The 109,753-nt window shown below is 68.7% G+C and carries 111 protein-coding genes (1 of these 111 running past the window's edge); 58 read left to right on the top strand and 53 right to left on the bottom strand.

What is annotated here, in order from left to right; all coding sequences use genetic code 11:
• Both ACVBD7_RS17165 and ACVBD7_RS17160 read right to left on the bottom strand, forming a co-directional pair.
• On the bottom strand, positions 1-305 hold the 5' end (the start) of the coding sequence (locus ACVBD7_RS17165) for an aldehyde dehydrogenase family protein (protein ID WP_458094451.1). The gene continues 1,120 nt to the left of window position 1, outside the view; 305 of the gene's 1,425 nt are visible here — the first part of the coding sequence; its start codon is at positions 303-305; its stop codon lies beyond the left edge, outside the window.
• 12 nt (positions 306-317) lie between these two features.
• Entirely contained in the window at positions 318-1,079 is a 762-nt protein-coding gene (locus tag ACVBD7_RS17160; RefSeq protein WP_458094450.1) for an SDR family NAD(P)-dependent oxidoreductase, read from the bottom strand.
• Positions 1,080-1,296: 217 nt separating this feature from the next.
• Between ACVBD7_RS17160 and ACVBD7_RS17155 the strand changes: the two genes are divergently transcribed.
• Both ACVBD7_RS17155 and ACVBD7_RS17150 read left to right on the top strand, forming a co-directional pair.
• The gene (locus ACVBD7_RS17155; RefSeq protein WP_458094449.1) at positions 1,297-2,271 is read left to right on the top strand and encodes a Bug family tripartite tricarboxylate transporter substrate binding protein; all 975 of its coding nucleotides are present in this window, start codon (positions 1,297-1,299) and stop codon (positions 2,269-2,271) included.
• Positions 2,272-2,403: 132 nt separating this feature from the next.
• Positions 2,404-3,192, top strand: a complete 789-nt coding sequence (locus tag ACVBD7_RS17150) for an IclR family transcriptional regulator domain-containing protein (protein ID WP_458094448.1) — start codon at positions 2,404-2,406, stop codon at positions 3,190-3,192.
• An 18-nt stretch (positions 3,193-3,210) separates the two neighbouring features.
• Here the strand turns inward: ACVBD7_RS17150 and ACVBD7_RS17145 are convergent, their stop codons facing one another.
• From ACVBD7_RS17145 to ACVBD7_RS17130, 4 genes are all read right to left on the bottom strand, one after another.
• Entirely contained in the window at positions 3,211-3,966 is a 756-nt protein-coding gene (locus ACVBD7_RS17145) for an HpcH/HpaI aldolase family protein (protein WP_458094447.1), read from the bottom strand.
• 11 nt (positions 3,967-3,977) lie between these two features.
• Complete coding sequence (locus ACVBD7_RS17140; protein WP_458094446.1) at positions 3,978-4,904, bottom strand: DUF6282 family protein; 927 nt, start codon at positions 4,902-4,904, stop codon at positions 3,978-3,980.
• Between the two features lie 14 nt (positions 4,905-4,918).
• Positions 4,919-5,830: a hypothetical protein gene (locus ACVBD7_RS17135; RefSeq protein WP_458094445.1), complete on the bottom strand. Its 912-nt coding sequence runs from the start codon at positions 5,828-5,830 to the stop codon at positions 4,919-4,921.
• Positions 5,831-6,096: 266 nt separating this feature from the next.
• The gene (locus ACVBD7_RS17130) at positions 6,097-6,996 is read right to left on the bottom strand and encodes a LysR family transcriptional regulator (RefSeq protein ID WP_458094444.1); all 900 of its coding nucleotides are present in this window, start codon (positions 6,994-6,996) and stop codon (positions 6,097-6,099) included.
• Positions 6,997-7,115: 119 nt separating this feature from the next.
• Between ACVBD7_RS17130 and ACVBD7_RS17125 the strand changes: the two genes are divergently transcribed.
• From ACVBD7_RS17125 to ACVBD7_RS17090, 8 genes are all read left to right on the top strand, one after another.
• Entirely contained in the window at positions 7,116-8,099 is a 984-nt protein-coding gene (locus tag ACVBD7_RS17125) for an MBL fold metallo-hydrolase (RefSeq protein ID WP_458094443.1), read from the top strand.
• Positions 8,100-8,263: 164 nt separating this feature from the next.
• The gene (locus tag ACVBD7_RS17120) at positions 8,264-9,151 is read left to right on the top strand and encodes a helix-turn-helix domain-containing protein (RefSeq protein ID WP_458094442.1); all 888 of its coding nucleotides are present in this window, start codon (positions 8,264-8,266) and stop codon (positions 9,149-9,151) included.
• A 197-nt stretch (positions 9,152-9,348) separates the two neighbouring features.
• On the top strand, positions 9,349-9,879 hold the full coding sequence (locus ACVBD7_RS17115) for a (2Fe-2S)-binding protein (protein WP_458097718.1): 531 nt from the start codon (positions 9,349-9,351) through the stop codon (positions 9,877-9,879).
• 4 nt (positions 9,880-9,883) lie between these two features.
• A complete protein-coding gene (locus ACVBD7_RS17110) occupies positions 9,884-10,879 on the top strand; it encodes an FAD binding domain-containing protein (RefSeq protein WP_458094441.1) in 996 nt (331 codons plus the stop codon).
• Positions 10,880-10,882: 3 nt separating this feature from the next.
• Positions 10,883-13,072, top strand: coding sequence for a xanthine dehydrogenase family protein molybdopterin-binding subunit (locus tag ACVBD7_RS17105; RefSeq protein WP_458094440.1), 2,190 nt, complete (start codon positions 10,883-10,885; stop codon positions 13,070-13,072).
• A gap of 158 nt (positions 13,073-13,230) precedes the next feature.
• The gene (locus tag ACVBD7_RS17100) at positions 13,231-14,253 is read left to right on the top strand and encodes a phytanoyl-CoA dioxygenase family protein (protein WP_458094439.1); all 1,023 of its coding nucleotides are present in this window, start codon (positions 13,231-13,233) and stop codon (positions 14,251-14,253) included.
• 43 nt (positions 14,254-14,296) lie between these two features.
• Positions 14,297-15,106: an NAD-dependent protein deacetylase gene (locus tag ACVBD7_RS17095; protein WP_458094438.1), complete on the top strand. Its 810-nt coding sequence runs from the start codon at positions 14,297-14,299 to the stop codon at positions 15,104-15,106.
• A gap of 12 nt (positions 15,107-15,118) precedes the next feature.
• Complete coding sequence (locus tag ACVBD7_RS17090; RefSeq protein ID WP_458094437.1) at positions 15,119-16,210, top strand: DNA glycosylase AlkZ-like family protein; 1,092 nt, start codon at positions 15,119-15,121, stop codon at positions 16,208-16,210.
• 87 nt (positions 16,211-16,297) lie between these two features.
• On the opposite strand, the gene ACVBD7_RS17085 is transcribed toward ACVBD7_RS17090, so the two are convergent.
• Positions 16,298-16,429: a hypothetical protein gene (locus ACVBD7_RS17085; RefSeq protein WP_458094436.1), complete on the bottom strand. Its 132-nt coding sequence runs from the start codon at positions 16,427-16,429 to the stop codon at positions 16,298-16,300.
• A 515-nt stretch (positions 16,430-16,944) separates the two neighbouring features.
• On the opposite strand from ACVBD7_RS17085, the gene ACVBD7_RS17080 reads away from it, so the two are divergent.
• Entirely contained in the window at positions 16,945-17,073 is a 129-nt protein-coding gene (locus ACVBD7_RS17080; protein ID WP_458094435.1) for a hypothetical protein, read from the top strand.
• 148 nt (positions 17,074-17,221) lie between these two features.
• Here the strand turns inward: ACVBD7_RS17080 and ACVBD7_RS17075 are convergent, their stop codons facing one another.
• Positions 17,222-18,103, bottom strand: a complete 882-nt coding sequence (locus tag ACVBD7_RS17075; RefSeq protein ID WP_458094434.1) for an aldo/keto reductase family oxidoreductase — start codon at positions 18,101-18,103, stop codon at positions 17,222-17,224.
• A 92-nt stretch (positions 18,104-18,195) separates the two neighbouring features.
• Between ACVBD7_RS17075 and ACVBD7_RS17070 the strand changes: the two genes are divergently transcribed.
• The 11 genes from ACVBD7_RS17070 (at position 18,196) to ACVBD7_RS17020 (ending at position 28,767) form a co-directional block, all read left to right on the top strand.
• A complete protein-coding gene (locus ACVBD7_RS17070; RefSeq protein ID WP_458094433.1) occupies positions 18,196-19,116 on the top strand; it encodes a LysR family transcriptional regulator in 921 nt (306 codons plus the stop codon).
• Positions 19,117-19,248: 132 nt separating this feature from the next.
• The gene (locus ACVBD7_RS17065) at positions 19,249-19,764 is read left to right on the top strand and encodes a DUF6525 family protein (RefSeq protein WP_458094432.1); all 516 of its coding nucleotides are present in this window, start codon (positions 19,249-19,251) and stop codon (positions 19,762-19,764) included.
• Between the two features lie 90 nt (positions 19,765-19,854).
• Positions 19,855-20,784 (top strand): LysR substrate-binding domain-containing protein, encoded by a 930-nt coding sequence (locus ACVBD7_RS17060; RefSeq protein WP_458094431.1) that lies wholly within the window; start codon positions 19,855-19,857, stop codon positions 20,782-20,784.
• A 104-nt stretch (positions 20,785-20,888) separates the two neighbouring features.
• Positions 20,889-22,217: an NAD(P)/FAD-dependent oxidoreductase gene (locus ACVBD7_RS17055; protein ID WP_458094430.1), complete on the top strand. Its 1,329-nt coding sequence runs from the start codon at positions 20,889-20,891 to the stop codon at positions 22,215-22,217.
• The gene (locus ACVBD7_RS17050; protein ID WP_458094429.1) at positions 22,217-23,353 is read left to right on the top strand and encodes a M24 family metallopeptidase; all 1,137 of its coding nucleotides are present in this window, start codon (positions 22,217-22,219) and stop codon (positions 23,351-23,353) included. The genes ACVBD7_RS17055 and ACVBD7_RS17050 overlap by 1 nt, the downstream gene beginning before the upstream one ends.
• A 14-nt stretch (positions 23,354-23,367) precedes the next feature.
• The gene (locus tag ACVBD7_RS17045; RefSeq protein WP_458094428.1) at positions 23,368-23,745 is read left to right on the top strand and encodes a RidA family protein; all 378 of its coding nucleotides are present in this window, start codon (positions 23,368-23,370) and stop codon (positions 23,743-23,745) included.
• Positions 23,745-24,986 carry an NAD(P)/FAD-dependent oxidoreductase gene (locus tag ACVBD7_RS17040; protein ID WP_458094427.1) on the top strand — a complete coding sequence of 414 codons (1,242 nt, stop codon included), beginning with the start codon at positions 23,745-23,747 and terminating at the stop codon, positions 24,984-24,986. Before ACVBD7_RS17045 ends, ACVBD7_RS17040 begins: the two co-directional genes overlap by 1 nt.
• A 23-nt stretch (positions 24,987-25,009) precedes the next feature.
• On the top strand, positions 25,010-26,062 hold the full coding sequence (locus ACVBD7_RS17035) for an ABC transporter substrate-binding protein (RefSeq protein ID WP_458094426.1): 1,053 nt from the start codon (positions 25,010-25,012) through the stop codon (positions 26,060-26,062).
• Complete coding sequence (locus tag ACVBD7_RS17030; RefSeq protein ID WP_458094425.1) at positions 26,005-27,120, top strand: ABC transporter ATP-binding protein; 1,116 nt, start codon at positions 26,005-26,007, stop codon at positions 27,118-27,120. Before ACVBD7_RS17035 ends, ACVBD7_RS17030 begins: the two co-directional genes overlap by 58 nt.
• Positions 27,121-27,124: 4 nt before the next feature.
• A complete protein-coding gene (locus tag ACVBD7_RS17025; protein WP_458094424.1) occupies positions 27,125-27,961 on the top strand; it encodes an ABC transporter permease in 837 nt (278 codons plus the stop codon).
• Positions 27,958-28,767: an ABC transporter permease gene (locus ACVBD7_RS17020; protein ID WP_458094423.1), complete on the top strand. Its 810-nt coding sequence runs from the start codon at positions 27,958-27,960 to the stop codon at positions 28,765-28,767. The genes ACVBD7_RS17025 and ACVBD7_RS17020 overlap by 4 nt, the downstream gene beginning before the upstream one ends.
• Positions 28,768-28,883: 116 nt before the next feature.
• Here the strand turns inward: ACVBD7_RS17020 and ACVBD7_RS17015 are convergent, their stop codons facing one another.
• From ACVBD7_RS17015 to ACVBD7_RS16965, 11 genes are all read right to left on the bottom strand, one after another.
• Positions 28,884-29,039, bottom strand: coding sequence for a hypothetical protein (locus ACVBD7_RS17015; RefSeq protein WP_458094422.1), 156 nt, complete (start codon positions 29,037-29,039; stop codon positions 28,884-28,886).
• A 425-nt stretch (positions 29,040-29,464) separates the two neighbouring features.
• Complete coding sequence (locus tag ACVBD7_RS17010; protein ID WP_458094421.1) at positions 29,465-30,796, bottom strand: metallophosphoesterase; 1,332 nt, start codon at positions 30,794-30,796, stop codon at positions 29,465-29,467.
• Positions 30,793-32,112 (bottom strand): serine/threonine protein kinase, encoded by a 1,320-nt coding sequence (locus tag ACVBD7_RS17005; protein WP_458094420.1) that lies wholly within the window; start codon positions 32,110-32,112, stop codon positions 30,793-30,795. The genes ACVBD7_RS17010 and ACVBD7_RS17005 overlap by 4 nt, the downstream gene beginning before the upstream one ends.
• Before the next feature lie 26 nt (positions 32,113-32,138).
• Positions 32,139-33,077: a hypothetical protein gene (locus tag ACVBD7_RS17000; RefSeq protein WP_458094419.1), complete on the bottom strand. Its 939-nt coding sequence runs from the start codon at positions 33,075-33,077 to the stop codon at positions 32,139-32,141.
• A gap of 258 nt (positions 33,078-33,335) precedes the next feature.
• On the bottom strand, positions 33,336-33,995 hold the full coding sequence (locus ACVBD7_RS16995; protein WP_458094418.1) for a DUF72 domain-containing protein: 660 nt from the start codon (positions 33,993-33,995) through the stop codon (positions 33,336-33,338).
• A gap of 307 nt (positions 33,996-34,302) precedes the next feature.
• A complete protein-coding gene (locus tag ACVBD7_RS16990; protein WP_458094417.1) occupies positions 34,303-35,067 on the bottom strand; it encodes an ABC transporter ATP-binding protein in 765 nt (254 codons plus the stop codon).
• Positions 35,064-36,125 (bottom strand): dihydrodipicolinate synthase family protein, encoded by a 1,062-nt coding sequence (locus ACVBD7_RS16985; RefSeq protein ID WP_458094416.1) that lies wholly within the window; start codon positions 36,123-36,125, stop codon positions 35,064-35,066. The genes ACVBD7_RS16990 and ACVBD7_RS16985 overlap by 4 nt, the downstream gene beginning before the upstream one ends.
• Before the next feature lie 10 nt (positions 36,126-36,135).
• Positions 36,136-36,966: a GNAT family N-acetyltransferase gene (locus tag ACVBD7_RS16980; protein WP_458094415.1), complete on the bottom strand. Its 831-nt coding sequence runs from the start codon at positions 36,964-36,966 to the stop codon at positions 36,136-36,138.
• Positions 36,953-38,038 (bottom strand): NAD-dependent epimerase/dehydratase family protein, encoded by a 1,086-nt coding sequence (locus ACVBD7_RS16975; protein ID WP_458094414.1) that lies wholly within the window; start codon positions 38,036-38,038, stop codon positions 36,953-36,955. Before ACVBD7_RS16975 ends, ACVBD7_RS16980 begins: the two co-directional genes overlap by 14 nt.
• Positions 38,039-38,041: 3 nt before the next feature.
• Positions 38,042-38,869 carry an ABC transporter permease gene (locus tag ACVBD7_RS16970; protein WP_458094413.1) on the bottom strand — a complete coding sequence of 276 codons (828 nt, stop codon included), beginning with the start codon at positions 38,867-38,869 and terminating at the stop codon, positions 38,042-38,044.
• Positions 38,870-38,946: 77 nt separating this feature from the next.
• Positions 38,947-39,609, bottom strand: coding sequence for a TetR/AcrR family transcriptional regulator (locus ACVBD7_RS16965; RefSeq protein WP_458094412.1), 663 nt, complete (start codon positions 39,607-39,609; stop codon positions 38,947-38,949).
• 111 nt (positions 39,610-39,720) lie between these two features.
• Here ACVBD7_RS16965 and ACVBD7_RS16960 point away from each other — a divergent pair, with 111 nt between their 5' ends.
• Complete coding sequence (locus ACVBD7_RS16960) at positions 39,721-40,743, top strand: ABC transporter substrate-binding protein (RefSeq protein ID WP_458094411.1); 1,023 nt, start codon at positions 39,721-39,723, stop codon at positions 40,741-40,743.
• 30 nt (positions 40,744-40,773) lie between these two features.
• On the opposite strand, the gene ACVBD7_RS16955 is transcribed toward ACVBD7_RS16960, so the two are convergent.
• Positions 40,774-41,628, bottom strand: coding sequence for an alpha/beta hydrolase (locus ACVBD7_RS16955; protein WP_458094410.1), 855 nt, complete (start codon positions 41,626-41,628; stop codon positions 40,774-40,776).
• A gap of 50 nt (positions 41,629-41,678) precedes the next feature.
• The gene (locus ACVBD7_RS16950; protein ID WP_458094409.1) at positions 41,679-42,278 is read right to left on the bottom strand and encodes a TetR/AcrR family transcriptional regulator; all 600 of its coding nucleotides are present in this window, start codon (positions 42,276-42,278) and stop codon (positions 41,679-41,681) included.
• A gap of 158 nt (positions 42,279-42,436) precedes the next feature.
• Between ACVBD7_RS16950 and ACVBD7_RS16945 the strand changes: the two genes are divergently transcribed.
• Positions 42,437-43,570, top strand: coding sequence for an aldo/keto reductase (locus ACVBD7_RS16945; RefSeq protein ID WP_458094408.1), 1,134 nt, complete (start codon positions 42,437-42,439; stop codon positions 43,568-43,570).
• Positions 43,571-43,795: 225 nt separating this feature from the next.
• Positions 43,796-44,878 carry a ribosome small subunit-dependent GTPase A gene (gene rsgA, locus ACVBD7_RS16940; protein ID WP_458094407.1) on the top strand — a complete coding sequence of 361 codons (1,083 nt, stop codon included), beginning with the start codon at positions 43,796-43,798 and terminating at the stop codon, positions 44,876-44,878.
• Positions 44,879-44,922: 44 nt separating this feature from the next.
• Here rsgA and ACVBD7_RS16935 read toward each other — a convergent pair whose 3' ends face one another.
• On the bottom strand, positions 44,923-46,056 hold the full coding sequence (locus tag ACVBD7_RS16935; protein ID WP_458094406.1) for a methyltransferase: 1,134 nt from the start codon (positions 46,054-46,056) through the stop codon (positions 44,923-44,925).
• 270 nt (positions 46,057-46,326) lie between these two features.
• A complete protein-coding gene (locus tag ACVBD7_RS16930) occupies positions 46,327-47,340 on the bottom strand; it encodes a threonine ammonia-lyase (RefSeq protein WP_458094405.1) in 1,014 nt (337 codons plus the stop codon).
• 68 nt (positions 47,341-47,408) lie between these two features.
• On the opposite strand from ACVBD7_RS16930, the gene ACVBD7_RS16925 reads away from it, so the two are divergent.
• Positions 47,409-48,737 carry an aminotransferase-like domain-containing protein gene (locus ACVBD7_RS16925; protein WP_458094404.1) on the top strand — a complete coding sequence of 443 codons (1,329 nt, stop codon included), beginning with the start codon at positions 47,409-47,411 and terminating at the stop codon, positions 48,735-48,737.
• A 95-nt stretch (positions 48,738-48,832) separates the two neighbouring features.
• On the opposite strand, the gene ACVBD7_RS16920 is transcribed toward ACVBD7_RS16925, so the two are convergent.
• A complete protein-coding gene (locus ACVBD7_RS16920; protein WP_458094403.1) occupies positions 48,833-49,279 on the bottom strand; it encodes a hypothetical protein in 447 nt (148 codons plus the stop codon).
• Between the two features lie 179 nt (positions 49,280-49,458).
• On the opposite strand from ACVBD7_RS16920, the gene ACVBD7_RS16915 reads away from it, so the two are divergent.
• Positions 49,459-49,926 (top strand): septal ring lytic transglycosylase RlpA family protein, encoded by a 468-nt coding sequence (locus ACVBD7_RS16915; RefSeq protein ID WP_458094402.1) that lies wholly within the window; start codon positions 49,459-49,461, stop codon positions 49,924-49,926.
• 40 nt (positions 49,927-49,966) lie between these two features.
• On the opposite strand, the gene ACVBD7_RS16910 is transcribed toward ACVBD7_RS16915, so the two are convergent.
• Entirely contained in the window at positions 49,967-51,247 is a 1,281-nt protein-coding gene (locus ACVBD7_RS16910; protein WP_458097717.1) for a DEAD/DEAH box helicase, read from the bottom strand.
• 173 nt (positions 51,248-51,420) lie between these two features.
• On the opposite strand from ACVBD7_RS16910, the gene ACVBD7_RS16905 reads away from it, so the two are divergent.
• A complete protein-coding gene (locus ACVBD7_RS16905) occupies positions 51,421-52,086 on the top strand; it encodes an MBL fold metallo-hydrolase (RefSeq protein WP_458094401.1) in 666 nt (221 codons plus the stop codon).
• Positions 52,087-52,150: 64 nt separating this feature from the next.
• Here the strand turns inward: ACVBD7_RS16905 and ACVBD7_RS16900 are convergent, their stop codons facing one another.
• A complete protein-coding gene (locus tag ACVBD7_RS16900; RefSeq protein WP_458094400.1) occupies positions 52,151-52,867 on the bottom strand; it encodes a DUF6683 family protein in 717 nt (238 codons plus the stop codon).
• Between the two features lie 320 nt (positions 52,868-53,187).
• On the opposite strand from ACVBD7_RS16900, the gene ACVBD7_RS16895 reads away from it, so the two are divergent.
• The 3 genes from ACVBD7_RS16895 to ACVBD7_RS16885 all read left to right on the top strand — a co-directional run bounded on the left by ACVBD7_RS16895 (position 53,188) and on the right by ACVBD7_RS16885 (position 55,394).
• Positions 53,188-53,898, top strand: a complete 711-nt coding sequence (locus tag ACVBD7_RS16895) for a MipA/OmpV family protein (RefSeq protein ID WP_458094399.1) — start codon at positions 53,188-53,190, stop codon at positions 53,896-53,898.
• A gap of 239 nt (positions 53,899-54,137) precedes the next feature.
• The gene (locus tag ACVBD7_RS16890; protein WP_458094398.1) at positions 54,138-54,572 is read left to right on the top strand and encodes an ABA4-like family protein; all 435 of its coding nucleotides are present in this window, start codon (positions 54,138-54,140) and stop codon (positions 54,570-54,572) included.
• Positions 54,573-54,587: 15 nt separating this feature from the next.
• Entirely contained in the window at positions 54,588-55,394 is an 807-nt protein-coding gene (locus ACVBD7_RS16885; RefSeq protein WP_458094397.1) for a hypothetical protein, read from the top strand.
• A 178-nt stretch (positions 55,395-55,572) separates the two neighbouring features.
• Here the strand turns inward: ACVBD7_RS16885 and ACVBD7_RS16880 are convergent, their stop codons facing one another.
• The 6 genes from ACVBD7_RS16880 to ACVBD7_RS16855 form a co-directional block, all read right to left on the bottom strand.
• Positions 55,573-56,616 (bottom strand): alpha/beta fold hydrolase, encoded by a 1,044-nt coding sequence (locus ACVBD7_RS16880; RefSeq protein ID WP_458094396.1) that lies wholly within the window; start codon positions 56,614-56,616, stop codon positions 55,573-55,575.
• 439 nt (positions 56,617-57,055) lie between these two features.
• Entirely contained in the window at positions 57,056-57,190 is a 135-nt protein-coding gene (locus tag ACVBD7_RS16875) for a hypothetical protein (RefSeq protein WP_458094395.1), read from the bottom strand.
• An 11-nt stretch (positions 57,191-57,201) separates the two neighbouring features.
• Positions 57,202-58,938: an FAD-dependent oxidoreductase gene (locus ACVBD7_RS16870; protein WP_458094394.1), complete on the bottom strand. Its 1,737-nt coding sequence runs from the start codon at positions 58,936-58,938 to the stop codon at positions 57,202-57,204.
• Positions 58,935-60,122 (bottom strand): NADH:flavin oxidoreductase/NADH oxidase, encoded by a 1,188-nt coding sequence (locus tag ACVBD7_RS16865; RefSeq protein ID WP_458094393.1) that lies wholly within the window; start codon positions 60,120-60,122, stop codon positions 58,935-58,937. Before ACVBD7_RS16865 ends, ACVBD7_RS16870 begins: the two co-directional genes overlap by 4 nt.
• Entirely contained in the window at positions 60,119-60,814 is a 696-nt protein-coding gene (locus ACVBD7_RS16860; protein ID WP_458094392.1) for an EthD domain-containing protein, read from the bottom strand. The genes ACVBD7_RS16865 and ACVBD7_RS16860 overlap by 4 nt, the downstream gene beginning before the upstream one ends.
• The gene (locus tag ACVBD7_RS16855) at positions 60,804-61,553 is read right to left on the bottom strand and encodes an SDR family NAD(P)-dependent oxidoreductase (protein ID WP_458094391.1); all 750 of its coding nucleotides are present in this window, start codon (positions 61,551-61,553) and stop codon (positions 60,804-60,806) included. Before ACVBD7_RS16855 ends, ACVBD7_RS16860 begins: the two co-directional genes overlap by 11 nt.
• A gap of 315 nt (positions 61,554-61,868) precedes the next feature.
• Between ACVBD7_RS16855 and ACVBD7_RS16850 the strand changes: the two genes are divergently transcribed.
• The 4 genes from ACVBD7_RS16850 to ACVBD7_RS16835 all read left to right on the top strand — a co-directional run bounded on the left by ACVBD7_RS16850 (position 61,869) and on the right by ACVBD7_RS16835 (position 66,618).
• Positions 61,869-63,089: an ABC transporter substrate-binding protein gene (locus ACVBD7_RS16850; protein WP_458094390.1), complete on the top strand. Its 1,221-nt coding sequence runs from the start codon at positions 61,869-61,871 to the stop codon at positions 63,087-63,089.
• 63 nt (positions 63,090-63,152) lie between these two features.
• Complete coding sequence (locus ACVBD7_RS16845; protein ID WP_458094389.1) at positions 63,153-64,079, top strand: branched-chain amino acid ABC transporter permease; 927 nt, start codon at positions 63,153-63,155, stop codon at positions 64,077-64,079.
• 5 nt (positions 64,080-64,084) lie between these two features.
• Entirely contained in the window at positions 64,085-65,899 is a 1,815-nt protein-coding gene (locus tag ACVBD7_RS16840) for a branched-chain amino acid ABC transporter ATP-binding protein/permease (RefSeq protein WP_458094388.1), read from the top strand.
• Positions 65,896-66,618, top strand: a complete 723-nt coding sequence (locus tag ACVBD7_RS16835; RefSeq protein WP_458094387.1) for an ABC transporter ATP-binding protein — start codon at positions 65,896-65,898, stop codon at positions 66,616-66,618. Before ACVBD7_RS16840 ends, ACVBD7_RS16835 begins: the two co-directional genes overlap by 4 nt.
• Here the strand turns inward: ACVBD7_RS16835 and ACVBD7_RS16830 are convergent.
• Positions 66,542-67,429, bottom strand: a complete 888-nt coding sequence (locus ACVBD7_RS16830) for an IclR family transcriptional regulator (RefSeq protein WP_458094386.1) — start codon at positions 67,427-67,429, stop codon at positions 66,542-66,544. The genes ACVBD7_RS16835 and ACVBD7_RS16830 overlap by 77 nt on opposite strands.
• A 338-nt stretch (positions 67,430-67,767) precedes the next feature.
• Between ACVBD7_RS16830 and ACVBD7_RS16825 the strand changes: the two genes are divergently transcribed.
• The 7 genes from ACVBD7_RS16825 to ACVBD7_RS16795 all read left to right on the top strand — a co-directional run bounded on the left by ACVBD7_RS16825 (position 67,768) and on the right by ACVBD7_RS16795 (position 74,108).
• Positions 67,768-67,926 (top strand): hypothetical protein, encoded by a 159-nt coding sequence (locus ACVBD7_RS16825; RefSeq protein WP_458094385.1) that lies wholly within the window; start codon positions 67,768-67,770, stop codon positions 67,924-67,926.
• Positions 67,927-68,387: 461 nt separating this feature from the next.
• The gene (locus ACVBD7_RS16820; RefSeq protein ID WP_458094384.1) at positions 68,388-69,497 is read left to right on the top strand and encodes an acyl-CoA dehydrogenase family protein; all 1,110 of its coding nucleotides are present in this window, start codon (positions 68,388-68,390) and stop codon (positions 69,495-69,497) included.
• Positions 69,494-70,237, top strand: coding sequence for a PIG-L deacetylase family protein (locus ACVBD7_RS16815; RefSeq protein ID WP_458094383.1), 744 nt, complete (start codon positions 69,494-69,496; stop codon positions 70,235-70,237). The genes ACVBD7_RS16820 and ACVBD7_RS16815 overlap by 4 nt, the downstream gene beginning before the upstream one ends.
• Positions 70,234-70,836, top strand: a complete 603-nt coding sequence (locus ACVBD7_RS16810; protein WP_458094382.1) for a class I SAM-dependent DNA methyltransferase — start codon at positions 70,234-70,236, stop codon at positions 70,834-70,836. The genes ACVBD7_RS16815 and ACVBD7_RS16810 overlap by 4 nt, the downstream gene beginning before the upstream one ends.
• A 103-nt stretch (positions 70,837-70,939) precedes the next feature.
• Positions 70,940-72,025: a glycosyltransferase gene (locus ACVBD7_RS16805; protein WP_458094381.1), complete on the top strand. Its 1,086-nt coding sequence runs from the start codon at positions 70,940-70,942 to the stop codon at positions 72,023-72,025.
• Between the two features lie 50 nt (positions 72,026-72,075).
• Entirely contained in the window at positions 72,076-73,077 is a 1,002-nt protein-coding gene (locus ACVBD7_RS16800; protein ID WP_458094380.1) for a glycosyltransferase, read from the top strand.
• A complete protein-coding gene (locus ACVBD7_RS16795; protein WP_458094379.1) occupies positions 73,074-74,108 on the top strand; it encodes a glycosyltransferase in 1,035 nt (344 codons plus the stop codon). Before ACVBD7_RS16800 ends, ACVBD7_RS16795 begins: the two co-directional genes overlap by 4 nt.
• Here ACVBD7_RS16795 and ACVBD7_RS16790 read toward each other — a convergent pair.
• Positions 74,102-74,965: a glycosyltransferase family 2 protein gene (locus ACVBD7_RS16790; protein ID WP_458094378.1), complete on the bottom strand. Its 864-nt coding sequence runs from the start codon at positions 74,963-74,965 to the stop codon at positions 74,102-74,104. The genes ACVBD7_RS16795 and ACVBD7_RS16790 overlap by 7 nt on opposite strands.
• Before the next feature lie 108 nt (positions 74,966-75,073).
• Here ACVBD7_RS16790 and ACVBD7_RS16785 point away from each other — a divergent pair, with 108 nt between their 5' ends.
• The gene (locus ACVBD7_RS16785) at positions 75,074-75,628 is read left to right on the top strand and encodes a cytochrome b (protein ID WP_458094377.1); all 555 of its coding nucleotides are present in this window, start codon (positions 75,074-75,076) and stop codon (positions 75,626-75,628) included.
• A gap of 177 nt (positions 75,629-75,805) precedes the next feature.
• Here the strand turns inward: ACVBD7_RS16785 and ACVBD7_RS16780 are convergent, their stop codons facing one another.
• Together ACVBD7_RS16780 and ACVBD7_RS16775 are read right to left on the bottom strand one after the other, a co-directional pair.
• Complete coding sequence (locus tag ACVBD7_RS16780) at positions 75,806-76,279, bottom strand: AtaL-like protein (RefSeq protein ID WP_458094376.1); 474 nt, start codon at positions 76,277-76,279, stop codon at positions 75,806-75,808.
• A gap of 32 nt (positions 76,280-76,311) precedes the next feature.
• Entirely contained in the window at positions 76,312-77,181 is an 870-nt protein-coding gene (locus ACVBD7_RS16775; protein ID WP_458094375.1) for an SDR family oxidoreductase, read from the bottom strand.
• 104 nt (positions 77,182-77,285) lie between these two features.
• Between ACVBD7_RS16775 and ACVBD7_RS16770 the strand changes: the two genes are divergently transcribed.
• Positions 77,286-78,179, top strand: a complete 894-nt coding sequence (locus tag ACVBD7_RS16770; protein ID WP_458094374.1) for a LysR family transcriptional regulator — start codon at positions 77,286-77,288, stop codon at positions 78,177-78,179.
• A 253-nt stretch (positions 78,180-78,432) separates the two neighbouring features.
• Here the strand turns inward: ACVBD7_RS16770 and ACVBD7_RS16765 are convergent, their stop codons facing one another.
• From ACVBD7_RS16765 to ACVBD7_RS16750, 4 genes are all read right to left on the bottom strand, one after another.
• Positions 78,433-78,828, bottom strand: a complete 396-nt coding sequence (locus tag ACVBD7_RS16765) for a response regulator (RefSeq protein ID WP_458094373.1) — start codon at positions 78,826-78,828, stop codon at positions 78,433-78,435.
• 209 nt (positions 78,829-79,037) lie between these two features.
• Positions 79,038-79,298, bottom strand: a complete 261-nt coding sequence (locus tag ACVBD7_RS16760; RefSeq protein ID WP_458094372.1) for a DUF3126 family protein — start codon at positions 79,296-79,298, stop codon at positions 79,038-79,040.
• 382 nt (positions 79,299-79,680) lie between these two features.
• Entirely contained in the window at positions 79,681-80,388 is a 708-nt protein-coding gene (locus ACVBD7_RS16755; protein WP_458094371.1) for a YidB family protein, read from the bottom strand.
• A 138-nt stretch (positions 80,389-80,526) separates the two neighbouring features.
• Positions 80,527-81,111 carry an alpha-ketoglutarate-dependent dioxygenase AlkB gene (locus ACVBD7_RS16750; RefSeq protein WP_458094370.1) on the bottom strand — a complete coding sequence of 195 codons (585 nt, stop codon included), beginning with the start codon at positions 81,109-81,111 and terminating at the stop codon, positions 80,527-80,529.
• Positions 81,112-81,352: 241 nt separating this feature from the next.
• Between ACVBD7_RS16750 and ACVBD7_RS16745 the strand changes: the two genes are divergently transcribed.
• Both ACVBD7_RS16745 and ACVBD7_RS16740 read left to right on the top strand, forming a co-directional pair.
• A complete protein-coding gene (locus ACVBD7_RS16745; protein ID WP_458094369.1) occupies positions 81,353-83,200 on the top strand; it encodes a CocE/NonD family hydrolase in 1,848 nt (615 codons plus the stop codon).
• The gene (locus tag ACVBD7_RS16740) at positions 83,197-84,180 is read left to right on the top strand and encodes a Bug family tripartite tricarboxylate transporter substrate binding protein (protein WP_458094368.1); all 984 of its coding nucleotides are present in this window, start codon (positions 83,197-83,199) and stop codon (positions 84,178-84,180) included. Before ACVBD7_RS16745 ends, ACVBD7_RS16740 begins: the two co-directional genes overlap by 4 nt.
• A 263-nt stretch (positions 84,181-84,443) precedes the next feature.
• Here the strand turns inward: ACVBD7_RS16740 and ACVBD7_RS16735 are convergent, their stop codons facing one another.
• The 4 genes from ACVBD7_RS16735 to ACVBD7_RS16720 form a co-directional block, all read right to left on the bottom strand.
• On the bottom strand, positions 84,444-85,286 hold the full coding sequence (locus ACVBD7_RS16735; RefSeq protein WP_458094367.1) for a DUF1206 domain-containing protein: 843 nt from the start codon (positions 85,284-85,286) through the stop codon (positions 84,444-84,446).
• Between the two features lie 134 nt (positions 85,287-85,420).
• Positions 85,421-85,909 carry a RidA family protein gene (locus ACVBD7_RS16730; protein WP_458094366.1) on the bottom strand — a complete coding sequence of 163 codons (489 nt, stop codon included), beginning with the start codon at positions 85,907-85,909 and terminating at the stop codon, positions 85,421-85,423.
• 41 nt (positions 85,910-85,950) lie between these two features.
• Entirely contained in the window at positions 85,951-86,424 is a 474-nt protein-coding gene (locus ACVBD7_RS16725) for a c-type cytochrome (protein ID WP_458097716.1), read from the bottom strand.
• Positions 86,424-88,031 carry a flavin monoamine oxidase family protein gene (locus ACVBD7_RS16720; RefSeq protein WP_458094365.1) on the bottom strand — a complete coding sequence of 536 codons (1,608 nt, stop codon included), beginning with the start codon at positions 88,029-88,031 and terminating at the stop codon, positions 86,424-86,426. The genes ACVBD7_RS16725 and ACVBD7_RS16720 overlap by 1 nt, the downstream gene beginning before the upstream one ends.
• A 769-nt stretch (positions 88,032-88,800) precedes the next feature.
• On the opposite strand from ACVBD7_RS16720, the gene ACVBD7_RS16715 reads away from it, so the two are divergent.
• The 8 genes from ACVBD7_RS16715 to mnhG all read left to right on the top strand — a co-directional run bounded on the left by ACVBD7_RS16715 (position 88,801) and on the right by mnhG (position 96,225).
• The gene (locus ACVBD7_RS16715; RefSeq protein ID WP_458094364.1) at positions 88,801-89,439 is read left to right on the top strand and encodes a DedA family protein; all 639 of its coding nucleotides are present in this window, start codon (positions 88,801-88,803) and stop codon (positions 89,437-89,439) included.
• Between the two features lie 281 nt (positions 89,440-89,720).
• The gene (locus ACVBD7_RS16710) at positions 89,721-90,194 is read left to right on the top strand and encodes a PTS sugar transporter subunit IIA (RefSeq protein WP_458094363.1); all 474 of its coding nucleotides are present in this window, start codon (positions 89,721-89,723) and stop codon (positions 90,192-90,194) included.
• Between the two features lie 66 nt (positions 90,195-90,260).
• Positions 90,261-93,155 carry a monovalent cation/H+ antiporter subunit A gene (locus ACVBD7_RS16705; protein ID WP_458094362.1) on the top strand — a complete coding sequence of 965 codons (2,895 nt, stop codon included), beginning with the start codon at positions 90,261-90,263 and terminating at the stop codon, positions 93,153-93,155.
• Entirely contained in the window at positions 93,155-93,499 is a 345-nt protein-coding gene (locus ACVBD7_RS16700) for a Na+/H+ antiporter subunit C (RefSeq protein ID WP_458094361.1), read from the top strand. Before ACVBD7_RS16705 ends, ACVBD7_RS16700 begins: the two co-directional genes overlap by 1 nt.
• 8 nt (positions 93,500-93,507) lie before the next feature.
• Positions 93,508-95,103, top strand: coding sequence for a monovalent cation/H+ antiporter subunit D (locus ACVBD7_RS16695; RefSeq protein WP_458094360.1), 1,596 nt, complete (start codon positions 93,508-93,510; stop codon positions 95,101-95,103).
• On the top strand, positions 95,100-95,585 hold the full coding sequence (locus ACVBD7_RS16690) for a Na+/H+ antiporter subunit E (RefSeq protein WP_458094359.1): 486 nt from the start codon (positions 95,100-95,102) through the stop codon (positions 95,583-95,585). Before ACVBD7_RS16695 ends, ACVBD7_RS16690 begins: the two co-directional genes overlap by 4 nt.
• Positions 95,582-95,863, top strand: coding sequence for a K+/H+ antiporter subunit F (locus ACVBD7_RS16685; protein ID WP_458094358.1), 282 nt, complete (start codon positions 95,582-95,584; stop codon positions 95,861-95,863). Before ACVBD7_RS16690 ends, ACVBD7_RS16685 begins: the two co-directional genes overlap by 4 nt.
• A complete protein-coding gene (gene mnhG / locus ACVBD7_RS16680) occupies positions 95,860-96,225 on the top strand; it encodes a monovalent cation/H(+) antiporter subunit G (protein WP_458094357.1) in 366 nt (121 codons plus the stop codon). The genes ACVBD7_RS16685 and mnhG overlap by 4 nt, the downstream gene beginning before the upstream one ends.
• A 149-nt stretch (positions 96,226-96,374) precedes the next feature.
• On the opposite strand, the gene ACVBD7_RS16675 is transcribed toward mnhG, so the two are convergent.
• The 3 genes from ACVBD7_RS16675 to ACVBD7_RS16665 all read right to left on the bottom strand — a co-directional run bounded on the left by ACVBD7_RS16675 (position 96,375) and on the right by ACVBD7_RS16665 (position 99,341).
• On the bottom strand, positions 96,375-96,695 hold the full coding sequence (locus tag ACVBD7_RS16675) for an HU family DNA-binding protein (protein ID WP_458094356.1): 321 nt from the start codon (positions 96,693-96,695) through the stop codon (positions 96,375-96,377).
• 1,070 nt (positions 96,696-97,765) lie between these two features.
• Positions 97,766-98,452 carry a hypothetical protein gene (locus tag ACVBD7_RS16670; protein ID WP_458094355.1) on the bottom strand — a complete coding sequence of 229 codons (687 nt, stop codon included), beginning with the start codon at positions 98,450-98,452 and terminating at the stop codon, positions 97,766-97,768.
• A 547-nt stretch (positions 98,453-98,999) separates the two neighbouring features.
• Positions 99,000-99,341, bottom strand: a complete 342-nt coding sequence (locus tag ACVBD7_RS16665) for an SWIB/MDM2 domain-containing protein (protein WP_458094354.1) — start codon at positions 99,339-99,341, stop codon at positions 99,000-99,002.
• Between the two features lie 288 nt (positions 99,342-99,629).
• Between ACVBD7_RS16665 and ACVBD7_RS16660 the strand changes: the two genes are divergently transcribed.
• A complete protein-coding gene (locus ACVBD7_RS16660; RefSeq protein ID WP_458094353.1) occupies positions 99,630-101,966 on the top strand; it encodes a type IA DNA topoisomerase in 2,337 nt (778 codons plus the stop codon).
• A 58-nt stretch (positions 101,967-102,024) separates the two neighbouring features.
• Here the strand turns inward: ACVBD7_RS16660 and ACVBD7_RS16655 are convergent, their stop codons facing one another.
• Positions 102,025-102,699, bottom strand: a complete 675-nt coding sequence (locus tag ACVBD7_RS16655; RefSeq protein WP_458094352.1) for an aspartate/glutamate racemase family protein — start codon at positions 102,697-102,699, stop codon at positions 102,025-102,027.
• Between the two features lie 92 nt (positions 102,700-102,791).
• On the opposite strand from ACVBD7_RS16655, the gene ACVBD7_RS16650 reads away from it, so the two are divergent.
• Positions 102,792-103,823, top strand: coding sequence for a tagatose 1,6-diphosphate aldolase (locus ACVBD7_RS16650; protein WP_458094351.1), 1,032 nt, complete (start codon positions 102,792-102,794; stop codon positions 103,821-103,823).
• Here ACVBD7_RS16650 and ACVBD7_RS16645 read toward each other — a convergent pair.
• Genes ACVBD7_RS16645 through ACVBD7_RS16625 form a run of 5 tightly spaced genes read right to left on the bottom strand, consistent with a single transcriptional unit; the run spans position 103,811 to position 107,578 of the window.
• Positions 103,811-104,713: a PfkB family carbohydrate kinase gene (locus tag ACVBD7_RS16645; RefSeq protein ID WP_458094350.1), complete on the bottom strand. Its 903-nt coding sequence runs from the start codon at positions 104,711-104,713 to the stop codon at positions 103,811-103,813. The two genes, ACVBD7_RS16650 and ACVBD7_RS16645, sit on opposite strands and share 13 nt — an antisense overlap.
• 5 nt (positions 104,714-104,718) lie before the next feature.
• The gene (locus ACVBD7_RS16640; RefSeq protein WP_458094349.1) at positions 104,719-105,513 is read right to left on the bottom strand and encodes a transporter substrate-binding domain-containing protein; all 795 of its coding nucleotides are present in this window, start codon (positions 105,511-105,513) and stop codon (positions 104,719-104,721) included.
• A 22-nt stretch (positions 105,514-105,535) separates the two neighbouring features.
• A complete protein-coding gene (locus ACVBD7_RS16635) occupies positions 105,536-106,273 on the bottom strand; it encodes an amino acid ABC transporter ATP-binding protein (protein WP_458094348.1) in 738 nt (245 codons plus the stop codon).
• The gene (locus ACVBD7_RS16630; protein WP_458094347.1) at positions 106,242-106,934 is read right to left on the bottom strand and encodes an amino acid ABC transporter permease; all 693 of its coding nucleotides are present in this window, start codon (positions 106,932-106,934) and stop codon (positions 106,242-106,244) included. Before ACVBD7_RS16630 ends, ACVBD7_RS16635 begins: the two co-directional genes overlap by 32 nt.
• Entirely contained in the window at positions 106,907-107,578 is a 672-nt protein-coding gene (locus ACVBD7_RS16625; RefSeq protein ID WP_458094346.1) for an amino acid ABC transporter permease, read from the bottom strand. The genes ACVBD7_RS16630 and ACVBD7_RS16625 overlap by 28 nt, the downstream gene beginning before the upstream one ends.
• Positions 107,579-107,685: 107 nt before the next feature.
• On the opposite strand from ACVBD7_RS16625, the gene ACVBD7_RS16620 reads away from it, so the two are divergent.
• Both ACVBD7_RS16620 and ACVBD7_RS16615 read left to right on the top strand, forming a co-directional pair.
• On the top strand, positions 107,686-108,519 hold the full coding sequence (locus ACVBD7_RS16620) for a MurR/RpiR family transcriptional regulator (RefSeq protein WP_458094345.1): 834 nt from the start codon (positions 107,686-107,688) through the stop codon (positions 108,517-108,519).
• A 671-nt stretch (positions 108,520-109,190) separates the two neighbouring features.
• Positions 109,191-109,637 carry a CsbD family protein gene (locus ACVBD7_RS16615; RefSeq protein WP_458094344.1) on the top strand — a complete coding sequence of 149 codons (447 nt, stop codon included), beginning with the start codon at positions 109,191-109,193 and terminating at the stop codon, positions 109,635-109,637.
• The last annotated feature ends 116 nt before the right edge of the window (positions 109,638-109,753 follow it).

The following is a 109,753-nucleotide window of genomic DNA, read 5'->3' as shown; positions in this document are numbered from 1 at the left end:
TGCCGTTCGGTGGAGAAGGTAATGGGCGCGCCCATCTCCAGCGTCATGGCGCGGGCCAGTTCCGGCAGTCGCGCGCGAAAGCCTGCGATGATGCGGCCGAGATAACCCAGGCGGGCTTCGACGCTCGCCCCGGAATAGCTGCCGAAAGCCCGGCGTGCCGCTGCCACGGCCCGGTCCACGTCCTGCGCGGCACCCAGGCTGATCCGCGCAAAGACCTCCTCCGTCGCCGGGTTGACGACCCCCAGCGTCGCCGGCGTGACCGGATCCACCCAGGCACCGTCGATGTAGAAGCCTAACCGATCCATGACGCCCTGCCCCTAGAGATGCCGGCCCTCGTCCACGGGCACCACAATGCCCGTCGAGCTGGTCAGGTGGATGATGCAGGCGACCACCGCCCGCGCCACGTCATCGGGTGTGGTGACATGGGCGAGCGGGAGCCGCTCGGCGGTCTGCTGCAACTGCTCGCGCGTCCGGCCCGGCACGAAGCCCGTGTCGACACCGGCCGGCGAGACGGAGAACACGCGGATTTCCGGCGCGAGCACCTTGGCGAGCGCAATGGTGAGCGCATCGAGCCCGCCCTTGGCGGCGAGATAGGCCAGGCTGCTGCCGAGCCCCGTGCGGGCGGCGATGGAGGAGATGTTCACGATCGCCGCGCCCCTGCCGCGTTCCAGCAGCGGGCGAAAGCCACGGATTACGGCAAAGGGTCCACGCAGGTTGAGGGTGACGGTCCGGTCAAAGATCTCGTCCGTCAGCCCGCCGAGATCGCCGGCGGGAATGGGCGTCGTCGCGCCCCCGCTGTTGACCAGCGCATCGAGCCGCCCGTACCGCCGCTCCACCGCCGCCACCGCATCCCGGACGGAATCCGGATCGTCGATCGCGATGCGCAGGGCGAGATGACCGGAGCCTTGCAGCCCGCTGGCGACCTCTTCCGCCTCCGCGCGGCGGCTGTTGTAGCCGACCACGACGGTGGCGCCCAAGGCGGCCAGCCGCGCCGCCGTCGCCCGGCCGATCCCACCGCTGGCACCCGTGACCAGCGCGACCTTCGGGACGGAAAGCGCGGGAATCCCGACGCCCGTCATTGTCGTGCACCGAGAGCGTCGCGCAGCCCTGTCCCCGTCATCTTGGCGTCTCTCCCCGTGCTTCGCCGCGAAGCTAGCGAAAGCGAAAAGCGCGTCGACCGGCGCCTGCCGGAATTCCGCATCTCGGAATTTCTGCACAAAGCCGCTGCCGTACGGGCCGGGGCGGCTAGGTTGCCCGCAAGGGGCAGCACAGCCTCGGCCCAGAGTGGAGGACATCATGAGACCGCGCGTCACTCGAAGGGCCGCGCTCGGCATCGCCATGGCCGCGCCCTGGGCGTCGCCGGCCCGTGCCCAGGCCTGGCCGGCGCGCCCGGTCACCATGATCCTGCCCTTCTCCGCCGGTGGGGGAACCGACCTTCTGGCGCGCGCCCTCGCGCAGCATCTCGGCGAGACGCTGGGGCAGCAGGTGATCGTGGACAACCGCAGCGGCGCGGGCGGCAATATCGGCGCCGGCTTCGTCGCCCGGGCCGCGCCCGACGGCTACACGATCCTGTTCGGCACGCCCGGGCCGCTGGCCAACAACAAGCTAATCTACCGCAATCTGGCCTTTGACCCCGAGCAGGCCTTCGCGCCGGTCGTGTTGATCGCAAAGTCGCCGCTGGTGGTCGCGGCGAGGACGGCACTTCCGGTTAGGAACCTCCAGGAGCTGACGGCCCATGCCAAGGCGAACCCCGGAAAGCTCACGGTCGGGGTGCCCGGGAACGGAACGCTGGGCCACATCACCGCTCTGCTGCTGGAGCGAGAGCTCGGCATCAGCCTGACGAGCGTGCCCTATCGCGGCACGGCCGATGTGGTGAAGGACCTGCTCGGCGGGCAGATCGATCTCGCGATGGATTTCCTGCCCTCTTATGTGCCGCTCGCGCGGGAGGGGAGAGTTCGCGCGCTCGCCGTCACCACGGCCCGGCGCTCGGTCGAGCTGGCGGAGGTCGGGACGGTGCAGGAAGCCGGGTTCCAGGGGTTCGAGGCGTCGGCCTGGTACGCGCTGGCGGCGCCCGCGGGCACGCCGAGCGAGATCGTCGAGCGGCTCAACACCGCCACCAACGCTTTCCTCGAGAGCCCGAGAGGCCAGGACGCGCTCGCGAAGCTGAGCATGCAGGCCGTCGGCGGCTCCCCGGCGGAGCTGCGGGCCTTCATCTCGTCCGAGCTGCGGAAATGGGGCCCCGTGGTGCGGGAGGCGGATATCGCGATGTGACGCGATTGAGCCCAAGGAGACTGGGCCCAAGGAGAAGGCCGGCGCTCCGCAATCCGCGCTCGACGTGAGCCCTCAAACCGGCAAGCTGGTGCTAGACTCCATCTCCCCCGCCGCGACCGTGCCGGAGTCAGCTTGAGCAACCCGCCCGTCCAGTCCGTCCTCCGTGCCGTCGCGATCCTGAAGGAGCTGAACCGGCAGCGCAGCACCACCGTGGAGGAGCTCTACCGCGCGATCGGACTGCCGAAGCCGACGATCATGCGCCTTCTCGGCACGCTAATCGTCGCGGGGCTGGTGACGAAGGCGAGCCGCGGCCTCGGCTACCAGGTCACCTCCACCGTCCTGTCGCTCAGCGCCGGCTACCATGGCGGCCCGCTGGTCGCGGAGGCCGGCCGCCCCTGGGCCGCAGACCTGACGCGTCGGCTGCGCTGGCCCGCCGCCATCGCCGTGCTGGACGGAGCGCGCATGGCGATCAGCGTCAGCACCATCGCGGACAGCGCGGTCTCCCCCTTCCACAGCTCGGTGGGGTCGCATCTCAGCCTCGTCACCCGGGCGCTCGGCCGCGCCTATCTCGCCTGGTGCCCGGATGCGGAGCGTCGCATCCTCCTCCGGATGCTGACGGTCTCGCCCGACCCGGAGGACACGCCGCCGAACCTCGAGCGCGCGATCCGGGGCATCGTGTCCAGCGTGCGGCAGCAGGGCTACGCGCAGCGTGACCCGAAGGTGGAGCCGCGCTCCTCCGATACGGTGGCGGTGCCGATCTCGCTCGGCGGAACGGTCGCCGGCACGATCGGACTCAGCTACTTCCGCTCCGCCGTGAACCACCGCGTCCTGACGGAGGAGCTTGTGCCCGCGCTGAAGGAGGCGAGCCGGGAGATCGTTGTCTCGATGGAGCGGCTGCAACGGGGTGCCGAGGCTCCCTGAGAGGGGCCGCTCGCCGTCCTACTGCGCAAGGTCGGCCCTGAGGGCCTGCATCGCCGCCACGAGCATCGCGGTGCTGTTGAAGCACACCATTCCCGTCCCGGCAGCTTCCAGCTGCCGGACGTCCTCCGCCGTGCGGCCCACCGTGGCCCGCGCCACCCCGGCCCGCTTCGCCGCCTCCGCGATGCGGGACACCGCCTCCTGCACGGCGGGGTGCCTGATATCGCCGGCATGGCCGAGCGAGGCGCCCAGGTCGCCAGGGCCGATGAACACCGCATCGATCCCGGGCACGGAGACGATCTCGTCCACCACGGGAAGCGCCTCGGCATCCTCGACCATGATGATGACGGTGGTGTGCCGGTTCCGCGTTGCGTAATACGCCTTGCTGTCACCCGTGCCGTAGGCGGAGGAGCGCGACAGGGCCACGCCCCGCCTGCCCTTGGGCGCGTAGAGGGCGCGCTCCACCACCTCCCGCGCGATCGCGGCGCTGGAGACATGCGGCACAAGGACTCCGTCCGCGCCTGCGTCCAGCACGCGCTGGATGCTTGCCACTGATCCGTCCGGCACGCGGACCAGCCCGGCCATGCCGTGCATGGCGGCGGCGCGCAACATGTTCTCTATCGTCTCGAGATCCGCCGGGCCGTGCTCGGTGTCGATGATAACGAAATCATAGCCGCAGAGCCCCGCCATCTCGACGGTTGCGGCCGAGGGGATGCCGACGAAGAAACCAAGCAGGCGGTCGCCCCGGCGCATCCGGTCCTTGAAGCTGTCGGGCATGATGATCCCCCTCAGGCCGTGGCGTCGAGGCCGAGGAGCTGCGCCGCGTTGGACGAGACAAGCTTGCGGATATCCGCCTTGGGCACCTGCTGGTCGAGCAGCAGCCGGACCACCTGGCGGAATCCGTCCACCGGTCGTGGCGAGCCCACCAGCCCGAGATCGGAGGACAGGATGGTGCGATCGACCCCGGCCACCTCGATCAGGTGCACGAGTTCCTCCGGTGTGAACTTCTTTGACCGCCCCTCCACCCACATGCAGATCGAGTGCTCGATATGCGCGCCGATCGACACGAGTTCCCGGATGTCGTCATCCGTGCAGCCGATCATGTAGGTGGGATGGTTGACGAGCAGGCGGTTCACGCCACGCCGCCTGGCCTCGGCGAAGACCTTGATCATCTCGGCGGCGTCGAGATGCCCGCCGGCGAGGATGATGTCAGCCTCGGCGATGACGTCGAGCACCCGCTTGGTATCATCCAGCAATTCCCCATTGCTGTCGGTCGCCCGAAGGGGCAGGGGGTCGAGCATCTTCTTGGACGTCTTCGGGAAGGTCTTGCCCTGCCCGAGGACCTGCTCGATGTGGTTGGCCGCGGAGAGGGTGGGCATCCACACAATCTTCGCGCCAAGCTTCGCCGCATGGTCCACCGCATGGGGGTTGATGCCGCCCGAGGCATTGTTGAGTGCAATGCCCGAGAAAAGCTGCACGCCGAGATCGGGGAACAGCTTCTCCAGCAGGATCGCGTGGGCGGTGCCGAGGTAGAAATGGTCCTTGTAGAGAAGGGCGCGGAACCGTGCCGCGGCGCAGTCCAGCAGCGCCTCGTGATGGTCCAGGATCCGCGGCATCGCGGCGGGGCCGCTATGGCAGTGCAGATCGACGGCGCCGACCAGGAGTTCGGCCGCCTCCGTGTCCCGGGCCAGGGTCTCTTCGATGGTTTCGCTCATCGGTCTCGTCCTGCTCAGGCCTCGTCGGGCATCGGATAGTCGTCGGCGTTCAGGACCCAGCCTGGCTTCTTCGAGAAGTCGAGGCGGGGTGGGCAGAAGATGTCCACCAGCTGGTTCAACCCGTGGCGCTGGGCGCGGGTGGTGTGGATGGAGGGGGGCGGGATCACCGCGACGGAGGGGGAGCCGCAGAACTCGTGCTCGTCCTCGCGCCACTGGTTCATGTTGGGCGTCCAGGGCCACCGCAGGTCGTGGATGAACTCGCCGTCCAGCGCCAGCGAGCACTGCTCGAAGCTGTCATGGTGATGCGGAGAGAGCTTCGTGATGTCCCGCGGCTCGTGCCGGGGATCGAGGTAGTTCACCATGAAGGTCGAGCCGCGAAGGATGCGCCCGAAGCGTCCGGGCTCCACCGGCACATCCAGCCCGTAGCGTCGTATGCGGTACCCGTCCTTCGGCGCCGGCCAGGCCTTCAGGGGAGGGATCAGCGGGTTCGGCGTCGCATAGGCGTCGTTGTTCGGGCAGCGCGCGACGAGGTCCTCGGACAGGGTGGTGAAGAGGCGCACGAGGCGTCCTCCGCCCCGGATTTCCACGCTGCTGTCGCCGGGCGGGACGAAGACGACCGCGTCGCCCGCACAATCCTGCACCTCGCCATTGGCGGTGACCCGCGCTCCCGTGCCGGCATCGGGCAGGATGAGGACGTACTCGTCCTTTTGTCCCCTGCGTTCAAACCGCGCACCGCCGCGGGCCGCCGTGTAGACGACGATGAAGGTCTGGCCGCGGGCGTACCAGCTCTGTCCCTCGGGTCCGTCCTCCTCGGGCGGCCTCTCGTAGAACTTGACGTAGCTCGGCGGCGCATAGTCGCCGGGCGGCAAGGCATGGCTGGCGGCCGAGGGCGTCAGGGCCGCGCGGGGGTCGGATCTGTCGTACATGGTCTGCTGTCCCTAAGCCCCTGCCGATCGGTTGCGCGGGCGGCCCTGGTGGCGCGCGAACTGATGCATGCGGTCTGCATGGCCCGTCGGCGACGCCTTCGTCCCCGCAGGGCATTCGTGTGGATGACGCCGGGCACCGTATCCCCGGCTTTCCAGCTACTCCCGGCCAATCTGCCGTCTTTCCGGCATGCGGAATTCCATCGAGCGGCCAAGGCTGGCCGGGCGCAGGTCTCAGACGGGCTTCGGCAGAAGATGGGCGCGGGGGATTAGGCCTGCATGCGCCGGCTCGCGACCAGGTCCAGAAAGGCTCTCATGGCGGCGCTGGGATGCCGCCTGTTCGGATAGTAGAGGAACCAGCTCGGCAGCTTCGGGCTCCAGTCCTGCAGGAGCTCGACGAGAGAGCCCGCCGCGACGGAGGGCCGCACATAATCCTCGAGAAGATGGGCGATGCCTTGTCCGGCCAGCGCGGCGCTGAGTTCGTGATGGGCGGAACTCAGCGTCAGGCGCCCCTCGGGCGCGACCTCCACCGTCCTGCCGCCCTTCTCGAACCGCCAGCTGACGAGCGTGCCACCCGGGAAGCGGCGCCGGATGCAGTCCTGCCCAACAAGCTCCTCCGGGGTGCGAGGCTTGCCGTTCCGTCGGAGATAGGAGGGCGCCGCGACGATCGCGTAGCGGAGCGAGGGCCCGAGCGGGACGGCGATCATGTCCTTCGCCAGCTGCTGCCCGAACCGGACGCCCGCATCGAAGCCCTGGGCCACGATGTCGATGATGGCCGCGTCGCTTACGAGCTCCACATGAACCTCGGGGTAGCGTTCCATGAACTCGAAGACCAGCGGACAGAGAAGGTGATCCACGGCTGGCGGGGGAGCGTTGATGCGCAGCGTCCCCGAGGGCCGCTCGCGGAGTCCATCCAGATCTTCCACCGCCGTTCTGATCTCGTGCAGCGCCGGGGTGAGGCGGGCCAGCAGCCGCTCGCCGGCCTCCGTCGGTGCGACGCTGCGGGTGGTCCTGTTCAGCAGGCGAAGGCCAAGCCCGTCCTCAAGCGAACGCATCGTCTGGCTCAGCGCCGCCGACGAGACGCCGCGTTCCGCCGCGGCCGCCCGGAAGCCGCCGCACCGAACGATGGCCGCGAAAACATCTAGGCTGTCGAGCCGAAGTGACCTCATAGTAAACCAGAGATTATCAAAGTGGTCAGCATTAGCCAGCTTATCCGGGCATCTCCGGGGTGTCATCTCCGCGGCACGGCTCCCGCATCCCGCGGCGGCTAGGATGGGGACGGCATGCCGTGGCAGGCCTCACGATCAATCGCCGGGCGATCATGCTGACAGCCGCCGCCGGCGCCGCTGGTCTTGCGCCAGGCCTGGGCCGGCAGGCCGGGGCGCAGGCGGTGGTGCAAAGCGCGGGCAATGCCGGGCATTACCGCTTCAGGGTCGGCGAGATCACCGCCACGGTGCTCAGCGACGGCGTGATCGGCGGGCCGCCCCGTGTCTACGCCATCGACGCGCCGGAGGCCGAGCTGGGGTCGGTGCTGCGGAACGCCTTCCTTCCCACTGATCACATGACGCTGAACCTGAATACGCTGCTGATCGAGACGGGCGGACGCCGCGTCCTTCTCGAGGCCGGGGCTGGGCAGAGCATGGGGCCGAATGGCGGCCGCCTCTTCGCCAGCCTCGCAGCCATTGGCCTGGCGCCGAACGATATCGACGCGATCGTCGTCTCCCACGCCCACCCGGACCATGTCGGCAACCTCCGCGCGGCAGATGGCGGCCGGGCCTTTCCGCGTGCGGCGGTATTCGTGCCCCGTGACGACTGGAACTTCTTCGTCCGCGGTGAGCCCGACCTGTCCTACATGCCCGTGCCCGCGGAGTTCCGGCGCAGCTTCGCCGCCGCTATCAAACGCAGCGTGGAGCCTGTTGCGGGCGATGTGCAGCTTTATGAAGCCGGGCAGGAGATCGTGCCGGGCCTCAGCACCATCGCCGCCTCCGGGCACACGCCGGGCATGGTCGCCTTCCTCGTCCATTCCGGGAATGACGGGTTGCTGCTCACAGCGGACCTCGCCTACCAGCCGGTCATCAACATCGACCGCAACTGGCGGCCAGGGCCGGATCGCGACAGGGATGCGGCGCTGGAGGCGCGCCGACGCATCTTCGATCGGGCAGCGGCGGACCGGCTCCTCGTGCTCGGCTTCCACTACCCCTTCCCGGGTCTTGGACGGATACTGCGCACCGATACGGGATACGCCTGGGTCCCCGCCCACTGGCAGTTCTGACCGGCTGCCGGACCATGAGAAAGGAGAGAGCGCGTGACTGGTCCCGTATGCATGTCCCGCACCGGCCGGATCATGGCGAGCGGCGCGGGGACGGCGCCCGGTGTCCGGCGCGCGATGAGAGGTCTGTTCCGTTCCCCGGCGCTCAGATCGGCCTCTAGCCTGGCATGATGCGAGAGGATCACCACGCGGCAAGCCTGGCGGCGCATGCGCGGGCGCAGATCGCGCTCGCGGCGTGCAGCAAGGCCGATTGGCGATCCATCCTGCTACGCCGCTACACGGCACCCGCTGTCATCGAGGAGTTCGTGGTCCCTCCCTCCGCGGACCAGGTGATCGTCCTCGTGACGAATGGCTGCTTCGACATCGAGTCCCGTGCTGGTGGCCGTTGGCGCGGTGCGCGCTACGGAACGGGCAGCCTCGGCATGACGGCTCCCGGGCATGAGGCCACCCTGCGCTGGCGGGGCGAGGAGCCGAACGAGACGCTGCACCTGCACCTGCCGGCCTCGACGCTCCGCCGGGTGGCCGGGGACCTCTCGGCCATGGACCCGGCGCGGCTGGCCATGCCGAACGATCTCGCCTACCGCGATCCGCTTGTCGCGCAGGTGATGCTGAGCCTGTCGGAGGCGCTGTCCTGCGGGGCGCCGGAGCTCTATGCCGAGGCCGCGTGCGAGCTGCTCGCCAGCCATATCCTCCTTCGGCACGCCAGGCTGACGCCGAGGTCGCCGGCCTCGCTGCCGCATCCGCGGTTGCGCCGGGTGGAGGACTTCATGCGGAGCAACCTCGCGCGGCCTCTCACCCTCGATGAGCTGGCGCGCGAGGCGGGGATGAGCCCGTTCCATCTCCTGCGCGTCTTCCGGAAGATCCATGGCGAGACGCCGATCCGCAGGCTGACACGCCTGCGCATGGAGGCGGCACAGCGGCATCTTGAGGCCGGGCGGGAGCCTGTTTCCTCCATCGCCTTCCTGTGCGGCTACGAAAACCCTTCCCATTTCGCCACCGCTTTCCGCCGCATCGTCGGCGTCTCGCCCAGCGCCTACCGAGCCGGGGTGCGGTAGGCCCCTGCGACGGCAATTCCGCGAGGGACTTGGGCAGGATCGCGAGCGCCCGGTGCCGTGACGGAAGTTTAACCTTGCGGCCTGAATGCCTTGCCTGACCGGAGACCGACGCGATGGACGAGATGCCCCATGAACGAGGCGACATCCCCGTCAGCCGCCGTGGCCTGGTAATCGGCGCGACGCTCGCCGGCGCTCCCATGGTTCCGGTGGACGCCACCGCGCAGGCGCCTGCGACGCTGGGCGGCGTGCCCGGCGGCCTGGAGGTGAGCCTGACGGTGAACGGTGAGGCGCGGCGGCTCATCCTGGACCCGCGCGCATCCCTGCTCGACACGCTTCGGGAAGGGCTGGCGCTGACAGGCGCCAAGAAGGGCTGCGACCACGGCCAGTGCGGCGCCTGCACGGTTCATCTGGACGGCCGGCGCGTCGCCTCCTGCCTGACGCTCGCGGTGCAGGCCAACGGCCGCGCCGTGACGACGATCGAGGGCATCGCGCCGCCGGAGGGTGAGCTGCACCCCATGCAGCAGGCCTTCATCGACCACGACGCCTTGCAATGCGGTTACTGCACGCCCGGGCAGATCATGGCGGCCATAGCCTGCGTGCAGGAGGGCCATGCCAGCAATCCCGAGGAGATCCGCGAGTATATGAGCGGCAATCTCTGCCGTTGCGGCGCCTATGCCGGCATCCTGGCCGCGATCCAGGATGCTGCGCCCAAGATGCGGGTGGGCTGAGCCGATGCGCCCCTTCACCTATGCCCGGGCGGATGACCAGGCGGCCGCGATCCGCGCTGTTGCCGCGGGCGGAACTGGCACGCGCTTCCTGGCCGGCGGCACCACCCTTTATGACCTGATGAAGCTCGGCGTCGAGGCACCGGAGCGGCTGGTGGACATCAACGCACTGCCCGCTCTCCGCGGCTTCGACACATCGGGGCCGCGCGAGCTGGTCTTCGGCGCCGGTGCGCGGATGAGCGACGTGGCGGCCGACCCCCGGCTGGTTGCGGACTACCCCGCCCTGTCTGAGTCGCTCTGGAAGGCTGCCTCGCAGCAGCTGCGGAACATGGCCAGCCTCGGCGGCAACCTGCTGCAGCGCACGCGCTGCGCCTATTTCCGCGGCGGTGAGCCGTTCGCCTGCAACAAGCGCGTGCCCGGAAGCGGCTGCGCGGCGCGGGAGGGGATCGATCGCGGCCATGCCGTGCTGGGCGGAAGCGAGGCCTGCATCGCCACCTATCCCGGCGACTGGGCCGTCGCGTTGGCAGCCTTCGACGCGGTGGTGGATGTGGCCGGGCGGAGGGGCAGTCGCAGCATCCCGCTCGACGCACTGCACCGGGAGCCCGGCACGACGCCTGAGGTGGAGACGAGCCTGGCGCGGGACGAGATGATCCTGCGCATCCGGGTGCCGATCACGCCACTCGGCCGCGCCTCGACCTACCACAAGATCCGGGATCGCGAGTCCTATGCCTTCGCCCTGGCCTCCGCCGCCGTCGCGCTGCGCATGGAGGGCGAGGTGGTGCGGGAGGCGCGGATCGCGCTGGGCGGTCTCGCCACGCGCCCCTGGCGGGCGCGGGAGGCGGAGCGCGGCCTGGTCGGGCAGCGGCTCACCGCCGAGGCGGCCCGCGCCGCGGGCGATGCCGCCCTGCGCGGCGCCCGCCCGGGACACCACAATGCCTTCAGGATCGAGCTCGGCGCCCGCACGGTGGCCGATGCCCTCCTGATCGCCCGGCAGAGGGCCTGACGCATGAGCGATACCTCCTACCCGGACGCGCCCCGGATCGACGCGCGGGACAAGGTGCGCGGCGCGCTACGCTATGGCGCCGACGACGCCCGGCCTGGCATGGCCCATGCTGCGCTGGCCACCGCGACGATCGCGCGCGGCACTGTCCGCAGCATCGACACCGTTGCTGCCCGCGCCGTGCCCGGCGTGCGGCTGGTGCTGACCCATGCGGAACTGGCCGGGGTGAAGCCGCCGGGCTTCCTCATGGGTGGTGGCTACGGCTTCCAAAGCATCCAGCCCGTCACCTCGCCGCGCATCGCTTATCGCGGCCAGCCCATTGCCGTGGTGGTGGCGGACAGCCTCGAGGCCGCGATGGAGGGGGCAAGGGTGGTCCGCGCGGAGTACGCGGCCGAGCCGCATCAGGTGACGCTGGACGCGCCGCCGGCGGATGTTGTCGCACAGGCCGATTCCCCGCTTCCCAAGCCCATGTTCGCCGATGTCACCGCCGGCGAGGCCGACGCCGCCTTCGCCGCCGCCCCCGTGCGGATCGAGGCCGAGTTCCGCCATCCCGCGCAGCACCAGAACCCGATCGAGATGCTCTCCACCGTTGCCGAGTGGCGGGACGGGCACCTGACGGTGCATGAGGGCACCCAGAACGCCGAGGCGATCCGCCACGGGCTGGCGCGGCAGCTGGAGATCGAGCCGGCGCGCATCACCGTGCTGTCACCCTCCGCCGGCGGCGGCTTCGGGCAGAAGAACTCGCTGCAGGCGCATACCGTGCTGGCGGCGGAGGCGGCGCGGCGATTGGGGCGGCCGGTGAAGCTCGTCGTCACCCGGGCGCAGGTCTTCCACGACAGCAGTTTCCGTCCGGCCAGCCGCCACCGCATCCGGCTGGGCGCGGATGCGGAAGGCCGGATGCAGGCGCTGATCCACGAGACAGATTCGCAGACATCGCGCCACGACCTGTTCCCCACCCAGTATACGGAGCTCTCCGCCCGCCTCTACCGCGTGCCGAACTTCCGGGGTCGGGAGCGGCTGGTGCGGACCGACGTTCAGACACCCGGCTACATGCGTGCGCCCTATGAGCACCCCGCCGCCTTCGCCGTAGAGAGCTGCGTGGACGAGCTGGCCTACCGTCTGGGCCGGGATCCGGTGGCGCTGCGGCTGGCAAATGACGCGACGGCCGACCCGATTACCGGCCGGCCCTACTCCTCCCGCCATCTCGCCGAATGCCTGCGCCGCGGCGCGGCCCGGTTCGGCTGGGACCGGCGCAGCATGGCGCCGGGCTCCATGCGCGGCGAGGACGGGTCACTGATCGGGTGGGGCGTGGCCGCGGGCGCCTACAAGGCAGCGACCGCGCCGGCGGTCGCGAAGCTGCGTCTCCTGGCCGATGGCTCGGTCACCCTCGGCGTGGGTGGGCATGAGATGGGGCAGGGAATCCGCACCGCGATCACCGCCGTGCTCGTCCGGCGGCTCGGGGTGGAGCCCGGGCGGATCGCGCTAGAGATCGGCAGCACCGGCGCCACGCCGCAGCACCTCACTGCCGGTTCCTGGGGCACGGCGACGGTCGTCCCGGCCACCGAGGATGCCTGCGATGCCCTGCTGCGCGCGCTGGACGCGCTGCCACCTGGCTCGGCGCCCGCGGACCGGCTGCGCGCGGCCGGGCGCCCCTTTCTGGAGGTGGAGGTGAGCAGGCGGGCACCCGGGCAGCCGGAGGCGGTGATGGGCCGGCTGAACACCGGCCTGCCGGCGGCGGCGGGCCCGGCCTATCCGGAATTCGTCAGCTTCAGCCATGTGGCGCATTTCGTGGAAGTGCGGGTGGAACCGGGCACCCGCCGCATCCGCGTGCCGCGCGTGGTCAGCGTGGCCGATTGCGGCCGCGTGGTCAGCCCGCGCACGGCGGCCAGCCAGCTGCGCGGCGGCGTGGTGTGGGGGATCGGCGCCGCGCTGCGGGAGGTGAGCGAGGTGGACCCGCGCCATGGCGGTTTCCTCAACGCGGATCTCGCCGAGTACGTGCTGCCCGTGCATGCCGATATCGGCACGATAGAGGTGGAGTTCGTGGACGAGCCCGATCCGCGGCTCAACGGGGCGGGGGTGAAGGGGCTGGGCGAGGTGGCCATGGTGGGCGTGGCCCCGGCCATTGCCAACGCCGTGCACCATGCCACGGGGAAGCGCCTGCGTGCCCTGCCGATCCGGGTGGAGGACCTGCTGTAGAACCGCCCGCCCGCAACGCCGGGACGGGGGCCGGCATGGCCGCAGGGCGGCAGCGCTCCGTGCCACGCCATTGCCCGGGCGGGCAGATCCTGCGCCGGATGGACCGGAGAAGTCGGACTTCGTAATGTCCGGATCGTCTCGATCAGGATCGTGCGGCCATGGCATCTGTCAACGTGCTCCCCGGCGTGCCGAAGGTGGAGTCGCCGCTTTTTGAGACGCTGTTCCAGGACGCGGATCCCGAGACGCTCCGGATCGCCCGCGCGCTGCACGAGGACGGCTTCGCGCTGATCGACTTCCCCGAGCCCGACTTCCCGGCTCTCGCGGATGCCATCATCGCCAAGCTCGGGCCGCAGATGCCGCTGGAGGCGTGGCGGGCGGGCAGCGCCTCGGGCCCGCGCACTGAAGGGGCTTGGCGCGACGTGCCGGAGGTGCGGCGGATCGCGACCAACCCGGCCATCCTGGACCTGCTGGCCCGGCTCTACGGGCGGCGCGCCTTCCCCTTCCAGACGCTGAACTTCCCGGTCGGGACGCAGCAGCACCCGCACACGGATTCGGCGCATTTCAGCTCCATGCCCGAGCGGTTCATGTGCGGTGTCTGGGTGGCGCTGGAGGACATCCACGCGGATTCCGGGCCGCTGATGTACTACCCCGGCAGCCATCGCCTCCCGGTCTTCACTAACGAGCATGTGGGCTTCGCCGCCCATGCTGCCGAGACGGTGCCGAACCAGTCGGTGTTCGAGCCGATGTGGCGGGCGCTTGTCGAGGCGCGGGGGATGAAGCCGGCGCATTTCCTGCCCAAGCGCGGCCAGGCGGTGATCTGGACGGCCAACCTCCTGCATGGTGGCTCGGCCCAGGCGGACATGAACCGGACCCGCTGGTCCCAGGTGACGCACTACTACTTCGAGGACTGCGCCTACTACACGCCGATGCACTCCGACCCTGCCTTCGGCCAGATCGCCTACAGGCAGGTGCAGGACATCACGACGGGGGAGGCGGTGCCGAACCGCTATCTCGGGCGGGAGGTGCCGGCGCGGCATATCGCCGCCACCCGGCCGGCCGGCTCCTGGGCCGGTGGCCCCACCATGGGCGGCATGGCGCCCGCCGCTGCGCCGCCGGCCGGGCTGGTCCCGCGTGCGCGCCGGGCGGTCGGGCGGGCGCTGCGCAGCCTCGGGCTGAGGTGACCGCGGCGTAGCCGCTGCCCGCCGTCGTTCCTACATGAGCGCGATGAACGACAGCGCGCCCCTGCAGAGCTTTATCGAACGCCACCGGCGGATCTTCGTGCTGACCGGGGCGGGGTGCAGCACGAACTCCGGCATCCCCGACTACCGGGACGCTCAGGGGCAGTGGAAGCGGCCCCAGCCCATGACCTTCCAGGCCTTCATGGGCGGTGCCGCGGCCCGCCAGCGCTACTGGGCACGCAGTCTGATCGGTTGGCGCCGCTTCGGTCGGGTGCGCCCGAACAGCACCCACCACGCGCTCGCGCGGCTGGAGGCACGGGGTAAGAGCGAGTTCCTGCTCACCCAGAATGTCGATCGGCTGCACCAGGCCGCGGGCAGCAACCAGGTGGTGGACCTGCATGGCCGGCTGGACCAGGTCCGCTGCACCGGCTGCGGGGCGACGATCCCGCGGGAGACGCTGCAGGCGGAGATGGTCCGGCTCAATCCCGGCTGGGCGGAGCGGGAGGCTTCGGTCGCGCCGGATGGCGACGCCGATCTCGAAGCGGCGGACTTCGCCGACTTCGCCATCCCGCCCTGCGCGGCCTGTGGCGGCGTGCTCAAGCCCGATGTCGTGTTCTTCGGCGAATGCGTGCCGCGTGAGCGGGTCGATGCCGCCCGTGAGGCGCTCGACCAGGCCGATGCGGTGCTCGTCGTCGGCTCGTCGCTGATGGTCTATTCGGGGTTCCGCTTTGCCCAGGCGGCCGCCCGGGTGGGAAAGCCGGTCGCGGCGGTGAATCTGGGCCGCACCCGGGCCGACGACCTGCTCGCGCTGAAGGTGGAGCAGCCCTGCGACGAAGCCCTCGCCTTCCTGCTGTAGGCGGACGGGCCGATGGCCAGCCCGGCTCTGCAGCGGCTCCGGCGGCATGCCCGCCGGAACACGCTGTTTCCGCCTACGACGCTGGCCGATGCCGTCGCGCGGCTCGGCTTCGTGCAGGCCGACCCGATCCGCGCGCCGGCCCGGGCGCAGGACCTCATCCTGCGGCATCGCGTTCGCGGCTACCGCGCGGGCGAGCTGGAGCGCCGCTTCGCGCGGCTGGGGCTGGAGAAGGACTTCCTCTACGCCTACGGCTTCATGCCGGCCGAGACACGGGCGCTGCTGCATCCCCGCCTGGACCCGCAGGGCGCCCTTCAAGCGGAAGGGTTGGCGGCCGATGTCCTGGCCTTCGTCCGCGCCCGCGGCCCGACCCACCCGCGGGACTTGGAGGAGCGCTTCGGTCGCGAGCGCGCCGTAAATGGTTGGGGCGGCTTCTCCAAGGCGACGACGCGGGCTCTGGAGGCCTTGCACCACCACGGCCTGCTGCGCGTGGCGCATCGCCAGGATGGGATTCGCCTCTACGAGGCCGCCCGCCCCGCGCTACCCGCGGCAGAGGCGGCCGAGCGGGCGAGACAGGCCGTGATGCGGGTGGCGCGCATTCTGGCCCCGGTCTCCCCCGTCGGCCTGCGGGGCGCGCTGGCGCTGATGGCCCGACGCAATCCTGATCTCGGGCCGCTGGGCCCGGTGGTCGCCGCCGCGCTCCGGGACGGCGAGCTGGAGGAGGACATGATTGAGGGCGAGCGCTATCTCTGGCCCACGCCCGAGGGTGGCGAGGACGGCGGGGCAGGGGTACGGGATGTCCGCCTGCTGGCGCCCTTCGATCCCCTTGTCTGGGACCGGCGGCGCTTCGAGCATCTCTGGGGATGGGCCTACCGGTTCGAGGCCTATACGCCCCCGCCGCAGCGGCTCTTCGGATATTACGCCCTGCCGCTGCTCTGGGGCGATGCCGTGATCGGCTGGGCCAATCTCGCCCTGCCGGGAGGAAGGCTGGATATGAGCCTAGGGTTCATTGAGCGCGAGCCGCGCGGCCTGGTGTTCCGCCGTGCCCTCGATGCCGAGCTGGCACGGGTGGAGCGGTTCCTCTCGGCTAGGGCGGCCAGAGCCTGAGCATCCGGATCTTCCGCGATGGCTGCAGGTGTCCGCCGTTGCGAAGCAGAGCCCGGTGCAAGGGGCCGCAGCCCCCGAACGATGTCCTTACCCCTGCCTTTTCCACCAACTCGTTTTCGGGCCCTTCTGTTTCTGGGCCAGGGCTGCTTTGGCGTCCTCAATCAGCTGGGTGAGCTCCGCGACGTCCATGGTGGCCAGGTCGGCCGCTTCGCTCGTCATTCCACGATCCATTACTGGCGGATGGGTCTGACCGGTTGCATGTCGCTCTGTCTGGCCGCGGCCCACGCTGCATTTCTCCGGCGTCAAAAGAAGGGTTGCTTGCCGCGCCGACCAGGATCTCGCCGCCCCGGAACGGTCGTCGCCGAGTTCGTGGCGGTGTTGTCGGTCAGCATCCCTGTTGCTCATCCAAACTGCCCCAAGCCACGACCCGGGCAGAGGCCAGCGCCTCCACAGCCGCCTCTCCGCCAAGGGCGGCGCAACATGGAGTGCTGCCCTGGCAGTGTCCATTAGCGCCAACGGCCGCTTATGCCGACTGAAAGAATGCGATCACACGGACGTGAGCGGTGCGTCCAGGAGGCAGTCTGGTCCGTAAGTCCCGGACACAGCCGACAGGATCCATTCCCTTGCCCAAAAGGAATGTCGAAGTCTTCGAGCGAGGCTTTCTGAAATGGATTGCGCAGGACGCAATGGCTCGCGCGGTTCGCGGGGTTCCGGCGAGCCGCCAGGACGCTGTCGTGAACCAGATGCGTGACGAGATGAGAGAGCTCCTGATCCATGCTCCGGCTGAGAAGGATGCCATCCTGGATGTCCGGGCCCGTGCCGAGATCGCGGTGGCTTTCGGGGTGCGGTTTCCGGATAGCTGAGGCTCGAACTGGCCCCTCAGACACGTCCCGCGACAGGCAGCGGGGGGCGGTGCTGACCGTGACCGCATAGGGCGGCTGGCCAGGAACATACCCGTCATGGGTGCATGACGAGTTGCCCTCCAGCTGGCCCGCCGCCCACCGTGCCTGATCAGTCTCCTGACGGGTCCGCCGCGATCCGGTCCAAGGCCGGCATCATCTCGTCCGGCAGGTTCAGTTCGGCGGCGGCAAGGTTCTCCCGTAGATGCACGACGGAAGAGGTGCCAGGTATCAGCAGGATGTTGGGCGAGCGGCGGAGCAGCCAGGCAAGGGCGAGTTGCATCGGCGTGGCGCCCAGGCTCTGCGCCGCCTCGGAGAGGGCGGAGGACTGCAGCGGGCTGAAGCCGCCGAGCGGGAAGAACGGGACATAGGCGATGCCGTCGCGGGCGAGGCTGTCGATCAGCGCGTCGTCGCCACGATGGGCAAGGTTGTACTGGTTCTGCACGCAGACGATGTCGCAAAGGCCGCGGCCCTGCTCGACCTGGGCCGGAGTGACGTTGCTGAGGCCGATATGTCGGACGAGGCCGCGCTGCTGGAGTTCCGCGAGGGCGGCCAGCGGCGCCTCGATGGAGCCCTCTACCGGGCCATGCACGTCCAGCATGATGCGGAGGTTCACGACCTCCAGCACCTCGAGGCCGAGGTTGCGCAGGTTGTCGTGGACTGCCCGGGTCAGCTCCTCGGGGGAGAATGCCGGGAGCCAGCCGCCCCTCTCGTCCCGCCGGGCGCCGATCTTGGTGACGAGGGTGAGCTCGGCGGGGTAGGGCGCCAGGGCCTCACGGATGAGCTGGTTGGTGATGTGGGGGCCGTAGAAGTCGCTGGTGTCGATATGGTTCACCCCGGCGGCGATAGCCTCGCGCAGCACGGCGACGGCGGCGCCATGGTCCTTCGGCGGGCCGAAGACGCCGGGTCCGGCGAGCTGCATGGCGCCGTAACCGAGGCGGTTCACCGTGCGGCTGCCGAGGCGGAAGGTGCCGGCCTGTTCGATGCGGGTCATGGTCGATCTCCTGTGGGTGTCCTGTAGCTAGGCCCCTTGGCTTTGCGCGATAACCCGGCACAATCTGCACGACCTGTGCGGAATGGCGGACAATGCGGGCCGATCTCAGCGACCTGAACGCCTTCCTCGCGGTGGCGCGGGCCGGAGGGTTCCGGGACGGGGCGCGGGCGATCGGCGCCAGCGCTTCGGGTGTGAGCGAGGCGGTGCGGCGGCTGGAGGCCGGGCTCGGGGTGCGGCTGCTGCACCGGACGACGCGCAGCGTGGTGCCCACGGAAGCTGGGGCACGGCTGCTGGAACGGCTCGGCCCGGCGCTCGGCGAGGTGGAGGCCGCGCTGGACGTGGTGAACGGGTTCCGCGACCGGCCCGCGGGCACTCTTCGGCTGAATGTGCCGGTCAGCGCGGCGCGGCTGGTGCTGCCGCGCATCGTGCCGCCCTTCCTCGCGGCCTATCCCGACATCCAGCTGGAGGTGACGGCCGAGGACAGCTTTGTGGACCTGCTGGGCGCCGGCTGCGACGCCGGCATCCGCTACGACGAGCGGCTGGAGGGGGACATGATCGCGGTGCCGATCGGGCCGCGGGTGCAGCGCTACGCCCTTGCGGCTTCGCCGGACTATCTGCGCTGCCACGGAAGGCCGGAGCATCCGCGCGAACTGCTCGGCCATGCCTGCCTGCGCGGCCGCTTCAGCAGCGGCGCGATGATGGTGTGGGAGTTCGAACACGGCGAGGAGATGGTGCGGGTGGAGCCCAGTGGTCCGCTGCTCGTGAGCGTGGGGGCTGCGACCGACCTGGCCGTCGAGGCAGCGGTGGGCGGCACGGGGATCATCTACCTCTTCGAGGACTGGCTGCGGCCGTATCTCGACGCTGGCGCGCTGGAGCCCATCCTGGAACCGTGGTGGCAGGCCTTCTCCGGGCCGTTCCTCTACTACCCCGGGCGGCGGCTGGTGCCCGCGCCGCTGCGGGCCTTCATCGACTTCATCAAAGGGCCGGCAAGCCAGGTGCCGCCGGCGCGTTGAGCGAGGCCTAGACCGTATCGCGCTGGTCACCTGGCACAAATCCGGCGGTGACCAGCACGCCGGTGCGCAGCCGAGCACCTGCCCGTCGGCCACGCGGTTCCCCTGGGGTTTGCCGTTGGCTAGAAGGCCGGCATGGACAACAGCATGGCTGCCAAGCCCTACAGCAAGCTGAAGGGTGATCCGTACCAGGCGTATCAGGAACTGCCGGCCGAGGTGCGCCGGGCGCTGCAGGAGGCCCTGGTGGACTGGTGTCCCCTGCGCGCCCGCGAATGGCATCTTCACCTGCTGCGCCGGCAGCGGCTGCGGCCGGCGCAGGCGGCGTCCGTCCTCGTCGAGACCATCCGCAAGCACGACCATGCCGAGGTGGCCGCCTTCGCGCGGACATGGCCGAAAGGCGCCGAGGCCTATCCCCACCTCGCGGCCGGCGCGACGCTGCAGCGCTATGTCGGGGCGGACGGCATTCCCGAAGCCAATCCGATTGTCCTCGCCCCAGCCGTGAGGCCGCCCAACGCACCAGCGGCGAAGCCGGCCAAGGCACGGGCGGCGAAATCATCCCAGGCGCGGGCAGCGAAGCCGTCCAAGCCACGGTCCGCAAAGCCATCCAAGGCGCAGGCCAAGCGCTCGGCAGGCCGTCGCTCCCGGCGCTAGGCTCGGAGAGGAAGCGGGCGCTGGCGGAAGGGCGGATCGGCCTTACCGCCGCCCTTGACGCCCTCATCCTCCATCCACGAACCATGGAGCATGGCAGCGCGTACCCTCGAATACCGGCACCTTGAGATCTTCCGCGCCGTCATGCGGACCGGCAGCGTTACGGGTGCCGGCGCATTGCTGGGCATGTCGCAGCCCGGCGTCAGCCGCCTCCTGGCACAGACTGAGACACTGGCGGGCTTTCCTCTTTTCCAACGAGTCGGTGGCCGGCTTGTTCCGACGGAACACGCGCACGCCCTGCACGAGGAGGCGGAGAGGGTCTTCATCGGGGTGCAGGAGATCGCGGCCCTGACCGAGCGGCTGCGGCGCGGCACGCCGCGGCGGATCGTCATCGCCGCAATCCCTCTGCTGACCCTGGCGGTCCTGCCCCGTGCCGCGGCGGAGTGGGGACGGGCGGAACGGAGAGAGCAGCTCATCATCCATTCGGGGACGGTCGGGCGCGTGATCGGGATGGTGGCGTCCCGGCAGGCGGATCTCGGGCTCGTCACGGAAATCCCAGATATTCCGGGGCTGCGAACCACCGTCCTGGCCCGGAACAGGGCCATGTGCGCCATGGCGCCCGGCCATCGCCTGGCCAGGCACGCAACTGTCCGCGCCGCCGACCTGGATGGCGAGCCCTACATCGCGCTCTCGCGAGAGGAAGGGCGGCAGGCCAGGGTGGATGCCGCGCTGGAGAGTAGCGGCGCCCGGCCCCGCGAGATCGCCGAGTGCCGCATGACCAGCGGGGCGGCAGCCATGGCCGCGGCAGGGGCTGGCATTACGGTGGTGGACCCGTTGGCGGCCGCGCCCTCCATGGGCGCCGGGCTCGTGCTTCGCCCCTTCGAGCCCGCGATCGAAGTGACCTACCGATTGATCTGGCCGGAGGAGGCGCCGGACAATTTCGGGCGCGCCGAGCTATTCCAGGCCATCCGGTCCTCTGTGCGATCGGTGATGAGCGAGATGAAGCGTAAGACGCGGATCTGACCAAGTATTTCGCGAAGAGGAATCTCGCGCCATAAGCGGGGCGATACCGCCATGCCGATTTGATATGACCGCAATGCCGCTGTCACATGTCAGCATCGCGTCTCATGAGCGACCCCTTCGGCCCCGGCTTCTTGGAACGCCCTTATTGGTGGGAGGCGGCACCGCCCCCTCCGCCGGTGCCGCTGCCCCTGCCGGACACGGCCGATGCTATCATCATTGGAGCCGGTATCGCCGGGCTGTCCACGGCGATCGAGCTGGGGCGGAACGGTGTGCGCCCCCTGGTCCTGGACCGTGAGGCGATCGGCTGGGGCGCCTCCTCCCGCAATGGCGGCGCGCTGGGGGGCGCCGGGAGCCTGGGCAAATCCCGCTCCGACCTTGTGGAGACCTTCGGCAGGCAATTCGTCTCCGAGCTGATGGAGGAGGGCGAGCAGGCTTTCGAGGATTTCGAGGGCTTCGTCGCGCGCGAGGGACTGGAGTGCGACTACGTGCGCTGCGGCCGCTTCGTCGGCGCCCACGCGCCCGCTGCGCTCGATGGGCTGAAGCGACGCATCGATCTGATCAACGCCGCCGGTGGGGAGGAGGCTTTCTTCGTCCCGCGCGACCGCGTGGCCGAGGAGATCGCGACCGACCGCTATTTCGGCGGCATGATGCTGCGCCGGGCAGGGTCGCTTCACCCCGCGAAGTATGTGCGCTCCCTCGCTGCGGCCGCCGAGCGCTTGGGCGCAACGCTGATGGGCGGCGTCGAAATGCGCGGTTATCGCCGGGAGGCCGATGGCGGCTTCGTGGTCGAGACCAGCCACGGGACGCTGCGCACCGCCCGGCTGATGATCGCGACCAATGGCTACACCGGCGGGGCCACGCCGTGGCATCGCCGGCGTCTCATCCCCGTCGCCAGCTACATGATCGCGACCGAGGAGATCGGCGAGGAGCGGGTGCGGAAGGCGCTGCCGCAACTCCGGGTCTATGGCGACACGAAAAAGGTGCTCTACTACTTCCGGCCCTCACCGGATCATCGCCGCATCCTCTTCGGAGGGCGCGCCAGCTTCGTAAATGCCGATCTCCGCGCTTCCGGCACGACGCTGCATCGCTACCTGACGCATCTGATCCCGGCGCTGCGCGATGTCCGCATCTCGCATTCCTGGAAGGGGAATGTCGCCTTCGCCTTCGACATGATGCCGCATCTCGGCGAGCAGGACGGCGTGCACTACGCCATGGCCTGCAACGGCAGCGGCGTGGTGACGATGACGCATCTGGGCACCGCCACCGCGCGGCAGATGCTGGGTTCCGCCAACAAGCCCTCCGCCTTCGCGCGCCTGCCCTTCCCGACCCGCCCGCTCTATACCGGCCATCCCTGGTTCCTGCCGGTGGTCGGCCTGTCCTACCAGCTCAAGGACCGGCTGGACGGCTGGCGCGTGCCGAAGGGCGCGGCCTAGTGGGGGCGCATCCCCACTTCACCGCGGCGGAGTTCGGATTGCGGCTCGACCGGCTGAAGGCGCGCCTGCGCTCGGCCGGTGTGGAGGTGGCGCTGTTCGACGAGATCGAGGCGATGACCTGGATCTCCGGCTTCGGCAGCTCCGCCAATCGCTGGCGCTGCGTTGCCATTCCGCTCGAGGCCGAGCCCTTCTTCCTCATCCGCGCGCTGGACGCCTCGGTCTGCCGCGAGCGGAGCTGGATCGCGGATGTGCCGACCTTCCGCGACTGGGAGGAGCCGGTGCCGGTGCTGGCCGAGGCGCTGCGCGCGCGCGGGTTGGAACGGGCCACGATCGGCCTGGACTTCGAGAGCTACGGCACCTCCATCGCCCGGATGCGCGCCATGCAGGCCGCCCTGCCGGATGCGCGCTTCGTCGATATCGGCCCCGTGGTGGCGGAGCTGCGGCTGATCAAGTCGCCCGCCGAGATCGCGCTGCTGCGCAAGGCCGCCACTATCGGGGACGAGGCGCTGCGCCGCGCCGCGGCTGCCTGCGTGCCCGGGGCCTCGCAGCGGGACGCGGCGCGCATCGCGCAGGCCACCTTCATCGAGATGGGCGGCGATCCCTACCGCCCCGGCCCCATCACCGCAGGCCGCGGCTGGGACTTCCTGCACGGCCATCTCGGCGACGAGCCCCTGGCCATGGGCGACGTGGTGCATATCGAGCTGACGCCGCGGGTGTACGGCTATTCCAGCCGCATGATGCGATGCGTCGTCCTCGGCGAGCCGGAGCCGGAGCGTCAACGGGCTGCGGAGGTCCTGGCGGAACTGCAGGACCGGCAGATTGCCGCGATGCAGCCCGGTACGGTGGCCGGCGAGGTGGATGCCATCATGCGCGAGGGCGTGCTCGCCGCCGGGCTGCGCGACAGCTACGACAACATCACCGCCTATACGCTCGGCCTCTACGGCGATGCCGGGCCACGCACCAGCGACTTCACGCGCATCTTCCACCCGGGCGCCACTTGGCGGTTGGAAGCGGGCATGGTGATGCATGTCTACGCCTCTGCCGGCGGCGCGGCGCTGAGCGAGACGGTGCTGGTCACGGAGACCGGCCCGGAACTGCTGACCGCCCTGCCGCGCGGCCTTCTCGTCAACCGATAGGGATACCATCCACCATGTTCGACGTCGTCGATACCGGCATCGTGCCCTCCAAGGGACCGATCAGCGGCACCGTGAAGAAGGGCAACCTCGTGATCACCGCGCAGGTTCCCAAGGACCCGGTGAGCGGGGCAATCATCCAGGGCGACATCGACGTGCAGACGCGCCGCACGCTGGATAACCTGCGCATGGCCCTGAAGGGTGCGGGCGGCAGCTTGGCCGATGTCATGCTTTGCCAGGTCTATCTGATCGATCCGGCGGATGCGGCCGGGATGAACGCCGTGTATCGCGAGTACTTCCAGGAGCCCTATCCCTGCCGCGCCACGGTGGTGGCCAGGGAACTGCTCGCGCCTGGCATGCGGATCGAGCTGATCGCCACGGCGCATCTGGGCTGATGCAATCGGCGGGGATCATCGTCCTCGGCGCAGGCGTCGCCGGGCTTTCCACCGCGCTGCCGCTGGCGCGCGCGGGGCGCCGCGTGACGGTGATCGACCCGCTGGGCCCGGCGGGCGGCGCGTCCTTCGGCAATGCCGGGCTGATCAGCGCCGAAACGGTGGTGCCGATCGCGCTGCCGGGCATGCTGCGCAAGGTGCCGTCCTGGCTGGCGGATCCGCTCGGGCCGCTGGCGGTGCGCCCCGCCTACCTGCCGAAAGCCGCGCCCTGGCTGGCGCGGTGGATCCGCGCCGGCCGGATGGACCGCGTGCACGCCATATCGGATGCCATGGCCCGCCTGCATGGCGGCGCCTTCGATGCCTGGCGCGACCTTCTGGGGCCGGACTTCACGGCGCTGATTCGCCGCAGCGGCCAGGTCCAGCTCTGGGACGAGGCGGAGGAGACCGCCGGCGCGGTGCTGGAGCGCGGGCTGCGCGCGCGACACGGGATCGAGGCGCAGGAGCTGGGCCAGGACGATATCCGCCAGATCTTCCCCGGCATTGCCCGCCATGTCACGCGCGGCCTCCTGATCCCGGGCAATGGCCACACCGTCAGCCCACCCCGTGCCGTGCGCCGCCTGGCCGAGCTGCTGCTGGAGGCGGGCGGCACCATCCTGCCGCAGCGGGCCATGAAGCTGATCCCGGACAGCAGCAGCGGGTGGACGGTGATGACCAACACCGACAACCTGCGGGCCGGGCAGGTCGTCGTCGCGGGTGGCGCCTGGTCCCGCGCGATGCTCGATCCGCTGGGTGTTTCCGTCCCACTGGAGACGGAGCGCGGCTACCATCTCATGCTGCCGTCCCCCAGCATCGAGCCGCGGCTGCCGATCCTCTACAAGTCCCGGAACTTCGGCGTGACGCCGATGGAGGAGGGGCTTCGCGTCGCGGGCACGGTGGAGATCGCGGGGCCGGAGACACCGCCGGACGAACGGCGTGCGGCCCGGTTGATGCAGCACCTGCTCCAGCTCTTCCCGGAGATGCAGGCGGGCGAGCCGCGGCTATGGATGGGCTTCCGGCCCTCCACGCCGGATAGCCTGCCGGTGCTCGGCCCCGTGCCTGGGCATCCCGGCCTGCATCTCTGCTTCGGGCACGGCCATTTCGGCATGACCGGCGGCCCCCCAAGCGGCGCCCTCGTCGCCGGCACGATTCTTGGTCAGGTTCCGGCCATCGACGTGGCACCCTACTCCATCACCCGCTTCCACTGACTCACCCACAGAAAGGGCGAACCATGGCTTCCGCGACCATCCCCAGGCGCCTGCTCCTCGGCACCGCGCTCGCCGCACCGGCCCTTCTCTCGCGCCGCGCCCATGCGGCGGGCGAGGTGATCGTCCGCACGCCCGGCGGCACCTATGACGACGTGATGCGGCGCGTGGTCTACGACCCTTTCACGCGGGAGACCGGCATCCAGGTGCGCCCGGTGGCGGCCACCGCCGCCAAGCTGCTCGCCATGTTCCGCGCGGGGAACGTGGAGCTGGACCTGATCGACACGGGCGACCACCAGCTGATGCGGCTGGAGCGAATGGGAGCCCTGGCGCCCATCGCCTATGACAGCTGGACCCGCTCCAAGCCCGAGGACATCAACCCCGAGGTCAAGCTGTCCCACCGCGTCGGCAACTTCGTCTATGCCAGCGTGCTCGGCTACAGCACCGAGCATTTCGGCGCGAACCCGCCGGCCTCCTGGAAGGACTTCTGGGATGCCGGGCGCTTCCCTGGCCCGCGGATGCTGACGGACATGGCCGCGGGCTCGGCCAGCCTCGAATTCGCGCTGCTGGCCGATGGCGTGCCGCGCGACAAGCTGTACCCGATCGACGTGGACCGCGCGCTACGCGTGATGGACCGCATCCGCCCGCAGATCCGCCGCTTCTGGGACACCGGCGCGCTGTCCGGCCAGATGCTGTCGGACAAGGAGGTGGTGGCCGGCTCCATCTGGAACGGGCGGTTGCAGGTGCTGATCGATCGCGGCGCCAAGCTCGGCTACACCTGGAACGAGCACATGATCCAGGTGCAGGCGCTGGGCGTGTTCAAGGATGCGCGCAACGTCGAGGGCGCGCAGAAGCTGATCGACTTCATGATGCAGCCCGCGGTGCAGGCGGAATACGCCAAGCCGCTGATCTATGGCCCGACCAACCTGAAGGCCTTCCCGCTGCTGACCGCGGAGGAGCGCGAGCGCATGCCGGGTGGGGAGCAGTCCCTTCGGCTGGGCTTCTACCAGAACATCGAGTGGTGGGAGGACAACCGGGACCGCGTCAGCCGCACCTGGTCGCGCTGGGTGCAGCGCTGATGGAGGGCTCCGTCGCCCTCGAGGGCGTGACGAAGCGCTACGGTTCGGAGACGGTGGTGGCGGATGTGTCCCTCGCCATCCCGCCGGGGGAGTTCTTCACGCTTCTCGGTCCGTCCGGCAGCGGCAAGACCACCACCCTCTCCATGCTGGCCGGCTTCGTCACTGCCGATGCAGGGCGCGTGATGCTGAACGGGCAGGACATGACGCATGTCCCGCCCCGCGGTCGCGGGCTCGGCATGGTGTTCCAGAACTACGCGATCTTCCCGCATCTGGACGTGGCAGAGAACGTGGCCTTCCCGCTCTCGGTGAAGGGCGCTCCCAAAGCTGAAATCCAGACCCGCGTCGCCGAGGCGCTGGCGATGGTGAAGCTGACGGGCTTCGAGCGGCGCTATGCCCGCCAACTCTCCGGCGGGCAGCAGCAGCGCGTGGCGCTGGCGCGCGCCATCGTGGCCCACCCGCGCGTGGTGCTGATGGACGAGCCGCTTGGCGCGCTGGACAAAAACCTGCGCTACCACATGCAGGTGGAGATCAAGGAGATCTCGCGCCGCCTGGGCACGACGGTGATCTACGTCACCCACGACCAGGAGGAGGCGCTCACCATGTCCGACCGGATCGCGATTATGAATCACGGTCGGATCGCGCAGATGGGGCCGCCGCGTGAGGTGTATGAGCGGCCGGATTCCACCTTCGTCGCCGCCTTTCTCGGGGAGGCGAACCTGCTTGTTGCGCGCCGGGATGGCGACCGCGTCGCGGGGCCGGGCGGGATGCCGATCCAGGCCGGCGCCGGGCGCGTCGAGGCGGCCGAGGGGAGGCTCTTCGTGCGCCCCGAGAAAGTCTCAATCGCCGGCGAGGGCGCCGGGGCAGGCCCGAACTCCCTGCCGGGCCGCGTGCGACACGCCTCTTTCCTCGGCAACGTCGTCCGCTATGAGGTGGAGGTCGCCGAGGGCGCACTCATCCTCTGCGATGCCGCCAACGCGGCGGGGATCACCCTGCATCCGCCTGGCGAGGCAGTGCAGCTGACCTGGCGCGCCGAAGACAGCCGGCTGCTGGCGGCCTGATCCGATGCCCATTCGCCTTCAAGGGGCCTTGCTGCTCCTGCTGCCCTCATTCCTGCTGCTTGCCGCGCTGTTCCTGATTCCGATCGCATGGTTTCTCATCGGCTCGATGCAAGAATTCGCCACCTGGGCCGAGTTCGTGGAGGAGGCGGAGGCGGTGCTGTTCTCCGGCGGCGTCGGGCGGTCGCTGGTAAACACAGGCTGGATCGGGGCCGTCGTCACGCTGCTCGCGCTCTTGATCGGCTATCCCATGTCCTACGTGCTGTCCCGCGCGCGGGGATTGGCCTTCACCGCCATCCTGCTCTGCATCGTGCTGCCCTATTTCACCAGCACCATCGTGCGGACCTATGCCTGGATGGTGCTGCTGGGGCGCAACGGGTTGATCAATCAGATCCTGCTAGGGCTGGGGATCGTGGAGGAGCCGCTGCAGCTTCTCTACAACCGGCTCGGCGTCGTGATCGGCATGACCTATGTCCTGCTGCCCTATATGGTGCTGACGCTCTACGCGGCCATGAAGGCGGTGGATCACCGGCTGCTTCAGGCGGCCGAAGGAATGGGCGCGACGCCCGCGCAGGTGTTCCGCCGCGTCTTCGTGCCGCTGACCATGCACGGGGTGGTGGCCGGCATCCTGATCACCTTCATCCTGGCGATCGGCTTCTTCGTGACTCCCGCCCTGATGGGTGGTCCGTCCGACGTGATGATCGCCATGCTCATCGAGCGGGAGGTGGAGATCACCCAGAACTGGCCCGCCGCGGCCATGATGACGGTGGTGCTTCTCGCCGTGACCCTCACCCTCTACGCGGTCTACAGCCGCTTCGCCGAGCCTGGGGAGGCCGCACGATGATGGGCCCGGTCCTACGCGACACCCTGCTGAAGGCGTTGGTGACGCTTCTCTGCATTGGGATGCTGGCACCGATCGTCATCGTCGCGATCGCCTCCTTCTCCGGCGACGGCTACCTGAAGTTCCCGCCCGAAAGCTTCTCCACCCAGTGGTACGAGCGGTTCCTCGGCGACCCGCGCTGGCGGCAGGCGATCGTCAATTCCGTGATGATCGCCGTCATGGCCTCCCTGATCTCGACCACCCTTGGCTTCCTCGCGGCCTATGCGATGGTCCGGGCGCATTTCCCGCTCAAGCGCGTGGTGGCAGCACTGTTGCTCACGCCGGTGATCGTGCCGCATGTGATCACGGCTGTGGCGGTGTACTTCCTCTCCTCGCGCCTCGGCCTCGTCGGCGTCCGGCCGTGGATCGCCGTCGCGCATTCTGTTGTCGCGCTGCCCGTTGTTCTGGTGATTCTCCAGTCCGCGCTCCGCACCGTGGATCCCGCGCTGGAGCGGGCGGCGATGGTGTTCGGCTGCACGCGCTGGGGGGTGTTCCGGCGGGTGGTTCTGCCGATTGCCCTGCCGGGGGTGGTTTCAGCAGCACTCTTCGCCTTCCTGACCTCCTTCGACGAGTTGGTCATCTCGATCTTCCTGGCGGGTTTCCGCTCGGAAACCCTGCCGGTCCGGATCTGGAACAGCCTGCTGCTTGAGGTGGAGCCGACCATTGCTGCCGTATCGAGCCTGCTGATCGCTGTCACGGCGCTCGCCCTCGGGATCGATGCGCTGCTCCGCCGGCTGCGCGGTGGAGCTGGAGGCATGCCCACGCGCTAAAGGCGAGCTGCCATCCCCGAGGGACCTTTCGGCTTCAGGGAGACGGCGGTGACCCGTTCAGCGGGAGTCGGGGAAAGCCGGCGGGGGCGGGAGCAGCGAGGACGCGCGACGGATCGTCAGCTGTTGGAGGACAGGAGGAGGTTCAGCAGGATCTGCAGCATCGGGCCGCCCGCGGAAACGGACAGGATCAGCAGAAGCCCAAGGAACAGCACGACCAGCAAAAGCGCCCGTCCCAGGCATCCGGCCCTTGCCGGGACCGGCGGGGTGTCCATGCCATAGGATCCGGCGTCCGGCACCCGTCTGGACCGGGCTGCACCCGCGAGCATGTCCCGCAGGCGCCCCATGGACACGTCGCGCTCCATGCCTCCGGAAGGCGGGATGACCGGCCCCCACGGGCTCCTTTTACGCCTCGGCGCAGGGGCAGGCATGGGCGCGGGTGCCGGGACCCTGGGCCGGGCCGAGAGGGCGGCCCGCCTTTCCGGCTGGGGAGACGGCGGTGGAGGTGGTGGGGCAGCTCGTCGCACGGGATCGGCCACGCCGAACTGTGCGCCGCATTGCGGGCATTTGGGCGATGCCAGCCACTGCCCGGGATTATGGTTGGTGCAGAAGTAGCGGACCTGCGCCTCGTGGCAGGCGTCGCACTCGCCCGGTGATGCCTGGGTGGTTCCGCAATTCGGACAGCGCAGGACAACACTGGTCACGGTCGGGCCTCCGGGGTTGGCGGCGCAGCTCTGCCGCCGTCGGCCGGCGGTTCCGGATAGAGTGCGTCGATCATCGGCGCGGGAATATGCATCCGATAGACCTGGGGCAGCGCGCCCTCGATGTGGCGTGCAAGGGTCGGCACGCGCTCGCGCGGACCGAATGCCTCACGCGGCAGGCGGCGCGACAGCGCCACGGTCGTCAGCAGCGGACGTGCGCGGTAGGCGGGAGGGATGGCGTAGCGTTCCTCAACGTGGTCATGCCCGCGGACCATATGCGTGACAGGCCGCCCGAGGCGGGTGCTGAGCTCGCAGAAGGCGGCGAAATCCTGGTAGCCGAACTGGCTTCCCCGGGAATACCGGTTGGGCAGTTTCCGCCGCGCCGTCGGGTGGGCCCGGGTCCAGGTGAAGTCCGCGAGGCAGGCCGGGTCGTTCCAGTCGCCGCTTCCGGCCAGTCGCTCGTGCAGATCGGCCAGCGGGAACCCTGCATGAGCGATCAGCAGTCCGTCGGGGAGGAAGAGCGCGCGCGGCGCCGCCGCGAAGAACCGGACAGCGGCCTTTCCCGCGCGCTCGATCCACTCGTGGTTGAGATGCGCGTTCAGGAAGTCGGCGAAGTCGGCGGGTGAGACGCTGGAGGAGAAGTGAACCCCGTCATAGGACAGGGCCTCGTCATGGTTGCCGGCAACCACGCAGATCCGTTCCGGCGCATCGAGGATGAGCTCGAACACCCGTAGGAGGACCTCCAGGCCGTAACCCTCATCGTCGAACAGATCGCCGAGGAAGACGATGCGCGGCCGCTCCGCGCCGGAGCCGGGCGTCTCCTGTGCGATCGTGGCCAGTGCCGCTTCCAGGGCCAGTAAATCGCCGTGCAGGTCTCCGATGATCCAGAATGGGCTCTCGGCATTCAGTGCCTTCACCTGGATGGCCCGATCGCCTGGGCCGGCCCGGTCACCGTCGAAGAGCAAGCCGGGTCCACCAGCCTGGTCGAGCAGGCCTTCTATGGCTTCCACGGACAGGCGCATCCGGGCACGCAGCGCGGCGGGATCAACCAATTGGCGGATTCTATCCCAGTCAAGGTCACGTAGATCCCGTGGCTCCGGTATCTGGATCTCCGCCGCGGTCGCTGCGGCGGGAATAGGGGCGGTTGGCGCTGGCTCGCCTTGTACCGGAACCTCGGCGGTCATGGGCAGAACCGTGGGCTCCGTGCCAGCCCCGGCCGTACTGGATGACGCCGGTGCCGGCGATGCGCCGGTTGCCTGTTCCGGCACTGCAGGTTCCGGGCCTGGCTCATCAGGAGCCGGCGCGGCAGGATGCTCCGGCGCCTCGGTCATCCGGCGGCGCGCAAGGTCAACGGCAGCTTGGCCACCTTCTTGGCCTCGCGGCCAACGGCGATCACGTCACCCTGGTTCAGGGGGCGGGGCGAGGTCAGGGCGCGTCCATTCACGAGGGTTTCGTTGGTGGTCGGGCCGACGGGTGCCAGCACCCACTGCCCGGCGGGCCCGCGCTCGATCACGCACTGGCGGTTGTCCCAGAACTCCGCCTCCGGACCGAACTGCCTCATCAGCACCTTGCCCAACTCCGTGCGGACCCTGATCCGCAGCGAGCGGCCATCGCCCCCCAGCAGTTCGATGCCTTCGGAAAGGAGCGGGTTCCGGGGTGGCGAAGCGGCGGGCGTGGCGGAGACGGGAGCCGGAGCAGCCTTCGGCGGCACCAGCGCCGCCGCGGGCTTACGGTCGCGGCCGCTCAGCACGGCGCGAAGCTCCTCCGCCGTGGGCCGGGCCGCCGGGTCTGGGGAGAGGCAGCGGTGCAGGGCGGCGCTGACATCGGCGTTGCGGGAAGGCTCCGGCATCATGCCCACCAGGGCCGGCGGCGCCGCTTCATAGGCCTGAACCCGCCTAGCGTATTCCCCGGGTTCGTCGGACCAGTAGGGGTGCTGCCCGGCCAGCAGCTCGTAGAGCATCAGCCCACAGGTGAAGATGTCCGATGCAGGCTGCGGGATCCCTCCCCGGACGAGATGTTCCGGCGACCGGTAGTTGTCGGTGCCGACATAGCCCTGGAAGCCGTGCCAGGGTGCCCGCTGATCCGCGAGCAGCGAGAAATCCATATCGATCAGCTTCAGCTGGTAGCCGGAGCCGATTGTCGGGTCCTTGATGAGATAGGCGTTCGCGGGCTTGAGATCGGCATGGACGATCCGCGACGCGTGCAGCGCCGCGATTCCGGCCATGAGCACCTTCGCCCAGGTCACGTGCTGCGCCCACACCGCGGGATCGCTGGTCGCCGGTGATCCCGTCCGCCGGTGCTGCTCCCGCTCCTGGTCGAGGACCTGCTGCAGGTCCGCGCCGTTCTCGACGAACTCATAGGCCTGGAAGTAGCAGCGTCCGCCCCAGGTCTCCTCGAAGGCATCGATCTGGCGGACTGCGAAATGGGCAGCCTTGCCGCTTACGACACGCGCGGAGAGCTCCTTCTGGTAGGCGACAAATGCCTTGTACCAGACGACCGTGGGAGCGGGCGACTTGTACTGCTTGAAGAAGACCTTCTGGCCTGCCGGAGCCTGCGCCGCATAGGAAATCGCCATCATCCCCGGCCCGAACACCTTGGTGATCCGGTAGCCGCGGATGATGTCGCCGACCTTGAGCTTCTTCGCCATGGCCGGGCCTCAGGCTCCGTGCACGGTCAAAGCGCCACGGTCTCGGCCGAGCGCGACACGCTTGCCGCGAGCTGCTTGAGCGTGTTCCGGAAGTTGGCGGGATCGGCGGTGAACTTCTGCAGGGCCTCCTGCGCGTTCAGGCCCTCATACTCCACCACCTCCCATTCCGACTTGTCGATCTGGCTGAGGCGATCGTAGCCCTCGAAATTAGGGGCGAAGAGGCTGAGGATGATGCGGTTGGCCATGACGACGTTCGCGACATCCTGCAGCGATCCGCCCTTGGCCTCGGGGATGCTCATCGTCTCCTTGAAGGAGGCGTCGGTGAACACGACGACGACCCGGGCGGCATCGCTCCTGTAACGCCACTTGCCGGGATCGATGCTCTGGCTTCCCTTCGGCAGCGCTTCCATCGTCGCGATCTTGTAGAGAGCGTCCAGCAACGATTCCGGCTCGTCGCCGCCGCCCACGGCTTTCAAAGCGCCGAGTTGCGACTTCAGGGCCGCCACATCCCGCACGAAAGCATTGTCCTCAAGCCAGGGAAGCCCCTCGGACACGGAACTCTCCAGGTCCCGGTAGCCGACTACCTTGGCGCGCCAGTCCTTCACCGGGGCAGCGTTGTTCGCATCGCCGCGGCTCAGGGAGTCGACGAAGGCCTCGATATTGAAGCGGAGCGCATCGATGCATGGCGCCATGCTGCCACTGACATCGACGACGAAGACGATATCCGCCACGCCTTTCGTCTTGCCCCGGGGCTGCGGAGCCTGGAGCTCCGTCGCGAGCTCCGCGACACCGGACGAGGTCTCCGATGCTGGCGCTGCATCCGCGGAGGTCTCGCCCGAGGTCGGCGAACCGTCGGACATCGCTCCACTCTCCGGGACCGTGACGGCGCCGGGCGCCGTGACGGGAACCGCCTCGGAATCCGGACCGGTAACGGGCGGGGTGGGCGAGTGCTCAGTGCCGCTCATTCATCTACTCCAAGAACAAGGCAGAACGACGGGTATTCGACCTGCGCCGGCATGTAACGGAATGGGAAGGTGGAAGTTCACCCGGCTGGCAGGCGGAAGGGCGGTCTGGTCTCCGCGAACCAATGGTGGAGGGCATCGCCGCCTCCACTTGCGGAATGAAGGGACGCGGCGTGTTGCGGGAGGCCAAGGCCTGTCGAAGGCCGTGCTGGATGCCGCCGAGCCACTCACGCCCGGGCGCCTGAAACCTTTATCGAAGGATCAGCCGCACAGTTTTGTCAGATCGAGAGCGTTCCGGGTGGCTTCGCCAAGGGCCGTGTTGTCGAAGATGCACCACCGTTCCTGCACCCCCGGCGCCGGTTCGCCCAAATGCCTTGCCACGGTCTCGATCACGTCGGGCGGGTAAGCTGAATAATAGACCTTCGGGCTGCCGTGCAGGCGATGGTAGGCGAGGCCAGGCCACCCGCCCGGCTGGGCCGCCCGGGGCACCACCGCCGGATCGGCCGCAACGCGCGCCACCTGGAATTCCGAGAGCAAGGCATCCACGGAATCGGTGAACCAGCTGGGGTGGCGAGGCTCGCAGGCGATACCGTCGTGGGAACGCTCGCGCAGCTCGGCTAAAAAACGCCGTACCGACGCGGCGTCAAAGGCCAGGCTGGGCGGAAGCTGGACGAGAAGCGGACCCAGGGCTTCGCCGAGGGCGGCGATCTCACCAAGGAAGCGCTCGAGCGGCGCAGCCGTGTCGACCAGCCGTCGGTCATGGGTGATCTCGCGCGGCACTTTCACGGCGAACCGGAAGCCGGGCGGCGCGCTGGCAGCCCATCGGGCATAGGTGGACGGCCGGTGAGGCCGGTAGAAGGAGGAGTTGATCTCCACCGCAGAAAGCTGGCCCGCATAGCGCTGGAGATGGCTGCCTTCCACAGGGAAGGCAGAGGCGCAATGCTTCGGGATGCTCCACCCGGCTGTCCCGACGAAGATACCCACGGTCTTTCTGTCTCCTACGTGCCGATGATCTGCCTCGGGCTGCTCGTCCTACATGGACGCGGTGGGGGCTGGGCTTGCAGATCGCCATGTTCGACAACGGTACCGTCCAGTGTGTGTTTCCCGAACCGCTGGCTTGACGGAAGGCTTTTCCGCCCGGAACTGGCACTGTCGGCGCGCACTGTCGCGAGCGCAAAGTACCTTGGCGCAGATCGTGGGCGAGGGGATCCGGCCCTCTTGCGGCAGGTCAGTGCATGCCGAGCTGCGCGTAGATCCGCTTCACATAGACGCCGAAGGCCTCCGTCGTCTTGATGTCCAGGCCGCGTGCGGCCGGCAGGTCGATGCTGAAGTAATCGGCCATCCGCGCCGGACCAGCGGTCAGCACCGCGCAGCGCGACCCGAGGAACACGGCTTCCTGTATGGAATGCGTGACGAAAAGGATGGTCTTGCCGCTCTCCTGCCAGATGCGCAGCATTTCCAGGTTCATCTTCTCCCGCGTCAGCGCATCCAGGGCACCGAAGGGTTCATCCATCAGGATGAGCTTCGGGTCGTGGACCAGGGCCCGGGCGATGGCGGCGCGCTGCTGCATGCCGCCGGAAAGCTGATACGGATAGCTATCCTCGAAGCCGCGCAGACCCACCATGGACAGCAGATGACGCGCCCGCTCGCGCGCCTCCTGTTTCGGCAACCCCAGGATCTCGGCCGGGAGCGTCACGTTCTCCAGGATGGTGCGCCATTTCAGCAGAAGGGCCTGCTGGAACACCATGCCCACATCGCGCCCGGGCACGAAGCCGGAAGTGGCGTTGCCGATGCGCACGACGCCGTCGCTGGCCTCATGCAGCCCGGCGAGGATCTTCAGCACCGTGGTCTTGCCGCAGCCGGAGGGACCGACGAGGGAGACGAGATCCCCCTCGTTCACCGTCATGGTGACGTCGGAAACGGCGGTGAAATCCTCGCCGTCCGTGCGATAGGTCTTGCGGACCTTGTCCAGCCTGATCAAGGGTTCCGTCACGACAGCCAGCGCTCCCGGTTCGCGGCGACGAATTCGTCGTCGGAGAACTCGGGATAAAGGCGGCAGATGCGGTCGATCGCCTCCGCTTGGCCCGGGCTCAGGCCCTCCGCCGGGTTGAGGCACCAGGTGCCCTCCAGCAACCCCTGGCGGCGCAGGATCTCGTGGCAGCCGGCGATGCAGCCATGGAAGTCGTTCGCCACATCGAAGAAGGCGGCGTTGCAGTCGGTCACGGCGGAATCCAGCGCGAGAATCTCGGGCGGGAGCGGGCCGGCTGCCACCGCGGCCTTCAAGCGTTCCAGCAATCCTACCGCGCCGCGGGTCCAGACCGACCAGTGGCCGAGAAGGCCGCCCTGGAAGCGCAGCGTCACCGCCTCGCCGTCCCGCTTCACGGTGAAGGGGGTAATGAGGTCGAGCACGATATGATCGTCATTGCCGGTGTAAAGGGTCACGCGCTCCTCGGCGCGTGCCTCTGCCAGGCCGCGCACCACGTCCAGCGTGCGGTAGCGGTTGAAGGGGGCGACCTTGACCGCGATGACGTTGTCGATGGCGCAGAACGCGCGCCAGAAATCCACGCCGAGCGGGATGCCACCGACAGAGGGTTGCAGGTAGAAGCCAACCAGCGGGATTTCCGCCGCGACGGTTCGGCAGTGCTCCAGGATCTCCTCGGGCGAGGCGCCCTTCATGGCGGCCAGGCTGAGCAGGCCGGCATGGTAGCCGAGCGAAACGGCCGTGCGCGCCTCCTGCACCGCCTGCGCCGTGCGGCCGGCAAGCCCGGCCACCATCACCATCGGCCGCTCCGTCCAGCCGCGCGCATCCTGCATCGCCGCTTCCAGCACGGGGGCGTAGAGGCCGATATCGCGGATCTCGAACTGCGTGGTGTGCACACCGACCGCGAGCCCGCCCGACCCCGCATCGACGTAGTAGCGCGTCAGGCCGCGCTGCCGGCGGCGGTCGAAGCGGCGCTGTGCGTCCAGCGCCAGCGGATGGGCGGGGATGGCGATACCCTGACGCAGCAGGGCGAGCGTCTCGGGCGGCAGCTCCGTGCGGTGCAGCGGCATGGTGGTCCTCTCAGCCCAGCTCGGGCCCCGCCACCGCCATGAGGCGGGACGGGTCCCCGAAGGGTTCGGCATGGCCCAGCGCCATGCGGGTATAGGGGCGCTCGGGGGCGAAGCCGCGGGCGCGAAGGGCATCGGCCAGTTCCGTGCAGCGATCGGCAAGGTCAACGATCACCTCGCCCCGCGCATGGGCCAGCGCGGACTGCAGCAGCGGGAGCGCCGCCGCCTCGTCGGGTGCAACCAGCGGGCCGATTTGGATCGCCCGGGCGCCGTCCCGGCCGAGAACGAAGCTGCTGCCCTCCACGAAGCCGAGCGCCGGGGCGCGCTGCATCAGTTTCTGAAGAAGCGGGGCGCGGGGAGCGCCGAACGCAGCGCTGTCCAACGACGCCAGAAGCGGCAGATCGCCCCTCGCTGCCGGGCGCGGGCCGATGGGCGCTCCGCCGCCCCCTGGGCCCCGCCAGCGTGTCAGTCCGAATTGCTCGACGAAGCCGAGGGGACGATAGATGCGCGCTCCGGCCGGCGTGGCATCAAGTACTGGGCAGAGGCCCGTCTCGGCCAGCAGGGCAAGGCCGTGGCGCAGGATCAGCGTCCCCAAGCCACGCCCGCGCATGGAGGCCGTGACGAGCACCATGCCGATCCAGGCGAAGCCACCCTCCCGGTAGGGCAGGATGGCCACGGTCGCAACCGGCCTGTCGCCGCCGATGCCGAAGACGCTGCCCTGCTCGAAGAACAGCCGCCAATCCGCGTCCACCTGGTTCCACCCGGCCTCGCGCGAGAGGGCGAGGCAGCCGGCCATGGCGGATGCGTTCAGCGCGGCAACCGCAGGGGCCTCAGTAAGCGCCATCCCGCACCTCGAAATGCGTCGGCTTGCCCAGCGCCTTGCCGCCACGCGCGACCCAATCCGCCACCCAATCGATCATCCGCGCCAGCGGCACGACGGGATAGCCGAAGAGGCGCGCCGCCTCGGCCGCGTTGTTCAGCCAGGCCGTGGGCGCTTCCTGGCCGGTGACCGTCGCGGGCTTGCCCAGCCGCTCGGCAAAGGCCTTGGCGAGCCAGCGCACAGGGATGGTCTCCGGCCCTGTCACGTTGAGCGGCGCGGCGGGCACGGTGGCGTGCGCCAGGCAGCGCAGCGCTTGGGCATTGGCGTCGCCCTGCCAGATCACGTTGACATGGCCCATCGTCACGTCGACCGGCTCGCCGCGCATCACCTTCGTCGCCACGTCGAACAGCACGCCGTAGCGCAGGTCGATCGCGTAGTTCAGGCGGAACAGGCGGCCCGGCGTGCCGTGCTGGGCGGAGAAGTGCTGGATCATCCGCTCCCGCCCGATGCAGGAGAAGGCGTACTCGCCGGGCGGATCGAGCGGGCTGTCCTCGGTGGAGCCGGGGCCGGTGACGGGCACGAAGGGGTACACGCAGCCCGTCGAGAAGGCGACGATGCGGGAGGCACGGAAGGATTCCGCTACCAGCGCCGGCACATGGGTGTTCATCGCCCAGGTCAGGGACTGGTCGCCGCTGGCGCCAAACTTCCGCCCGGCCATGAGGATGACGTTGCGCGCGCGCGGCAGCTTCTCCAGCGCGTCGCGGTCCAGCAGGTCGCAGGCGATCGTCTCGACGCCATGCCGCTCCAGCCCCTGCTGCAGCCCCGCCTCGCTGAAGCGGGCCACGCCGAAGACGCGCTTGCCCGGTGCCGCGCGGCGGGCAAGGCGGGCGAGGGTGGGGCCCATCTTCCCGCCGACGCCAAGGACCATGATGTCCCCATCCAGGGAGGCCAGGTCGGCGGCCAGCGCGCGGCTGGGGCGTGAGAGGAGCTCGTCCAGCTCGGTCTCGTCCGCGACGCGGTCGGGCAGGTCGGCGGCGTCGAGCCAGTGCTGGCTGCCGGTGGTCTCGATGGGCTTTTCGGTGTCGGGGGCGGACATGGCCTATCCCTTCCTGGCGTCCTTCGGGACGAAGCGGTGCTCGAGCCCCAGCACGAGGAGATAGAGGGCAAGGCCGAGCAGGGTGAGGATGATGACGGCCATGAACATGGACGCCGTATCGAGCGAGCTCTGCACCTGGATCATCAGATAGGCGAGGCCGCGTTCGGAGGCGACGAACTCGCCCACCACCGCGCCGGCCACCGCCAGGATTGAGGCGACCTTCATGCCGGAGAAGATGTAGGGCAGGGCGCCGGGCAATTGGATGTAGCGGAACACCTGCCAGCGCGAGCCCTTCAGCGAGTGCACGAGGTCCAGCAGATCCGGTTCCACCTCCTGCAGCCCGCGCACGGTGGTGAGCAGGATCGGGAAGAAGCACAGGCTGAAGGTGATGAGCATATTGGTGAAGATGCCGTAGCTCAGCCACACGATCATGATCGGGCCGAGCGCCACCTTCGGAATCATGTTGAGCGTGACGAGGAGCGGGAACACAAGCAGCGATAGGGTGCGCGACCAGGTGAAGAGAAGCGCGCCCGCGACGCCGAGCACAATTGCCAGCACATAGCCGCCTCCAATCTCCGCCAGGGTGACCAGCGTGTTCGACAGCCAGGCATGGTTCGGGTTGCCCAGGGTCGCTACTACTGCGCTCGGTGCGGGCAGGAGAAAGGCGGGCAGGCCTGCCATCCGTGCCAGCACCTCCCAAAGCAGGATAGCGGCGAGATGCACGAGCAGGATGATGCCCCAGCGCCGCCGCATGGCCCTGGCGGCGGCATCCCGGCGCGGGTCGCGCACAGCCATATCGGCTGCTCGGTCGGTGCTCGCCTCCGCTGTCATGCCGGACCCTTCTTCCCGAGCCGAAACGCTAGGAGGAGGGGAGGAAGCGTGTCAACCGGACAGTTGATAAGGGAAGGTCAGGGGCGGAGGGCGGCCAGGACGAATCGGATCACATGAGCCCGATGACGCGAGATAGCGGGGCGGGTGTCCAGGCGCTTGCCGAAGATGGCGGAGAGGGTCCGGTTGTTGGAGAAGAAGAAGTACGAGATGCCGGCGATGGTGATGTAGAGATCCACGGCATCCAGGTCGTCCCGGAAAAGCCCCTCTCGGGCTCCGCGGTGAAGCGTTTCCTCCACCATGCCCACCAGTGGTGAGTGCATCTGCCGCAGCCGCGCGGAGGCGCGCACATGGCGGCCGCCGTGCTGGTTCTCGTCGTTGAGGAGCGCCACGAACTCGGGATGAGTGCTGAGATAGTCGAAGGAGAAGCCGACCAGCTTTTCCATCGCCTCCCGCGGCGGCAGATCGTCCAGGTGCAGCGCCTGCTCCTCCTGGCGGATGTCGGCGTACACCGCCTCCAGCGCCACGGTGTACAGGTCCTCCTTCGTGCCGAAGTGGTGGTAGACGAGCTGCTTGTTGACCTCCGCCCGTGCCGCGATCTCGTCCACGCGCGCACCCGCAAGGCCCTTTTCCGCGAATTCGCCGATCGCGGCCTCGAGCAGGGCGCGGCGCGTGCTCTCCGGGTCCCGCCTGCCGGGTTCGCGGCGCGGGGCCGGCCGCCGGGCGGTGGCTCGGTTCGGCATGCTGGCGTCCTTACCAACCATTTGGTTGGAAAATTGTTGCGGCCCGATACTAGCGTGATAGCCTCCGCATGACAGCCCGCGGAGCCGGGCCTGGGAAGGGGATAACCGCGCATGCCCAGCGACTTCGCTGCCGTCCGGCGCCGCGGGCTTTTGCTCGCCGGCCTCGCTGCTCCTCTCGCCGCGCCGGGCGTTGCCCGTGCCCAAGCGAAGGAGAAGCTGACCTTCGTCCTCAACTGGACACCCTATGCGGATCACGCTCCCTACTACCTGGCCAAGGCGAATGGCTGGTACGATCAAGCCGGGCTGGACGTGACCATCGAGGCAGGGCGCGGCTCCGGCCTGTCCTCCCAGCGCGTGGTGGCCGGCACGGCACAGCTCGGCATCTCCGACATGGCGACCGCGCTGCTGGCCCGCGGGCGCGGTGGCAACCTCGTCGCGGTGATGACGGTTTTCGCCAATTCCCCCCAAACCTTCTACTGGCTCAAGAGCAACGGCATCGCCGGCCCGAAGGACTTTGTTGGCCGGTCCATCGGCAACCCGCCCGGCGATGCTTCCCGCATCATGTGGCCGATCTTTGCCCGCCGGGTTGGTATCGACCCCTCCTCCGTCCGCTTCGTGAACGTGGCGCCCCCCGCGAAGATCCCTTCGCTAAAGAACAAGGTGATCGATATCACCTCGGATTTCTGGAATGAGCACGACCTCAAGGTGCGTGAATTCGGCTCCGATCTCGGCTTCCAGCGCTGGATGGATCTTGGCATCAACCCCTATGGCAATTCCATTGTCGTGAATGGGGATTACCTGGCCCGGCAGCCGGAGATGGTCCGCAAGTTCGTGCAGGTGTCGCAGCGTGCCTTCGCGGCGTCGGTGGGCGATCCGCAGCCGGCAATCCGGGCGCTCTTCGCTGCGGCCTCCGGCCTCGATGACTGGACGCAGCAGCGCGTCTGGGAGCGCGTCGTCGAACTGCAGCGCGACCCCACGACGACGGGCGTGGCGCTTGGCGCCTTCAGCGCCGAACGGATGAAGGCGGATTACGAGCTGATCCAGAGCAATTTCGAAGGAGCGCAGCCCTTCGATGTGGAGAAGGCCTACACCAACGCCTTTCTCAACACCTCCGTCCGCATGACGCCGGCCTGAAGGGCGGGGCTGGACTGCCGGTATTGAGGATCAGGCGTAGCGCGTGATGGCCTGGAGGACCGGGCTGTCCTCCGCTGTGTACTGGTCCAGAATGTCGAAATGGTTGTGCCCTGGTAGCACATGCACCTCCGCGTCGTTGTCATGTCTGCGCAGATGGTGTGAGTAGCGAAAGGTCTGGTCGATCCAGTGCCAGGGCTCCCGCCCACCGGCAAAGAGATGGGCAGCGGCACGTAATCGGGGCGTGGCACGTTCGTAGTCGTGGCGCTCGACGATCTCCGGGGTGAGCTGCAGGTCCTGGTTGATCGTGGTCAGCATGGCGGGTGCCGGGTCGTAGATGCCGCTGAGCATGACCGCGGCTTGTAGGAGAGAGGACGGGAGTTCCCTCTCTGCCCAGTTCGTGGCCAGTGCCGCGGCGCAGAGATGCGCTCCTGCGGAGTGGCCGGACAGCGTGATCCTGCTCGAATTCGCGCCAGTATCGCGGACATGCCGCGCGACCCACTCGACGGCAGCAAGGGCCGAGTCCACCGTGCCGTCCAGGGTTGATCCGGGGCATAGCTCGTAGCTCGGGATGACGACGGTGAAGCCGCGCTTCACCAGTGGCGCGGCGATGAAGGCGAAGCTGTTCTTGTCGTTCGCCAGCCAATACCCGCCATGGAAGAAGATATGGACCGGGGCGTCGGGCCGCAGCGCCCGGTAGATGTCCAGCCGACGGCGGGGATGTTCGCCGTAGGGGATGTCCGCATCGCTCCGCAGGGCCAGCGCAGCGTCGTTCAAAGCGGTGCGGCGCAGCCGGTGGCTCGCGTAGTCGGGGAAGGCTTGTTGGGGATTGTACTGGAATTCGTGCTCTTCGCGGGTGAGCGTTGCCCAGGGACGTCCTGAGGTCATGTCCTGTACGTCTCCATCGGTCGGGGCGCGGGTTGGCGAGGGATTCAGCCTTACCTGCTTCGCGGGTTCGAGGTCGCGGATGCGGAGGCTGGTACCGAAGGTCCCGTTTCGGGACAGGCAGCTGGCCAAGCTGTCAGGGCGAAGCCGACCACCTTCAACAGCGTCTCGCGCGTCGCGCCATCCCGTGCCAGCGTCGACAGGCCCTGGATGACGGAGGTGACAAAGGCCGCGAGTGTGGCGGCGTCGGTATCTGGAGGAAGAAGGCCGGCCGCGACATCGGCGGCGATCTTGTCCCTCAGCGCCTGTTCGACGCCCCGGCGGATATCGGCCAGCTCCCGGCGCAGGTCGTCGGCCTCCGCCGACACGGCAATGGCCGAGCTGGCGAGAAGGCAGCCGGGCGGCGTCGTCTCGCCGGTGAAGGCCGACGCTGCGCCCTCGAGCAGCCAGCGGGCGGCCGCCTCCGCACTCTCGGCCCGCACCACCATCTCGGCGGGTGCCAAGGGCTGGGCGAGGTAGCGCGCGACCGCTTCCCGGAACAGGCCCTTCTTGTCGCCATAGGCCGCGTAGATGCTCGGCGGCGTCACGCCCATTGCCCGGGTCAACTCCGCCAGGGATGTCGCTTCGTAGCCGTGCCGCCAGAACAGGTGCATGGCTTTCTCGAGAGCGGCGTCACGGTCGAAGGAGAGGGGACGGCCGGTCTTGCGACGCGACGGGGATGCAGCCTCTTTCATAGTGCTCAATATGAAATTGTTGACGGACCGGGGCAACGGGAATACGACTTTCATATCGACTGATACGAAAGATCCCCATGCCCCTGACCGATTACCGTACCCTCGGCCGTTCCGGGCTCGCCGTCAGCCCCTTCGCGCTGGGCACGATGACCTTCGGCACGGCGCGCTGGGGTCTGGACGAGCAGGGTAGCCGCGCGGTGCTCGATTCCTATGTTGAGGCCGGAGGGAACTTCATCGACACGGCCGATGTCTATGCCGGCGGCCAGGGCGAGGCGATGATCGGCCGCTTCATCGCCAATCGGGGTCTGCGCGATCGTCTCGTGCTGGCGACCAAGTCCGGCTTTGCGACCGGGCAAGGCGCGCATGCCGGCGGCAACGGCGCCAAGCATGTTCATGCCGCTCTGGAGGGCTCGCTTCGCCGGCTGGGGACGGACGCCATCGACCTGTACTGGCTCCATGTGTGGGACGGTGTGACGCCGGCGGAGGAGTTGCTGGAGACCATGGCCGGCCTCGTGCGGGCCGGGAAGATCCGCTACTGGGGCCTGTCGAACACCCCGGCTTGGTATGCTGCCAAGCTCGCCACGATCGCTTCCCTGCGCGGCCTGCCGGGCCCGATCGCGATGCAATATTTCTACTCCCTGGTGAGCCGGGAGGTGGAGGATGAGCACATCCCGCTCGCGGCCGAGTTCGGCATGGGAATGGTGCCCTGGTCCCCCCTGGCCTACGGGCTGCTGACCGGGAAATACGACCGTGCCGTGGTGGAGGCGGCGCCGGCGCGCGGGGCCGGCCTGCCGAAGGATGCGGCAGAGGCGGGGGAGCAGCGGCCGGCCGAGGACAAGCGGCTGGACGGCGCCAATCCGTTCGGAGACAGCCTCTTCACCCCGCGCAACTGGAGCATCGTGGACGCGGTGCGCCTGGTGGCAGACGAGATCGGCCAGACACCGGCGCGCGTGGCCCTGGCCTGGGTCGTCAGCCGTCCGGGCGTGGACTCGACCTTGATGGGGGTGAGCCGGGCGGCCCAGGTGGCCGACAACGTCGCGGCGCTCGACCTCGTTCTGTCGGCAGAGCACCTCGCCGTCCTCGATGCAGCCAGCGCGCCCGCCGAGCCGCGCCTGATCTACGGGCTGTCCCGGCCGGCTCTGCGGCAGCATGTCGTGTTCGGCGGTAGCACGGTCCGGGCATTCGCGGAGGGGCCCGCTTCGCGGAGCTGAGAGGGCTGGCAACGCAGAACCAGCCAGTCATCAGGGCTGCCTCCCGCCTGGTTGGTCGCTGCCGCTGGCGATTATGCCCGGGTAACCAAAGAGGGTAGTGTCCAGCGCGGCGACACCGGCCCTCCGGCAGGGACGGTGCGCCGCAGCGCCGGGCAATCACCTTGCCCCTGCACACCGTCCGCCTGGTGACCGCTGCGCCGGCTGGAGTGCCCAACCCATGCGAGAGTGCTGCTTTTGATCGAACAGTACGGCTGGTCCGATGCGTTGCGGCTTGCCTTCGAGCCGCATGCGTGCGCCGGCCACATCCCCGGCCGCATCATCGTCCAGCAGCGCGAGGCGCCTCTGGTGGTGACGGATGGCGGCACCCTCAGCGCCAGACTCTCCGGCCGCCTGCGGCATGAGGCGCGGGAGGCAGGCCATCCGGCCGCCGGCGACTGGGTAGCCCTGTCCGCAAACGCCGCGGAAGGCACGGCCACCATTCATGCCGTGCTGCCTCGGCGCACGGCCTTCGTGCGCCGTGCGGCCGATAGCGTGCAGACGCTGCAGGTCATCGCCGCCAATATCGACGTTGTCTTCGTCGTCACCTCGATGAACGCCGACCTCAATCCGCGCCGGCTCGAGCGCTTCCTCGCGGCGGCCTGGCAGAGCGGTGCGCGGCCGGTGGTGGTGCTGACCAAGGCCGACCTGTCCGAGGACCCCGAGAGCCAGGCCGCCGAGATCGCCACCCTCGCCGCGGGCTGCCCGGTGCTGACCGTTTCGGCGCGGCAGGGCCTGGGGCTGGACGGGCTGATGGACCACCTCTCGCCGGGCCAGACCTGCGTGCTGATCGGCTCATCGGGCGTCGGCAAATCCACCCTGGTGAACGCCCTGCTGGGCGAGGAGCGAATGGCGACCCAGGAGATCCGCGCGGCGGATGCGAGGGGACGCCACACCACCAGCCACCGCCACCTCGTTCTGCTGCCTGGCGGAGGGCTGATCCTCGATACGCCCGGGATACGCGAAGTGGGCCTGATCGACGCGGATGCGGGCCTTAGCACGGCCTTCGACGACATCGAGCAACTGGCCAGGAACTGCCGCTTCAGCGACTGCGGGCACAGCACCGAGCCGGGCTGCGCGATCCGTGGCGCGATCGACGAGGGCCTCCTCGACGCCAAGCGTTGGGAGCACTTCCAGAAACTGAGTCGGGAACTCGCGGCCCTGGCACTGGCGAAGGATCGGGTGGGTCAGGAGATCGAGCGCCGTCGCTCGGCCGGGCAGCAGAAGGCGTATCGCTCGACGAAGAAGGACCTTCGAGACGAGCGCTCATAAGTTCTCTGGGCAGGGAGGGGTGTATGAGCCTGCCACCCCCAGGATCACGCCGCGCGCAGACGCCATAACGAAGTCGTCTCGTTCAGCCTTGCGGTGTGCAGCGGGTCGTTGACGTCGGAAGCCTTGCCGTGGCGCGGCCGGGTGTCGAGCCGCCCGATGACCGCCAGCCCGGCCGTCTCGATCATTCCCATCAGCTGCTCGCGGCTGCGGAGGCCGAGATGTTCCGCGAGGTCGGAAAGGATCAGCCAGCCCTCTCCGCCCGGCAACAGATTCGCCGCCAGCCCGCCCAGGAAGCCGCGCAGCATCCGGCTGTCCGGATCATACACCGCCTGCTCCAGTGTTGAGGACGCCTTGCCCGGCAACCAGGGCGGATTGCACACCGCCAGCGAGGCGCGCCCCGGCGGGAACAGGTCGGCCTCCTGTACCGTGACCTGCCCGGACAGGCCCAGCCGTTCGATATTGGCGCGCGCGCAGGCCAAGGCCCGCGGCGACAGGTCGGAGGCGAGGATGGCCGGCACGCCGCGGCGGGCCAGGATGGCCGCCAGCACGCCGGTGCCGGTTCCGATGTCGAAGGCCGTCTCGCCCGCCGGCAGCGGCGCCTGCGCCACCAGGTCGAGATACTCTCCGCGGATCGGCGAGAACACGCCGAAATCCGGGTGAATGGTCGCGCCGCCCAGTGCCGCGATCGGTACACCCTTTCGGTGCCATTCAAGGGCACCCACCATGCCCTGCAGCTCGCGCAGGGGGACCACGCCGTCGCCCGCTGCGGTGCCGAGCGCGTGGTGTAGGGCCTCACTCAGATCCGGGGCGCGCCGGAGGGGAATGGCCTGGGCCGCGTCAACGGGAATCAGAAGCATACCGAGGATGCGCGCCCGATGCGCCTGGCCTTGCCGGTAGCGGTAGAAGCGCTCGCGCATGGGCATGCCGTCCGGCAGTCGGTTGCGGGCCGCGCTCCTGTCGAGACGGCGGGCCAGCGCTTGCAGCAGCTGGCGGGCATTCTGGAAATCGCCGCGCCACAGCAGCCCCACGCCCTCGCAGGCCAGAGGAAAGGCATCGTCGGCACGCAGCGTGTCATCGACGGCTCTGATGCGCTGGGGAGGAAGGGCGCCCGACCCGGATAGCCAGGCAGCCTCGAAGGGGGTGGTGCCTTCGGTCCACTCCACGCGGGGCACACTCATGGGCACTGCGGCGCGCACAATGCGCTGAAGGTGGAAGAACGAGGCATTGGCAGCATCTCTCGCAGCGGGAAGCGCATCTAGCGCGATTTGGCCCGCGCCGACCGGATTGCCGCCCTGACCTGGGCAGTTTCTTCCGTGATGGCAGGCAGAGAGGCGCTTCGTGTCAGGGAACGGGATCAGAATACCACGTCCCAGGCCGGATCGACTGGGCCCGGCTGGCGAGACACCAGACCGACCCCATGCCGGGCCACAGGTGCTGGCCTGCTTTTCTCAGGCGGTGGTGGAGAGCGCGCGCCGGTACATCTCCGGATCGACATTCGCGCCCGTGAGCGCCACGGCCACGACGCGATCCCGGACAGGCAGGCGTCCGGACAGGGCGGCCGCGAACGCGACGGCACCGCCCGGCTCCACCACCAGCCCGAACTCCTCGAAACCCACGCGCATGGCCGCGAGCGCCTCGGCATCGCTCACCACCAGGCCCCCTCCGAGGCGCGGGGCGTTGATCGAGAAGGTCAGGGCACCCGGCATCGGTGCCAGCACGGCATCGCAGATCGAACTCGCCCCGGGTGCGTTGCCCAGCCTCGTCCCGGCCACGAGGCTGCGGGCGGTGTCATCGAAGCCCTCGGGCTCCACGGCGAAAACCCGCGCGGCGGGTAGAACCGCCTCCCAGGCCAGGGCGCAGCCGGCCGTCAGGCCTCCGCCGGCGCAGCACACCAGAAGCGCCTCCGGTACCGCCCCCATCGCCTCCGCCTGCCGCGCCACCTCCAGCCCGAGCGTCGCCGCCCCGGCGATCACGCGCCGGTCGTCATAGGGGGGCACCAGGATCAGCCCGCGCTCCGCCGCCAGCCTCCGCCCCAGCGCCTCGCGGTCCTCGGTGGCGCGGTCATAGAGCACCACCTCCGCGCCCCATCCCCGCGTCCGCTCGATCTTGGCCGCGGGGGCGTCCGCCGGCATGGCGATGACCACTGTGCCGATGCCCAGGCGCTGTCCGGCCCAGGCCACGGCTTGGGCATGGTTGCCGGAGGAAAAGGCGACCACGCCGCGGGCGCGCTCATCGGGGGCCAGCAGCGCGAGGCGATTCCAGGCACCGCGCGCCTTGAAGCTGCCGGTTCGCTGCAGCCCTTCCGCCTTGACCAGCAGGCGCCCACCGAGCCGCGCATTCAGGCGCTCGCTTTCCAGCAGCGGCGTTTCGACCAGAACGCCGTGGATACGGGCGGCGGCTTCCTGGATGTCCTGGAAGGAGGGCGCGGTCAGGTGCCAGGGGATGGGAGCGGTGTCGTTCATGGCCGCAACTTGAAAGCCGTCGGGAGCTGAGGCAATCGAAGCATTGTCGCAGAGACAATGACGGGACGATGAGCAAGGGCGCGCAGGACATCGCCACGATCCTGGAGACGGAGATCCGGGAGGGTGGACTCCTGCCGGGCACGCGGCTGCCCACGCACCGGGACCTGGCCTTCCAACACGGCGTGGCGCTCAACACGGCATCGCGCGCCATGCGCCTGCTCGAGGAGCGCGGCCTGGTGGTGGGCGAGGTGGGGCGCGGCAGCTTCGTCCGCGCGCCCGGACATATCGATGCGGCGTCCTTCCGGATCGAGGAGGCCGCGTCGGACGTCGTCGATCTATCCCGCAACGTGATGCCCCTGCCGGGCCTGGCGGACCGGTTCGAGCGAGCGGCCCGCCTCGTCCTGCGTCGGGAGCGGGCGGCGGTCGCCGACTACCAGCCCCATGCTGGCCGGGCGGCAGACCGGGCGGCCGGGGCCGCCTGGATGTCCCGACGCGGCCTGCCCGACGACCCCTCCCGCGTCGTCATCTGCGCGGGCGCGCAGCACGCCGTCACCGTCGCCCTCATGGCCAACACCCGGCCCGGCGACACAATCGCGGTGGAGGCATTGAGCTGGCCGGGCATCCGGGCCAGCGCGGCGGCCCTGGGGCTGGAGGTGCTGCCCGTCCCGATGGACGGGGAGGGGCTGCGCCCGCGCGCGCTGCTGCGGCTGGCCCTGCGGCACCGGATCGCCGCGCTCTACTGCATGCCGTCCCTGCAGAACCCCACGGCCGTGACGATGCCCGCGCGGCGGCGCGAGGTGGTGGCTGCGATCGCCCGGCGCCTCGATTTCCGCATCATCGAGGACGATGCCTACGGCTTCCTGACCGAGGGCGACCCGCCTGTTCCGCCCCTCGCGGCCCTTGCCCCGGAACGGAGCTGGCATCTCCGCTCCACCTCCAAAGGCTTCACCCCCGGCCTGCGGGCGGCCTGGATGCTCGTGCCACCAGGGCGGGAGGAGCAGGCCGCGAACCTGATCCGCGCCACTATCTGGACCGCGCCGCCGCTGGGTGCCGCGATCGCCTCCCTCTGGGTCGGGGATGGCACCGCCGCCCTCCTTGAGGCCGAGAAGCGCCATGAGGCCCGGTTGCGACAGGCGCTCGCCGCGCGCCTGCTGCCGCTTCGCGCATCACCCTCCGCCCATCCGGCATCCATGCATCTCTGGCTCGCCCTGCCGCGGGGGATGGCGGCGCAGGAACTGATGCAGCGGGCGGCCGTTCTCGGCGTGCGGATCACGCCAGGGGGTGCCTTTGGCGTCGGCAGCGCGCCGAACAGCATACGCCTTGCCCTGGGCGCCCCCGTGAACCGTGACGAGCTGGAAAGGGCATTGCGCGTCCTTGCTGAGGCCCTTTCAGCTTAGAAAGCACCGCCGCCAGCGAAGACGGGCCTCAGAGCCCCCGCGGCTTCCAGGCGCTGGGTCCCCGCATCCCCGATCTCGCATGGGGCCGATCTGCCCTAGCCCCGAAGCCGCTTGTCGTCGGCTCTCGGGAACCAGGGGGACGGCAGGCTGGGCGAGGCTGGCTGGGCCGAGGACGAGGCCGACGGATGGATCACGGCGAGCTTGATGGCCTGCACACGCCGCAGCTCCGCGGACAGGCGGTCCAGCTCGTCCGCCTCCGCACCTTCACGAAGGGCCGCCTTGAAGGTGTCCAGCGCGGCCCTGATCGGGTCGTCATACTCGGGGGAGTAGGACGCCCACCAGGGCTCGACGCAGACAGGGGTCGGGTGCAGCGGAACCCTGACGCCCCGGCGCTTGGCTTCGGACAGCAGCACGTCCCGCCGTGACGTCAGGAGGGCGAGGTTGACCACCGGAAGGTCTCGGTCACGCGCCGACTGCAGAGCGTCGAAGGCGTCCCGGATCGCCGCAATCAGGGCGTCGTCGGAGAGAATGCGGGGGCTCATCCGGCCAAGCTGCCACAGACGCCGGAGGCTGGGGCATCGCATTCGCGTGGGCTAAAAACGTGGATTACGCCGATTGACCGACGGGGCTGCTGCCACGGGTCTTTATCTTCCCGCCGTCCCGCGCTGGCACAACTGCAAGCGACGGCGGCGCGTTGAATGCGCTCAACTCCGAGGCACTGATGATACGGCCCGCGGCTTTCCTCGCTTTCTCCGCTCTGCTCGTGGCCGCACCTGCCGTCGCGCAGCCCGCAACCACTCCCGATCCCTCTGGCCAGGCCAGGCGCGGCCAGACCTCGGTCTTCGCGCCAAACTCGGCCGGTCGCCGCATGGCGGATGGCGGCCGCGTCGAACTCAACTCGGACTCCGCCGCGAGCGACACGCTGCCGCTCGGCACGACGGCCCGGGTGCGGAATCTTCGCACCGGCCGTGTGGCGATGGTGCGCGTGCGTGACCGGCTCCCTGCGTCGGGCAATCGCATCCTCAGCGTCGCCCCGAAAGTCGCGACCTTCCTCGGGATGGGGACGGCTGGCGTTGCCGAGGTCGAGGTCGCACCGCTCGCCGTCCCCCAGCGGGATGGCAGCGTTCGCCTGGGTTCCGGGACTGCCCTCCGCGGGCGCCGGGCCTATGTGACCGACGCGGCGCGCTGAAACCCGGCAGGCTGGCCGTCCAGCCTGGTCGGGCTTCCTCTCAGGCTGCCTTGGCGGCTGCCCGTGCGGCGAGCTTCTCTTCCTCGGTCCATACTTTGCGTTCGCGCTTCTCCTGCGGCTTGATCTCCTTGACCGGCCCACCGCCGAGCACGGGCGGGCGCATGGTGGAGTTCCGCGCCGCTTCGGAGTGCCAGGGGTGGTCGGCCTGCACAGTCAGGGCGCGCCCGATCTCCCGCTCCACATCGCGCAACCAGGCACGCTGCTCGGCATCGCAGAGCGTGATGGCGAAGCCGCTGCGCCCCGCGCGGCCGGTGCGGCCAATGCGGTGGACGTAGCTTTCCGGCAGGCTCGGCAGGTCGTGGTTGAAGACATGCGTCACGGTGTCCACGTCGATGCCGCGCGCCGCGATGTCGGTCGCCACCAGGACCTGCACGGTGCCGGCGCGGAAGGCGTCCAGCGCTCGCTCCCGCTGGCCCTGCGACTTGTTGCCATGCAGAGCCTCGGCAGCGATGCCCGCCTCGGTAATGAAGGCGCAAACCTCGTTGGCAATCGTCTTCTGCAGCGTGAAGACGACGGCCTGGCCGATCCCCGGCGTGCGAAGCAGCGAGAGCAGCGCCGCCTTCTTATCGGCCGCATCGACGAACATGACCAACTGCTCGATCCGCTCGACGGTGGTCGAGGGCGGGGCGATCTCGACCTTCGCGGGATCACGCAGCAGGCTCTCGGCAAGGGAGGCGATGGATTTTGGCATTGTGGCCGAGAACAGCAGGGTGTGCCGGTCCTTCGGCAGCCTTGCGACGATGCGCTCGATCGGCTTCGCGAAGCCCATGTCCAGCATCTGGTCGGCCTCATCCAGCACCAGCGCCTCGAGCTGCGACAGGTCGCAGAGGCCCTGGCTGATCAGGTCCAGCAGCCGCCCGGGCGTGGCCACGACGATGTCCACACCGGTGCTGAGCGCATTGACTTGGTGGAACTGGCTGACGCCGCCAAAGATCGTCGTCACGCTGGGCTGCAGATGGCGGCCGAAGCTCTCGAAGCCATCCGCGATCTGGGATGCCAGCTCGCGCGTGGGCGCGAGGACCAGGACGCGGGCGCCGCCCTTGGGTGCCGGGCGGGGGGCAGCGGCCAGGCGGTGCAGCAGGGGCAGGGCGAAAGCCGCGGTCTTGCCGGTGCCGGTCTGGGCCATGCCCAGCAGGTCGCGGCCTTCCAGCAGCATCGGGATCGATTGCGCCTGGATCGGCGTGGGGTGGGCATACCCTTCCTCGGCCAGTGCGCGCAGCAGGGCCGGCGCCAGGGAGAGGTCGGCAAAGGTGATGGGCATGGGCAAGCGGCGCCTCCGGCGCTGGGTAAGGCTGCGCCTGTTCGGGCTTCGCTGATCGGGAGGGCGGTTCTTATGAGCGATGCTGCACTGCGTCAACGCGGGTTGAAGGGCAGCTCGGTGCTGCTGAAGGCGCGGCCGTTGACCCCTCCTGCCCCGCATGGCAGGCCGGGTGCATGCCCAAGCTCCAGGCCGCCCAGATCCCGGTCACGCCCTTCCAGCAGAACTGCGCCCTAATTTGGGATGCCGAAACCGGGCGCGGCACGGTGATCGACCCGGGCGGCGATGTGCCGCGCATCCTCGCCGCACTGGACAGGGCTGGGTTCAAGGTCGATCGCATCCTGCTCACCCATGGCCATTTGGACCATGCCGGCGGCGCGGCCGAGCTGAAGCGCGCGCTGGAAGCGCGGCAGGAGGAGGTTGTGCCGATCGAGGGGCCTGACCGACGCGACGCCTTCCTCCTGGAAGGCCTGGCAGAGCAGGGCGCGCGGTTCGGCATCGAGGGGATGGAGAATGTGACCCCGGACCGTTGGCTGGCGGAGGGCGAGACGGTCTCTATCGCCGGGCAGGACTTCGCCGTGCTGCACTGCCCCGGGCACACGCCCGGTCACCTGGCCTTTACCTCGACGGCCCTGGGCCTTGCGGTAGTGGGGGACGTGGTCTTCCGCGGCTCGGTCGGGCGGACCGACTTCCCCTATGGCGACCATGCTGCGCTGATCACGGCCATCAAGGACAAGCTGCTGCCGCTGGGTGATGAGATCCGCTTTCTCTGCGGCCACGGGCCGGGCTCCACCTTTGGCGAGGAGCGCCTGTCCAATCCCTTCCTTAACGGCCGGGGCTGACCGCCTGGCACGCGGCAGCAGGTGATCCGCCGCCCGCATGACCCCTGAAGGGCATGCAGTGATTCTAGCGGGACACGAACCCGGTTTCGGTCAGCCGCATGCGCGACAGGTCGAGCCCCATCCCGGCGGCACCCTGGGCCGCGGCGGTAGCGATGGCGCGCCGTTCCTCCGGCCGCCGCGCCTGCTCGACCATGCCATCCAGCAGCATCGTCTGGATTAGCAGCGCCTCGGCAAGGGCCTGCCGGCCCGCGTTGTCGGCATTGGCCAGTGATGGCGTCGTTGCCATTGCCCGCATCACCTGGGCGCGCACGGCCTGCATGGTGGCTCGGCTCGGCGTCGGATTGGTGCCCTGGGTGGCTTGCCAGGCCGCAACCCACCACAGCGCATAGGCATCCGCCAGGTCGTCCAGCCTGAGGCCAAGCGGCGCGATGGCGGCGCCGATCCGCTCGATGATGACGCCGCTGGCGAAGAGCTGCGCCAGGCGCTCGGCGCCGGCCGGGTCGGCCGACCGCGAACGCGCGACGAACTGGGCGAGATTGGCGCGCCTCCGTGCCGCATCCGGTGTGTAGCGCAGGTTGGCGGAAACCGGGCTGGCACCTGGGTTCGCGCCCGGGGCTGGGCGCGCATCGCGCTGAATATGCTGTCTGAGCGCAAGGCCGAGGACATCCGTGCCGGCCATCGAGGGGAGGACGCTGCTCCACCCAAGATTCTGCGCTGCTGCCGCCCCGCCGGCGAGCGTAGCGACCGCCAGAGCCAGCGCCGAAAGCATCATGCGTCCCATGCTTGCCCTCTCGACTAGACTCCTGTGTCCCGCGCAAGGCCGGGAACCGCAAGCAACACCCGCGGCACCACCATCTTTTCGCACACAGCCGCTGCCAGCCGATTTTGTGTCAGCCTTGATGCAGAGTGCAGGCGCTGACGCAACAGCCACATCATCCGGCAAAACGTGCTGCCTAGGGTCGCTTCCGACAGATAGGAGCACCCCACACCGTGTTGTTCAGCCCTTCCGGTCTTCCTCGCCTCGCGCGGCCGCTGTTCCTCCTGGCCCCACTCCTTGCTGCGTCTCCGGCCTTCGCTCAACAAGGTGCGGGCTCCGATCCAGTGACCGGGTGGTCCGGCTTCCTCGGGCTCGGCCCGGCCATGGTGCCGGAGTATGCAGGAGCAGATTCGACCAAGATCGCCCCGTTCCTGCTGGGCGATGTGAATTACGGCCCGTACTTCCTCCAGCTTCGCGGACTGACGCTTCGGGCCAACGTCGTGCCGTCACGCCACTTCGTCGCGGGGCCGCTGATCCGAATCAACTCGGGCCGCGACAGCGATGTGGACAGTGACCGCGTTGCCCGAATGCGCGAGATCGACACAGCCATCGAGGCCGGTGGCTTCATGGGTGTTCGCCTTGGTGGAGATGCCCGCGGGCAGGGCCAGGTGGAGCTGTCCCTTGCCGCTACGGGATCAAAGAGCGGCTTTCTTGGCACGGCCGGAATCTCCTATGCCGCGCTGCGCGGGCGCAGCATCTTCGTGAACCTCGATGCCGAGGTGAACTTCGCCAATGGCGAGTACACGCGCACCTATTTCGGCGTCACGCAGTCGGAGGCCGTACAATCCGGGGTGCAAGCCTATAGGCCGGGTGGCGGATTGCGGGATGCAGGGCTTGGCCTCACCGCCGGCTACCAATTCAACGCGCACTGGGGCCTGACCGGACGGCTGGCTTACAGTCGCCTCCTGGGGGATGCCGCCGATAGCCCGATCGTCACTGGGGAAGGCTCCAGGAACCAGCTGATGGGCGGTCTCGCCGTATCCTACCGGTTCTGAAAGCGCTCGCGACGAGCAAAGGCCGCGGGACGAGGCTCTCAGCGAAGGCGAGGCCGTTCGCCCGCAGCGAAACCCAGCCCTGACATCTTCATCCCGTGCCTGCGCCGCAGACCCGCTCGATGAGCGCATGCCGCGCACGAAGCCAATGATGTCGGCCCGCCGATACGATCGGCCCCTCGCGTATCGAGAGCAAGTGGCCGGCCGCAAGACCTCAACCCTTTGCACGACAGGACACGCCCATGAACCCGCGCTCCCTCTTCCTGGTTGCCAACCTGCTCGCCCTCTCCGGATGGGGAGCGTTGATTCTCGGCATCCTCGCGAACCAGGCCTGGCTACGGGTGGTTGTTGCCGGCCGCGCTGTACCACTGCTTCTGTCGGTCCTCTACGCGGCGCTCGTCGCCATCGCCTGGCCCACCTCCGAAGGCGGCTACGACACCCTCGACGCCGTCGCTCGCCTCTTCGAGGACCCGCGCATGCTGCTCGCGGGCTGGGCGCACTACCTCGCCTTCGACCTGCTGGTGGGTGGCTGGATCGCGGACGAAGTGGACCGGCGGGGACTGACGCGCTGGCTGCTTCTTCCCGCGCTGCCGCTGACATTCCTGTTCGGACCGATCGGCCTGCTGGTTCTCGCCGCCGGCGTCGCGCTGCAGCGCGCGACATCCCGCATCGCCTGACCGGGGAGCTCGGCGATGTCCGACATCATCACCAGCACCGCGCGACTGCTTCGGCAGGAGCGGGTTGTGGCCGCGGTGGGCCTGCTCTTCCTTGCCATGATGCTGCCGGCCCTGTTCGGCCTCGCCCTCGATGGCCGGACGATCAATGCCGTTTCCGTCTGGCTGAAACCCTTCAAGTTCCAGCTGTCCTTCGGCGTTCATGTCCTGACCGTCGCGCTGGCCCTCGCCGCGCTCGACCGAAGCGCAAGGGAGGGCTGGGCCGCCAGGGCCTTTCTCCTCGCCCTCCTGACGATGTCGCTGTTCGAGGTGGTCTGGATCACCGTGCAGGGCGCCCGCGGACTGCCCTCCCACTTCGCGGTGAGCCGGTTCGAGTTCGTGATGTACCAGCTGATGGGCGCTGGTGCGACGCTCATCGTCCTCGCGACCGCGCTGCTCGGCGTGCTGGTATTGTCGCGCCCGGCACGGCAGGTGCCCCGGCTCGTGAGCCGTGCGGTCGGTATCGGGCTGCTCGTCTCCGGTATCGCGGGGTTGGTCACGGGCTGGGCCATTGCCGTGAACCATGGCCCGGTCATCGGTGGCGGCGGGCACGGCCCTGGCGTCCCGCTTCTTGGTTGGTCTGGAACGGGCGGGGATCTGCGGGTGGCGCATTTTGTCGGGCTTCACGCCGCGCAAGTGATCCCGCTACTTGGCCTCATGCTGAACGCCTGGAATGCACGTGATACGCGCCCGGTCCTTCTGGCGGCCTCGGTGGTCTGGTCGGCTGCCACTCTGGGTCTTTTCATCCAGGCGCTCGCCGGCCGCCCTTTCATTCCGCTCGGTTGAGAGGTTGCGATTGGGCGGCGCGAAGGCATGCCGCGCGGCTCTTCGGGCGCGTGTGCAGTAACCAGCAACGGCCGGCGCTGGGTGTTGAACAGCCCGGCTGGACGTGGGTGCCGAACGCCCCACGTCCAGCTTCGCTTCGGTCACCTCTGATGTTGGAGGTGACCGCGCCTGGCGGGCATCAATCCAGCGCGCGGAGCAGCGCCTCGTGGAAGCGGGCCGGTGCCTCGACCTGCGGTGAGTGGGCCAACTCAGGGAATTCCAACAGCTGGGCGCCGGGAATCGCGGCGGCGGCACGGCGGCCGAGCTCGGCGTAGCGGCCCAGGCGATCCTGCACCTCTCGCGGTGCGCGCGCGGCGCCGGGCGCTGTGCGGTCGCGGCCACCGATCATGAGCAGCGTTGGCACCCGGATGCGCCCGAATTCATGCACCACCGGTTGGGTCTGGATCATCTCCGAGGTCAGTGCCTGGTTCCAGGCCACGACGTCGCGGCCCGGGCCGGCGTAAAGGCCGGCTGCCATCCGTGCCCATTGCTCGTATTCGGGCTTCCATTGGTTGTCGTAGTAGAAGCGCAGCTGGTAGGCGCGGATGCTGTCGTAATCGGTGCGTAGCTCGCCCTGCATGTTCTGGTCCGGGCTGCTGTAGGGCACCCCCTCGGCCTGCCAATCCTCCAGCCCGAGCGGGTTGACCATCACCAGCCGTTCGGTGTTCTGCGGGAACATCAGCGCATAGCGGGCGGCAAGCATTCCGCCCATCGAGTGGCCGAGGATCGTGGCCCGCTCCACCCCACGCGCCGCCAGCAGAGCGCGGGTGTTGACGGCAAGCTGGCCGAAGCTGAACTGGTAGCGCTCCGGCTTGGTGGAAGCGCAGAAGCCGACCTGGTCGGGGGCGATCACCCGGTAGCCAGCGCCTGCAAGGGCAGCGATCGTCGTTTCCCAGGTGGCGGCGCAGAAATTCTTGCCGTGCAGGAGCACAACGGTGCGGCCGTTCGCGGCCCCGGTCGGGGCAACGTCCATGAAGGCCATCGACACCTCCTGTCGCTGCGACGGGAAGCGGAAGCGCTCGACAGGGTAGGGATAGGCGAAGCCTTCCAGCTCGGCACCGTAGGCTGGCTGGGATGGTGTGACGGTCTGACCGGTTGCTGGGGCAGCGGCCAGCAGGGTGGCAAGGGCTAGGCCGAGCGCGCGGCGGAGCGGCCAAGTGGTATGAACGAGGGAGAGCTGCATGGCGGGATATCCTCGTCGCAGTTGCGGGTCGGGTCGCGGGCGGCGGGCAACGAAGCGGACCTGACTGGCCCATTGCTATGCCGAGGCCGGGATACCTTGAACGGCTCACCGTTTCCAGGATTGACCGGGCGGATGCTGACTAGCGGTGTCTTCGTGCCATGTGCGGGGCGTCCCCGGCTCAAGGCGACCGCTGACGAAGGTGCCCTTGCCGCGCTTGATGCTGCAGGAGAGTGCCGCTGTGCAGCATCGAGGCTGGGAGAACTGATCCATGCCTTACATCAGCGGGGCCAGCTTATTACCCCTTTGCTGGCGCGACCTACGGGAACAGACCTGGGCGGGCCCTGTACCTCCGCGCAGGGTGCTGTCGCCGCCCTGCGGCCTCTGGTTCGTCCTCATGTGCCTGAGCTGGAGCTGTCGTGGTTGATTAGAGCCCCCGCATTCAGTGCGTTGGTGCATGGAGGATGAGACGCGCCATGCGCGGGGTGGCTTGGGCCTCCACCAGCACGCTGTCATCGCCAATGATGCCGCCCGCAATTTTCTCGGCAGGGTCGTTCGTGCCGGCAAAGCCGGACACGGCGGGTTCCTCTACGCGCCGATCGCCTCGGCATTCGTGCGCGCGGTGGCCACGTCGGATGTCCCGGCCATATGCCTCGCGGCGATCCAGCCGAAGGTGAGCGCGGGGCCGAGCGTGATCCCACCACCGGGGTAGTTGCCGCCCATGATGCTCGCCATATCGTTGCCTGCGGAGTAGAGGCCAGGGATCGGCTTGCCCTCCTCGTCCAGCACCTGCGCGTTCCCGTTGGACCGCAGGCCGGCAAAGGTGCCGAGATCGCCTACCACCAGCTCGACGGCGTAGAAGGGCCCTTTCGCGATCGGCGCCAGGCAGGGGTTGGGCTGGAACTCCGGATCGCCGTTGAAGCGGTTGTAGGCGGTGGAACCCTTGCCGAAGGCGCGGTCCTCTCCCCCCTCCATGTCGCGGTTCCACTCGGCAAGCGTCGCTTCCAGCCCGGTGGGGTCGATGCCCGCGTTGCGCGCCAGTTCCGCGGCGGTCTTGCCGGTCTTTAGGTAGCCGGACCGGATGTTTGGCCCGACAGGGACGGGGAAGGGCTTTACGAAGCCGAGGCCGAAGCGGCTCAGGAACGGCTGGTCCACGACGAGATAGGCGCGCGCGGCCTCGCCCGGCTTGGTGCTGGCGAACAGCGCCTGGATGAAGTCGTGATAGGAATTCGCCTCGTTCACGAAGCGCTTCCCATTCGGAAGCACCGCGATCAGCCCAGGCTTGGCGCGGTCGATGAAGTGCGGGAACACGCCCCAGCTTCCGTCTTTACGCGGCACGCGGGAGACCGGGACCCAGGCTGCGGCGTTGGGATAGCCCTGCACCACCGTGGCGCCCACGCCCTCGCCAAGCCGCAGCCCGTCGCCGGTGTTGCCGGCAGGGGCGGGGGAGAAATGCCCGGTGTTATCACGGTCATGCGGGAACATCGCGCGGCGGCGTTCCTTGTCCTGCGGAAAGCCGCCGGCCGCGAGCACCACGCCACGTTTTGCGCGCACACGGACCTCCCGGCCCTCATGCCGCACCATAGCGCCGCGCACGGCCTCCCCCTCGCGCTCGAGGCGCAGGGCGGGCGCATCGGTCCAGACCTGCACGCCGCGATCGAGCGCGCTGCGGAAAAGACGCGCGGCAAGGGCATTGCCGTTGGTCAGCAGCATGCCGCGCCCGTTCGTCACCAGGTCCCGCGCATGGGACGCCAGCCGCCCCGCCACATAGGCGGCCGAGGCCAGCGACCGCGTGACGTTGAAGAAATGCTTCAGCTCCGGCCCGGAGCCGATCATCAGCCCGACGAAGGTCAGTTCCGGCAGCGGCGGCCGCAGCCGCTTCAACTCGCTGCCCAGCCCCTGCGCGCGATAGGCCTGCGCCTTGATGGATCGCCCGCCCGAGCGGCCGCCCGGCGCGGTGGGATGGTAGTCGGAGAAGGCCGAGGCGGGTTCGAACTTCACCGCCGTCTCGCGGTCGAAGAAGTCCACCGCCTCCGGCCCGGCCGCCAGGAAGGCGTCGACGCAGTCGGCTTTGAAGTGGTTGCCAGCCTCATGGCGCAGATAGGTGCGGGCGGAGTCCACGCTGTCCTCCACCCCGTCGCGCTGCGAGACCGGGTTGTTCGGCACCCACAGGAAGCCGCCCGAGAGCGCGGTGGTGCCGCCGACATAGGGCTCCTTTTCCGCCACGATCACCGAGAGGCCGCGGGCCGCCGCCGCCACCGCCGCCGAAAGCCCGCCGGCGCCGGAGCCGACCACTAGCACGTCGCATTCCACCGTATCGGTCACGCCGTTTCCCTTCCCTTCTCCGTGGCAGCGCGCGCCAGGGCGGCCCGGCGCGCGCGCAGCACGCCGCCCATCCCCTGCTCGCGCTTCGCCAGCCAGACGCCATGGCGTTCCGGCCAGTCCGCGTAGTCGTCCTCGATGCCGAGCTGCTCGGCCGCCCGGCGCGGCCAGTAGGGATCGCGCAGCGCCTCCCGCGCGATGGCCACCAGATCGGCCTGGCCGTCCTGCAGGATGGCCTCGGCCTGGGGCCCGTCGAGGATCATCCCGACCGCCTGGGTGGTGACGCTGGCACCGCGGCGGATCGCCTCGGCGAAACCGGCCTGGAAGCCGGGGCCGCGCGGCACGGCGATGCGCCGCGTCTCCTCCGTCAACCCGCCGGAGGAGACATCGATCACATCGACCCCTTGGGCCTTCAGCGCCTCTGCCAGGGCGATGGAGTCCGCGATGTCCCAGCCACCGTCGGCTCCGTCCACGGCCGAGATCCGGCAGAACAGCGGCTTGCCATTCGGCCACTCGGCGCGGACACGGGCGGCAATCTCCAGCGCCAGCCGCATCCGCCCCGCGCGATCGCCGCCATAGCTGTCCGTGCGCCGGTTCGAGAGGGGCGAGAGGAAGCTGGCGGCGAGATAGCCATGGCCGAAATGCAGCTCCACCACATCGAATCCGGCCGCATCGGCGCGGCGGGTGGCGGTGGCGAAGTCCCCGATCACGCGCACGATGTCGGACGCATCCATTGCGGCCGGATCGCTCCATTCCGGCCCGGCCGCGATGGCGCTGGGGCCGATACGGGACCAGCTGCGCGCCGCCAACTCGTCCGCGGTGAAGGCGCGGCCGCCATGCCAGAGGGGATGGCTGCCCGCCTTGCGCCCGGCATGGGCGAGCTGCACGCCGATTGCGGAGCCCTGGCCCTTCACGAAGGCCGTCACGCGGCGCAGTGGCGCGACATGGGCATCCGACCAGAGGCCGAGATCGGCCTCCCCGATCCGCCCCTCCATGGAGACGGCCGTGCTTTCCGTCAGGATCAGACCTGCACCGCCCAGGGCGAACTTGCCGAGATGGACGAGGTGCCAGTCCGTCGCTGCGCCATCCTCGCCCGCGTGCTGGCACATGGGCGAGATGACGATGCGGTTGCGCAGGCGGAGCTCCCGCAGCGCGAGCGGAGACAGGAGAAGCGGCGCTGCCGTCATCCCACCACCGCGTGGGGTTCGACCAGGAAGGTGGTGATGTCCGCGATGAACTCCTTCGCGTGCCGCTGCGATATTTCAGCGGCGGGGGAGGCGAAGGCGGTCTTCAGGTCCTCGACGTTCCGGAACCACATCTCGACCACGCCATCCACGGGCAGGTCGGCGTAGTCCGTGGCCCCGCCGGCCTGGCGCGCGACGACGAGGTTCTGCGTGTAGCCCGCCAGACCCGGAAACCGGCCAACCGCCTCGGCATGGAAGCCGAACCACTCCTCCCGGAACCGATCGGCGTCGATATCGGGGCGGCGCCGCAGGAGCGACATGCGCTTGACCAGCGGACCCTCCGCCACCGGCACCACCGGATTGGGCTGTGTGACGAGGATGCCGCGCAACACCGCGAAGCGGTCGTTGTCGGGCCCGATCGGGGTCATTTCGGGCGAGGCAGCGGCCGCGTCCATGGCGGCGCGGTCGTCGAAGGTGAGCTGCGAGATGCCGTCGAGGTCCCAGCCTCCCCGGGCATGGTCGATGGCGAGCTGGGACCGATCCGTGACGAGGTTCTGCGCGTAGCGCCGCAATCCCGGAAGCCGCGCGGCGAGGGGGCCGTGGACCTCGCGCCAGTACCGGCGAAACGCGTCAGGTGCGGTGTCCGGGCGCCGGCTGAGCAGGCCCATGCGGACGACCATCGCGTCAGGTCGCAAGATAACCGCCATCGACCACCAGCGTGCTGCCGGTGACGTAGCTGGACATGTCGGAGGCGAGAAAGACCAGCGGCCCCACCAACTCCTCCGGCTCGCCATAGCGACGCATGGGTATGCGGGCGAGGAAGCGTTCGGACCGCTCGGGGTTGAGGCGCGTCGCCTCGGTCATGCGGGTGGCGAAGGTGCCGGGGGCGATCGCGTTCACCCGCACCCCGTCGGGCGCCAGTTCCTGCGCCAGCGCGCCCGTCAGTGCCCGCACGCCTGCCTTGGAAACGGGATAGCTGACCGAGGTGTTCGTCGAGACGAAGGAAGCGATGGAGGCGATGTTGACGACCCGCCCCTTGGTCCGCCGGAGCGCGTCGAGAAAGGCGCGGGTGACGTTGAGCGTGCCGCGGAGGTTCACGTCCATCGCGGCGTCCCAGGCACGGTCCAGCGCCGGGTCGTCCACCGTGTGACGCGGGCAGAGGCCGGCATTGTTCACGAGGATGGAGACATCGCCCCACTCCGCGGCGAGCCGGGCTGCGAAAGCGCGGCAACCGTCCAGGTCCGTGACGTCCAGCGCGTGGGAGACGGCCTGGCCAACAGCCTCGGTGATCCGCGCGGCGGTTTCGGCGGCAAGGGCAGCGTCGAGATCCGTCACCGCCACCAGCGCCCCATGCTGCGCCAGTCCTAGCGCCATGGCGGCGCCATTGCCCTGGCCGGCCCCGGTGACGAGCGCGCGTTGTCCTGACAGCAGCATCCGGGCAGTCCCTCCTTGTGCCGCGGGGTGTCGTCGCACACCTGCTGGCCGGCGGCCCATTCGAGGGGGCACCGCGGAAGCAGGCAAACACGCACCGAAATCATTCGCAAGGGACAAATTGTCGCGGCCAAGAGGTTTTGTTTATTGCATACCGCTTCGGTGGCACTTAGCCTTCCCTGAGATCGGGCATCCAAGACCCGGCCAAAGACTGGGGGAGAGGCAAGCCGCAGTGCTCCATGCCGCGCCGTCCATCCTCTCTTCCGTCTTCAATCATCCCGCACAGACGGGCGCCGCGAGGCGAGAGAGGAGGACGTGATGCAAGAGTTCCGGCCCACACGGCGTGATCTCGGGCGCGGCGCGCTCGCGGGCCTACTGGTCACACCGGCCCTGTCCGGGCGGGCGCTGGCCCAGGGGCAGCCCATCAAGCTCGGCTTCAACGGCGATCTCGCCGCCTCTCCCTCCGCCCAGTCCGGCCGCGCCGCCGTCGTCGGCATTGAGGCCGCGATTGAGGATGTGAACAAGGAAGGCGGCGTGCTTGGCCGTCCGTTCTCGCTGGTGATCCGCGACGACCTGTCCCAGCCGCCCAAGTCGATCCAGAACATGAGCGACCTAATCGACAATGAGCGCGTCGTCGCCGTGCTCGGCCCGACCAATTCCGGCAATGCGCTGGCCTGGCGCCACATCCCCAACCAGAAGCGCATCCCCGTGATGGGCTGCATCGGCTCGGCCACCGACATCACCAAGCCGATGCGCGAGGGGGCCGACAACTACATGTTCCGCGTCGGCAGCGTGGATCGCACCCAGGTCGTCACCATCATGGGTTATGCGAAGAAGCGCCCAGGCACCGGCAAGATCGGCTTCCTGACGGAGACGACCGGCTACGGCCAGGGCGGGCTGAAGGACCTGACCGAGGTTGCGGCCGCCCAGGAGATGACGCCGGTCGCGAACGAGAAGTTCAACGTCAACGACACGGACATGACCTCGCAGCTCTCCAAGCTGCGCTCGGCGGGCGTTGAGACGGCGCTGGTCTGGGCGCAGGGCACGCCGATCGGGCAGCTCATGCGCAGCATGGAGAAGATCAACTACTTTCCCACCGTGCTGACGAGCTGGGCCGCCGATAATCTCAGCTTCATCAACGCCGCCGGCCCGCAGCTTGCTGAGAAACCGATCTTCCTCCGCACGGTGTCCGAGGACCGCACGCCGCACCAGCAGGCCTTCTTTGCCCGCATCCGCCCCAGGATCGATGCGGATTCCGCCTTCTCCTTCGCCGTGCACGGCTATGACGGCACCATGCTGCTCGCCCGCGCCATCGCCCAGGCCGGCCGCACCGACGGCCCCGCGGTGCGCGAGGCGCTGGAGGACCTGCGCGGCACGCTGCAGGGCTATGCCAAGACCTACGACAAGCCCTTTAGCAAGACCGAGCACGAGGCGCTGACCGCGGCCGACCAGCGCTGGACCTGCTGGCGCGACGGCAAGCTCGCCGCCTTCAGCGACGAGGTTGTGCGCGGCCTGCAGCCCGGCGACTTCAAGGGCTGATTCCTCCCCGCGGCCCCGCCCTGTGCGGGGACCGCGGCCCAACCGGCCCAGGAGAACCGAGCCGTGCTGGCGACCATGTTGCAGGCCCTGGTGAGCGGGCTGGCGATCGGGGGGGTTTACGCCCTCATCGCCCTGAGCTTCAGCATCACCTTCACCACCACCCGCACCCTGAACTTCGCCCAGGGCGAGTTCATCGGCGTGGGCGCCTTCCTCGGCGTCACCGTGCTCTATGCCCTCTCCTCCGGGGAAAGCGGCAGCTTCGGCGCGCTGGCACCCGCGGCCTCTGAGGGCTTCCGCTATCCCGTTGCGGCGCTGGCGGTGGGCGCGGCGCTGGGTACGCTCGGCCTGCTGCTTTTCCTTGCCGCTATCCGCCCCTTCGCGGGCAAGCCCGGCATGTCCTGGGTAATGAGCACAATCGGCTTCGGCATTATCCTGCAGTCCCTGGGTCTCGCGGTCTGGGGTCCGGCGCCCGTGAACATGCCGTCCCCCTTCGGCGACGGCGTGCTGCGCCTCGGCGGGGCCGGCGTGCGGCCGCAGGAGATCGCGGTGTTGGTCGTGGCCGTGGTGCTGATGGTCGCGCTCGACCTCGTCATGCGCCGGACGCGGCTGGGCAAGGCGATGCGCGCCGTCGCCTATGATCCGGATGTCGCGGCGCTGATGGGCATTAACGTCACCGCCGTCATGCTCGGCGCCTTCGCCCTGTCCTCCGCGCTGGCGGGGGTGGGCGGTGTGCTGGTGGCCCCCATCGCCTCGGCCTCGCTCTTCATGGGCATGGGCATCGCGCTCAAGGCCTTCTCCGGCGCCATCCTCGGCGGCCTGGACAACCCGCGCGGCTGCATCTTCGGCGGCTTTGCCCTTGGTCTGCTGGAATCGGGCGTTGCGCTCTGGCAGGCCCAGTGGCGCGAGATCGCCGTGTTCCTCCTCATCATCCTCGTGCTCGCCGTGAAGCCGAACGGGCTGTTCGGCCGGCGCGCGTTGGACAAGGTGTGACGCCGATGCGCCATGCTCTCCTGGCCGTGCTGTTCGCAGCGGCGGTGGCCCTGATGGCCGCCGTGGTAACCAACGACTTCTACCTGCGCGTCCTGTTCAACATCGGCATCTACTTTCTCTGCGCCTCCGGCATGAACGTGCTGCTCGGCTATGCCGGGCAGAAGTCGCTCGGCCAGGCCGGGCTCTTCGCGGCAGGCGCTTATGGCGCGGCGCTGCTCACCACCTCCTCCTGGGATCTCGGCCCCTGGACCGCGCTGGTGCTCGCCACCGTCATCGCGGCGCTCTGCGGCGTGCTGATCGCGGCGCCCTCGCTCCGTGTGCGCGGGCCGAGCCTTGCCATGGTCACCCTCGCCTTCGGCATCGTCGTGGAGAAGCTGGTGACGGAGGCCGAGGTCTTCGGCGGGGCCATGGGCATCTACGCCATCAAGCCTCTCACCTTCGCCGGCCAGCCGCTGGACATGACACAATGGGTCTGGCTCGTCGTCGCGCTCGGCCTCGGTCTGCACCTGTTGCTGCGCAATCTGCTCACGGGTCGCTACGGCCGCGCCTTCCTCTCGCTCCAGGCGGATGAGGTGGCCTCTGCCGCTGTGGGCGTGCCCGTGCTGCGGACCAAGATCCTCGCCTTCGTCATCGCCGCCGCCACCTGCGGGCTAGCCGGCGCGCTGGTGGCGCAGCAGAACCAGTACATCAACTCCGACTTCATCAACTTCAACCTCTCGATCTTCATCCTGCTCCTCGTCCTGTTCGGCGGCGCCGGATCGCTGCTGGGCCCCATCCTCGGCGCGGTGACGCTGACGGTGATCACGGCCCTCGTCGCCCGCTGGTCCTGGATCGAGCACTTCGTGCAGGGCGCGCTGCTGCTCTTCGCGCTCTACGTCATGCCTAAGGGGTTGGCCGGCGTGATCGATTCCCTGTTCCGCCGCCGAGACAGCACCGAGGCCTCGCGGCGCGCCGAGACCCCGAGTCCTGACGCTTGCCTTCCCGTCCGGGCCGCGGCTGCCGCGCCCAATGCGCCGATGCTGACGGCGGACCGGCTTAATAAGGCCTATGGCGGCGTCCGCCCGGCACGCGATGTTTCGGCCAGCCTCACCCGCGGGCATATCCACGCGCTCATTGGCCCGAACGGCGCGGGCAAGAGCACCTTCATCAACATGCTGTCCGGCGTGGTCCGCCCGGATTCCGGCAGCATCCTCTTCCAGGGCGAGGCGCTGGGCCGCACGGCACCGCATGTCATCTGCGCCCGCGGCATCGCACGCAGCTTCCAGAACCTCCGCCTGTTCCGGGATCTTTCGGTGCGGGACAACGTCCTGCTCGGCCAGCACGCCCGCATGCGCAACGGCTTCCTCTCCTCCCTGCTCGGCTTACCCCTGGCGTGGCGGGAGGAGCGGGCGGCGGAGGTGCGCGTCGGCGAGATCCTGCGCTTCCTCGGCCTCTCCGGCCTGGCGGAGCAGCCCGCCGGTGCGCTTCCCTACGGCCTGCAGCGCCGGGTGGAATTGGCGCGCGCGCTCGCCACCGAGCCGCATCTCCTGCTGCTTGATGAACCGGCCGCCGGGCTGAATCCGCAGGAGACCGCGGAACTCGGCCAGCTCCTGCTCCGCATCCGCGACCAGGGCATCACCATCCTGCTCGTGGAGCATCACATGGACCTCGTCATGGCGATCTCCGACCACGTGATCGTCCTGGACTATGGCGCCACCATTGCCGAGGGTCCGCCGATGAAGGTGCAGGCCGATCCGCGCGTCATGGCTGCCTATCTCGGCACCGAGGAGGACGAGCCCGAACAAGCCCGGCCCGAGCCGGAACTGGCGGTACGGGCATGAGCGTGATGCTGGAGGTGCGCGGGGCATGCATCGGCTACGGCCCCATCCAGGCCGTGACCGATGCCTCGATCCGCGTGGAGCAGGGCCAGGTCGTCGCCATCGTCGGCGCGAACGGTGCGGGCAAGACGACGCTGATGAAGGCCATCGCGGGGCTGCTGCCGCTCTCGGCCGGGCAGATCCTGTTCGAGGGGCGGGACATCACCTCCCTGCCGCCAAACCGCCGCGTGCAGGCCGGGATCGCTCTCTCCCCTGAGGGGCGGCGGGTCTTCCCGGATCAAAGTGTCCGGGACAATCTCGAACTCGGCGCCTGGTCCCGCGATCTCGCGCCCGCCGCGATGGCCGCGGCCGTGGAGGCGCAATATGCCATCTTCCCGCGCCTGCGCGAACGGCAGGACCAGATGGCCGTCACCCTTTCAGGCGGCGAGCAGCAGATGCTGGCCATCGCCCGCGCCCTGATGGGTGAGCCGCGTCTGCTGCTGCTGGACGAGCCCTCGCTCGGCCTCGCGCCGCTGATCATCCGGGAGATCTTCGGCATCATTCGCGCGCTCCGCGCGCGCGGCATCACGGTGTTGCTGGTGGAGCAGATGGCAAAGCTGGCGCTCGGCGTTGCCGATCAGGCCTATGTGCTGGAAACCGGCCGCGTCACCCTGAACGGGACTGGCGCGGCGCTGCTGCAGGATCCGCAGGTGCGCGCGGCCTACCTCGGCGCGGGACACTGACCGGGGACGCAGGCATCGGGGCGAGGTAGCCCAGCTCGCTCGAGAGGCGCCGCGCCAGGGCGAGCACAGCGGCGGGCTGCGGACTGTCCGGCCCGCAGTCCAGCGTACCTTCGTTGCCGATGGCGGTGATGGCGTGCTGCAACTGGCCTGTATGGTCGAAAACCGGTGCGCTGATCGCGTTGATCCCTGGCACCGGGACGCCCTCGGTCGTCGAGTAGCCGAGGCTGCGGATCGCGGCGATGTCGTGCTCCAGCCGCCCCTCGGTCGTGGCCTTTCCCACCTTGCGGCTGGCCGCCCCGCCCTCGCGCAGCTCCTCCATCAGCAGAGGCCTCACCTGCTGGGCCGGCAGGAAGGCGGCGAAGAGCCGCCCCGTCGCGGTGCCGGTGATGGTGTAGACTGATCCCGCACGCAGGTTTACATGGATCGGCTGGTTGGATTCATGCACCTCGATGATCGTGGGCCCGTGCGTGCCCCAGACGGCGATGGTGACCATCAGCCCCATCTCCGTCGCGAATTCCGCCGCCGCGCGGCCGGACATGCGCAGCGGATGGGCGCTCCGAAGCCGCGCCAGGCCGATCTCCAATGCGAAGGGCCCGAGGTAGTAACGCCCACTCACCTCGTCCTGCTCGACCAATCCGAGCTTACGGAAGCTGACGAGGTAGGCATGTGCCTGGGCAGGTGTCAGCTCGGCGGCGTGAGAAAGGTCCCGAAGCATCGCTGGCTGGCCGACATCGACCATCGCCCGCAGCAGTCGGCCGCCAACCTCGATGGACTGTACGCCCCGGCCTTCCACCATTGCCTGAACCCTCATTTCCGCCGCATCGATTGGATTGGACGATAACACTTCTTGCGTTCTAGCTGACAGCAGGGCGGCCTATCCTTGGACGGCAGGGGCGATTGCAGCCTGCAGTCGCTGTAACTCCGGCTGTGGCAAGCCGGTCAGGCCGCAATACCTCCACGCGGCGGATAAGGGCCGCAACATGGAAGCCGGACGGGCGGCCGTGAGACGGGGTGGCTTGACCCGTTCACATAGGTCTTCCCGGACCACGTCAGGCGCGGAATAATCCTCAGACCGACACAAATTGGCCATTCCGTCCGTCGATACAGCGCCGGACCTGATCGGGTCGTGATATTCGGAAGGCAGTGCAGATGCATTCCCAACTGGATCTTGCCGTGTCCGCGATCCGGCATCTCGCGCATTACGCCGAGATGCATGATCTGTCGGATGCTGACCAAATCCTGACGGATATCCTTGCCTTCCTGTTCGGGCAGCAGCTGCAGCATCGCTGCGCTGCTAGCGCCCCCTGAGCCGGTCGAGCCGCTTCAGGCAGGCCTTGCATGTCACCTCGTGATGCGGAGGTTCCTCCCAGCCGGACCCGTTGCCGGGCTCGTCCGCGCACAGGGCAGGGCGGCAGTAAGGCGTGACCGCGTGGTAGACGCGGGTGCCCCCACCGACCGGCCGGCCTGCCTTTCGCAGGGCGACGAAGGTGCGGCCGGATACGGTGATCGCGTTCAGCATTCCTGGAGGAACTCGCCTGAGGACAGGAGGGCGGCAACCAAGCCTGGAAAGCGTTCGGATCCAAGCATTTTCCTCGTCATAGCGGCTCCCACGCCGGGGTTGGCCCGCCGCCCGGGTAGGGCCCGGATGCCGGTGGCTAACAAATGTAATGTGTGGGGGGATGCGCAATTTGAGCGCCCCCCCAAGTGCGCGCACGATGGACCTTGCTTTCGACGCCCACGCCCCGGCCGCCTTGGACCGGAGCGCTTCCTTGCTGGCGCGCTTGCGCGCGATCGGGCCGGCTGTCGGGAGCCGGGCGGGCGAGCTGGACGAGACCGACGGCGGATTGCCTGAGGCGGATGTCGGCCTTCTTGCCGCCAAGGGCCTCCTTGCCGCTCCGCTTCCCACCGAGTTCGGGGGCGTCGGCTGGGGCACGGAGCCCGGCGGCGGTGAAGGTGCGTTCGAGGCGCTTCGGCTGGTGGGGCGGACCAGCCTGCCACTTGGGCGGCTGTTCGAGGGGCATATGAACGCTCTTCGTCTGGTGATGACCTACGGCACGCGCACCCAGCAGCGCTCTGCGGCCGAGGATGCCCGGGCGGGCTGCCTTTTCGGTGTCTGGAACACCGAGGGCAGCTCTGTCTCGCTTCGCATGGAGGACGGCGTCCTGCGGGGTGGCAAGATCCTCTGCTCAGGGGCGGGGTTGGTGGAACGGGCGCTGGTCACCGGCCGGCAAGGCGGGGAAGGGCCGCCGCAGATGCTCGTCGTCCCGCTCCCGCGCGGGACGGAGCGGGCCAGCCTTGCGGGCTGGACACCGCATGGCATGCGCGCCTCGGCGACGGGAAGCATCGACCTGGATGGGATTCCGGTCACCTCCGACATGCTGCTCGGTGAGCCCGACATCTATTTTCGCCAGCCGGATTTCTCCTCCGGCGCCTGGCGCTTTCTCGCCGTGCAGCTCGGCGGCATCGAGGCAGTGGCGGAGGCCTTGCGCGCGCACCTGCTGCGCACCGGCCGTGGCGAGAACCCGCATCAAGCCGCGCGCTTCGGGGAGGTGCTGACGGCGACGGAGACGGCGCGGCTGTGGGTCCACCGCGCCGCCCTTATGGCGGAACAGCGGACGGCACCGTCGGACCATCTCGTCGCCTATGTGAACCTCGCGCGCGGCGCGGTGGAACGGGCAGGGCTTGATGTCATGGAAGTTGCTACCCGCTCGGTCGGGCTGCAGGGGCTCATGCGGCCGCATCCGCTGGAGCGGCTGATGCGGGACCTCGCCACCTACCTCCGCCAGCCAGCGCCGGACCATGCGCTGGTCTCGGGCGCGGCCGCCGGGCTCGCCTTCGCGGAACCGGTTGGGGAGATGTGGCCGGACGCGGTTCGTTGATCGCTGCCGATTACCTCCGCGCAGCGGAGGATCTTCCCCTGGTCGGGCTGGAAGCGCTCATGCCGTCCGGCGGCGCGGTGGTGCTGGCCCCGCATGCGGATGACGAGTCCCTCGGCTGCGGCGGCCTGCTCGCCGCGCTCGCCACGGCTCGACGTCCGGCACGCGTGGTGGTGATGTCCGACGGGGCCGGGTCTCATCCGAATTCGCGTACCCATCCCGGCCCTGTGCTGCGCGCCCTGCGCGAGGAGGAGGCGCGGGAGGCCTGCCGCATCCTGGGCGTGCCGGAACCGTGCTGCCTGGGCTGGCCGGACGGAGACGTGCCCGTCTTGGGCGAGCGCTTCGAGCGGGCCGTGGAGGCGGTGCTGGCGGCATCGGCCGGGATCGGCACCCTCGTCGCCACCATCGCGCTGGATCCGCACAAGGATCACGAGGCCAGCTGGGCGATCGCACGCGCGGCCGCGGCGCGGGGCGGGAAACGGCTGCTCGGCTATCCCGTCTGGGCTTGGCGGCATCTCTATCCGGCCATGGCGCCCATCGCGCCGGTTGAGGTGCCGGAGCCGCCCCGCGGGTTTCGGCTGGATGTCGCGCCGTGGCTTGAGACGAAGCGCCGCGCGGTGCTGGCGCATCGCAGCCAGACCACCCGGCTCATCGCCGACGATCCCGACGGTTTCGTGCTGACGGAGCCCGTGCTCTCCGTGCTGCTGCGCCCCTTCGAGGTCTATCTGGAGAATCCTGCGTGACGCGCGCGACACCGCCGGCGGAATCCCTGCCGGCCACCTTCTTCGAGGACTTCTACAGCCGAGACCCCGATCCCTGGGGTTTTGCAAAGCACGAGTACGAGCGGAACAAATACGCCGCCACCTTGGCCGCCCTGTCGCAGCCCCGCTACGCCAATGCCTTCGAGGTGGGCTGCTCGATCGGTGTCCTCACGCGGCAACTGGCCGAGCGCTGCGACCGGCTGCTCTCGGTGGACGCCGCCGAGGCACCGCTCGGGGCCGCGCGGGAGCGCTGCGCGGATGCGCCGCATGTAACGATCCGCCGCGCCCGCGTGCCCGAGGACTGGCCGGTAGGAGAGAGCTTCGACCTCATCCTGCTCTCCGAGGTCCTGTACTACTTCAGCCCCGCGGACCTCGCCGTGGTGACAGATCTCGTGCTCGGGTCGCTGCGGCCAGGTGGTGAGGTGGTGCTGGTGCACTGGCTGCCGGTGGCGGATCCGCCCTATCCGCAGACAGGGGACCAGGCGGTGGAGGGCTTCCTTGCTGCGGCCGGCCCCGCCCTGCAGCCGCTGACCATCAGGCGTGAGGAACTCTACAGGCTGGATGTCCTTCGCCGTGCATGACGTGCCGTCCTCGCGCCAGCCGCCCGTCGCAGCTTCGCCACGATCCGCCTCCAGTGATGCGCTCCGGGATACTGGAGACGTTCCATTGCATGTTCGGCCGCCCATGAAGATCGCGATCATCGCCCACCTCAAATACCCGATCGCCGAGCCCTTCGCGGGCGGGCTGGAAATGCATACGCATCTTCTGGCGCGGCATCTGATCGGCCGCGGGCACGAGGTCACGCTGTTCGCCTCGGCGGGCTCCGATCCCGCCCTTAACCTCCGGGCGGTCTGCCCGCCCACGGGCACGCCGACGGAGGCGCTGGAAGCGGAGCGGACGGCGCTCGCGGAGCACCGGGCCTACGTAGCCATCATGGACGCGGTCTCTTGCGGCGGCTTCGACGTGGTGCACAACAACTCGCTGCACTACCTGCCGCTGCTGGAGGCGCATCGCGTTTCGGCGCCGATGGTGACCTCCTTTCATTGCCCGCCCTTCATGGAACTGGAGAACGGCGTCGCCGAGCGGTCGCGCCGGGACATGCGCTTCGTCGCGGTGTCGGACGTGGTCGTGGGCATGTGGCAGGGGGTGGTGCGCGTGGATGCCGTGATCCCGAACGGCATCGACCTCGACCTGTTCCAGCCCCGGCTCGAGCGGACCGAGGCGGCACACGCCATCTGGTTCGGCCGGCTGGTGCCGGAGAAGGGCGCGCATCTCGCCATTGCCGCCGCGCGGCTCGCGGGCATGCCGCTGCGCATCGCCGGGCCGATGAACGACGCCGCGTACTGGCGCGAGGAGGTGGCACCGGCCCTCGGTGGGGATGTCACCTATCTCGGTCATCTCGACCACGCCGCCCTCTCCCGTGCCGTGGCGGCGGCATCGGTCGCCGTCATCACCCCGCGCTGGGAGGAACCTTATGGGCTGGTCGTCGCCGAGGCGCTGGCCTGCGGCACGCCGGTGGCGGGATTCGCACGGGGCGCGCTGCCGGAACTGACAGACGCCGCCACGGGCCGCCTGGCTCCGGCCGATGATGTCGGGGCGCTGGCGCGCGCGATCCGCGCCGCCGCCTCCCTCTCTCGCGCCGACTGCCGCGCGCGCGCCGAGGCGATCTGCGATGCGCGCGTGATGGTGGGCGCTTATGAGGAGCTCTACACCGCGGAGATGGAGCGCCATGCGGCCCGGGCGGGCGTGACTGGCAGCGCCGCGCCATGAACGGCCCGCCTTGTGCCGTTTGCGTGCCGGCGCGAAACGAAAGGGAGGCGGTGCCGCACCTTCTGGCGGCATTGGCGGCGCAGGAGGTGTCGGGCCCGCTCCGGGTAGTCGTCGCGGCGAACAACTGCACGGACGGAACAGCCGCGCGCCTGCGCGAGCTGGCGGAGGAGGAGCCGCGCCTGGCACTGCGGGTGATCGAGGCGACGCTGCCGCCGGACCGCGCTAAGGTCGGTGTCGCGCGCGGCATGGCGATGGATGCGGGCGCGGCCTGGCTGGAAGCGGACGGTGTCCGGGGCGGTGTGCTGATCGCGACCGATGCCGATGCTGCCCCGCCGCCGGGCTGGGTCGCTGCAAATCTGCGCGCGATCGGGGCGGGGGCTGAGGCCGTAGGCGGTGAGATCCGCCTGTTGGAGGATCCCGCGCATCCCCTGCCGGCCTGGCTGACCGCAACGCGCGCCCGGGTAGCGCGCTACTGGTCCGCCGTGCGGGATCTTGCCCATCGCATCGACCCGCTGCCGCATGATCCGCCGCCGCGGCACGGCGACCATACGGGCGCGAGCCTGGCCGTCACGGTCGCCGCCTACCGCGCCGCAGGCGGCGTGCCCGCCCTGGCGAGCCAGGAGGACCTTGCTCTCGTCGCCGCCATCGAGCGGAATGGCGGGCGTCTGCGTCACGCGCCCGATGCCTGGGTGGCCGTTTCCGCCCGTGAGGAGGGCCGCGCGAGCGGCGGCATGGCGGAGGAGATGCGCAAGTGGCGGCGCATCGCGGAGGGTGCCGAGCCGCATCTCCTGCCCGATGCCGCGCATTGGCAGGCGGTGTTCCAGCGGCGCCTCGCGCTGCGCCAGGACTTCGAGGCTGGGCTGGGCACCACGGCGGCGCGCACCGGCGCCGATCCGGGCTTGCTGGCGAGGATCGCGCGGGAGAGCGCGAACAGTATCGCCTTCGTGGCCCGGGCCGAGCCGGTGCTGCCGCCGCTGGAGCCCCGCTGGGAGCCGATCGGCCTGGCAACCCTGGCGCTGGAGCGGCTGGCGGCGCGCGCCGAGGCGGCATGAGGCCCATCGGCTACTACGTGCACCATCAGGGCGTTGGGCATTGGCAGCGCGCGACGGCGCTGGCCCGGCTGATGCAGCGGCCTTGCGTGCTGCTCGGGACCGTTGGCGCCGAGATGATGCGTGGCGCGCCCTGCCCGGTGGTGGCGCTGCCCGATGATGCTCCGGCCGGCGCGGATCATGGTGACGTGGGTGGCGTGCCGGGGCTGCACTTCGCGCCCCTGGGGCATGACGGGCTCCGGCGGCGCGCGGCGATGATGGCGGGCTGGATCGCCGAGGCGCGGCCCGCGCTCATGGTGATCGACGTATCGGTGGAGGCGGCCATCCTCTCGCGCCTGCTGTCCACGCCCTTCCTGTATTTCCGCCTCGCCGGGCTGCGGGACGACCCGCCCCATCTCGCCGCGTTCCGGGCCGCCGAGGCGCTGATCGCGCCGTATCCGCCCGAGCTGGATGCGGAAGGCGTACCGGACTGGGTGGCCGCGAAGTCCTTTCATTCGGGCTTCCTGGCACCGCGGCCGGCCGGCGCAGCGGGCGGGGGCGGGATTGTCGCCGTTTTCGGCCAGGGCGGGACGGGAGGGGACGGCGTGGCGCTGGCCGCGGCCGCGCGCGCCATGCCGGGCCGGCGCTGGCGCGTGGTCGGACCCGTGACCGGTGCCAGCGCGCTTCCTTCCAATCTGGAGCTGCTGGGCTGGCGTGACGATGCCCCTCAGCTGATGGCCGGAGCCGATCTGGTCATTGGCGGGGCAGGGGACGGGCTGGTTTCGGAGGTGGCGGCGCTCGGGAAGCGCTTTCTCTGCCTTCCGGAGCCGCGGCCATTCGGAGAGCAACTGCTCAAGGCCCGGCGCCTCGCGGCACTTGGTGCTGCCATCGTGCTTGAGACCTGGCCCGGGGAGGGGGAGTGGCCGGCGGTGCTGGGCGAGGCGGAGGCGCTGGATCCTGCCCGGATCGCGGCGCTGTACGATCCTGGCGCCCTCGCCAGGACGGCGGCCTTCATCGATGCGCAGGCGGACCGCGCCGAGCGCTACGGTCAGTAGGCCCGCTCGGGCGGGCATGCGGCGGCCTCGATCTCCGCCGGGGTTGGGTGGCGCAGGACGGTCAGCGTACCGGCATCATGGAAAGGGGCGATGAGTCCCATCGCCGCGAACGCATCCAGCCATCCGTCCATCGGCCAGAAGCCATGCCGCGCCCGGAAGCGCTGAGCGTTCGCCACGATGTCAGGGAAATGCTGCAGCGGCGGGTCATAGACGCGGTGGTGCTGGTGGAAGGCGACGGTGCTGCCGGTGAAGAGCAGCGGGACCCCGGCGGCCCTGGCCCGGAAGGCCAGGTCGGTGTCCTCCGCACCATAGCCGGTGAAGCTCTCGTCGAAGCCGCCGAGGCGCCGGAAGGTGTCCTGCCTGACGGCGAAGGCGAGGGACCAGAACAGCCCTGTATTCGGTTCCTCCCGGAGGCCTGCCTGCGGGAAGTGCCGGACGGCATGGCGCTGGCCGACCGCCCGCAGCCGCGCCTCGTCCCAGCCATGCGCAGTGGCACCGGCAGGCAGGTAGAGGATCTCGCAGCAGATCAGCGCGTCCTCCGCCGCGGCATCGGCCGACAGGGCCGCGACCAGATTGGCAGCGGGGATGCAGTCCACGTCGAGGAAGATCAGGATCCCCGCATCCGCCCGTTCGGCCGCGGCGTTGCGCGCCCGGGCGAGTGGCAGGCCGGGCAAGGGCATGCGGTGATGCAGCAGCGGAAAAGGCATGGGCGGGATGGCCGCGATGCTCTCGCCCATATCCACGACCACGCAGCGGCCGGGATGCGACGTGCCGCGCGAGAGACCGTCGAGGAGATTGCCCAGATGCCCGTCCCGGCCCTTCACCATGGTCAGAAGGCTGACTGCCGGCACCTGCATCGCCCTCTCATCCTGAGGGCGCATAGCAGCGGCGGGCTGCATGAGCCACCCCTGTCGGCCCGCAGGAATGCCCTATGTTAAAGCCTGGATCAGTGGGGGAGCGAGGGCATGGCAGGTGGCACCGGACGTTACGACGGCGTGGCGCAGGTGCTGCACTGGGGAACCACGGCCCTGCTCTTTCTTATGCTGCCTTTTGTCTGGGTGGCGGAGAACTTTCCGGAAGGGCCCGTTCGGGTCTTCTGGTACCTGATGCATGAGTCCTTCGGGATCACGATTTTTCTGCTGGTGATCGCGCGACTGACCTGGCGGTCCGCCCATCCACCGCCAGCAATGGGCCAGGCCGACGGTCTGCCGCTGCGTGTGCTGGCCCAGGTCAATCACTGGCTGCTCTACGCGGTTCTCCTCGTGATGCCGGTGACGGGCTACCTGATGGCCGGGAATGGCCAGCCCGTGCCGTTCCTCGGCCTGTTCTCCCTTCCGGGGTTGCCGAAGAACGAGGCGCTGGGTGTCATCGGGAACAGGATTCACGTGGTCGGCCAGTTTGCCGTCTATGGGCTGGTGCTTCTGCACATCGCTGGAACGGTCTGGCACGTGGCCGTGCGGCGCGACGGCACTCTGGACCGGATGTTGCCACCGCAGGACAGACAATCCGGGCTGCCGTGAGGATCTGAGTGGCTGTCCGTCGCCGCAGCCCGGATCGTATCACCTCGGTCCATACCCAATTCGTCTTATGAAACCAGAGAGACGCTTCGCTGTGGAATCCCGCGTCAGGGTTCCGTGTCGCTTCCAAAGGCGGAACGCCCCGGAGGGCGGTCCGGCCATTCGGCTCTCCCGTCGGGCTCAGATCCGACCCGTGGCCACAAGTTCGCGGGTGCGCGTCAGCGTGGACAGCAGGGCAGCCTTGTAGCCCTTGTCCCCGTCGAACTGCGCCTGCTCTGCCTTCTCCTCGGGGCCATTCGGCTCCCTGCCGCGCAGGCCTAGGAAGCAGTAGAACCTGAGCTGCAGCGCTCCCACCTCATCCTCGAACAGTTCGTTGACGATGGCGCCCTCGCGTGGGCCGGTCGCCTGGAAGAAGGTGACCTTGCTCTGGGGCTCGAAGGTGATGATCTCGCGCAGGTCGCCGCCCGCGATCGTGGCTTCCCGCACGACATGCGTCGCACTCTCCTCCACAACCTCGCAGCGGGTGCAAAGGCCGGGCGGGAGGAACAGGCGGGCATCGTGGGCCTTGAGGACCAGGCCCTCCCATAGCTGCGCGCGGGTCAACTCGGTTTCGCCTTGCGGGTTCACCGGGACGGTAGCGGTCGAGTAGATCATGGCGATGCTCCTGATGCGTGTCGCTCGGTCAGCTACGCCGAGACCGCGATTTCGGCCGCGAAGTCGCGATAGGAGCGCAGCGGGCGCCCCAGCAATTTGGTGAGGCGCTCGACATCGCCGCTTTCGGGCAGCATCCCGTCGGTGAGGAAGCGTTCCGCCATCAGACGCATGTCGTAGGCCATCCAACCCGGCATGAACTGCTTCAGGTTGCGCTCGAAGCCGGCAGTGTCGTCTCCAGGAAAGGCGACGGGGCGCTGCAGCACATCCGTCCAGGCAGCCGCGACAGCGGCACCGGTCAGCGTCTCGGGGCCGACCAGGTTGATCCGGTTGATCGGGAGCGGTGCGACGGCCCGCTCGCGGCGGATCAGCTCGAGCGCTGCGATCTCGGCGATGTCGCGCGCGTCGATCATGGCGAGGCCCTTGCTGCCGATCGGCATGGGATAGATGCCGTGCCCGAGCACCACGTCCTTGATCATGAGATCGTTCTGCATGAAGTAGGCCGGGCGCAGGATGGTGGCGTTGAACCCCATCCGCTCGACCATCCGCTCGACAGCGAATTTGCCCGCGAAATGCGGCACGTTCACGTAGAGGTCGCTGTGAATGACCGAGAGATAGACAACCCGCTCGATCCCGGCCTCCCGTGCGAGGTTCAGCGCGATCAGGGCCTGGGAGAATTCATCGGGCACGACGGCGTTGAGCAGGAACAGGGTCGAGATGCCGGAGAGCGCGCTGCGGAGGGAATCGACGTCCAGCAGGTCGCCCTGCACGACGGTGACGCCCGCCGGGAGCTGTGCCTTTGAAGGGTCGCGAACGAGGGCGCGGGTGTCGGCGCCGTGATTGACGAGGTGTTCGACGACTTGCCGGCCGATCGTGCCAGTCGCGCCGGTGACGAGGATGGTCATGGGGATCACTCCTGAATGGTGCCAAGGAACATCCCGAAAATGAGTGATCCACTTGAGAGCCGATAGACGCTAAGTCTGGACGCCTCGTCCCACTGGTGGAACACATGGATCTGCTCGCCCTTGCCGACTTCAACCTTGTCGCTCGGCATGAGGGGTTCGGGCGCGCTGCGCGCGCCGCAGGTCGCCCGAAAGCGACGCTGTCTCGCCGGGTGGCGGAGTTGGAGAGCAGCCTCGACCTGCGCCTGTTCGAGCGCGGCGCGCGCACCCTGAAGCTGACACAGGAGGGACGGGCGCTTTACGAGCGCACAGGGGCCTTGCTCAGTGAACTCGACGAGGCGGCCGCCGCCATCGCATCGGGCGTGGACAAGCCCAGGGGCCGGTTGCGGATCAGCGCACCTCTGGTCTTCTCCCTGGTCGCGATGGGACGGCTGGCTGCTGGATTCGCATTGAAATTTCCGGAAGTCCGGCTGGAGGTCACAACGGAGGACCGGGCCGTCGACATGGTGGAGGAGGGCTACGACCTGGTTATCCGGGTCAATCCGGATCCGGATGAGAGCTTGGTGGGCCGGGTGTTCCTGCGCGACCGGCTGGTCGTCGTGGCGAACCCGGCCCTTATCCGGCCGGCGAATGGATCGGCTATCCCGGCCGTTGTGCGCGGGTCAGGCGATGGTGTCGCGGCCTGGAGGGTGAAGACGCAGGAGGGACCCTCGAGCATCGCCATCCAGGCGGTCCTTGGCCTGTCGTCGCTCATCATGGTCCGCGACGCGGTCCTGGCAGGGGCGGGTGCCGCGCGGCTGCCGATCTCGCTTGTGAGCCACGACCTGGCAGCTGGAAGACTGGCGCACTGGGGCGAGGTGGACGGTCCGGATATCGCGCTGTGGGCGCTGTATCCATCAAAGCGGCTGCTGAGCTCTCGCGTCTCCGCCTTTCTCGACCATCTGAAGGACGCCTTTCCGAAGGGGAGCCCTGACGAGCTCGCGGCCTTCATCGAGGGGTGAGAAGGCTCCAAGATCCTTTGCTCGCGGGCCTGACTCGGCCGTCAGGCTCGCCAACCTCTTCCAAGCCGGCCTGCTTGGCTGGGGACGGCGGAACGGGTGCCTCAAACAGCCCTGTAGCGCAGCTGCCGCTTGCCATTCGTCAAAGGCTCCACCTTCTGACGGCACGCACCCCGGAAAGCTTGGCGAGTCATCACAACGCGAGTGCTACGAGGGCGGCGTCAGGCAGGTGCCTGTCGAAGCTGCCCCCGTTTCGTCAGTTCGCCACGCGCCGTCGCATGATCCGGGCGAGGCATGACACGACCTCCGCAGGGCCGTAGGGCTTGGTGATGACCGGGGCGTCCGCGTGCTGCCCCTTGTTCACAGCCGAGGCCTCGTAACCGGTCGCGAACACGAAGGGTACGCCCAGCGTGGCAAGGCGGTCGGCGACCGGGATTGCCGACTGACCATCGGCGAGGCTGTAATCTATGACGGCGGCATCGATCCCGCCCTCGGACAAGGCCGTCGTGATCGCCGACAGGGCCTCGTTGACCCTCGCGGCCTGCACGACCGTCTCGGCGCCCGCGATCATCAGGGCGTCTTCCAGCAGGAAGGTGATTAGCGGCTCGTCTTCCACGACAAGGATGCGCCGCCCCTGAAACTCCGAAGTCATGCTGAACTCCCTGGTCGAGAAAACCCGTATGGCTGAACCTGGATCGGCGGGTGCATGGGGGCTCGGGACAAGCCCGCTCCCGGAATGGCCTGCAGCCCTGTCCCTCCGTCACAGCACGATCCTGCGCGATGATCCAGCACCCATGCTGCATCTCGGCGCGGTTCAGCCCCTGGCAGAAAGACGTGACGGTTGCGGTGTGGCCGGGACGGTCAGCGCCGCTTGGCGGCGGGGGATGCCGGCGCCCGTGTGGGCTGGCCAGCCGGGGGAAGATCCTCTTCCAGGATGGTGAGATGTGCGGCGTAGGACACCTCTCCATCCTCTGCATCACGGTGGAGCGTGCCGATCACCTCCCCCCCGGCCTCGATCTCGACGCTCATCCCCGCCTGCTTCGGGGCTATGACGCTGATGCGCTCCGTCCCCAGCAGCCGGCGCAGATAGGCCTGCACACGCTCGATCTCAGACTTCGTCACTCTGCAAAAACTCCCACCGGCCCGGGCGCCGACACGGGCCCTCCCGCCCGAGAACCGCTTCGCAGCGGCGTTGACTTGATTTGGTGAAGGGACCCGATGCGCTGTCCCGTCTTCCGAGGAGGCGGGTCGGTACTGCGACGTCGGTTGGCATGCTGTTGTAACATGCGTTGGACATGGGGCATTCAGAGCCAGTCGCGCAAGAGCAACCTGTTCTCTCCCGTCCCCCAATGCTGGCATCGCCTCCGGTTGCCGCCCAGTTCCTGAGCAATGCGGCCTCCGTGGCCGGCGGAATGGTACTCACGAAAATCGCCATTCCATTGCCCTTGGTCAGGGAGGGCAATGGAATGTCCGGGCCAAAGCCGAGACCCGCCTGTTCCTTCGATCAGCCGCGCGATGGCGGGACGGTCGGGGCGCCACTGCCGAGCAGCTTGCTCATCATGCCGCTCAGGCCACCCTCGCCCAACTCGCCCTCATGCTGGGGAAGGCTTCCCTGAGGCGTTGCCTTGTCGACGAACTGGGGAAGCAGGCCGCTCAGCTCCGCCAGCACGCTGTTCCGGTCGGTGCCCGCGTGACGAGCCGCTTCGTCGAGATCCTGCGGATCGAAGCTGCTCTCCAGATCCTGGGGTGATATCTGCTGGTTGGGTCCGGGCGTCATCCAGGAATCGACCTGGTGGCCGAGGCCCTGGCTGCGAAGTCCCCCGAGAAGGCCGCCGAGGCCGCCAAGCAGCCCGCCGAGGCCCCCTGCCGCACCAGCGCCACCGAGCAGTCCGCCCAGGCCGCCAGCAGAGCCCCCGGCCGGCGAGCCTCGGGAGCCGAGCAGGCCACCCAGCAGTCCGCCGAGACCACCCCCTGATCCGCCGCCTGCCATGGGCGAAGTGGCGCCCCCACCAAGCAGGCCACCCAGAAGGCCGCCGAGTCCGCCGCCCATGGGCGCCGCGGTGCCGCCCTGCATACCGCCCGCCTGCGCGCCACTGGCCTGGGAATGCTTGAGGAGCTGCTGGATGAGCAGGGCCACGGCCGCCATTTTTACGCCGTTCGACATGCCGCCGGTGATGCCGCCGCCAGACTGGCCCGAAAGGTGGTCGCTCATGATGACTGGTCTCGCTGGATGCTGTTCGGGGTCACAACGCCCCGTGCGATGGCGGCGTTGCGAGTGGCCGGAGTCGACCCGCCTGCGGCCACGCGAAGCGCTCGCGGTTCATATGCAGGAACGGATGGATGGCGAGGATCACGCCCGGCTCGTGCGCAACCTCCGGAAGGTGAGGGAGTAGCGCAGGCTGCTCACCGCCGGGATGCTGTGCTCCCATTCGGTCCGGGACAGGCCGGACAGCAGGTAAGCCGAGCGTGGCTCCAGGGTTCGTGACGCTCTCTCCCACCCGGAGCCGGTCTCCCGTCTCAGGCGGAAGACACAGGGCGAGACGAGCGAAACGCCAACAACTTCCTCGAACACCGGCTTGTCCCTGTGCCAGCCGATCGCTGCACCGGCCGAGTACTCGGTGACCAAGACCTGCTGCAGCTCAGCGGCTTTCAGTTCAGCGAAGGCTGCTACGCGGTCCCGGAGAGGAAGCAGGAAGGGCGGGATCTCGTCCGCCTGCCGCAGCTGTTCCCGGCTGAAATCGTAGCTGGATCCAAAAGAGACGATACGTCGCTTGCCGACATACTCCCTGAACTCGAAGGCGGCGAACGGGAGGTTGCCGAACTGCTCTACAAGCTCATGCTCCTGCTCGGGCGTGATCAGGCCAGGTTGGTACCGGAAACCCTCGGGTAGGGACGGGGGCTCAGGCGCAAAGAGGCTTGGCTGTACGGGCTTCATGGTTCTGCTGAAGGAGGATGGCTGGAGGTGGTTTCAGCGGATTGGGCGCAGCGGTTCCCATGGTGAGAATAACAACGGACAAGGACGGGAGTGGCCGGTCGCAGTCTATCGGCCCGGGTTGTCGGGCGGCTGGATGACCTCTATCCGATTCCTGGACCCAGTTCAGAGCCGCGGTGACCTCGTTCCGGGGCAGGGCTGCATTCGCACCGACACTGGGTCGTCCATCAGGACGGGAAGCGGCATGGGCGACAGCGATCTTGAAAGCACGGCGTGGCGATTGAGCCCGAGTGCCTACTCAGCGGGCCGCTCGATCGAGCACGCAATGCCGCCGCGCCCGCTCTCGCGCTACCTGACGATGCGGGACGGTTGCCGGATTGCGGTGGACGCCTGGGTGCCGGACGGCGTCACGGGGCCAGTGCCGGCGGTGCTCATCCTCACTCCCTACTACCGCCGCTTCGCCGTAGCTGCCGGAAGCGACGCTGATCCCATTCCCAATGCGGGCAAGTTCGTCCGCCACCTCGTCCCGCGGGGCTACGCGGTGGTGGTGGTCGATGTGCGTGGTACGGGCGCCAGCTTTGGCACTCGAGACAGCTTCCGGTCACCAAGGGAACGCGAGGACAGCCGCGAGATCGCGGATTGGGTCGTGGACCAGCCATGGTGCAATGGCCGCCTCGGCGCCACTGGCATCTCCTATCCCGGCGCTGCCTCCGACTTCCTCGCCAGCACCGGGCACCCAGCGGTGAAGGCCATCGCGCCGCTCTTTGCGGTCTGGGACACCTGGCAGGACCACTACTACCCGGGAGGCGTGTTCCTGAACCGCCTTGCACGCTCCTACGACGACCTGATGATCGCGATGGACCACGACCGGCGCGATCTCCTGAAGAACATCGCATATTACGCAAACCCGGATCTCCAGGGGCCGGCGCCGGTCGATGAGGATCCGGATGGCGTACTCCTCGGCGAAGCGGTGCGGGAACATCTTGGCAGCTTCCACATGCCCGACTTCATCACGGAGTTCCGCTTCCGCGAGGAGCCGCTGCCCTATGATGCGGGATTCAGCTCGGCCTCGTTCAGCCCCTATGGCTATCGCGACCACCTCCGAAAGGACGTTGCGGTGTTCGCCTGCTCGGGTTGGATGGATGGCGCGGGCTTCAGCAATGGCGCGATTGCGCGCTTCCTGACCCTCAAGGAAAACCCCGTTCATCTTCTGCTCGGTCCCTGGGACCACGGGGCCCGCAGCAATGTCTCCCCGTGGCGCGACGGGCCAGGATCCCGCTTTCCCTTGCTGGACGCGTTGCTGCGCTTCTTCGACCACTACCTGATGGAGCTCGGCACAGGACTGGCGACGGAGTCTCCGGTCCACTACTTCTCCATCCATGCCGAGTGCTGGCAGGAATCGTCATCCTGGCCGCCCGTCGAGGAGAGGCAGCGTCTGCATCTCGCCTCGAACGAGTTGGAAGCTGCTGTGGGTGATGCCGGGTCTCGCATCTTCCAGGTGGACTTCACGGCTGGCAGCGGAACGAACACACGCTACGAGAGGCTCGCCGCGGTCGATACCACCACCTACTACGCCGACTGGAGCGTAACAGCGGCACGCCTGGCCTCATGGACCAGCGCACCGCTGCAAGCCAATATGGAGCTGACCGGGCACGGTGTTGCGGACCTCTGGATCGAATCTTCCGAGCCGGACGCGGCGCTCTTTGTGTATCTGTCCGAGGTAGAGGCGGACGGCGCCGTACGCTACGTCACCGAGGGCGTGCTGCGCGCCCTGCACCGTCGGGAAAGCCCGCCACCACGGTCCTACCAGACGGCATGGCCCTCCCGCAGCTTCGCGCGTGCCGACGCGGTGCCGCTTGTTCCAGGACAGGCCGCGCGGCTGCGGATCCCGCTTCTGCCAACCTCGTGGATGTTCCGGGAGGGCAGCCGCATTCGCCTCTCCATCGCTGGCGCGGATGCCGATCATTGTGCGTCGGTGCCCCATGGGCGCCCGCCTGTTCTCTCCATCCTGCACGGTGGCGAGCGTGCTTCGGCACTGGACCTTCCGATGCGACCATTTGCCCGTCGATCCAAGGAAGGATCCAAGCCATGACGATCAGGCGCCGCACCCTGGCCATCGCAGCCATGGGAATGGGGAGTGGGTTGGCGCCGCTCCGGGCGACGGCGCAGGGCACCTTTCCCACGCAGCCGATCCGCCTCATCGTCTCTCAGGCGGCCGGTTCCAACACGGATGTGGTCGCACGGCTGATGGCCGAACCCATGGCCCGTAAGCTGGGCCAGCCTGTCGTCGTGGAGAACCGCGCCGGCGCCAATGGCGTGATCGCGACGACCTTCATCAAGCAGCAGCGGCCGGACGGGCACACGATCGCGCTGGTCGGGGTCTCGTTGCTGACCTTCAATCCCTATCTGTACAGCAATCTTCCCTATGATCCCGCGCGCGACTTCACCTATGTCGCCCCGGTCTCGGATACGCCTTTCATCCTCGTCGTCAGCCCTAAGAGCCGCATCACCTCGCTTGCAGAATTCATCGCGCGCGCGAAGGCGGAGCCTGGGCGTCTCACTTTCTCCAGCGCCGGCATCGGCAACTCGACCCATCTCGCCACCGAGATGCTCGCTGATCGCACTGGCGTTCAGCTCACCCATGTTCCGTATGCAGGCACCAGCCAGGCCCTGACCGCCGTGATGACCGGGGAGGTGGATGCGATGATCAGCGTGCTTGGCAATGCCCTGCCGCAGATCCGCGACCGGTCGCTCGTGCCCCTTGCCGCCGTTGCCGCGGCCCGCTCGCCTGACCTGCCCGAACTGCCCACGCTGACGGAGGCGGGAGTGGACGCGCCGGTCATGCCGGGGTGGCTTGCCCTGGTGGGGCCGGCTGGGATGCCGGGGCCGGTCGTGATGCTGCTCAACGCAGCGGTGCGCGAAGCACTGGCGGACCAAGCTGTCACTCGGAACATGGTCACATCCAGCATCGTACCCATCCCCGGTTCAGCGGACGATATTCGCGGGCGTGTCGCGCGGGATGGAGAGGTCTGGGGCGGGTTCATTCGCGCAAAAAACCTGCGGGTCGAGTGAGGCTGCCGTTGGTGCGTCCATTCGGGCTTTGGCCACGGCCGGCCCATCGGACGGCCGGTTCCGAGCGGAGATAGGTGGGCGGCGTTAACCGCAGCCCGGGCCTGAAGAGCGATGATCGAGAGGGCAGGCGGTGGCGGTTCCCCTTGAATCGTGAGTCGCAGCGGCCGCCACGACATCGAAGCTTGGGGCAACGCGCAAGGCACCTCGGCTCGCGATGGAGGTGCTGAGGGGAGGGGGCGGACTGTCTGCCGGGCGTAAAGGTCTCAGGGGTGCCCGGGACCAGAGACTGCGGCCTTCAGGATGTCCCCGTGATCAGGGGGAACGATGCGCCGGTAGGCTGCTTCGGCGAACTCGAACGCCCCGAAGGCCATCAGTCCAAGGGCAACGAACCCGAAGAGGACGCGTCCAAAGGGCTGCTCCTGCAGGGCAAGCAGGGCGCCGCCAAGGCCGCGGGCCTCGCTGGCGTCTGACTGCCATGCCGCGGCAATCAGGAAGCCGCCGATGATGAGGAACACCGCTGCCCGTGCGGCATAGCCGGCACGGCCCAGCGGGATGATCCAGGAGGCGACCTTCGGCATGCAGGAGAGGTGTTTCCGGAAGGATGCCGTCCAGGCCTTGGCGGCCATGCCGAGGGACGCTCCGAGTACGGCCAGCCCCACGGCGCTGACAAGCCACCGGCCGAGGGGCTGGCCGAGGAGCCAGCGCGTCCAATCTCGGGTGGCCTGCTCCTCCTCCCCGCCCGACGCTGTCCCCGCCACGAGGCTCAGGGCGAAGGTACCGAGGCCGACATAGACAATGGCCGAAACCAGCTGCCCGGCCCGCGTGGCGATCGCCTTCCACGAGCGGCCCAGTCCATCGGCATCCAGGAGTGATTGGAGTGCACGCCAGAGCGCGAAGCCGAAAAGGCCGAGCGCCACAACCGCGAGGAGGACGGCCCCCGACGGCTGCGAGAAGATCGTCTGCAGGGCCCCCTTCGATCCGGTTACCTCGCCGCCCTGACCGATCGCGGCCAGCAACGCCAGAAACCCGATGAGCAGGCTGACGAAGCCACGGGCTGCATATCCACCACGAGCAAGCAGTTCGAGGCGATTGCGATATGCTAGCATTGTGATTCCAATCCTGTGCAGGCACCGCGACCTGACGGTCATGGTGCCTGCACGATTCTTTTCCGGACCCTTTCAACGCCTCAGGACGATGCCGGTTCGGAGTGCTGGGCCCGCTTCGAGAAGGGCAGCAGCATTCAGCGCCGCGCGGCAGTCACCTCGATTTCCACGAGCCAGCCTGGATTGACGAGCCCGGCAACCTGCATGACGGAGCGCGCTGGGACATTCGGCTGCGCTGCCGTGCCAAAGTGCTCCGAATAGGCCGCCATGAAGCCATCGAAATCCATGCGCCCTGCCTTGGCGGGATCGCCGACGAGGAAAACCTGCATCCGCACGACATCGGCAAGGGAGAGGCCGATGGATTTCAGGCTCGTCTCGATCCGGGACAGCACGTTCGAGGTCTGGGCCCGCGTGTCGCCGAAGCTGGCGAGGCTGTTGCGCGGCGCGTTGGCATCCGCGACCGCTGGCACCATGCCGCTGACCATGACGGTGGTCGCGCCCGCCGGCACCTCCACTGCCATGGCAATGGGGAAGTTTGAACCGGGGTTACGGTGCCGCACGATCTCCTGCGCAAAGGCCGGCGCGGCGCTCGCGAGGAAAACGGAGGCGAGCAGCAATCGTCTCATGGCTCTGGCTTTCCCTTTCGGGGTCTCAGGGTGGCTGGGCATCATGGGCGGGCGGTCTTCACGCTCTCGGGCGTGGCAGGATCATTCCGGTAGTTGTTCCCGAGATTGGTGCGAACCCAGTTGACCACGGCCGCCACCTGCTGGTCGTCGAGTTGGTTGGCGAAGCCTGGCATCCCGTGCAGCCCGTTGAGGACGATGCTGACCGGATAGTCCGGGAACTCGAGCTTCTCGTTGCCGGCCAGTGCCGGATAAGCCCCGGCCCCGACCGCTCCACGTCCGTCGGGCATGTGGCAGCCCGCGCAGATCGCGCCGTAGAGCGCGCGGCCATCCTGCTGGCCGAAGCGCGTCGCCGAAACGAAGCCGTGGCTGTCGGAGGCCGCCTCGCCCTGGCGTTGCTGCGCCGATTGGGGCGGGGAGGCTGCGCCTGCCTGGGAGAGTGCCGGCAGAGGCAGAAGCGCCGCCCCTGCAGAAGTGAGGAGGACGGCGCCGAGGACGCCCTGGTACAGCGGGCGCATCACGCGGCCACCACGCGGCGGTGCAGGCGCGAGATCGCGTCGAGCGAGGACAAGATGGCACCCTCCTGCCAGGCCGGGATGTAGGAGGCGTGCTCGCCGGCCAGCACGATGCGGCCATCGAGCGCGCAGAGGTTGTCGTAGTGCTCGTCCCGCATGGGATCGGTCCAGGCCCCGTTGCAGCCCATGGCGCCGGGCACGCGATGCCAGCCGACCGAGACGCCGCCATCGAACTCGTCGCGGTACTGCGGATGCAGGGTGGCGCCCCATTCCAGGGCGCGCCGCACGCGCTCCTCATGCGGAAGCGCCGTGAACTCGTAGGCATAGGGGCCGAAGGCGTAGGCCCCGAGCAGCACACCCTTGCCGGTTGAACCATAGGCGGTGGAGGGGTAGGAGATCATCCGGATCGGCAGGTCGGTGTAGGAGATGCCGCCATAGATGTGCTCGTCCTGCTCCCAGAAGCGGCGCTTGAACTGCAGCCCGACCTTGACTGAGGCGGAGTAGGGCACCGCCCCGATCGCGGCTGCCATCGGCCCGCTGACATTCATCTCGATCTGGCTGAGGATCGAGAGGGGGAGGGTGCAGACGCACCAGTCGGCGCGCACCTCCTCCGGCTGCGCCCCGGCGCGCTGCGTGTCCTGCACCGTCGCGGTCACGCCGCGCTCATCCTGGCGGATGGCGGTGACCTTGGTGTTGTAGCGGATCAGCCCGCCCACCTCGCGCGCCATTGCCTTGGCGATCATGTCCATGCCGCCGACCGGCTGGAACATCGTCGTCTGGAATTCGTAGAGCGAACCGGTGACGAGGAAGGACCAGAGCCGTGAGGACAGCACGTCCTTCAGCGCCACGGGTTCGGACGGAACGGGCCGTGCCGTCAGCCCGCCGCCGGGATCGCGCTCGAAGCCGCGCCGGTCGGAGGTGAGGACCGATTTCGAATAGGTCATGTCGCGGTTGAGGGCGCCCCAGGCGCGCAGCGACTCCAGCAGGATTTCCTGATCCTGCTTGGTGACCATCTCGTCCAGCTTGCCCTGGCGCGTTGCCTTGGCCAGCAGTTCCGCGATACCGCCCTGATAGTCCGCGTTGATCTCGCGGTAGCGCTGCGGCTTGCCGCCGAACGCGTTCCGCCCATGCACAAGTGTGTTGTAGTTCACCTGCACGAAGGGCTCGAGCGCCACGCCCAGCCGCTTGCAGTAGTCGAGCACGGCATGATGATTGTACGGAATGCGCCAGGGGCCGGGATTGAAGTAGAGGTCGCGGTCGAAATTCACGGCCTGGGTCGTGCCGCCCAGCTCCGTGTACCGATCGCCGCCACGCAGTGACCAGCAGCGGCCGCCGGCGCGATCGGAATACTCCAGCACCTGCACGCGGTATCCGGCTTTCCGGAGCTCCATCGCCGCGACCATGCCGGCGAGCCCGGCGCCGAGGATGAGAACAGAGGCGCCGCGTGGGTCACCCTCAAGCCTGATCGGGCCGGAATAGGCGGATTCGGCCGCTACGCCGAGGGCGCCCATCATTTGGTACATTGCGGCACCGCCGGCAGCTGCGCCGATGCGCGCCAGCAAGGCGCGCCGGCTGGGCGTGCCGGTGCCAGGCTCGCTGTGTTCTGCCATTTCGGCTTCCTCCGTCCGGGCCTTGCTGGTCCCGTTCCTGCTCTCGTGAATTGGTAGCAGATACAGGACAAAGCAGATCACGCGACGGACACGCCTTCAAGCAAACTGTCGCGTCGTTCCGCGTTCGGATCGGCGCTTAAGGTCCTCAAGCTTGTGGCCGGTACACATGCCCACTCGCGCGAAGCGGGAAGGGTTGCATCGCGACATGCGCGATGCTTGCAACGGGCATATGTTGCTGGTGGACTGTGAACGGGGCCGTGAGACCCAGCGGGGCAACCACGCTACTTCGCTTCTCGTCGCTTTTCTCAAAATCGTTCCAACGCCTGCAATGCAGGGACATGATCTGCCTGTTGGCATACTGCTGCGCGTCACCATTGCGGCACGGGAGCGGTGCCTTCTCGAATAGCGGGGTCTCGGTTCAGCAAGAGCTGCGGCTCACCCTTCTCACCGTGCTGCAGGACATTAGTGGGACGCCCGGGGCTGACCTGTTGCCGGAGAGGTGAGCCGCACTCAACCATATGTGAGTCGCTACCCGGTCTTCTGGGCTACGCCCTCGCCGCGGGCATCCTGCTGGACGCCGTAAAACGCCTGCCCGATGTCCTCGAAGCGGATGGATGATTCCTTGAGGGCGCCTAGCCCAAGGGTGTGAGGCGCCCTTTTCGTCCACAGGGATGGCGGCCCGCTGCCCTATGGAGGGCTCAGGGCCGCCTACCTGGAGGTAAACATTAACTCCGTGACATGTATGGGCGCCGCGTGCTAGCGCCCGCCCATGGTTGAAGACTGGGCGACGGCTGTCGCGGCCTGGATGCAGGCCAACACCGCTTGGGCGGCTCCCGCCACCTTCCTTATCGCGTTCCTGGAATCATTTCCGGTCGTCAGCATCGTCGTGCCCTCCACGGCGCTGCTGCTGGCGCTGGGCGCTCTCATAGGGAGCGGGCTGGTCGAGCCATGGCCCGTTCTCCTAGCCTGTGCGATCGGGGGGATCCTGGGTGACGCGGCGGGATACGGGCTCGCCCGCCTCTTCGGGCCCTATGCCATCCGACGTCGCCTGCCGCGAACCTGCTGGCGCGCTTACGCCTGGTCCGTTGCGGTTTTCCGGCGCTGGGGCTGGTGGGCAGTGTTCTTCGGACGCTTCATCGGCCCGATGCGGGCCGTTACGCCCCTGGCGGCCGGCGTAACGGGCATGCGGAACCTTCCCTTTCAAACGGCCAACATCCTCTCCGCTCTTGTCTGGGCACCTGTCGTGCTGATGCCGGGGGCGGTTGGCGGGTGGGTCGTCCAGCGGCTCGGCACCCAGCCGAGTGCGGCTGTCCTGGCCACCCTGGCCGGGATCGGTTTCCTCCTTTGGCTCGGCCGTGGCCGGATGCGCCCGCTGCTCTCGGCAACGCGTGCCTCTGGCCGCGGCTGATCCGGGAACTGGGACCGGGCGCTTCGCAGCCACCGACCTCCGGCTGCAAACCGAAGTCGCCCTGTGAAACGCCGATGCCTGAAAGCCGGGTGGTGGAACGGCTGCTAGGCCGCGGACTGCCGAATTGGCGTAATCGTCAGGGAAGAACCTGCCGGCAACCGTGGCTTCGGGGTTTCTGCCCCTGTAAACCTCCTCCGCGTAGCAACCGGCAGCCGATGTGAATGCGGGGCAGGCCCTGGCCAGCCCCAGGCCCTTTGATGGGGCGGAGCTTGGAGTACCTTATGGTGATCGCCGACCTGTTCTCCTCCTCCGATGGCATCCTGAGCATCGGTCCGTCGAACAAGGCGGAACTGCTCGACATGCTCTCGTCCGAAGCCGCCAAGCGCCTCGGTCGCAAGAAGGAGGACATCCACCAGCCCCTGCTCAACCGGGAGAGGCTTGGCTCCACCGCCCTCGGCCGCGGGATCGCGCTGCCGCATGCAAGGCTGGACTGGCTTGAGGAACCCTTGGCCATACTGGCCCGCCTGGACCCGCCGATCGACTTCGAGGCCCGGGACGGAGAGCCGGTAGACCTTGTGTTCCTCGTCCTGTGGCCGGAATCGGCACCTGAGGGCTTCCTCCCCGCCCTGTCCGGCATCTGCCGCGCGCTTCGCGATGACCGCATACCGCGCCAGCTTCGCCAGGCCGGCTCGGCCGCCGAGGCATTAGCCAGGCTGAGGGCAGCGGACGATCCGGACCCCGACGTCCAGCCCTGACGTCACCCTCTCCGGGCCAGACCGAATGGCCCGCACTCCCCGCCCCGGATATTAGGACGGCGCCTCATGCCCGACGCCCTCTCTCTTTCGGCTGTCATCGGCCTTCCCTATCTGGGCGCCCTGGTCGCAGCGCTGCTTCCACGCAACCACCGCAACCTGGAATCCTGGCTGGCGGGCGGTGTGGCGCTTCTGTCGCTGGTGATGGTCTGGCTTCTCTGGCCGTCCGTGTCCCAGGGGGAGGTGCCGCGGCTCGAGCTGCCCTGGGTGCCGGAACTCGGCCTGACCTTCGTGCTGCGCATGGACGGGCTGGCCTCAGTCTTCGCCGCGATGGTGGCGGGCATCGGCTTTCTCGTCGTGCTCTATGCCCGCTACTACATGTCGCCGGACGACCCGATCCCGCGCTTCTTCTCCTTTCTGCTGTTCTTCATGGGCTCAATGATGGGGCTAGTGCTCTCGGGCAACCTGATCCAGCTCGTCTTCTTCTGGGAACTGACCAGCCTCTTCTCCTTCCTGCTGATCGGCTACTGGCAGCATTCCGCCGCTGCACGCGACGGAGCGCGTATTGCGCTGACGGTCACCGCAGGGGGCGGGCTGGCGCTGTTTGCCGGCATGCTGCTGCTGGGCCACATCGTCGGCTCTTATGACCTGGACCGCGTGCTGGCGTCCGGCGACGTCATCCGCGCCCACCCGCTCTATGTCCCGACTCTTGTGCTGGTCCTGCTGGGCGCGCTGACGAAGAGCGCGCAGTTCCCGTTCCATTTCTGGCTGCCTCAGGCGATGGCGGCGCCCACCCCTGTCTCGGCCTATCTGCACTCGGCCACGCTGGTGAAGGCCGGCATCTTCCTGCTTGCACGGCTCTGGCCCGTGATGGCCGGCACGGACGAATGGTTCTGGATCCTGGGCACCTGCGGCACGGTCACGCTGCTGCTGGGCGCCTATGTCGCCATTTTCCAGCACGACCTGAAGGGGCTGCTGGCCTATTCCACGATCAGCCATCTCGGCCTGATCACGCTGCTGCTAAGCCTGAACAGCCCGTTGGCGATGGTGGCCGCCATCTTCCACACCATGAACCACGCGACCTTCAAGGCGTCGCTGTTCATGGCGGCCGGCATCATCGACCATGAGACCGGCACGCGCGACATCCGGCGCCTGTCGGGCCTCAACCGTTCCATGCCCTTCACCGCGCGGTTGGCACTGGTGGCTGCCGCCGCCATGGCCGGGGTGCCGCTGCTGAACGGATTCATCTCCAAGGAGATGTTCTTCACCGAGGCGTTGACGGCCTCCTCCTCGCCCAGCCTGCTGCACAGCGTGCTGCCCCTAGCCGCGCTGGCGGCCAGCGTGCTCGCAGTCGCCTATTCCCTGCGCTTCATCCACGGTGCCTTCTTCGGCCCGGATACCGATGATCTGCCGCGCACCCCGCACGAGCCGCCACAATGGATGCGGCTGCCCGTGGAGGTGCTGGTCTTTCTCTGCATGGTGGTCGGCATTCTGCCGGCTGCCACGGTCGGCCCGTTCCTGGATGTCGCGGTCCGCTCGGTGCTGCGTGGCAGCACCCCGGAATACAGCCTTGCCGTCTGGCACGGCTTCAATCTGCCGCTGGTGATGAGCCTCTTCGCGCTGGCACTCGGGGTGCTGCTCTACCGGCTCTTGCAGAGCCACTTGGTCGCCGGCGTGGAGGGAACGCCGCTGATGCGCGGGCTGGATGGCCGCCGCATCTTCGATCGCACCATGGTCTTCCTGTCCTGGCGCTTCGCCCGCACGCTCGAGCGCCTGCTGGGGACCAGCCGGCTGCAGATGCAGTTGCGGCTGATGGTCTGCGGTGCCTTCCTGGCCGCCACGCTCGCGCTGATGCCCTATGGCTTGCGCCTGGGCGGCGTGACCCTGACGCCCGTGGATCCCGTCGTGGCGTTGATCTGGCTCGTCGGTGCCGGCTGCGCCATCGGCGCCGCCTATCAGGCTAAGTACCACCGGCTGGCCGCGCTGGTGCTGCTAGGCGGTGCGGGCCTGGCGACCTGCCTCACCTTCGTCTGGTTCTCCGCCCCGGATCTGGCGATGACGCAGCTGCTGGTAGAGGTCGTGACCACGGTTCTTCTGCTGCTGGGCCTGCGCTGGCTGCCGAAGCGGCTGGAATTCACCCGGGCATCCATGGCGCTGCTGCCGCGGCTCCGCCGCGCGCGGGACTTCGTCATCGCACTGGGTGCCGGCGCCGGGCTGACGGCCCTGTCCTACGCCACCATGACCCGTCCCTCGCCCGAGGGCCTTTCCCGCGACTTCCTCGAGCGCGCCTACACGGAAGGCGGCGGCACCAATGTGGTCAACGTCATCCTGGTGGATTTCCGTGGGTTTGACACGCTGGGCGAGATCACCGTGCTCGGCATCGTGGCGCTGACCGTCTTCGCGCTGCTGCGCCGCTTCCGCCCGGCGCCCGAGAGCGTCAGCATGCCGGACCAGCAGGACGGCGAGGCAGGGGACTGGCTGCTGGTGCCGGGTGTCATCATGCGGATGATGTTCCCCGTCATCTGCGCGGTCGCAATTTTCCTGCTGCTGCGCGGGCATGACCTGCCAGGCGGCGGCTTCGCGGCGGGACTGATGATGTCCATTGCGATCCTGCTGCAATACATGGCCGGCGGCACGCGCTGGGTGGATGACCACCTGCGCGTCCATCCGTTGCGCTGGATGGGCGCGGGCCTGCTTCTGGCCGTCGGCACGGGCGCCGGGGCCATGGTGGCGGGGCGTCCCTTCCTGACATCATACTTCGCCTATGCGGATCTGGGGTGGCTGGGCAAGCTGCCGATGGCCAGCGCCGTGCTGTTCGACCTGGGCGTTTTCGCCCTGGTCTTCGGCGCGACGGTGCTGATGCTGATCGCGATCGCGCACCAGTCGGTCCGCAGCCCGAAGCCGGCCCGCCCCGTCCTGCCCGAGCGCATGCCGGCCAGCCCCGCGATCGCAGGAGACGACTGATGGAACTCATCCTGGCCATCTCCATCGGCGTGCTCGGTGGTTCCGGCGTGTGGCTGCTGATGCGGCCACGCACCTTCCAGCTCATCATCGGGCTCTCCCTGCTCGCCTATGCGGTGAACCTGTTCATCTTCAGTATGGGGCGCTTCCCCGTCGGCCGGCCGCCGATCCTGGATCCCGGCACGTCGGGCGACCCGGCCGTCTTCGCCGATCCCCTGCCGCAGGCCCTGGTCCTGACAGCCATCGTCATCAGCTTCGCCACCACCGCGCTGTTCCTCGTCGTGATGATGGCCTCCCGCGGGCTCACTGGTGGCGACCATGTGGATGGAAGGGGGCCGGGGCAGTGAGCGGCTGGATGCAACATCTGGCGATCCTGCCGATCGCGCTTCCGCTGCTGGTCGGCGCGGTCATGATCCCGATGGACGACCAGCGCAGCCGGGTGCGCGCGGCGCTTGGCATCGCCTCGGCGCTGGCGCTGGTGGTCATCGCCGCGATGCTGGCCTGGCAGGCGCATATGGGCGCGGGCGTGGTCACCATCTACCGCCTCGGCAACTGGCCCGTCACCTTCGGCATCGTGCTGGTGGTGGATCGGCTTGCCGCGCTGATGCTGGTGCTGACGGCGGTGCTGGGCCTTTCGGCGCTGCTGTTCTCCCTCACGCGCTGGCAGCGGATGGGGCCGCACTTCCACGCGCTGTTTCAGTTCCAGCTCATGGGCCTGAACGGCGCTTTCCTGACCGGCGACCTGTTCAACCTGTTCGTGTTCTTCGAGGTGCTGCTCGCGGCCTCCTACGGCCTGGCGCTGCACGGATCGGGCGTGGCCCGTGTGAAGGCGGGGCTCCACTACATCTCCATCAACCTGGCCGCATCGCTGCTGTTCCTGGTCGGCGTGTCCATGATCTATGGCGTGGCGGGAACGCTGAACATGGCGGACCTTGCCAGCCGCATTCCGGCGATGCCGGTGGAGGACCGGCCGCTGCTGGAAGCCGGCGCCGCCATCCTCGGGATGGCCTTCCTGGTCAAGGCGGCCATGTGGCCGATGGGCTTCTGGCTGGGGCCGACCTACGCCGCCGCCAGCCCGCCGGCCGCTGCCATTTTCTCCCTGATGAGCAAAGTTGGCGTGTATGCGGTGCTGCGCCTGTCGCTGCTGCTGTTCGGGGCGGAGGCCGGGGCCTCTGCGGGCTTCGGCGGGACCTGGCTGTTGGCGGGCGGGATCATGACCATTGCCTTCGGCGCCGTCTCCGTCCTGGCCACGCAGGATCTGTCCCGCCTCGCCGGGGCCTGCGTGCTCATCTCCTCCGGCACGTTGCTGGCCGCGATCGGCGCGGGGCAGGTCGCGGTGACCGGCGGCGCGCTGATCTACCTTGCCAGCTCCGCCCTTGCGATTGGCGCCATGTTCCTTCTGATCGAGCTGCTGGAACGCGGACGCGAGATCGGTGCGGATGTTCTGGCGGTCACGCTGGAAGCCTTCGGCGACGGTGACGATGATGACGATGACGAGGATGAGAACGAGGTGGGCACCGCCATCCCCGCCACCATGGCCATCCTGGGCGTTTCCTTCCTGTGCTGCGCGCTGGTGCTGGCCGGGCTGCCGCCGCTCTCCGGCTTCATCGGAAAGTTCGCCATGCTCAGCGGTATCCTGAATCCGGGCGGGCTGGGCAGCGGGCCTGCTGCCCTCTCGACGGGTGGCTGGGCGCTTCTGGTAGCGCTGGTCCTCTCGGGCTTCGCCACCGTGCTGGCCATGGCGCGCGCAGGCATCCGGAGCCTCTGGGCAACGACCCGCAGCGTGCCGCATGTCAGTCTGGTGGAGATCGCGCCGGTGCTGCTGCTGATCGGCCTTTGCGCCGCCATGACGGCCGCGGCAGGGCCGGTCACGCGCTACATGCAGGCCGCCGCCATCTCCCTGCACGAACCGCAGGACTATGTCCGTAGCGTGATGGAAACGCGCCCATGAGGGCGCTACTGCCGCACCCGCTGCTCTCGGCGGGCCTGTTCATCATGTGGCTGCTGCTGCAGCAGACCGTCATGCCCGGCCCGGCGCTGGTGGGCGCCGTGGTTGCGGTGCTGGGCGGATGGGTCCTGGCTCTGCTGCGCCCTGGCCGTTTGCGCCTGGCCCGTCTGGGCACCATCCTGCGCCTCACGGGGCATGTAGCCGTGGACGTCCTCCGGTCCAACCTCGGCGTGGCACAGGTCATCCTGCTCCGGCGCAAGGATCGGCGCGCCGGCTTCGTCCATATCCAGCTGGCGATGCGCGATCCGCAGGCGCTGGCCGTGCTCGCCATCATTCTCACCGCAACTCCCGGAACGGCCTGGGTGGAGTTCGACGCGAAGAACGGATGGCTTCTGCTGCATGTGCTCGACCTGATCGATGAGGCCAGCTGGATCCGCATCGTCCGGGAGCGGTACGAGCAGCCGCTTATGGAGATCTTCCAATGAGTGAGGCCGTGCTGCACTGGTCGCTTTTCGCGGCCCAGATCATGCTCGGGATCGCGTTCATCTGCTGCGCGTGGCGGGTGGCGCGCGGGCCGCGCGCGCAGGACCGCGTGATTGGGCTGGATACGCTCTACGTCAACGGCATGCTGCTGCTGCTGACCTTCGGCATCCGCTCGGGCACGGATGTCTATTTCGAGATTGCCCTCGTCATCGCGCTGCTTGGCTTCGTCAGCACCGCTGCCCTGGCGAAGTTCCTAATGCGCGGGGAGGTAATCGAATGAGCCATGCTGCCGATCTGTCGATCTGGGTGGCCGTGCCGGTCGCGCTGCTGCTGCTGGTGGGTGCCGGGCTTGCTCTGGCGGGCGCGATCGGGTTGCTGAGCCTCAAGTCCTTCTACGAGCGCCTGCACGCTCCGACTCTTGCCACCTCCTTCGGGATGGCCTTCATACTGCTGGCCTCGTCGATCTTCTTCTCTGCTCTGCAGAGCCGGCTGGCAGTGCATGAGGTGCTGATCGGCATCCTCGTCCTTGTCACGACGCCGGTGACGCTGATGCTGGTCGGCCGTGCTGCCCTGCATCGGGACCGGCTCGAAGGCAGCCCGGATGTTCCGCAGGCAGCCGCACCGGACCCACCGCGCGCCTGATCCGAGTTGCCTCCCGGCGCTGTCATCGGGCAGGCAATGCGGCTGGCCGGGGACGAAGGAGAGCGTTCCCGATCTTGAGCGATGCACCGGGAGATGATGTCACATCCTCTCCCGGTCGAGATCTTGAGGAGCGACCTCGAAGCGTTCGGCTACCCGGCCTTCGTCTTCGCGGCCTTCCGCTTCGCCTTCTTGGCCCCGGCGAAGGCCGCTACCTTCATTGCCGGACTTGCCTTGAACTTGACCGTAGCCCCTGCCTTGACCGCGACCTTCTCGCCGGTGCGGGGATTCAGGGCTGAGCGCTTGGCGGTCTCGCGAACGGTGAAGGTGCCGAAATCCGGGATCGAGAGCCGCCCGTTCTCGGTGATCTCGGCCTTGATCGCCTCGATGATGTCCGTCGCCAGACGCCCGGCCGCAACGCGGTTCATCTCGGCCGACTGCTGGATGACGTCTGTCAGGAATTTCTTAGACACTGGTTACCTTCTCTGCTCTGTCGTGCCACCCCAAGCCACGGCTGAGCGCCACTCGGCGGCAGTCGCGGGCTGATAGGACAGCTCCGCGTCACCGTGAAGCCGTTCCAGGCCTGAGAGCCAGCGGAAGCGCATGCTGCGAAACGCGACAGAGGCGACTTGCCATGCGCGGGCGGTGCCGCATCGGCGCAACATCTCCTGGCCGAGAAGCGATAAGCTCGACGGGCCGGCTTCCCGCCTGGCGCGCTCGGTTCTATGCCGGGGCTCGTTCTGCGCAGGGCATGCCGTATGAGCCGTTCCCGACTGATGGGTGCTTCCCTTCTGCTGCTGCTCGGCAGTTTGGGCGGCGCGCAGGCGACCACCTGCAGTTCCTCCACCCTCGTATCCCGCGCCTATTCGGTTGCGCGCTGGTGCGGAGACCCGCCAAATGCCGGCACCCTGCGGATGACACTCCGCAGTGGCGCTTTCGCGGAATACGCCAACGTGCCGCTCGACATCTTTCGTGCGGTGGTTCGGACGCAGGACGTGGCGGGTTACGTGACCAACACTATCCAGCCAGGCTTCGAGCGTCTTTCGGGCCCGACAGCGCTCGAAGCCAGGGCTCGCCAGAGGGAGCAAACTCAGCGAGCTGAGGTGCCCGCCGCTGCCCCGGCACGCAGTGCGGTGGTGGCGCGTCGACCGACACTCACCCAACCGGCGACGGATCCTGGTCGCGCGCCTGCAGCGCGCTTGGTCACGCCTGTCTCTGCAGCCGCCGCGCCTCGCATCAACCCCGTACAAGCTGCCCCGGCCGCCCGCAGCGCCCCGGCGGCGGCCCGCCCAACAGCCGAGGCTACGCCGCTGCATTGGCGTGGCCGGCCCGTGACGGTGCCGGCCCAGAGCAAGGCTCGCCCGGCTTGCAGCACTCTGCCGCGGGCAGGGACTTTGCCATCACGAAGCCCCGACTGCCCGGGCTGAGCGTCAGGCGTAGCTAATCCTTGGGTGCCAGCCTCGCACGGGCCAGCATCGCAAATGCGGAACTCGCTGCAGCCCCGGAGCGGTCACTGTGGACCGCCCCGAGGTTCGGCCTCTTCTTACAGCGGGGTTCCAGGTTCCGCCGGCTCAGGCTTGGTATCAGGCAAGGCCCTGCGCTGCTCAGCAAGCCGGCGTTCCATCTCGGCTGACTCTCTGCGAAGGCGCTCCAGCTCGGCAGTGGCACCCGCAACATTTGCGGCCAGCGCAACGGCTCGAGTCTCAAGGTCCTGAACCCGGGCCGAGGTTTCCTCGGCGGCTCGCGCCGCTTCGGCTGTGCGGGCGGCGGCCGCCTCTGCAGCAGCACGGCCGGTGGCCAGTTCAGTCGCCGTCGTGCCGACTGCCTCGCGCAAGGAAGCCAACTGCCGCTCCGCCTCGGCGGCGGCCGTCTGGCGGCTCCGCAGGGCTGCGTCGGCCTCATCTGCTTGGGCGCGAAGCGCGCTCAGCCGCTCCTCGAGAGCAGTTGCCTGTGTGGCTGCCGTGGCCTGCCGCTCGGTCAAGGCCTGCTGCGCCTGATTGACCTCAGCCGTCAGCGCGGTGAGACGCCCCTGGGCCGCTTCGGCCTGCTGGCCAAGTTCCGTAAGCCTTGCCTCCGCCTGCGTCGCCGCTGCGGCAAGTTCCCGGTTCCGGTTCTCGGCGACGGTACCGGCCGCGCGGGTCGCCTCCGTCCGCTGGTTCAGGGCCGCAAGGTCCCCGGCGGCCCGCCGCTCCTGGGCCAGCGTGCTTTCCAGTTCAGCTGCTCGGGCCATTTGGGTGCGGCTCGCCGCCTCGGTCCGAACTAGCTGGCTGCCTCGGGACAGGGCAAGGGACCAACCCAGAATCAGGAGCACAAGGCCGGCCGCGGTGCCCGCGAGAATGGGCCAGGACAGGCCGAAAGGTCCCTTCGGTGCCCGGGCACGCAGGGGCGACGAGGAACTTATGGGCGGAGTGGGAGCAATCGCTCCCAGCTTGGAGCCTGGAATGGGCCCGCTCACCCGTGCCCGACCGCTACGACGCTTACCCGCCATGCCCTAGAGCCTCACTGCAATACTGCAGGGGAGGTAGCACGGCATGCGCTTGAGAGGACCAGGGACTACAGAGAGTCGCGCTATGCTAATTGTCACAGCCACCATCGGTCAGGACGCTGCGAGAAGGTGGACACGCTCGCAAGCTGCGGAGCTTTGCACGCTCCCTCCTACTAGTCCCAAACTTCGGAGATTCATGATCTCCGAAGTGAAGGGGCCTGACCGGTCCACGTTCATAAGATAGAGACAGAAGTTATCCGCTGAAAAATGGACGCGGGCTGCTCCACGCAGCCTACTTCAAGTGTTGGGCGAGGTACTTGTTCATCTCGAACATCGTCGCCTTGTCCTTGCCGAACACCGCGCGAAGCTTGTCGTCGGCCAGGATTTCACGCCCGTCCTCCGGGTTCTGCAGCTTGTTAGCCTTGATGTACTCCCAGACCTTGCTCACGACCTCTCCGCGAGCGAGCTTGTCCTGGCCGACGATGGCTGCCAGCTCTTCAGACGGCTGCAGGGGCTGCTGAAGCGCGTTCGGCTTGTTGCCCTTGGCGGGCTTCGCGATCTTGGTCCCCTTCACCTTGGCGCCTTCGTCCGGGGCTGCCTTCTCGGATGTGTTGGCTTTGGCCTTGGTGGGCATCGACATACTCCTGCTGCGTTCAACGGCGCCGTTACAGGCTGGGCGCCAGTGTCTTGGGTCCGCAACGGCCATCGTGACTGGTAGGTTGCGGTCGCCATGTCGTGGACGCGCCGCGTGACGGTAGATGCGACATTTGCGCAGGGCCATGTCCCACCTTCCCGGGAAGGCTGCATCAACCTCTTCGAGCAAGCCCCGAAAGGCTTGGGGTATGACGGTGCATCTGGCCTTGCACCCGGAAGACTTGGCAAAGGGCCTGGGGAACCTTTAGAGAACATCTGAAGGGCCGCCATGACCGACCAGATCGTCATTACCGAGAAGACCAGCCAGGCAAAGGATGTCCGTGCGGCGGTGGGCCATCGCTACGGCGCGATCCTTCCCGCCGAGGGCCACTTGTTCGACTTGGCGGAGCCGGAGGATGTCGTTCCAGACTGGAAGCGCTGGTCGCCGGTGCTGCTGCGGCCGGACGCGCTCTATCCCACCAAGCCCGCCTCGGGCGGCAACAAGGCGTCCAAGCTCCAGGCCATCCGCGCGGCGCTGAAGGGAGCCAAGCGTGTCTGGCTCGCGACCGATTGCGACCGCGAGGGGCAGCTCATCGGGCAGGAAATCCTGGAGCACCTGAAGTACCGGGGCGAGGTGATGCGGGTGATCTTCACCGCCCAGGACCCTCAGACCATCCGGGAGGCCTTCTCGCGCGCACGGCCGAATGCCGAGTTCGCCCGCCTTTACGCCGCCGCCGTCGCGCGACGGCAGGCGGACCAGATCTACAATCTCTCTCTGACCCGCACGGCGACGGTGACCTTGGCCCGCGGTGCGCGCACGGTGATCGGCGTGGGCCGCGTGAAGACGCCGACACTGGCCATCGTGTGCCGGCGTGAGCTGGAGATCCGCGACTTCGTCCCTCAGGCCTATTTCGAGGTTGTCGCGACGGCTGAGGCGGAGGCCGGCTCGCTGCGGATGCGCCACGCGCCGAAGGAGCGGATTCTGAAGCGCGAGGACGCGGAGGCCATCGCTGCGCTGGCAGAGGGGTTCGAGGGGCCACTCGCGGTGAAGGTGGAGGACAAGCGCCAGTCGCCACCGCGCCTGCATGACCTGCCTTCGCTGCAGAAGCTCTGCGGCTCGCGCTTCGGCTGGTCCGCGGCGCGCACGCTGGAGGTGGCGCAGCAGCTCTATGACGGCGAGGGCAAGAAGGTCATCACCTATCCCCGGGCCGAGACGCGCTTCCTGCCGGAAAGCCTGATCTCGGACGCGCCGCGTATCGTGGCGGGGCTGCGGGCTGGCCGCGCCTATAGCGAGGTGCCGGTGCCTGATCCGCCGGTGATCCGCCGCGGCGCCAGCGGCCATTTCAACGACCGAGGCCTGGCCGGGGCCAGCCACCACGCCGTCATCCCGAATGTGAACACGGTGGCGACCCTGCGGGAGGTCTGGCCGCGCCTCTCGGCCGATGAGCGCAAGCTCTTCGACGTCATCGCCCGTTCCTACCTCGCGGCGATGATGCCGGATTTCCGCTACCGTCAGACCACGGCGACACTCGACCTGCGCGGCCACGTCTTCCGCGCCACGGGGCGGCAGCCCATCGAGCTCGGCTGGCGCGCGGCCTTTCCGAACTGGCAGCCTGCCGATGAGAAGGGCGAGGACGCCCAGCTTCTTCCCGCGCTGCGCGACGGCGAGCCGGCCCGGCTGCACGACGCGGAGGTGGAGGCGAAGGAGACCCGGCCGCCGCCGCGCTACAACGAGGGCACGCTCATCGAGGCGATGCAGAACGCATGGCGCTTCGTGGCGGACGAGGCGCTGCAGGAGCGGCTGAAGGAAGCCAAGGGCATCGGCACGCCCGCGACCCGGGCCGAGGTCATCCGCGGGCTGAAAACGCAGGAATTCCTGGCCATCGACGGCAAGCACATCGTCCCGACAAGCCGGGGACTGTCGCTCCATGCGGTTCTGGAGCGCGCTGACCCAGCCCTGGTCGATCCAGGCGTGACAGCACAGATGGAGCGCTTGCTGGACGAGGTGCTGATTGGGCAGCAGGAGATGGTGGGCGCGATCGATGCCGTCTGCGCCCAGGCCAGCCGCATTATCGGTCGGCTGCAGGCGGGCGCCTACCCGATCGATGCGGCCCTCGCTGGCGGCCCTGCGAGGAAGGGTGGCCCCGATCGCCCGCCGACGCCGGCCATGAAGCAGTTCGTGGACAGCCTTGCCCGGCAGAAAGGCCTCAAGCCGCCGCGCGGCTACACGAAGTCGGGCGCTACCTGTCGAGCCTTCCTCGAGCAGCACGCTCCCCAGAAAGGCAACCGTTCGGCCGGGGTTGGGGAGGAGCACGAGCAGCCAGGATCAACGCGTTCAGACACGCCTCCTCGATCGGCACGGGCCCCGGCGCGGCGAAACGGATTGGTCCGGAGCAAAAAACCGGGCAGCACGGCCGATCGAGATAAGCGGCCGGGCGCTGCAGCGGCCGACCGCATGGCTTCGAAAGGGGCGGCTTCAAAGGGGGCGGCGGACGATACGCCGCTGAAGATTCCCTTCGGCAACAAGGAAGCGGCGCTGGAGTTGGGCGCCCGCTACCGCGCAGGTGGCTGGTATGCGCCGTCCGGTGTCGATCTAAGCGGGTTCCAGGAGCGCGGCTGGCTGTGATGATCACCGCGATGCAGCCCAGTAACGGAGCGCGGTGACGCCTCTCCCGGCGGTGCGTTCACGCCATCGATGATGCCGGGGTCCGCAGGGCGGCTCCGATCGCCTCCATGAGCAAGGGCGGGCTCGCCAGCACCGGGATCGGGAGGGCGGCCCCTAGCTCCGCCTGGAGATGCGCGAGTGATGCCTGGGCCAGGACGATCACATCGACCTCCCGTCCCAGGTCGCGCGCGGCGGCATGAACGATATCGTCATGCCGGGTGCGGTCGCCGGCCATCAGTGCCTCATAAGCATCGGGCTTCACCAGGGGCGTGATTAGGACCTCACGCCCCTGCAGCGCCGCGTGCTGGCGGAGGAGGGCGCTGCTGGGCTCCACCGTGCTGGATGCGGTGCACAGCAGGCCGATGCGCGTCCCGCGGCGGACGGCTTCGGCCGCCATGGGATCGTCGATCTTGAGAACGGGCTGCCGCACCAGCTGCCGCGCGATGTCGACGGCCGGGGAGGTGGAGGAACAGGTGACGACGATGACATCCGCCCCGGCCTCGGCTGCCAGCAACACCTGCGTCACCACGCGGCGGTAGACCAGCTCCTTCGGGGCGCCCCGCAGCAGGTCCTGCAGCAGGCTCTCGTTGAGGATGTGGAAGCCGTCAGCCTCCGGGTAGGCCGCCTTCATTCTTTCCCGGAAGCTGTCGACCAGAAATCCGACCGTGTGGATGAACCCCAACCGCTTGGCCATGAACGCCTCTCCCTCATTTTTGGATGATTTATTCCATTCTTCCATACTTGGAAAATATACGCCATAACCACCGCATCGGTACGGGGGAAACGATGCAGATATCCGCAGGCAAGCTCTGGTCGCTTCGGCGTCTATCCGATGCGCGGGGCTTCTTCACCATGATCGCGGTGGACCAGCGTCCCGGGGTTGAGCAGCTGGTTGCCGAGCGTCACGGAAGCGCTGATTGGGAAGAGATCGGCAAGATCAAGCGCCTGCTGATCCAGGAGCTGTCACCCTACGCCTCTGCCATGCTGCTGGATCCGCAATACGCCTTCCCCTACGCGCATTTTGCCGTCGATCCCACGCGAGGCTTGCTCATCACCCTCGAGCAGTTCGCCTGCGAAGAGGGCCCGGGCGGGCGCAAGACGCTCATCTATCCGGGCTGGTCGGTCGCCAAGATCAAACGCCTGGGCGCGGATGGTGTGAAGCTGATGCTGTGGTACCGGCCGGATGCCTCGCCCGAGGTGCTGGCGCATCAGCACGCGCTCGTCGAGCAGGTCGGGCGGGAGTGCCGGGAGCACGACATCGCCTTTTTGCTTGAGCCGCTGGTCTATCCGCTCGGCGGCAGCGCGGCCGGCGATTCCTACCATGAGGATTCGGAGAAGCGCCCGGAGATGGTGATCGCGACCGTCGAGGAGTTCCGCAAGGAGCGCTACGGCGTCGACATCTTCAAGCTGGAGACCCCGATCGCAGCGAAGGTGATCGTCGATCCCGATGACGGCAGCGCCGAGGCCGCGGAGACGCAGGCCTGGTTCAGCCGGATCGACGCCATGCTGGACCGCCCCTGGGTCATGCTCTCGGCCGGCGCGGCGATGGAGCCCTTCCGGCGCATCCTGACCTATGCCTTCCGGGCAGGCGCCAGCGGCTATCTGGCCGGGCGTGCGATCTGGTGGCCGGCAGCACTCGAATACCCGGATTGGGACGCCTTCCGAAGCCGCGTGCGCGAGCACGGCCTGCCCTATGTCGCCCTGGTGCAGTCGCTACTGACGCAGCACGGGCGCCCCTGGACCGCCAAGCCGGCCTTTGCGGGAGAGCCGGTCATGGCCCATGGCGGGCCGGACTTCCTGCAGAACTACCAGGGCTGAGCCAGCAGAGCCTCGACTTCCGGCCGGGAGGGGACGCCCGCGCGTCCCCCTGGCCGGGTGCATTTCAGCGTGGCTGCCGCGATGGCGAGCCGCGCAGCGTCCTTCACCAGCAGCCCTTCCGCCAACCCAAGCGCATAGGTGCCATGGAAGACATCTCCCGCGCCCAGCGTGTCGACGACGGCAACCGTCGGCGGGCGCAGCCGGTGCAAATCGTTCCTCTCCAGCCATAGGTAGCCGCCGGGCCCGGTGGTGACTCCCAGCACCGCGTCGCCCAGGCGGGAGCGCAACGCGCGTAACCCGGCCTCCGGCTCCGGCTGGCCGGAGTGGAAGCGCAGTGCCGGCTCCGAGAAGACCACATGCCCGGCCTGGCCGATCAGCGCCGCGGCCTCGGGCAGTGGCCCCAGATCGGCATCGAGGACGGAGGGTACGCCATGCGCGGCGGCGATGGAGAGCGCCCGCGCCGCGCCGGCGGGCCAGCCCATATCTACCAGCACGGCGCCGCAACCCGCGATCCGCTGAGCGTCAAACCAGCCGGGTTCCACCTGCAGGCCGTGGCCCGGAAAGTTCAGGATCAGTCGCTCGCCGGCGGGATCGATGGCGACGGCCGACCAGGCCGATTGCGCACCTTCCAGCAAAGCCAGCCCGCCGATGTCCACGCCGTAGCGGGCGAGTTCGGCGCGGATCACCTGCCCGGTGTCGTCCGCCCCGACGCGGCCGAACAGGAGCGCCGTGCCGCCCATCGCGGCAATGGCGACAGCGGCGGTGGCGGCGGGCCCACCGCCCGCTTCCGCCACCCCCGTCGCGTAGAGCTTGGTCGCGCCGTCCGGGATGCGGGGGACCGACAGGATGCGGTCATGCACCGTCATGCCGACGCAGGCGACCGAGCCCATGCGGATTAGGCATCCGCCAAGGGCAGCAGGTCGACGCCGGTGAAGCGCTTGAAGGCCTCGGCCAGGCGGCCGTCGGCCTTGGCCTTGTCGATGAAGCCGTTCACGCTCCGCAGCAGGTCGTCGCTGCCATGGCGCATGCCGATTCCGATCATCTGCGTGCCGAGGGACAGCTTCTTCTCGTAGTTCCGCCCGCGCTGCAGGCGGTTGGTCTGGGCGGGGATGAGGAAGCCGGTGGCGGTGGCATCCACCTGGCGGGACATCAGCGCCTGGATGGTGCTGGCGTCGTTGTCGTAGCGCATCATCGTCGCGCCCGGCGCGCGCTCGACCACGATCGCGTCCTGGATCGCGCCGCGCACCACAGAGACGCGCTTTCCGCGAAGATCCTCGAAGCTGCGGATGGCCGTGGCCTCCGGGGCCATGATGATGCTCTCCTGCGCGCAATAGGGCTTGGAGAACAGGATCTGCTCCGCGCGCTGCGGCGTGATGGTCAGCGTCGCCATCACCAGATCCGCCTTGCCCGTCAGGATGAAGGGGATGCGGTTCTGGCTGGTCACGGGCACCAGCTCCATCGGCACGCCCATCTCCTGCGCGAGCAGGCGGCCGACGACGATGTCGTAGCCATCTGGCTGCATGGCGGTGTCCAGCATGCCCCAGGGCGGGTTGTTGGTGTCCATCGCGATCAGGAGCTTGCCGCGGCGCTTTATGGCATCGACCGTCATCACGGCGCCCTGCGCCCGGGCGGCGAGCGGCAGCAGCGGCGCGAGTGCCAGCGGGGCGAGAAGGCTGCGGCGGTTGATCATTGTTTCCTCCGTTTCTTGTTGGTCAGGCACGAATGCCGACGGCACGCACGAACTGGATGAGCTCCGGCGTGCGCGGCCGGTCGAAGATCTCGGCGGGCGTGCCTTCCTCATGCACGCGGCCGGCATGCATGAAGATGACGCGGCTGGCCGCGTGGCGCGCGAAGCCCATCTCATGGGTCACGAGCAGCATGGTCATGCGACGGGAGGCGAGATCCTGCACCACCTCCAGCACCTCGCCCACCATTTCCGGGTCGAGGGCCGAGGTGATCTCGTCGCACAGCAGCACCTTGGGCTCGAGGCCGAGCGCGCGGGCAATGGCGACGCGCTGCTGCTGCCCGCCGGACAGGGCCGAGGGATAGGCATCAGCCCGCGGCAGCAGCCCCACGCGCTCGAGGAGCGTCTGCGCGGCCGCCTGCGCTTCCGCCTTGCCGCGCCCGAGCACCACCGTCTGCGGCAGGGCCACGTTCTCCCGCGCTGTCAGGTGCGGGAACAGGTTGAAGCTCTGGAACACCATGCCGACGTCCTGGCGAAGCGCGCGCAGGGCCCGCGGTTCCCGGCTGACTTCATGTCCCGCTACGAGGATACTGCCGCCATCGATCGTCTCGAGCCCGTTGATGCAGCGGAGCAGCGTGCTCTTGCCGGAACCGCTGCGCCCGATGATCGCCACCACCTCGCCCTCGGCGACCTCCAGCGAGACGCCGTCGAGCACGGTCTGGCTGCCATAGGCCTTACGAAGCGACTGGACTTGGACGATCGACATGCAGCCTCTTCTCCAGCCGGCGGCTGAGCAGGGTGAGGGGAAAGCAGAGGATGAAGTAGATGGCCGCGGCCACGAGATAGACGCTGATCGGCTGGAAGGTGAGATTGTTCACGAACTGCGAGGCCTGCGTCAGCTCCTGGAAGCCGATGATCGAGGCAAGCGAGGTATTCTTGATGATCTGCACCATGAAGCCCACCGTAGGCGGCACGGCGATGCGCACGGATTGCGGCACGACGACGTGGCGGAACTGCTCGTAGCGGGTGAAGCCGAGGGCGGCCGAGGCCTGCCACTGCCCGCTCGGCACGGCCTCGATCGCGCCGCGCCAGATCTCCCCGAAATAGGCGCCGGCGTAGCAGGACAGGGCGATGGTGACGGCGACATAGGCGTTCTGCCCCCATCCCGTCAGCGCGAAGCCGAAGAAGACCAGGAACAGCAGCATCAGCAGCGGCGTGCACTGGAACAGCAGGATCCACAGCCGCGCCGCGCCGCTCAGGACGCGGTTGCCGGAGACGCGCATGAAGGCGAGCACCAGGCCCAGCGCGCCGCCACCGAGATAGGCGATGACGGACAGGATCACCGTCCAGCGCGCTGCCTGGAGCATGAAGAGGAATTCGAGCGTGCCGAAGCTGCGCATCAGAGGCGGCCCCGCCGTGCGAACCATGCCGTATCGATCCAGGCGAAGAGCAGCTTCAGCGCGAAGGCGATCGCCAGGTACATGAGCGTGACGACGATGTAGACCTCGAAGGGCCGGAAGGTCTCGGTTTCCAGCACATGGCCCACCGCCGTCAGCTCCTCCGCCGAGATGGTGGAGACGACGCTGGAGCCGAGCATGACGAGGACGAACTGGCTACCCAGCGCAGGCGCCGCGACGCGGAGCGCGGGAAACAGCACGATGTGGCGGACGATATCCGTGGTGGAGAAGGCCAGCGCCCGCGCCGCCTCGATTTGCCCGCGCGGGACCGACATGATGCCGGAGCGGATGATCTCCGTGGTATAGGCCGCGCAGTTGACGGACATGCCGATCAGGGCTGCGGTGACAGGATCGAGCGAGACGCCGAGGGAGGGGAGGCCGAAATAGATGAGGAAGAGCTGGATCAGGAAGGGCGTGTTCCGGATCACCTCCACATAAGCCGCGACGGCCATGCCGGCCCAGCGGCCGCCGAAGCTGCGGATCACGGCGAACAGCGCGCCGAAGACCAGCCCGGCAACCATCGCGGCGACGGAGAGCTGCACTGTCAGCCACGCGCCCTTCGCGAGCACGTCGATGCTCGCGAACACGGCTCCGAACTGGAACGTGTAGGCCATTCTTCCCCTGAGTTTCCTTCCCGACCAGGAGGCTACCGGGATGAAGAGTATTTTTCAACTTTCCATTTGTGGAAAATTAGTTCCAATGGGCGGCATGGGGAGACGCGATGACGCCGGATGACAGGCGCAGCAGCCTGCTGGAGGAGTTGAAGACCCGCCACGCGGCCCTCAGCCCCCGCCTGCAGCAGGCGGCCCGCCACATACTGGATCACCCGAACCAGGCCGCCCTGAGCACGGTGACGGAGTTGAGCGCTGCCGCCGGCGTGCAGCCTTCCACCCTCATCCGCTTGGCGCAGGCCCTGGGCTATGCCGGCTTTTCCGAGATGCAGAAGGTGCTGGTCACGGCGCTGGCGACCTCTTCGCCCAGCTATGGGGAGAGGGTCCACCGCCTGCGCGCGGCCGGGGGGGACTCCGGGGCGGCCGGGCTGCTGCGGCAGGCCACCGCTCTCAGCGAGATGTCCGTGCAGAACCTGATGGAGACCGTGGACGAGGAGGCGCTGGAAAAGGCGATCTCCATCCTTCATGGCGCCCCGCTGGTCCATGTCGTCGGGCAGCGCCGGTCTCACCCGGTGGCCGGCTACATCGCATACGGCCTCACCCGTTCCGGCAAGGCAGCGCGGCTGATGGCCGGGGCGGCTGGCATGCTGCGGGACGAGGCGGAGACGATGCGTGCGGGGGATGCGCTGGTCGTTATCAGCCTTCACCCTTACTCGCCGGATGCCATAGAGACGGCGGCCTGGGCTGCGGCAAACGGTGTTGCCGTGGTGGCGCTGACGGACGGCCCGCTCAGCCCGCTGCTCGCCTTCGCTTCCGTTGCGCTTGACGTCCGAGACTCGGAGCTCTTCGGGTTTCGCTCCCTGGTTGCCCAGATGTGCCTGGCGCAGGTGATCGTGCTGGGCGTCCTCACCCTGGGCAAGGAGCCGGGACATGCGGTGGGGTGATGGCAACCTCCCCGCGCTGCGCCATGTGGCCGGCCGATCGCCGTGAGGACCGCCGTCTCGCTTCTCGTCGTCCTGGGCTTCGTGGCCCAAGGTCTCCTTGACTATGCCCTGCGGCACGATATGGCCGCGCTCCGTCGATATGACGCAGGTGGGTTCTGGCTTGGCGGGGTCCTGCTCTCCTTTGTCCCAATCCTCCTGGCTTTTGGAGGCGCGGCGGCCGCCTGGGCGCTGCACGGTCGGGGGGCCTGGTGGGCTTGGCCGGTCGTCCTGTTGCCCCTGGTGGCGCTGATCCTGGGCTTTGGGGCAGGGGCGTATCTCGCCGTCTACCCACTCCCGCTACCTGGAGGTTACGGGGGCCTGCCCCTGTAGCTGGACGGGACCTTCACGAGGAGAGGTGACAGGGTAGGGCGGCTGTAGCGCGGCGGGCATGGCGAATCCCGCCACACTTTCCAGGCCAGCAGAGCGACGCAGGCCCGGGCGACGGCGCTTCTCTCCCGCGCCACCCTGACCGGCAATTGTCAGGGTTCCACCCCCACCACTGGGGTGATGCAGAGGCATCACCGGCTCGGAAGCCCACGCGCATAACCTTTGATGGCTAGCTTCGTTAAGTCTGCCCAAGGGGGCGCGGCGATACTCGCTGCGGCCCCCTAGCAACGCGCAGGAGGGCTATCATGGACGAGGATCGGGTTGGCGGCATGGCTGACAAGGCGGCTGGAAGCATTAAGTCGGCCGCCGGGAACGTGACCGGGGATGCCAAGCTGCAGGCGGAAGGGTCGGCCGACAAGGTCGCTGGGACCGTCCGGAACGCCGTTGGCGGCGCGAAGGACGCGGTGCGCGACATGGCCAGCGACGTGTCGGAGAAGGCGTCCGACCTGGGTGAACGGGCCAGCCGTGCGCTGGACGAAGGGACGGGGCCGCTGCTCGATCAGGTCGGGCGCAAGGCTTCGGCTTACGGCCGCGAGGCGCGGGATGCCGTGGTTGCCGGTGCCGAAGGCGCCTCCAACGTTGTGCGCGGATACCCGATGGTGACGGTCGGCCTTGTCGCCGTGCTCGCCTTCCTGGTGGGTCGTGTCACGGCCCCGGAGCCGAAGGCCTGGTACCAGCGCGACTGGGTCTGAGCCATCTGTGTGACGCCATCGCCACGGGGCCCAGTGCTCTATGGCGATGGTGTGGTAGCGGTTCCGATGGTGTCGGCTTCGTGACACGCCATGCGCCGGTCTGCCAGTCTCGGCAG

The sequence above is a fragment of the Roseomonas sp. WA12 genome (assembly GCF_054165765.1).
This window is presented reverse-complemented; position numbering and strand designations above follow the sequence as displayed.

Coding starts and splice junctions, on each gene's coding strand:
- ACVBD7_RS17160 (WP_458094450.1), bottom strand. CDS start 1,079: ATGACGGGCGTCGGGATTCCCGCGCTTTCCGTCCCGAAGGTCGCGCTG.
- ACVBD7_RS17155 (WP_458094449.1), top strand. CDS start 1,297: ATGAGACCGCGCGTCACTCGAAGGGCCGCGCTCGGCATCGCCATGGCC.
- ACVBD7_RS17145 (WP_458094447.1), bottom strand. CDS start 3,966: ATGCCCGACAGCTTCAAGGACCGGATGCGCCGGGGCGACCGCCTGCTT.
- ACVBD7_RS17140 (WP_458094446.1), bottom strand. CDS start 4,904: ATGAGCGAAACCATCGAAGAGACCCTGGCCCGGGACACGGAGGCGGCC.
- ACVBD7_RS17135 (WP_458094445.1), bottom strand. CDS start 5,830: ATGTACGACAGATCCGACCCCCGCGCGGCCCTGACGCCCTCGGCCGCC.
- ACVBD7_RS17130 (WP_458094444.1), bottom strand. CDS start 6,996: ATGAGGTCACTTCGGCTCGACAGCCTAGATGTTTTCGCGGCCATCGTT.
- ACVBD7_RS17120 (WP_458094442.1), top strand. CDS start 8,264: ATGATGCGAGAGGATCACCACGCGGCAAGCCTGGCGGCGCATGCGCGG.
- ACVBD7_RS17115 (WP_458097718.1), top strand. CDS start 9,349: ATGGTTCCGGTGGACGCCACCGCGCAGGCGCCTGCGACGCTGGGCGGC.
- ACVBD7_RS17110 (WP_458094441.1), top strand. CDS start 9,884: ATGCGCCCCTTCACCTATGCCCGGGCGGATGACCAGGCGGCCGCGATC.
- ACVBD7_RS17105 (WP_458094440.1), top strand. CDS start 10,883: ATGAGCGATACCTCCTACCCGGACGCGCCCCGGATCGACGCGCGGGAC.
- ACVBD7_RS17100 (WP_458094439.1), top strand. CDS start 13,231: ATGGCATCTGTCAACGTGCTCCCCGGCGTGCCGAAGGTGGAGTCGCCG.
- ACVBD7_RS17095 (WP_458094438.1), top strand. CDS start 14,297: ATGAACGACAGCGCGCCCCTGCAGAGCTTTATCGAACGCCACCGGCGG.
- ACVBD7_RS17090 (WP_458094437.1), top strand. CDS start 15,119: ATGGCCAGCCCGGCTCTGCAGCGGCTCCGGCGGCATGCCCGCCGGAAC.
- ACVBD7_RS17085 (WP_458094436.1), bottom strand. CDS start 16,429: ATGACGAGCGAAGCGGCCGACCTGGCCACCATGGACGTCGCGGAGCTC.
- ACVBD7_RS17075 (WP_458094434.1), bottom strand. CDS start 18,103: ATGACCCGCATCGAACAGGCCGGCACCTTCCGCCTCGGCAGCCGCACG.
- ACVBD7_RS17070 (WP_458094433.1), top strand. CDS start 18,196: ATGCGGGCCGATCTCAGCGACCTGAACGCCTTCCTCGCGGTGGCGCGG.
- ACVBD7_RS17065 (WP_458094432.1), top strand. CDS start 19,249: ATGGACAACAGCATGGCTGCCAAGCCCTACAGCAAGCTGAAGGGTGAT.
- ACVBD7_RS17060 (WP_458094431.1), top strand. CDS start 19,855: ATGGCAGCGCGTACCCTCGAATACCGGCACCTTGAGATCTTCCGCGCC.
- ACVBD7_RS17055 (WP_458094430.1), top strand. CDS start 20,889: ATGAGCGACCCCTTCGGCCCCGGCTTCTTGGAACGCCCTTATTGGTGG.
- ACVBD7_RS17045 (WP_458094428.1), top strand. CDS start 23,368: ATGTTCGACGTCGTCGATACCGGCATCGTGCCCTCCAAGGGACCGATC.
- ACVBD7_RS17040 (WP_458094427.1), top strand. CDS start 23,745: ATGCAATCGGCGGGGATCATCGTCCTCGGCGCAGGCGTCGCCGGGCTT.
- ACVBD7_RS17035 (WP_458094426.1), top strand. CDS start 25,010: ATGGCTTCCGCGACCATCCCCAGGCGCCTGCTCCTCGGCACCGCGCTC.
- ACVBD7_RS17025 (WP_458094424.1), top strand. CDS start 27,125: ATGCCCATTCGCCTTCAAGGGGCCTTGCTGCTCCTGCTGCCCTCATTC.
- ACVBD7_RS17020 (WP_458094423.1), top strand. CDS start 27,958: ATGATGGGCCCGGTCCTACGCGACACCCTGCTGAAGGCGTTGGTGACG.
- ACVBD7_RS17015 (WP_458094422.1), bottom strand. CDS start 29,039: ATGGACACCCCGCCGGTCCCGGCAAGGGCCGGATGCCTGGGACGGGCG.
- ACVBD7_RS17010 (WP_458094421.1), bottom strand. CDS start 30,796: ATGACCGAGGCGCCGGAGCATCCTGCCGCGCCGGCTCCTGATGAGCCA.
- ACVBD7_RS17005 (WP_458094420.1), bottom strand. CDS start 32,112: ATGGCGAAGAAGCTCAAGGTCGGCGACATCATCCGCGGCTACCGGATC.
- ACVBD7_RS17000 (WP_458094419.1), bottom strand. CDS start 33,077: ATGAGCGGCACTGAGCACTCGCCCACCCCGCCCGTTACCGGTCCGGAT.
- ACVBD7_RS16985 (WP_458094416.1), bottom strand. CDS start 36,125: ATGCCGCTGCACCGCACGGAGCTGCCGCCCGAGACGCTCGCCCTGCTG.
- ACVBD7_RS16980 (WP_458094415.1), bottom strand. CDS start 36,966: ATGGCGCTTACTGAGGCCCCTGCGGTTGCCGCGCTGAACGCATCCGCC.
- ACVBD7_RS16975 (WP_458094414.1), bottom strand. CDS start 38,038: ATGTCCGCCCCCGACACCGAAAAGCCCATCGAGACCACCGGCAGCCAG.
- ACVBD7_RS16970 (WP_458094413.1), bottom strand. CDS start 38,869: ATGACAGCGGAGGCGAGCACCGACCGAGCAGCCGATATGGCTGTGCGC.
- ACVBD7_RS16965 (WP_458094412.1), bottom strand. CDS start 39,609: ATGCCGAACCGAGCCACCGCCCGGCGGCCGGCCCCGCGCCGCGAACCC.
- ACVBD7_RS16960 (WP_458094411.1), top strand. CDS start 39,721: ATGCCCAGCGACTTCGCTGCCGTCCGGCGCCGCGGGCTTTTGCTCGCC.
- ACVBD7_RS16955 (WP_458094410.1), bottom strand. CDS start 41,628: ATGACCTCAGGACGTCCCTGGGCAACGCTCACCCGCGAAGAGCACGAA.
- ACVBD7_RS16950 (WP_458094409.1), bottom strand. CDS start 42,278: ATGCACCTGTTCTGGCGGCACGGCTACGAAGCGACATCCCTGGCGGAG.
- ACVBD7_RS16945 (WP_458094408.1), top strand. CDS start 42,437: ATGCCCCTGACCGATTACCGTACCCTCGGCCGTTCCGGGCTCGCCGTC.
- ACVBD7_RS16935 (WP_458094406.1), bottom strand. CDS start 46,056: ATGAGTGTGCCCCGCGTGGAGTGGACCGAAGGCACCACCCCCTTCGAG.
- ACVBD7_RS16930 (WP_458094405.1), bottom strand. CDS start 47,340: ATGAACGACACCGCTCCCATCCCCTGGCACCTGACCGCGCCCTCCTTC.
- ACVBD7_RS16925 (WP_458094404.1), top strand. CDS start 47,409: ATGAGCAAGGGCGCGCAGGACATCGCCACGATCCTGGAGACGGAGATC.
- ACVBD7_RS16920 (WP_458094403.1), bottom strand. CDS start 49,279: ATGAGCCCCCGCATTCTCTCCGACGACGCCCTGATTGCGGCGATCCGG.
- ACVBD7_RS16915 (WP_458094402.1), top strand. CDS start 49,459: ATGATACGGCCCGCGGCTTTCCTCGCTTTCTCCGCTCTGCTCGTGGCC.
- ACVBD7_RS16910 (WP_458097717.1), bottom strand. CDS start 51,247: ATGCCCATCACCTTTGCCGACCTCTCCCTGGCGCCGGCCCTGCTGCGC.
- ACVBD7_RS16905 (WP_458094401.1), top strand. CDS start 51,421: ATGCCCAAGCTCCAGGCCGCCCAGATCCCGGTCACGCCCTTCCAGCAG.
- ACVBD7_RS16900 (WP_458094400.1), bottom strand. CDS start 52,867: ATGGGACGCATGATGCTTTCGGCGCTGGCTCTGGCGGTCGCTACGCTC.
- ACVBD7_RS16890 (WP_458094398.1), top strand. CDS start 54,138: ATGAACCCGCGCTCCCTCTTCCTGGTTGCCAACCTGCTCGCCCTCTCC.
- ACVBD7_RS16885 (WP_458094397.1), top strand. CDS start 54,588: ATGTCCGACATCATCACCAGCACCGCGCGACTGCTTCGGCAGGAGCGG.
- ACVBD7_RS16880 (WP_458094396.1), bottom strand. CDS start 56,616: ATGCAGCTCTCCCTCGTTCATACCACTTGGCCGCTCCGCCGCGCGCTC.
- ACVBD7_RS16865 (WP_458094393.1), bottom strand. CDS start 60,122: ATGACGGCAGCGCCGCTTCTCCTGTCTCCGCTCGCGCTGCGGGAGCTC.
- ACVBD7_RS16855 (WP_458094391.1), bottom strand. CDS start 61,553: ATGCTGCTGTCAGGACAACGCGCGCTCGTCACCGGGGCCGGCCAGGGC.
- ACVBD7_RS16850 (WP_458094390.1), top strand. CDS start 61,869: ATGCAAGAGTTCCGGCCCACACGGCGTGATCTCGGGCGCGGCGCGCTC.
- ACVBD7_RS16840 (WP_458094388.1), top strand. CDS start 64,085: ATGCGCCATGCTCTCCTGGCCGTGCTGTTCGCAGCGGCGGTGGCCCTG.
- ACVBD7_RS16835 (WP_458094387.1), top strand. CDS start 65,896: ATGAGCGTGATGCTGGAGGTGCGCGGGGCATGCATCGGCTACGGCCCC.
- ACVBD7_RS16830 (WP_458094386.1), bottom strand. CDS start 67,429: ATGAGGGTTCAGGCAATGGTGGAAGGCCGGGGCGTACAGTCCATCGAG.
- ACVBD7_RS16825 (WP_458094385.1), top strand. CDS start 67,768: ATGCATTCCCAACTGGATCTTGCCGTGTCCGCGATCCGGCATCTCGCG.
- ACVBD7_RS16805 (WP_458094381.1), top strand. CDS start 70,940: ATGAAGATCGCGATCATCGCCCACCTCAAATACCCGATCGCCGAGCCC.
- ACVBD7_RS16795 (WP_458094379.1), top strand. CDS start 73,074: ATGAGGCCCATCGGCTACTACGTGCACCATCAGGGCGTTGGGCATTGG.
- ACVBD7_RS16790 (WP_458094378.1), bottom strand. CDS start 74,965: ATGCAGGTGCCGGCAGTCAGCCTTCTGACCATGGTGAAGGGCCGGGAC.
- ACVBD7_RS16785 (WP_458094377.1), top strand. CDS start 75,074: ATGGCAGGTGGCACCGGACGTTACGACGGCGTGGCGCAGGTGCTGCAC.
- ACVBD7_RS16780 (WP_458094376.1), bottom strand. CDS start 76,279: ATGATCTACTCGACCGCTACCGTCCCGGTGAACCCGCAAGGCGAAACC.
- ACVBD7_RS16775 (WP_458094375.1), bottom strand. CDS start 77,181: ATGACCATCCTCGTCACCGGCGCGACTGGCACGATCGGCCGGCAAGTC.
- ACVBD7_RS16770 (WP_458094374.1), top strand. CDS start 77,286: ATGGATCTGCTCGCCCTTGCCGACTTCAACCTTGTCGCTCGGCATGAG.
- ACVBD7_RS16765 (WP_458094373.1), bottom strand. CDS start 78,828: ATGACTTCGGAGTTTCAGGGGCGGCGCATCCTTGTCGTGGAAGACGAG.
- ACVBD7_RS16755 (WP_458094371.1), bottom strand. CDS start 80,388: ATGAGCGACCACCTTTCGGGCCAGTCTGGCGGCGGCATCACCGGCGGC.
- ACVBD7_RS16750 (WP_458094370.1), bottom strand. CDS start 81,111: ATGAAGCCCGTACAGCCAAGCCTCTTTGCGCCTGAGCCCCCGTCCCTA.
- ACVBD7_RS16745 (WP_458094369.1), top strand. CDS start 81,353: ATGGGCGACAGCGATCTTGAAAGCACGGCGTGGCGATTGAGCCCGAGT.
- ACVBD7_RS16740 (WP_458094368.1), top strand. CDS start 83,197: ATGACGATCAGGCGCCGCACCCTGGCCATCGCAGCCATGGGAATGGGG.
- ACVBD7_RS16735 (WP_458094367.1), bottom strand. CDS start 85,286: ATGCTAGCATATCGCAATCGCCTCGAACTGCTTGCTCGTGGTGGATAT.
- ACVBD7_RS16730 (WP_458094366.1), bottom strand. CDS start 85,909: ATGAGACGATTGCTGCTCGCCTCCGTTTTCCTCGCGAGCGCCGCGCCG.
- ACVBD7_RS16725 (WP_458097716.1), bottom strand. CDS start 86,424: ATGCGCCCGCTGTACCAGGGCGTCCTCGGCGCCGTCCTCCTCACTTCT.
- ACVBD7_RS16720 (WP_458094365.1), bottom strand. CDS start 88,031: ATGGCAGAACACAGCGAGCCTGGCACCGGCACGCCCAGCCGGCGCGCC.
- ACVBD7_RS16715 (WP_458094364.1), top strand. CDS start 88,801: ATGGTTGAAGACTGGGCGACGGCTGTCGCGGCCTGGATGCAGGCCAAC.
- ACVBD7_RS16710 (WP_458094363.1), top strand. CDS start 89,721: ATGGTGATCGCCGACCTGTTCTCCTCCTCCGATGGCATCCTGAGCATC.
- ACVBD7_RS16705 (WP_458094362.1), top strand. CDS start 90,261: ATGCCCGACGCCCTCTCTCTTTCGGCTGTCATCGGCCTTCCCTATCTG.
- ACVBD7_RS16700 (WP_458094361.1), top strand. CDS start 93,155: ATGGAACTCATCCTGGCCATCTCCATCGGCGTGCTCGGTGGTTCCGGC.
- ACVBD7_RS16695 (WP_458094360.1), top strand. CDS start 93,508: ATGCAACATCTGGCGATCCTGCCGATCGCGCTTCCGCTGCTGGTCGGC.
- ACVBD7_RS16690 (WP_458094359.1), top strand. CDS start 95,100: ATGAGGGCGCTACTGCCGCACCCGCTGCTCTCGGCGGGCCTGTTCATC.
- ACVBD7_RS16685 (WP_458094358.1), top strand. CDS start 95,582: ATGAGTGAGGCCGTGCTGCACTGGTCGCTTTTCGCGGCCCAGATCATG.
- mnhG (WP_458094357.1), top strand. CDS start 95,860: ATGAGCCATGCTGCCGATCTGTCGATCTGGGTGGCCGTGCCGGTCGCG.
- ACVBD7_RS16670 (WP_458094355.1), bottom strand. CDS start 98,452: ATGGCCCGAGCAGCTGAACTGGAAAGCACGCTGGCCCAGGAGCGGCGG.
- ACVBD7_RS16665 (WP_458094354.1), bottom strand. CDS start 99,341: ATGCCCACCAAGGCCAAAGCCAACACATCCGAGAAGGCAGCCCCGGAC.
- ACVBD7_RS16660 (WP_458094353.1), top strand. CDS start 99,630: ATGACCGACCAGATCGTCATTACCGAGAAGACCAGCCAGGCAAAGGAT.
- ACVBD7_RS16655 (WP_458094352.1), bottom strand. CDS start 102,699: ATGGCCAAGCGGTTGGGGTTCATCCACACGGTCGGATTTCTGGTCGAC.
- ACVBD7_RS16650 (WP_458094351.1), top strand. CDS start 102,792: ATGCAGATATCCGCAGGCAAGCTCTGGTCGCTTCGGCGTCTATCCGAT.
- ACVBD7_RS16645 (WP_458094350.1), bottom strand. CDS start 104,713: ATGGGCTCGGTCGCCTGCGTCGGCATGACGGTGCATGACCGCATCCTG.
- ACVBD7_RS16640 (WP_458094349.1), bottom strand. CDS start 105,513: ATGATCAACCGCCGCAGCCTTCTCGCCCCGCTGGCACTCGCGCCGCTG.
- ACVBD7_RS16635 (WP_458094348.1), bottom strand. CDS start 106,273: ATGTCGATCGTCCAAGTCCAGTCGCTTCGTAAGGCCTATGGCAGCCAG.
- ACVBD7_RS16630 (WP_458094347.1), bottom strand. CDS start 106,934: ATGGTTCGCACGGCGGGGCCGCCTCTGATGCGCAGCTTCGGCACGCTC.
- ACVBD7_RS16625 (WP_458094346.1), bottom strand. CDS start 107,578: ATGGCCTACACGTTCCAGTTCGGAGCCGTGTTCGCGAGCATCGACGTG.
- ACVBD7_RS16620 (WP_458094345.1), top strand. CDS start 107,686: ATGACGCCGGATGACAGGCGCAGCAGCCTGCTGGAGGAGTTGAAGACC.
- ACVBD7_RS16615 (WP_458094344.1), top strand. CDS start 109,191: ATGGACGAGGATCGGGTTGGCGGCATGGCTGACAAGGCGGCTGGAAGC.